The organism is Shewanella sp. SW1, from assembly GCF_025653545.1.
GTDB classification, from domain to species: domain Bacteria; phylum Pseudomonadota; class Gammaproteobacteria; order Enterobacterales; family Shewanellaceae; genus Shewanella; species Shewanella oncorhynchi.
In genome coordinates, this window is record NZ_JAKKSG010000003.1 from 115,344 (window position 1) to 230,686 (window position 115,343).

At 45.7% G+C, this 115,343-nt stretch carries 98 protein-coding genes and 1 tRNA gene (2 of these 99 cut by a window edge); 63 read left to right on the plus strand and 36 right to left on the minus strand.

Features of this window, described 5'->3' with window-relative positions; translation table 11 throughout:
* From L5M71_RS03755 to L5M71_RS03765, 3 genes are all read left to right on the plus strand, one after another.
* Nucleotides 1–493: the 3' portion of a hypothetical protein gene (locus L5M71_RS03755; protein WP_263205445.1), read on the plus strand. The gene continues 38 nt to the left of window position 1, outside the view; 493 of the gene's 531 nt are visible here — the last part of the coding sequence; its start codon lies beyond the left edge, outside the window; it ends in the stop codon at nt 491–493.
* Complete coding sequence (locus L5M71_RS03760) at nt 490–2,469, plus strand: GMC family oxidoreductase (RefSeq protein ID WP_263205442.1); 1,980 nt, start codon at nt 490–492, stop codon at nt 2,467–2,469. The genes L5M71_RS03755 and L5M71_RS03760 overlap by 4 nt, the downstream gene beginning before the upstream one ends.
* Nucleotides 2,470–2,810: 341 nt before the next feature.
* Nucleotides 2,811–3,188 carry an SH3 domain-containing protein gene (locus tag L5M71_RS03765; protein WP_263205440.1) on the plus strand — a complete coding sequence of 126 codons (378 nt, stop codon included), beginning with the start codon at nt 2,811–2,813 and terminating at the stop codon, nt 3,186–3,188.
* Between the two features lie 303 nt (nt 3,189–3,491).
* Here L5M71_RS03765 and ylqF read toward each other — a convergent pair whose 3' ends face one another.
* Nucleotides 3,492–4,433 carry a ribosome biogenesis GTPase YlqF gene (gene ylqF, locus L5M71_RS03770; protein WP_011919190.1) on the minus strand — a complete coding sequence of 314 codons (942 nt, stop codon included), beginning with the start codon at nt 4,431–4,433 and terminating at the stop codon, nt 3,492–3,494.
* A gap of 150 nt (nt 4,434–4,583) precedes the next feature.
* A complete protein-coding gene (locus L5M71_RS03775) occupies nt 4,584–5,423 on the minus strand; it encodes an isopenicillin N synthase family dioxygenase (RefSeq protein WP_113939512.1) in 840 nt (279 codons plus the stop codon).
* A gap of 372 nt (nt 5,424–5,795) precedes the next feature.
* Here L5M71_RS03775 and L5M71_RS03780 point away from each other — a divergent pair, with 372 nt between their 5' ends.
* A complete protein-coding gene (locus L5M71_RS03780; RefSeq protein WP_263181840.1) occupies nt 5,796–6,701 on the plus strand; it encodes a bifunctional methionine sulfoxide reductase B/A protein in 906 nt (301 codons plus the stop codon).
* A 156-nt stretch (nt 6,702–6,857) separates the two neighbouring features.
* Here L5M71_RS03780 and hemB read toward each other — a convergent pair whose 3' ends face one another.
* Complete coding sequence (hemB, locus tag L5M71_RS03785; RefSeq protein WP_028760201.1) at nt 6,858–7,841, minus strand: porphobilinogen synthase; 984 nt, start codon at nt 7,839–7,841, stop codon at nt 6,858–6,860.
* Nucleotides 7,842–8,192: 351 nt separating this feature from the next.
* On the opposite strand from hemB, the gene tsaB reads away from it, so the two are divergent.
* The 7 genes from tsaB (at nt 8,193) to rnd (ending at nt 15,015) form a co-directional block, all read left to right on the plus strand.
* The gene (tsaB, locus tag L5M71_RS03790; RefSeq protein WP_131525918.1) at nt 8,193–8,906 is read left to right on the plus strand and encodes a tRNA (adenosine(37)-N6)-threonylcarbamoyltransferase complex dimerization subunit type 1 TsaB; all 714 of its coding nucleotides are present in this window, start codon (nt 8,193–8,195) and stop codon (nt 8,904–8,906) included.
* Nucleotides 8,907–9,012: 106 nt separating this feature from the next.
* Nucleotides 9,013–9,327 (plus strand): hypothetical protein, encoded by a 315-nt coding sequence (locus L5M71_RS03795; RefSeq protein ID WP_006081355.1) that lies wholly within the window; start codon nt 9,013–9,015, stop codon nt 9,325–9,327.
* Nucleotides 9,320–10,048, plus strand: coding sequence for a M50 family metallopeptidase (locus L5M71_RS03800; protein WP_219233714.1), 729 nt, complete (start codon nt 9,320–9,322; stop codon nt 10,046–10,048). The genes L5M71_RS03795 and L5M71_RS03800 overlap by 8 nt, the downstream gene beginning before the upstream one ends.
* A 211-nt stretch (nt 10,049–10,259) precedes the next feature.
* The gene (locus tag L5M71_RS03805; protein WP_263205437.1) at nt 10,260–11,072 is read left to right on the plus strand and encodes a class I SAM-dependent methyltransferase; all 813 of its coding nucleotides are present in this window, start codon (nt 10,260–10,262) and stop codon (nt 11,070–11,072) included.
* A gap of 21 nt (nt 11,073–11,093) precedes the next feature.
* Nucleotides 11,094–11,957, plus strand: coding sequence for an alpha/beta fold hydrolase (locus L5M71_RS03810; protein WP_263205435.1), 864 nt, complete (start codon nt 11,094–11,096; stop codon nt 11,955–11,957).
* Between the two features lie 204 nt (nt 11,958–12,161).
* Entirely contained in the window at nt 12,162–13,835 is a 1,674-nt protein-coding gene (gene fadD / locus L5M71_RS03815; RefSeq protein WP_105252274.1) for a long-chain-fatty-acid--CoA ligase FadD, read from the plus strand.
* Nucleotides 13,836–13,905: 70 nt separating this feature from the next.
* A complete protein-coding gene (gene rnd, locus L5M71_RS03820) occupies nt 13,906–15,015 on the plus strand; it encodes a ribonuclease D (RefSeq protein ID WP_113939519.1) in 1,110 nt (369 codons plus the stop codon).
* Nucleotides 15,016–15,107: 92 nt separating this feature from the next.
* Here rnd and minE read toward each other — a convergent pair whose 3' ends face one another.
* The 3 genes from minE to minC are packed head-to-tail and all read right to left on the minus strand — an operon-like array spanning nt 15,108 to nt 16,870.
* A complete protein-coding gene (minE, locus tag L5M71_RS03825) occupies nt 15,108–15,365 on the minus strand; it encodes a cell division topological specificity factor MinE (protein WP_028760193.1) in 258 nt (85 codons plus the stop codon).
* Nucleotides 15,366–15,367: 2 nt separating this feature from the next.
* Complete coding sequence (gene minD, locus L5M71_RS03830) at nt 15,368–16,177, minus strand: septum site-determining protein MinD (RefSeq protein ID WP_006086391.1); 810 nt, start codon at nt 16,175–16,177, stop codon at nt 15,368–15,370.
* Between the two features lie 27 nt (nt 16,178–16,204).
* Nucleotides 16,205–16,870, minus strand: a complete 666-nt coding sequence (minC, locus tag L5M71_RS03835) for a septum site-determining protein MinC (RefSeq protein WP_006086392.1) — start codon at nt 16,868–16,870, stop codon at nt 16,205–16,207.
* 122 nt (nt 16,871–16,992) lie between these two features.
* Here minC and L5M71_RS03840 point away from each other — a divergent pair, with 122 nt between their 5' ends.
* Nucleotides 16,993–17,271, plus strand: coding sequence for a YcgL domain-containing protein (locus L5M71_RS03840; RefSeq protein WP_028760191.1), 279 nt, complete (start codon nt 16,993–16,995; stop codon nt 17,269–17,271).
* 143 nt (nt 17,272–17,414) lie between these two features.
* Nucleotides 17,415–17,855 (plus strand): YcgN family cysteine cluster protein, encoded by a 441-nt coding sequence (locus L5M71_RS03845; protein WP_263205432.1) that lies wholly within the window; start codon nt 17,415–17,417, stop codon nt 17,853–17,855.
* Nucleotides 17,856–18,029: 174 nt separating this feature from the next.
* On the opposite strand, the gene L5M71_RS03850 is transcribed toward L5M71_RS03845, so the two are convergent.
* Nucleotides 18,030–19,550 (minus strand): methyl-accepting chemotaxis protein, encoded by a 1,521-nt coding sequence (locus tag L5M71_RS03850; RefSeq protein WP_105253108.1) that lies wholly within the window; start codon nt 19,548–19,550, stop codon nt 18,030–18,032.
* A gap of 469 nt (nt 19,551–20,019) precedes the next feature.
* Here L5M71_RS03850 and pheS point away from each other — a divergent pair, with 469 nt between their 5' ends.
* The 4 genes from pheS to lpxM all read left to right on the plus strand — a co-directional run bounded on the left by pheS (nt 20,020) and on the right by lpxM (nt 24,749).
* The gene (gene pheS, locus L5M71_RS03855; RefSeq protein ID WP_263205429.1) at nt 20,020–21,003 is read left to right on the plus strand and encodes a phenylalanine--tRNA ligase subunit alpha; all 984 of its coding nucleotides are present in this window, start codon (nt 20,020–20,022) and stop codon (nt 21,001–21,003) included.
* Between the two features lie 15 nt (nt 21,004–21,018).
* Nucleotides 21,019–23,406: a phenylalanine--tRNA ligase subunit beta gene (gene pheT, locus L5M71_RS03860; RefSeq protein ID WP_263205427.1), complete on the plus strand. Its 2,388-nt coding sequence runs from the start codon at nt 21,019–21,021 to the stop codon at nt 23,404–23,406.
* Between the two features lie 3 nt (nt 23,407–23,409).
* A complete protein-coding gene (gene ihfA / locus L5M71_RS03865; protein ID WP_006081370.1) occupies nt 23,410–23,706 on the plus strand; it encodes an integration host factor subunit alpha in 297 nt (98 codons plus the stop codon).
* A gap of 104 nt (nt 23,707–23,810) precedes the next feature.
* The gene (gene lpxM / locus L5M71_RS03870) at nt 23,811–24,749 is read left to right on the plus strand and encodes a lauroyl-Kdo(2)-lipid IV(A) myristoyltransferase (RefSeq protein WP_263205425.1); all 939 of its coding nucleotides are present in this window, start codon (nt 23,811–23,813) and stop codon (nt 24,747–24,749) included.
* 142 nt (nt 24,750–24,891) lie between these two features.
* Here lpxM and hypA read toward each other — a convergent pair whose 3' ends face one another.
* The 11 genes from hypA to hyaA form a co-directional block, all read right to left on the minus strand.
* The gene (gene hypA, locus L5M71_RS03875) at nt 24,892–25,245 is read right to left on the minus strand and encodes a hydrogenase maturation nickel metallochaperone HypA (RefSeq protein WP_263205423.1); all 354 of its coding nucleotides are present in this window, start codon (nt 25,243–25,245) and stop codon (nt 24,892–24,894) included.
* Entirely contained in the window at nt 25,245–26,261 is a 1,017-nt protein-coding gene (gene hypE, locus L5M71_RS03880) for a hydrogenase expression/formation protein HypE (RefSeq protein WP_263166443.1), read from the minus strand. The genes hypA and hypE overlap by 1 nt, the downstream gene beginning before the upstream one ends.
* Nucleotides 26,254–27,393: a hydrogenase formation protein HypD gene (gene hypD / locus L5M71_RS03885; RefSeq protein WP_263205421.1), complete on the minus strand. Its 1,140-nt coding sequence runs from the start codon at nt 27,391–27,393 to the stop codon at nt 26,254–26,256. The genes hypE and hypD overlap by 8 nt, the downstream gene beginning before the upstream one ends.
* Before the next feature lie 62 nt (nt 27,394–27,455).
* Entirely contained in the window at nt 27,456–27,701 is a 246-nt protein-coding gene (locus L5M71_RS03890; protein ID WP_263205419.1) for a HypC/HybG/HupF family hydrogenase formation chaperone, read from the minus strand.
* Nucleotides 27,701–28,498 carry a hydrogenase nickel incorporation protein HypB gene (gene hypB / locus L5M71_RS03895; RefSeq protein ID WP_105252278.1) on the minus strand — a complete coding sequence of 266 codons (798 nt, stop codon included), beginning with the start codon at nt 28,496–28,498 and terminating at the stop codon, nt 27,701–27,703. Before hypB ends, L5M71_RS03890 begins: the two co-directional genes overlap by 1 nt.
* A gap of 187 nt (nt 28,499–28,685) precedes the next feature.
* The gene (gene hypF / locus L5M71_RS03900; protein WP_411568977.1) at nt 28,686–31,205 is read right to left on the minus strand and encodes a carbamoyltransferase HypF; all 2,520 of its coding nucleotides are present in this window, start codon (nt 31,203–31,205) and stop codon (nt 28,686–28,688) included.
* A complete protein-coding gene (locus L5M71_RS03905) occupies nt 31,198–33,114 on the minus strand; it encodes a NiFe hydrogenase (RefSeq protein ID WP_263205415.1) in 1,917 nt (638 codons plus the stop codon). Before L5M71_RS03905 ends, hypF begins: the two co-directional genes overlap by 8 nt.
* Before the next feature lie 3 nt (nt 33,115–33,117).
* Nucleotides 33,118–33,675 (minus strand): HyaD/HybD family hydrogenase maturation endopeptidase, encoded by a 558-nt coding sequence (locus L5M71_RS03910; protein WP_028760179.1) that lies wholly within the window; start codon nt 33,673–33,675, stop codon nt 33,118–33,120.
* Between the two features lie 7 nt (nt 33,676–33,682).
* Complete coding sequence (gene cybH / locus L5M71_RS03915) at nt 33,683–34,357, minus strand: Ni/Fe-hydrogenase, b-type cytochrome subunit (protein WP_028760178.1); 675 nt, start codon at nt 34,355–34,357, stop codon at nt 33,683–33,685.
* Nucleotides 34,358–34,376: 19 nt separating this feature from the next.
* The gene (hyaB, locus tag L5M71_RS03920) at nt 34,377–36,080 is read right to left on the minus strand and encodes a nickel-dependent hydrogenase large subunit (protein ID WP_263205413.1); all 1,704 of its coding nucleotides are present in this window, start codon (nt 36,078–36,080) and stop codon (nt 34,377–34,379) included.
* Between the two features lie 3 nt (nt 36,081–36,083).
* Entirely contained in the window at nt 36,084–37,220 is a 1,137-nt protein-coding gene (hyaA, locus tag L5M71_RS03925) for a nickel-dependent hydrogenase small subunit (RefSeq protein ID WP_028760176.1), read from the minus strand.
* A 374-nt stretch (nt 37,221–37,594) separates the two neighbouring features.
* Here hyaA and L5M71_RS03930 point away from each other — a divergent pair, with 374 nt between their 5' ends.
* The 10 genes from L5M71_RS03930 to L5M71_RS03975 all read left to right on the plus strand — a co-directional run bounded on the left by L5M71_RS03930 (nt 37,595) and on the right by L5M71_RS03975 (nt 49,801).
* A complete protein-coding gene (locus tag L5M71_RS03930; protein WP_263205411.1) occupies nt 37,595–38,062 on the plus strand; it encodes a TlpA disulfide reductase family protein in 468 nt (155 codons plus the stop codon).
* Nucleotides 38,063–38,065: 3 nt separating this feature from the next.
* Nucleotides 38,066–38,284 carry a DUF4266 domain-containing protein gene (locus L5M71_RS03935; protein ID WP_028760174.1) on the plus strand — a complete coding sequence of 73 codons (219 nt, stop codon included), beginning with the start codon at nt 38,066–38,068 and terminating at the stop codon, nt 38,282–38,284.
* A gap of 164 nt (nt 38,285–38,448) precedes the next feature.
* Complete coding sequence (locus L5M71_RS03940) at nt 38,449–39,768, plus strand: DUF3570 domain-containing protein (RefSeq protein WP_263205409.1); 1,320 nt, start codon at nt 38,449–38,451, stop codon at nt 39,766–39,768.
* A gap of 130 nt (nt 39,769–39,898) precedes the next feature.
* Complete coding sequence (locus L5M71_RS03945) at nt 39,899–40,807, plus strand: FAD:protein FMN transferase (protein WP_263205406.1); 909 nt, start codon at nt 39,899–39,901, stop codon at nt 40,805–40,807.
* A 20-nt stretch (nt 40,808–40,827) separates the two neighbouring features.
* A complete protein-coding gene (locus L5M71_RS03950; protein ID WP_263205404.1) occupies nt 40,828–41,487 on the plus strand; it encodes a response regulator transcription factor in 660 nt (219 codons plus the stop codon).
* Between the two features lie 84 nt (nt 41,488–41,571).
* Nucleotides 41,572–42,969 carry an ATP-binding protein gene (locus L5M71_RS03955; RefSeq protein ID WP_263205402.1) on the plus strand — a complete coding sequence of 466 codons (1,398 nt, stop codon included), beginning with the start codon at nt 41,572–41,574 and terminating at the stop codon, nt 42,967–42,969.
* 490 nt (nt 42,970–43,459) lie between these two features.
* Entirely contained in the window at nt 43,460–45,088 is a 1,629-nt protein-coding gene (locus tag L5M71_RS03960; RefSeq protein WP_263199030.1) for a glucan biosynthesis protein G, read from the plus strand.
* A 23-nt stretch (nt 45,089–45,111) separates the two neighbouring features.
* Nucleotides 45,112–47,295 (plus strand): glucans biosynthesis glucosyltransferase MdoH, encoded by a 2,184-nt coding sequence (gene mdoH, locus L5M71_RS03965; RefSeq protein ID WP_263205400.1) that lies wholly within the window; start codon nt 45,112–45,114, stop codon nt 47,293–47,295.
* Nucleotides 47,296–47,619: 324 nt separating this feature from the next.
* The gene (locus L5M71_RS03970; RefSeq protein ID WP_411568976.1) at nt 47,620–49,098 is read left to right on the plus strand and encodes a L,D-transpeptidase family protein; all 1,479 of its coding nucleotides are present in this window, start codon (nt 47,620–47,622) and stop codon (nt 49,096–49,098) included.
* A gap of 154 nt (nt 49,099–49,252) precedes the next feature.
* Nucleotides 49,253–49,801 carry a DUF882 domain-containing protein gene (locus L5M71_RS03975; RefSeq protein ID WP_028760165.1) on the plus strand — a complete coding sequence of 183 codons (549 nt, stop codon included), beginning with the start codon at nt 49,253–49,255 and terminating at the stop codon, nt 49,799–49,801.
* On the opposite strand, the gene L5M71_RS03980 is transcribed toward L5M71_RS03975, so the two are convergent.
* Nucleotides 49,752–50,183 carry a hypothetical protein gene (locus L5M71_RS03980; protein ID WP_106650352.1) on the minus strand — a complete coding sequence of 144 codons (432 nt, stop codon included), beginning with the start codon at nt 50,181–50,183 and terminating at the stop codon, nt 49,752–49,754. The two genes, L5M71_RS03975 and L5M71_RS03980, sit on opposite strands and share 50 nt — an antisense overlap.
* 303 nt (nt 50,184–50,486) lie before the next feature.
* Between L5M71_RS03980 and rplY the strand changes: the two genes are divergently transcribed.
* Nucleotides 50,487–50,774: a 50S ribosomal protein L25 gene (gene rplY, locus L5M71_RS03985; RefSeq protein WP_028760163.1), complete on the plus strand. Its 288-nt coding sequence runs from the start codon at nt 50,487–50,489 to the stop codon at nt 50,772–50,774.
* A gap of 191 nt (nt 50,775–50,965) precedes the next feature.
* On the opposite strand, the gene L5M71_RS03990 is transcribed toward rplY, so the two are convergent.
* Both L5M71_RS03990 and L5M71_RS03995 read right to left on the minus strand, forming a co-directional pair.
* On the minus strand, nt 50,966–54,955 hold the full coding sequence (locus tag L5M71_RS03990) for a translocation/assembly module TamB domain-containing protein (protein ID WP_263205395.1): 3,990 nt from the start codon (nt 54,953–54,955) through the stop codon (nt 50,966–50,968).
* A complete protein-coding gene (locus L5M71_RS03995; protein ID WP_173245224.1) occupies nt 54,952–56,802 on the minus strand; it encodes an autotransporter assembly complex protein TamA in 1,851 nt (616 codons plus the stop codon). Before L5M71_RS03995 ends, L5M71_RS03990 begins: the two co-directional genes overlap by 4 nt.
* 120 nt (nt 56,803–56,922) lie before the next feature.
* Here L5M71_RS03995 and L5M71_RS04000 point away from each other — a divergent pair, with 120 nt between their 5' ends.
* From L5M71_RS04000 to L5M71_RS04090, 21 genes are all read left to right on the plus strand, one after another.
* Nucleotides 56,923–57,954, plus strand: a complete 1,032-nt coding sequence (locus L5M71_RS04000; protein ID WP_263205393.1) for an isoaspartyl peptidase/L-asparaginase family protein — start codon at nt 56,923–56,925, stop codon at nt 57,952–57,954.
* A 385-nt stretch (nt 57,955–58,339) separates the two neighbouring features.
* Nucleotides 58,340–59,344, plus strand: a complete 1,005-nt coding sequence (locus L5M71_RS04005) for an isopenicillin N synthase family dioxygenase (RefSeq protein WP_113939536.1) — start codon at nt 58,340–58,342, stop codon at nt 59,342–59,344.
* Between the two features lie 18 nt (nt 59,345–59,362).
* Nucleotides 59,363–60,523, plus strand: coding sequence for a trans-sulfuration enzyme family protein (locus L5M71_RS04010; RefSeq protein WP_263181850.1), 1,161 nt, complete (start codon nt 59,363–59,365; stop codon nt 60,521–60,523).
* A gap of 287 nt (nt 60,524–60,810) precedes the next feature.
* On the plus strand, nt 60,811–61,170 hold the full coding sequence (locus L5M71_RS23100) for a DUF4118 domain-containing protein (protein ID WP_411569162.1): 360 nt from the start codon (nt 60,811–60,813) through the stop codon (nt 61,168–61,170).
* A 12-nt stretch (nt 61,171–61,182) separates the two neighbouring features.
* On the plus strand, nt 61,183–62,664 hold the full coding sequence (locus tag L5M71_RS04015; RefSeq protein WP_263205391.1) for a TrkH family potassium uptake protein: 1,482 nt from the start codon (nt 61,183–61,185) through the stop codon (nt 62,662–62,664).
* 52 nt (nt 62,665–62,716) lie between these two features.
* The gene (locus tag L5M71_RS04020; protein ID WP_263205389.1) at nt 62,717–63,715 is read left to right on the plus strand and encodes an FAD:protein FMN transferase; all 999 of its coding nucleotides are present in this window, start codon (nt 62,717–62,719) and stop codon (nt 63,713–63,715) included.
* A gap of 224 nt (nt 63,716–63,939) precedes the next feature.
* Nucleotides 63,940–64,020 (plus strand): potassium-transporting ATPase subunit F, encoded by an 81-nt coding sequence (locus L5M71_RS23105; protein WP_105252297.1) that lies wholly within the window; start codon nt 63,940–63,942, stop codon nt 64,018–64,020.
* An 8-nt stretch (nt 64,021–64,028) separates the two neighbouring features.
* Nucleotides 64,029–65,753 (plus strand): potassium-transporting ATPase subunit KdpA, encoded by a 1,725-nt coding sequence (gene kdpA / locus L5M71_RS04025; protein WP_131525162.1) that lies wholly within the window; start codon nt 64,029–64,031, stop codon nt 65,751–65,753.
* Nucleotides 65,754–65,755: 2 nt separating this feature from the next.
* A complete protein-coding gene (kdpB, locus tag L5M71_RS04030; protein WP_131525163.1) occupies nt 65,756–67,774 on the plus strand; it encodes a potassium-transporting ATPase subunit KdpB in 2,019 nt (672 codons plus the stop codon).
* Nucleotides 67,775–67,783: 9 nt separating this feature from the next.
* The gene (gene kdpC, locus L5M71_RS04035) at nt 67,784–68,383 is read left to right on the plus strand and encodes a potassium-transporting ATPase subunit KdpC (RefSeq protein WP_263205387.1); all 600 of its coding nucleotides are present in this window, start codon (nt 67,784–67,786) and stop codon (nt 68,381–68,383) included.
* 34 nt (nt 68,384–68,417) lie between these two features.
* Complete coding sequence (locus L5M71_RS04040; RefSeq protein WP_263181853.1) at nt 68,418–69,170, plus strand: TorF family putative porin; 753 nt, start codon at nt 68,418–68,420, stop codon at nt 69,168–69,170.
* Nucleotides 69,171–69,172: 2 nt separating this feature from the next.
* Complete coding sequence (locus L5M71_RS04045) at nt 69,173–71,833, plus strand: sensor histidine kinase (RefSeq protein WP_263205385.1); 2,661 nt, start codon at nt 69,173–69,175, stop codon at nt 71,831–71,833.
* A 49-nt stretch (nt 71,834–71,882) separates the two neighbouring features.
* Complete coding sequence (locus tag L5M71_RS04050) at nt 71,883–72,566, plus strand: response regulator (protein WP_028760150.1); 684 nt, start codon at nt 71,883–71,885, stop codon at nt 72,564–72,566.
* A 301-nt stretch (nt 72,567–72,867) separates the two neighbouring features.
* Nucleotides 72,868–73,284, plus strand: coding sequence for a CBS domain-containing protein (locus L5M71_RS04055; RefSeq protein WP_028760149.1), 417 nt, complete (start codon nt 72,868–72,870; stop codon nt 73,282–73,284).
* A 122-nt stretch (nt 73,285–73,406) separates the two neighbouring features.
* On the plus strand, nt 73,407–77,282 hold the full coding sequence (hrpA, locus tag L5M71_RS04060; RefSeq protein WP_411569127.1) for an ATP-dependent RNA helicase HrpA: 3,876 nt from the start codon (nt 73,407–73,409) through the stop codon (nt 77,280–77,282).
* Nucleotides 77,283–77,886: 604 nt separating this feature from the next.
* A complete protein-coding gene (locus L5M71_RS04065) occupies nt 77,887–78,045 on the plus strand; it encodes a nitrate reductase (protein ID WP_028760147.1) in 159 nt (52 codons plus the stop codon).
* Nucleotides 78,046–78,088: 43 nt separating this feature from the next.
* Complete coding sequence (locus tag L5M71_RS04070; protein WP_006086429.1) at nt 78,089–78,346, plus strand: chaperone NapD; 258 nt, start codon at nt 78,089–78,091, stop codon at nt 78,344–78,346.
* A 2-nt stretch (nt 78,347–78,348) separates the two neighbouring features.
* Nucleotides 78,349–80,838: a nitrate reductase catalytic subunit NapA gene (napA, locus tag L5M71_RS04075; RefSeq protein WP_063882885.1), complete on the plus strand. Its 2,490-nt coding sequence runs from the start codon at nt 78,349–78,351 to the stop codon at nt 80,836–80,838.
* 10 nt (nt 80,839–80,848) lie between these two features.
* A complete protein-coding gene (locus L5M71_RS04080) occupies nt 80,849–81,334 on the plus strand; it encodes a nitrate reductase cytochrome c-type subunit (protein WP_106650358.1) in 486 nt (161 codons plus the stop codon).
* Nucleotides 81,335–81,342: 8 nt separating this feature from the next.
* Complete coding sequence (locus tag L5M71_RS04085) at nt 81,343–81,930, plus strand: cytochrome c3 family protein (protein WP_263205377.1); 588 nt, start codon at nt 81,343–81,345, stop codon at nt 81,928–81,930.
* 204 nt (nt 81,931–82,134) lie between these two features.
* Nucleotides 82,135–82,506: a DUF1801 domain-containing protein gene (locus L5M71_RS04090; RefSeq protein WP_263205375.1), complete on the plus strand. Its 372-nt coding sequence runs from the start codon at nt 82,135–82,137 to the stop codon at nt 82,504–82,506.
* A 126-nt stretch (nt 82,507–82,632) separates the two neighbouring features.
* On the opposite strand, the gene asnS is transcribed toward L5M71_RS04090, so the two are convergent.
* Nucleotides 82,633–84,033 carry an asparagine--tRNA ligase gene (asnS, locus tag L5M71_RS04095; RefSeq protein WP_105252305.1) on the minus strand — a complete coding sequence of 467 codons (1,401 nt, stop codon included), beginning with the start codon at nt 84,031–84,033 and terminating at the stop codon, nt 82,633–82,635.
* A gap of 150 nt (nt 84,034–84,183) precedes the next feature.
* On the opposite strand from asnS, the gene L5M71_RS04100 reads away from it, so the two are divergent.
* The gene (locus tag L5M71_RS04100; protein WP_113939548.1) at nt 84,184–84,519 is read left to right on the plus strand and encodes a hypothetical protein; all 336 of its coding nucleotides are present in this window, start codon (nt 84,184–84,186) and stop codon (nt 84,517–84,519) included.
* A gap of 67 nt (nt 84,520–84,586) precedes the next feature.
* On the opposite strand, the gene L5M71_RS04105 is transcribed toward L5M71_RS04100, so the two are convergent.
* Both L5M71_RS04105 and pabB read right to left on the minus strand, forming a co-directional pair.
* Nucleotides 84,587–85,174: a CoA pyrophosphatase gene (locus tag L5M71_RS04105; RefSeq protein WP_219250489.1), complete on the minus strand. Its 588-nt coding sequence runs from the start codon at nt 85,172–85,174 to the stop codon at nt 84,587–84,589.
* 31 nt (nt 85,175–85,205) lie between these two features.
* Nucleotides 85,206–86,618: an aminodeoxychorismate synthase component I gene (gene pabB / locus L5M71_RS04110; protein ID WP_263205371.1), complete on the minus strand. Its 1,413-nt coding sequence runs from the start codon at nt 86,616–86,618 to the stop codon at nt 85,206–85,208.
* Nucleotides 86,619–86,737: 119 nt separating this feature from the next.
* Between pabB and L5M71_RS04115 the strand changes: the two genes are divergently transcribed.
* From L5M71_RS04115 to L5M71_RS04130, 4 genes are all read left to right on the plus strand, one after another.
* Entirely contained in the window at nt 86,738–88,282 is a 1,545-nt protein-coding gene (locus L5M71_RS04115) for a fumarate hydratase (protein WP_131525178.1), read from the plus strand.
* A 316-nt stretch (nt 88,283–88,598) separates the two neighbouring features.
* Nucleotides 88,599–90,650, plus strand: coding sequence for an alpha/beta hydrolase family protein (locus L5M71_RS04120; RefSeq protein WP_263205368.1), 2,052 nt, complete (start codon nt 88,599–88,601; stop codon nt 90,648–90,650).
* 224 nt (nt 90,651–90,874) lie between these two features.
* Nucleotides 90,875–91,333: a GNAT family N-acetyltransferase gene (locus tag L5M71_RS04125; RefSeq protein WP_131525170.1), complete on the plus strand. Its 459-nt coding sequence runs from the start codon at nt 90,875–90,877 to the stop codon at nt 91,331–91,333.
* A gap of 161 nt (nt 91,334–91,494) precedes the next feature.
* The gene (locus tag L5M71_RS04130) at nt 91,495–92,430 is read left to right on the plus strand and encodes a M14 family metallocarboxypeptidase (protein WP_263205365.1); all 936 of its coding nucleotides are present in this window, start codon (nt 91,495–91,497) and stop codon (nt 92,428–92,430) included.
* Nucleotides 92,431–92,663: 233 nt separating this feature from the next.
* Here the strand turns inward: L5M71_RS04130 and adhE are convergent, their stop codons facing one another.
* Nucleotides 92,664–95,267 carry a bifunctional acetaldehyde-CoA/alcohol dehydrogenase gene (gene adhE, locus L5M71_RS04135; protein ID WP_263205363.1) on the minus strand — a complete coding sequence of 868 codons (2,604 nt, stop codon included), beginning with the start codon at nt 95,265–95,267 and terminating at the stop codon, nt 92,664–92,666.
* Nucleotides 95,268–95,585: 318 nt separating this feature from the next.
* Between adhE and L5M71_RS04140 the strand changes: the two genes are divergently transcribed.
* The 9 genes from L5M71_RS04140 to L5M71_RS04180 all read left to right on the plus strand — a co-directional run bounded on the left by L5M71_RS04140 (nt 95,586) and on the right by L5M71_RS04180 (nt 105,582).
* Complete coding sequence (locus L5M71_RS04140) at nt 95,586–96,218, plus strand: YchE family NAAT transporter (RefSeq protein WP_006081420.1); 633 nt, start codon at nt 95,586–95,588, stop codon at nt 96,216–96,218.
* 295 nt (nt 96,219–96,513) lie between these two features.
* Nucleotides 96,514–98,508: a methyl-accepting chemotaxis protein gene (locus L5M71_RS04145; protein ID WP_263205361.1), complete on the plus strand. Its 1,995-nt coding sequence runs from the start codon at nt 96,514–96,516 to the stop codon at nt 98,506–98,508.
* 213 nt (nt 98,509–98,721) lie between these two features.
* Nucleotides 98,722–98,809, plus strand: a tRNA-Ser gene (locus L5M71_RS04150).
* A 357-nt stretch (nt 98,810–99,166) separates the two neighbouring features.
* Nucleotides 99,167–100,402, plus strand: coding sequence for a tyrosine-type recombinase/integrase (locus L5M71_RS04155; RefSeq protein ID WP_263205358.1), 1,236 nt, complete (start codon nt 99,167–99,169; stop codon nt 100,400–100,402).
* Nucleotides 100,403–100,452: 50 nt separating this feature from the next.
* A complete protein-coding gene (gene hepT / locus L5M71_RS04160) occupies nt 100,453–101,358 on the plus strand; it encodes a type VII toxin-antitoxin system HepT family RNase toxin (protein ID WP_263205355.1) in 906 nt (301 codons plus the stop codon).
* A gap of 307 nt (nt 101,359–101,665) precedes the next feature.
* Nucleotides 101,666–102,751: a cytoplasmic protein gene (locus L5M71_RS04165; protein WP_263205353.1), complete on the plus strand. Its 1,086-nt coding sequence runs from the start codon at nt 101,666–101,668 to the stop codon at nt 102,749–102,751.
* A 117-nt stretch (nt 102,752–102,868) separates the two neighbouring features.
* Nucleotides 102,869–103,081 (plus strand): helix-turn-helix transcriptional regulator, encoded by a 213-nt coding sequence (locus L5M71_RS04170; protein ID WP_011071638.1) that lies wholly within the window; start codon nt 102,869–102,871, stop codon nt 103,079–103,081.
* Nucleotides 103,082–103,120: 39 nt separating this feature from the next.
* Nucleotides 103,121–104,563, plus strand: coding sequence for a YfjI family protein (locus tag L5M71_RS04175; RefSeq protein WP_263205345.1), 1,443 nt, complete (start codon nt 103,121–103,123; stop codon nt 104,561–104,563).
* 356 nt (nt 104,564–104,919) lie between these two features.
* Nucleotides 104,920–105,582: an inovirus Gp2 family protein gene (locus L5M71_RS04180; protein ID WP_263205343.1), complete on the plus strand. Its 663-nt coding sequence runs from the start codon at nt 104,920–104,922 to the stop codon at nt 105,580–105,582.
* Between the two features lie 170 nt (nt 105,583–105,752).
* On the opposite strand, the gene L5M71_RS04185 is transcribed toward L5M71_RS04180, so the two are convergent.
* From L5M71_RS04185 to L5M71_RS04235, 11 genes are all read right to left on the minus strand, one after another.
* On the minus strand, nt 105,753–106,046 hold the full coding sequence (locus L5M71_RS04185) for a type II toxin-antitoxin system RelE/ParE family toxin (RefSeq protein WP_263205339.1): 294 nt from the start codon (nt 106,044–106,046) through the stop codon (nt 105,753–105,755).
* The gene (locus L5M71_RS04190) at nt 106,034–106,318 is read right to left on the minus strand and encodes a CopG family ribbon-helix-helix protein (protein WP_263205337.1); all 285 of its coding nucleotides are present in this window, start codon (nt 106,316–106,318) and stop codon (nt 106,034–106,036) included. Before L5M71_RS04190 ends, L5M71_RS04185 begins: the two co-directional genes overlap by 13 nt.
* Before the next feature lie 288 nt (nt 106,319–106,606).
* Complete coding sequence (locus L5M71_RS04195) at nt 106,607–107,329, minus strand: lecithin retinol acyltransferase family protein (protein WP_263205335.1); 723 nt, start codon at nt 107,327–107,329, stop codon at nt 106,607–106,609.
* 79 nt (nt 107,330–107,408) lie between these two features.
* Complete coding sequence (locus L5M71_RS04200) at nt 107,409–107,975, minus strand: site-specific integrase (RefSeq protein WP_249559032.1); 567 nt, start codon at nt 107,973–107,975, stop codon at nt 107,409–107,411.
* A gap of 108 nt (nt 107,976–108,083) precedes the next feature.
* Nucleotides 108,084–108,491, minus strand: a complete 408-nt coding sequence (locus L5M71_RS04205; RefSeq protein ID WP_263205330.1) for a DUF2787 domain-containing protein — start codon at nt 108,489–108,491, stop codon at nt 108,084–108,086.
* Nucleotides 108,492–108,679: 188 nt separating this feature from the next.
* Entirely contained in the window at nt 108,680–109,093 is a 414-nt protein-coding gene (locus L5M71_RS04210) for a DUF2787 domain-containing protein (RefSeq protein ID WP_263205327.1), read from the minus strand.
* A 245-nt stretch (nt 109,094–109,338) separates the two neighbouring features.
* On the minus strand, nt 109,339–109,695 hold the full coding sequence (locus tag L5M71_RS04215; RefSeq protein WP_263205324.1) for a type IV toxin-antitoxin system YeeU family antitoxin: 357 nt from the start codon (nt 109,693–109,695) through the stop codon (nt 109,339–109,341).
* A gap of 139 nt (nt 109,696–109,834) precedes the next feature.
* Complete coding sequence (locus tag L5M71_RS04220; RefSeq protein ID WP_263205322.1) at nt 109,835–110,197, minus strand: hypothetical protein; 363 nt, start codon at nt 110,195–110,197, stop codon at nt 109,835–109,837.
* Between the two features lie 40 nt (nt 110,198–110,237).
* Nucleotides 110,238–110,744, minus strand: coding sequence for a RadC family protein (radC, locus tag L5M71_RS04225; RefSeq protein ID WP_263205319.1), 507 nt, complete (start codon nt 110,742–110,744; stop codon nt 110,238–110,240).
* A gap of 437 nt (nt 110,745–111,181) precedes the next feature.
* The gene (locus tag L5M71_RS04230; RefSeq protein WP_263205317.1) at nt 111,182–113,833 is read right to left on the minus strand and encodes a DEAD/DEAH box helicase family protein; all 2,652 of its coding nucleotides are present in this window, start codon (nt 113,831–113,833) and stop codon (nt 111,182–111,184) included.
* A protein-coding gene (locus L5M71_RS04235) for a hypothetical protein (RefSeq protein WP_263205315.1) crosses the window boundary here: on the minus strand, nt 113,826–115,343 show its 3' portion. 396 nt of this gene lie beyond the right edge of the window; 1,518 of the gene's 1,914 nt are visible here — the last part of the coding sequence; its start codon lies off the right edge, out of view; the stop codon is at nt 113,826–113,828. Before L5M71_RS04235 ends, L5M71_RS04230 begins: the two co-directional genes overlap by 8 nt.

Sequence of the window (115,343 nt, forward strand, 5' to 3'; positions counted from 1 at the left end):
TAATTTTATTGGTTTGAGCGCGGTATTAACCGGCTTTGCAACCAGTATTATTGCCCCGACATTGGATCCTGTGGATATTAAATCTGAATACTTAGCCGTGTTTACGCAAAAGATAACCGAAGAATCGCAGGACCCAACCTTAGTGACTACTATTCTGCAAAAATATGCGGCGTTAAAAGCGCTGCAATTATCAGATCAACAAATTGGCACGCAAATGCTGGCGCCAGACAACGGGACGAATTTTGTGTTGGCCTGTCGTAAATTGATTTTTATGTGGTACTCAGGTGCATGGCCAACCATTATTCCCGCGGCGGATACAGAGCCGGAAACCACGGTTAGCGATATGATTTCGGCAAAAAGTTATACCACAGGTTTAGTTTGGCAAGTTATGCAGGCTCATCCGATGGGGGATTCAAATTATCGCTATGGCTATTGGGCGAAACCACCCGCTGTACTGTCGGCATATACGGGTCATCAAGGAGGTGCAGTATGAGCACTCAAACCAATTACGATGTCATTATTGTGGGCTCTGGTATTGCGGGCTCTATCATGGCTTATCAACTGGGGATGGCAGGGAAAAAAGTATTAATCCTCGAAGCAGGGCAGGAGGTGCCGGTTGACCGCAGTGGTTACATGGAAACCTTTTTTAAAGCCAATGCCAAAACACCTGAATCACCTTATCCTCCAACCACACAAAATCCAGCGGCATCGACGGCGGATAATCCACTCGGGCTGCCTGATCCCGCGAAGGAAAATGTGCCACGTTATACCGTCTTGCAAATTGGTGCATGGCGTAATCCAAAGCAATGTTATTTCGATTACACGCCGCAGCCTGAACATTTGAAACCTGACAGTCCTGAAGCAAAGTTTGCTTTTGCCAGTTCCTATGAGCGCATTGGCGGCGGCACAACTTGGCATTGGCTGGGAACCAGTTTGCATTTATTGCCCAATGATTTTGAATTGCAAACCCAGTATAAGCAGGGCGTGGATTGGCCCGGTGGAAAACAATTTTATCAGGCGCTGGTTCCTTACTATGAACAGGCGACCAATGAGATTGGCGTCGCCGGTGACAAAGAGGCGATGGATCAGCTTTATCGCGGATTTAATGTTTCACCGGATGGTGTTTATGGGTCGAATTACGATTACCCAATGCCTGGCATTGTTTCATCTTTAGTTGATCAACAATATGAACAAGCGGTGAGCGATATGGTGTACGACAATATTCAATTGTCAGTTACGCCAACCCCTCAGGGGCGCAATTCATTACCGGGTGAACGCCGTCAATGTGCGGGGAATACGAATTGTATTCCTATTTGCCCTATCCAAGCCAAATACGATGCCACTGTGACGCTCGGGCGAGCATTGCAAACCGGCAATGTTGATGTGTTTTATCGTCATGTTGCGACAAATGTTCAAGTGGATGAAAATACAAAGGATGTTGTTGGTATTGATTATGTGACCTATCAAACTCACGGGGGGATAGCGACGGGCGGCGGTACCGTTACGGGTAAAAAATATGTGATTGCAGCTCACGCGATTGAGACGCCTAAATTATTGCTCATGTCTAAGCGTAATAAAGCCTGTCCGAACGGCGTCGCCAACCATAGCGATCAAGTGGGGCGTAATTTGATGGATCACATTATGTATTTGGCCTGGGGTCTGGCGAAAGATCCTGTCTATGGTTTTCGGGGGCCTTTATCTACTGCGGGTATCGAAAGTTTACGTGATGGCGCCTTTCGTAAAGACCGTGCCGCCTATCGTATTGAAATCGGTAATGAAGGTTGGCAGTGGGCTGCTAATGATCCATTCACGACCTTAGCCGACTTTGTATTTGGACAAAATAATTCGCAATTAAATGGGGATTCTGTCAATCAGCAGGGGATTCCATTACGGTTTGATCCCGCCATGTCTGCGAATAGCGCCTTATTTGGTACCTCACTGGTGAATACCTTGAATGGTATTTACACACGGCAAATTCGTATGGGCTATTTAATTGAACAATTACCTGATCCGGACAACCGTGTCGAGTTGTCGGAGACGCTGAAAGATAACTTAGGTTTGCCGCGCCCCAAATTAACCTATCGTGTACGCGAGGATTATGTGCGCAATGCGTTTGTGTCGGCTAAAGATATTTCGACCAAACTCTTTGACGCCCTTGATGCGCGGGAATATACCAAGGCTCCACCTGCGCCGGTATTTTATGGTGATAAGAGTCAAGTAACATCGAATAATTTTGAATATCAGGGCCATAATTTTACGTTTTACGGTGCTGGACACATTGTGGGGACGTATCGAATGGGGGACTGCAGAGATACGTCGGTGGTGAATCCTCGTCAGCAATCTTGGGATCATAGCAATCTGTTTTTAGTCGGTAGCGGAGTGTTTCCAACGGTTGCAACGGGTAATCCAACCCTCACTTTGGCAGCGTTGGCATTCCAGGCCGCAGATCATGTTTTGGAAGACCTTTAAATAAGTTAAAAAGTTTTAACTATTCATTGGCTTGCTGTTAATTCCCATTGAAAACCGCGTGCAAATTGGCGCGGTTTTTGGCTAACTGAATATACCTTCATATTACGCTAACTGGTATTTTCCTACTCATAATGCAGTTTATTGTCATCGTATTTAAAATCAAAATATTACAGTTTTTTATGCTGATAATTGGTTTGAAAACTGTGCATGCGTGTGTTGTCGGATAGTATGTTTGATAGAAAACTGATAAGTTTCGCTCAAACCGAGCGTTAATTGGGCGTGCTTTGATAAGCGAATAAATTTAATTTTTACTAATATTTATCAAAAGGTTAGCTTAACACATGACTACTAAGAAATATATCGTTGTCAATCCACATGAAAGTGAGTTTCCTAACCCCATTACGTTCAAAAAAGGTGATCCTCTTACCGTTGGAGACAAATATGCAGGTCCTGAAGGCTGGGATCTCTGGTTCCTTTGCACTACGCCAGGGCAAGATGCTGGTTGGGTTCCTGGTCAAGTGATTCAGCGCCTAAAAAATGCCAACGGGCTGGCGCTTGAGGACTATACGGCAAGAGAACTTAATGTGCATGAAGGGGAACAACTCATTGGCACACGAATGTTGAATGGCTGGGTATGGTGTATAAAAACTGTCAGCGAAGAATCAGGGTGGGTACCATTAGAAAACTTGAAAGAAGTGGTAGATCTATCCCGCGACTAAAGCACCTTTGCCGTGCAGTCAAACCCAAGATGGTTCCTTGGTGTATTGTGCTAAGAGGATGATGAATGGCGGATATTAAGAGCTTATATCAGGCACGCAGAAGTCATTGGCGTAAAGTGTTTTTTAACGCGAAAGTTTCGTTTCTGATAATAAAAAAACCAGTATATTCAATATACTGGCTTTAACTTTAAACATTGATGAATGAGCGCCATAAGCTGGAATATAAAAGTCATTAGCGTCTTGTCTTTAATGTCTTTAACAAACTCTGCGCCTTAATATTCCAAATGCAGAGTGTCGGGCTGACTAGTCGTTATGACGTTTGCCTGAACGTTTAAGTCTCTCTGCTGCCAGTTTGGCTTCTTTCTCGGCTTCTTTTTCGGCCATGATACGGGCGACTTCAATCTTTTCAAGCTCTGCCATCGCAGGCGTTTCTAGCGAGAGTAAGCCTATTTTCCCCGAGCGATATTCATGCAGTAATAACTCTGATGCCTTGTGCATATCGATGCGACCACCGGGACGCAGCGCACCACGTTTGCGGCCGATTTCCTCGAGAAGTGCAACATCATCCTTGGGTAATTCACTTAAGTTATAGCGCTCACAAATCTCTTTTGGATAAGCGGTTAAGAAATACTTGGCGGCGAACAGGGCCACATCTTCATATTCCATCGCCGTATCTTTAATGGCACCAGTGACGGCAAGGCGATAGCTGCTCGCTTCGTTATCCACTTTGGGCCATAAAATACCCGGGGTATCCGACAGCACGATACCGTTACGTAAATTGATCCGTTGCTGGGTTTTGGTTACCGCAGGTTCGTTACCGGTTTTGGCGATAACACGGCCAGCTAAGGTATTGATGATGGTAGATTTCCCAACGTTGGGTATTCCCATGATCATAGTGCGAATGTCTTTTTCGGTTTTATCGCGACTTGGCACTAGTTTACGGCAGAGATCAGGGATTTTTTTCACCATTGCCGCCTGCAGTGTCGTGATCGCCGTGGCTTTGACGCCTTGCTCACGCTCTAAGTATTCAATCCATTGTGCGGTGATCTCTGGATCGGCCAGATCAGATTTATTGAGCAGTTTGATACAAGGTTTGTCGCCTCGAAGCTGAGCCACCATGGGGTTTTCGCTACTGTAGGGAATACGCGCGTCCAGCACTTCGATAACAAGATCGACTTGAGGCATTGCCTCTTCAATCTCCTTGCGTGCCTTGTGCATATGCCCCGGATACCACTGAATTGCCATGATAACGCCTTGTCCTAAATAACTTAAAGAACGGCTATTCTACCTTGAAGGTGGCGAATGTCATAAAAAAAGCGCCCTAAGGCGCTTTAATCGCTTAATCCTTGACTGTCTCTTGCGATTGTTACTTGGATTAATAGGCTGAATTAAGGCTTAGATTACCCCTAGTTCGCGCAGTCTTTCCATCAGATAACTGTCAGCGGTATAGCGATCCGATAGCACGACTGCAGGGTTTGGATGTAAAAATAACGGCAAAGAGATCCGTGACTTGGTTTTATCCGTACCTTCAGGATTGATGACGCGGTGTGACGTCGATGGGAAATAGCCGCCAGAGGCTTCCTGTAACATGTCACCGATATTGATAATAATGTTGCCAAAATCGCTTGGGACATCTAACCAAGTGCCATCTTTGGCTTTCACTTGTAATCCAGGCTCATTGGCCGCAGGTAACACTGTGATAAGGTTGATATCTTCGTGGGCGGCGGCACGAATGGCGCCCATTTCTTCACTGCCTGTCATCGGTGGGTAATGCAGAATACGCAGTAAGGTTTTTTGGCTGTTGGCGATCATTTCTGGCAATGGCATCGAAAACTTGGCTTTTACGTCTTCTGGTGAGTAGGTTTCAATCCACTCTAATAGTTCTGCAGCCAGTGCGTTGGCTTTATCGTAATAGGCGAGAATATTGGCACGCAGTGAATCGGGAATACGGCCCCAAGGGTACACGTGGTAGTACTCTTTAATGTCTTTGACTGTGTTGCCTTTGGCGGTTTCAGAAATCGATGCAGGGAAGAAACCGTCGTGGGTTTCTTTTTTAAACATATAGTCGTTTTTGGCTTCTGAATTAAAAAAGGCTTGCCACTCGGTGTAGATGTCTTCAACTAAGCGCTTATCAATCGGATGATTAGATAAAACACCAAAGCCAGTTTCCCGAAGTGATTCAACGAATTGCTGGGCACTGTTTTCAGCGCGGTAATCAATGGTTTCTAATTTCATTTTGGTTTCTACTTGTTATATTTAGTTGTAAATTGACCCGCAGCAAGTGTAGCCGTGCGCTGATGTGGGTGCAAATACTCAGCGACTGTGATCTGGATCAACTGCCGTATTTTCCGTCATTTATGCAGTCGCTTATATGAGTACTTAATATGAGCACTTATATTAGTACTTACTTGAGTGGTAAGATTTTAGTCACCAAATCCGTTAGTATGGGCATTAGATTTGTTGTGATTGGATTGATGTCAGCCGCATTTTGAAGCCGAGTGCAAGAAATCTTGCTTGGAGTGGGTCTTATGTTGGCTTCCTTATAAATCAGCTTCTTAATCAAAGAATATCGAAATACACAACGACGTGAGTCGAAAGGGCATTAATATGAATAAACTGACCGATTTTGAACGCTATGTTATCGAAGAGAAAGGCACTGAACGCCCCTTTAGTGGTGAGTATTATGAGCACGATGCTAAGGGTTTGTATTTATGCAAAAAATGCCATGCCCCCTTGTATCGCTCTGAGCATAAATTTAATGCCCATTGTGGCTGGCCTGCCTTCGATGATGAAATTGCCGGCGCTGTAACCCGCCATATAGACGCTGACGGCCGCAGAACCGAGATTGTTTGTAGCCAGTGCGGCGGTCACTTGGGGCATGTCTTTGAAGGTGAAATGTTAACACCTAACAATATCCGTCACTGTGTTAACTCCGTATCTATGGTGTTCAAAGGGATGGATGATGCTGTTGAACCAGCACCGAATCACTTTGCGACTTTTGGTGCTGGGTGTTTTTGGTGCGTCGAAGCGATTTTTAAAAGCCTAAAGGGCGTGGTGAATGTCACTTCAGGTTATGTCGGCGGCGAAGCCCATGATGCCGATTATAAATCTGTTTGCTCGGGCCAAACCGGCCATGCTGAGGTTGTGCATATCGAGTTCAACCCTGAGGAAATTGATTTTACGACGCTATTACAGGTCTTTTTTGAGAGCCATGATCCGACCACGCTTAATCGTCAAGGTAATGATAAGGGGCCACAATATCGTTCCGTGGTGTTTACCCATAATGCTGAGCAGATAGAGCAAACTACCGCTATGCTTGCTCAGTTAGCAGTAGCCAAGGTTTTTGATGCGCCGATAGTGACCCAGGTTTCAGCGTTTGATACTTTTTATCCCGCTGAAAATTATCACAATGACTACTTCGCTTTACACGGTGAGCAGCCCTATTGTCAGATGGTCGTGCGTCCTAAAGTGGAAAAAGTGAAAGCCTTGTTTGCAAGATTGCAGAAGGCTTAAGCGATTTAGCACAAGGTGTTAAATACAAAAACGCCACCGATAAAGGTGGCGTTTTTTTATGGGGTTTCTAAAGTGCAAAACCTAGTTGTTCTCTTAACAAGCCGCTTAGCTATCGGTTTAACGATTAGCGTAACTTTTGATTAGCTACCGACGCAACTATCGGCTTTCAGTTAACCATTGGGCGTATTGTTTGGTGTAATAGCTGACAATCAAATCTGCACCCGCCCGCTTTAAGCCGATAAACGTTTCAGTCACCACAGCACGCTCATCCAACGCGCCCGCAAGGGCGGCAAATTTAATGCCCGCATATTCACCGCCGACTTGATAGGCGGCGAGTGGTAAGTGGGTTTCTTGTCTTAAACGGCTGAGCACATCTAAGTAGGGTGTGCCGGGTTTAACCATCAGGATATCGGCGCCTTCGGCTTCATCTAATGAGGCTTCTAACAGGGCTTGACGACCATTAGCATAATCCAGTTGATATCCCTTGCGATTTCCACTGAGTTCACAATCGACCGCGGCTCTAAAAGGACCGTAGAAGGAAGAGGCGAATTTTGCCGAGTGGGCCAGAATCGCCACATGTTCAAAACCTGCGGCATCGAGCCCTTGGCGAATGGCTTTCACTTGACCGTCCATCATGGCCGATGGTGCTAACATATCAGCGCCCGCTTTGGCGGCTGTTATCGATTGCTTAACTAAATTTTCGACTGTGAGATCGTTGCAGACTTCATTATTGTGGACCACGCCGCAATGGCCGTGATCTGTGTATTCACAAAAACAAATGTCGGGGATCACCATCATCTCAGGCACGGTAGCTTTAATGGTGCGCACCATACGGGCGAGTAAACCATTGTCGTCCCATGTATCGCTGCCCTTATCATCTTTAGTGTGGGAAATCCCAAAGGGCATTACATAGCGGATCCCAAGGGCGTAAAGCTCGCGAACTTCATCCGCCAGTGCGCTCTCAGGTAAACGGCTGATGCCAGGTAGCGTGGAGATGGGCACAGCATGGGTGATGTGCTCTTCAATGAACAGGGGATGGATAAGATCGCTCAGCGAAATATGGGTTTCGCGCAGCAGATCGCGCATTGCTTCTGAATTACGTAAGCGTCTTAAGCGACGCAATGGAGGCGTGTTTAACATGAAATGTCCTTATCGAAGGCGGGTTAAAGCAATCGTACAATACTAAGGGAATGGCAAGGGATAAATTCGCCCCTTGCTTTTTTGCTCTGACAATCAAAGTTGAAAAAGTTTCCCCAAGCGAGCTATATTCATTAATGAGTTTATTGATCATTGACTTAGATCACATAAATTCATCTCGTCCAGATTTGCGACTGAATATCATGCGAGCGCTATTTTAGCTGAGTTGCTTGCTTAGCCCTTTGTTTTCGGGCATTTGATGTTATTATTTGCGCCAGTTTTCTCATGGCATATTCGCGCAATACAGATTATGTAAATTTGATGCGAAATCTTGCCCGCTAATCCGGTTTTGAAATGACAATAACACATGAACACTCTGCTTGTATTCTTGCCTTAGACACTTGTACCGAATCCTGCTCAGCTGCGCTGCAATACCAAGGTCAGATTTATGCTGAACTTGCCGATGCGCCGCGTGAACACAGTCAACGTCTGCTGCCTATGGTCGATTCAGTGCTCAAGCAAGCGGGCATTCGCTTAGATAAAGTGACTGCGATTGCTTACGGACGAGGCCCTGGCAGTTTTACGGGGATCCGCATCTGCACTAGCATGACGCAAGGTCTGGCACTGGGGTTAGATTTGCCTGTGATTGGTATTTCAACCTTAGCGGCAATGGCACAAATGGCGATTAGCGAGCATCAAGCCGAGCAAGTTTTGTGCACCATTGATGCGCGCATGGGCGAAGTGTATTGGGGCCAGTTTGTGGCCGTTGACGGTATTGCAACGCTTGTCGGTAAAGAAGTGGTCAGTTCACCTGCGGACGTACAACTTCAGCTCGATACTCAAGCGCCAATTGTGGGCTGCGGCACAGGTTTTGATGCTTATCCCGATTTGCTGGCACTCGGCAAGGGGATTTTAGCTCTCGAGGCCGTGAAATATCCCGATGCAAAGGCTATGCTGATATTGGCTGAAGCAGGCATAAAAGCTGGACTGACAACCTCGGTCGATGAGCTTGAACCTGTGTACTTACGTGATACAGTCACATGGAAAAAGTTACCCGGTCGTGAATAAGCTGTTCTTTGCCTGAGTATCTGCGATAGAATCTCAGGCAATTAATGCTAAGCATTCTTTACGATGAATGGCTTAACGATGAATAGTGCAAACTTAAGGCTTCTTGATGCAAGTTAATGTGAATCAAATGAGTTTGACGAATGCTGTAGCGAGTAATAGACCCGCTATCGCTCAGGGGCTGACTGCGCCTGAATCGTCACGCCCAGTGATTGAGCAAGATGCCGTCGAAGCCCTTAGTTTAGAAACTCAGCCTAAAAGTAAAAGCGCAGCAGGAAATTTACAGTCAAGGCTTGGTGCGCACCTCGAGTATGAGCAAGATACTCGCGGCCATCAGGGAGCGATTGCCCAATATTTACAAACCCAACATGCCGCCAAACGCGATGAAATTCAGCAAATGGTGGGTGTGGACTTGTATGCTTGAGCATCAAAAAACGTCTTCTAGTTCAACCTCGCGATTTTCCTCTTCTAAACTGACAGGCTTAGCCACAAGCGGTGTGCCAAGCCGTGGTTTGTTTATTATCGAGCTAGTTTTAGCTTTATTGATAACTCGAATTCCCTATTTAAGCGTGCCGTTTAAATGGCTTGAAAGCTATTTTCATGAACTGTCCCATGGTATTGCAACGATTTTAAGCTCGGGCGTGGTCAGCCATATTCAGTTGTTTCCAAACGGCGCAGGATTTTGTTTTAGCCAAGGCGGCTCGCCGATGTTTATTGGCTTTGCTGGGTATTTTGGTGCAGCCTGTTGGGGATATTTAATCTATTTATTAGCGACTTGGCCAAAGGGGATCCGCGTGAGTTTTGCCTTGCTAGGTGCCTTAGTTGTGCTAAGCGGCTTGCTTTGGGGCAGGGATATACTCACGTTAGCGATTTTAGCTGTGCTGACTATTATTTTGTTGTTACCGCTTAAACTCAGTCAAAACAAAATGTTGACTCAGTTTTTGCGTATTATTGGCTTGATGATCATGCTTAATGCACTTGCGAGTCCGACAGTGTTGCTCGGGCTTGATGGTCAAGGTGATGCAGTGATGCTGGCCGAGCGTTCTTGGATCCCCGCGTGGATTTGGGTGGGATTATGGTTATTAACCAGTGCCTGCGCTTTGTATTTTGCGTGGCGCCGCGTAGATAATGCCGCAAGCCGTTAGTTCTCAATCTTGTTTAATGCCTCAGTCGTCTAGTGTTTTCCCCATCTTTTTTTCTGCTTTGAACTTTGTTGATTTAGGTAAAGGTGATTTTGCTCATCACTTTGAGCTATAACCACTTATGTCGCTTAAAGCTTAGTTTTCCGACTTCTATTCCTTGGATTTTTGGCCATTGGCTGCTAGGTTAAGCCTTCGGTATCCATGGAGAATTACAATGAAAAAAGTCACCTTAGTTGCCAGTCTGCTGCTTGCTGGTTTATGTTCGAGTGTTACCTATGCCGATGAAAGCTTAGATAAAGTCTTAAAAAGCGATTTTCGTCAGGCTAAAAATGCCAGTCGTGACGTTTATCGTCATCCCGCTGAAACCTTAACTTTTTTTGGCATTACCCCAAAACAGACTGTGATTGAACTCTGGCCGGGTAATGGCTGGTACAGTGAAATATTAGGGCCTTATCTTGCTAAAGAGGGCCAATATATCGCAGCCAGTTTCGAAACGGCTCCTGCGACAGATACTCCCGGAAATCGTTATCGCGCGAACGCTGGCACTAAGTATGCTGCGTGGATGACGGCCAATAAAGACGTCATGGGCAATGCTAAGATTGTAACCTTCGATCCTCCACATAAGATGGATTTAGGCGCTGACGGTAGTGCTGATCTGGTATTAACCTTCCGAAATCTACATAACTGGGCATCAACAGATCAGTTGGAAAACGTGTTTGTCGCGTCTTATAAAGTGTTGAAGGACGGCGGTATCTTTGGCGTGGTAGAGCATAGAGCTAACGTAGGAATGAACTTCAGCACTGGCTATATGGATCAAGCTGCTATGGTTGCTTTAGCCAAAAAAGCAGGTTTTACCTTAGTTGAAAGTGCAGAAATCAATGCGAACCCCAAAGATACTAAGGATTATGCCAAAGGTGTTTGGACGCTACCGCCCTCTTTTGCCTTGGGTGATACCGATAAAGAAAAATACCAAGCGATCGGTGAAAGTGACCGTATGACACTTAAATTTGTCAAAAAATCATCTTAATTACCTGACATCAGAGGCATTATGTGGCAATCTTTCGCCCCCAAAAATCAAATCGAATTTGTATTACCTCATATTACGGTCGCGGGCCGATTATGGGGGTCGAAGGATAAACCTTTATTGCTTGCCTTACATGGTTGGTTAGATAACGCCAACAGTTTTGAACCCTTAGCAGCGCATTTACTCGATTATCAAGTGCTCGCCATTGATTGGCCGGGACACGGCTTTTCTGCACATAGGCCGGGACACTATCCACTGCATTGGATTGATTATTTGTATGATTTAGACGCGTTGTTAACGGCATTACCGCAAAAGCCAGCCGCAATGATTGGGCATTCGCTCGGCGGTATTATTGCCTCAGCTTATACGGCGACGTTTCCCGAAAAGGTTAACAAGCTGGTATTGATTGAAGCGTTAAGCCCCTTGTCTGAGTTGCCAACGCAAGCTAAGGCGCGATTGAAAAAAAGCTTCTATCAGCATGAGAAGTATTTAACTCAGAAGCATGGGCAGGCAAAGATTTACGACAGTATAGATACTGCGGTGCGGGCGAGGGCACATTTAACAGGACTTGCCGAACCTTGGTGTAGTTTGTTGCTCGATCGTAATATGCAGCCCGAAGGTGATGGCATAGGTTGGCGTAGTGATCCTCGATTAAGATTAGATTCACCCCAACGATTAACCTTCGCCCAAGTTGATGCCTTGATGCAGGACATCAATGTTGAAACCTTATTAATTTGTGGCAAACAGGGATTTAGCCAGTTGCAGAGCGCGATACCTAAGGCCAGAACGTGGTTCAAGCATTTGTCTGAACACATAATTGAGGGCGATCATCATGTGCATATGGACAATGCCGAAGGCGTTGCACGTTTGATCCGCAAATTCGTTTAATAGGTTGCTTATATGGGTATAAAAAAGACGCTAGGTTTTTTGTTTTTTTTATGTGATGATGATCAAAATTAAAACGCTCGTATGATTTATGACGAGTAAATCAATAACTATAAAATGTAAGCCGGTATTTTAACTCGGTATTTATCGAGTCTTGACGCTTGTATGGATATTGTTTCCGCAGTTGTGGGGATTTAGGAGAGAGTAGTGGATCAGCCTTGGATTAATCATTTGCCAGAAGATGTGCCTGCTGAAATTAATGTGGAACAATACTCATCGCTTGTCGATATGTTCGAGACAGCGGTGGCTAAGTATGAAGATCAACCTGCATTTATCAACATGGGTGCCACGCTAACCTATCGTAAATTGGAAGAACGCAGCCGAGCATTCGCTGCGTATTTACAAAATGAATTAAAGCTTGAAAAGGGCGACCGTGTCGCCTTGATGATGCCAAACCTGTTGCAGTATCCCATTGCACTGTTTGGTGTTTTGCGTGCAGGTATGGTGGTTGTTAACGTTAACCCACTTTATACACCGCGCGAGCTTAAACATCAGTTGATTGACTCTGGCGCCAAAGCCATTGTGGTGGTGTCAAACTTCGCCCGCACTTTAGAAGAAGTGGTCGAGCAAACTCCTGTTGAAAGCGTGATTATCACCAGTTTAGGTGATCAATTAAGTGCACCAAAACGTACCTTAGTGAACTTTGTGGTGAAGTACATCAAGAAGTTAGTGCCAAAATACGATTTACCCCATGCCTTATCAATGCGCGATACCTTATCAACGGGTCGTCGCATGCAATACATCAAACCAGAAGTCACTAACGATGATTTAGCGTTTTTACAATACACAGGAGGCACCACTGGGGTCTCTAAAGGCGCTATGTTGACCCATGGCAATATTGTCGCAAACGTGTTGCAGGCCGATGGTGCATATTCTCCCGCTTTAAACGATGGCAGTGAGTTTGTCGTAACGGCCTTGCCGCTGTATCACATCTTCGCCTTGACCGTGAATTGCCTGCTGTTTTTGCACAAAGGTAGTCAGAATTTACTCATCACCAATCCTCGCGATATCCCAGGATTTGTGGCTGAGTTGAAAAAGTATCCTTTTACCGCATTAACTGGGGTGAATACCTTATTTAACGCTTTAGTGAACAGTGATGATTTTTCCCAGTTGGATTTCTCACGCTTAAAACTCTCTATCGGTGGCGGCATGGCGGTACAGAAAGCCGTGGCGGATAAATGGCAAACCATTACTAAAACCCGTTTACTTGAAGGTTATGGTCTGACGGAAGCCTCACCCTTATTAACCTGTTGTCCATATAACTTAGACGGTTATAACGGTTCAATTGGTTTTCCTGCACCTTCGACACTGATCCAAATCCGTAATGATGACGGCAAGGTATTAGCTCAAGGCGAAACCGGCGAGCTGTTTGGTAAAGGTCCTCAGGTGATGAAAGGCTATTGGCAACGTCCTGAAGAAACCGCCAAAGTAATCGACACTGACGGCTGGTTAGCCACGGGTGATATTGGTTACATGGATGAGAAAGGTTTCTTCTATATTGTCGACCGTAAGAAAGACATGATCTTAGTCTCAGGATTTAATGTATTCCCTAACGAAGTCGAAGAAGTGGTCGCACTTCATCCCAAAGTGATTGAAGTGGCTGCCGTTGGTGTGCCAAACGACGCCAGTGGCGAGTTAGTGAAGGTATTTGTGGTGGCAAAAGATAAATCTTTAACCGCTGAAGACATCATTAAGCACTGCCGTATTCATTTAACGGGATATAAAGTGCCGAAGCTGGTAGAATTTAGGGACGAGTTACCTAAAACCAACGTGGGTAAAATCTTGCGACGAGAGCTTAGAGACGAAGCTAAGCGCGCGTAAGATTGAAGCCGGCATTTGCCGGCTTTTGTTTTTATGGACTGTGATTGACCCACAGGATCTGGAGAAGAATTTGTCAGCGTTTCAATATGTGAGTGATGAAGTAAGCCTTAATGCCCTCGTTGCCCAATATAAACAGAGTAAGATACTCGTGTTAGATACCGAGTTTGTTCGTACTCGTACTTATTATGCCAAGTTAGGTTTGATCCAAGCCTATGATGGTAAAACCTTAGCTTTGATTGATCCGGTGGCTTTACCTGATTTAGCCCAGTTTTGGGCGCTGTTATCGGACCCGAATATCGTTAAGCTAGTGCATTCCTGCAGTGAAGACTTAGAAGTTTTTGCCCACTATGGTAAATGTCAGCCTACGCCTTTGTTTGATAGCCAAATTGCCGCCTCTTTGTGTGGTATGGGCCACGGTGTGGGTTATGCAAAGTTAGTTGAAACTTGCCTTGGTGAAGTGATCGATAAAGGTGAGTCGCGTACAGATTGGATCCGTCGTCCTTTAACAGAAGCCCAGTTAAGCTACGCCGCCAATGACGTCCTGTATTTGTATCAGCTCTATCCTCAACTGGAAGCGAAACTCAGCGCACAAGGGCGTTTAGCTTGGTTATACGAGGAAGGGGAAAGGATGACTCAGGGCAGGCTTGCCGATCCTGATCTCGATACAGCGTATTTGAAAGTGAAAAATGCTTTTCAACTCACTGAAATTCAATTGGCTTACCTTAAAGTGCTCGCCAAATGGCGCCTTGAAAAAGCTTTAGTCCGTGATTTAGCCTTAGGTTTTGTGATCAAAGATCATGGTCTTATTGCATTAGCGAAGAAGCAACCTAAAACTTCGGCTGATTTGTTTAAGCTCAATGACTTGACCGAACAGGAAAAACGCATCCACGGCAAAGATTTATTACGTGTGCTACAAACTGCGGATTTGGTTAATTTACCCGAGTTAGTGGATGTATTGGCGTTAAAATCAGGCTACAAATCGGCCTTTAAAGCGATTAAAAGTTGTTTGGTCGAATTATGCGAAAAGCATGATGTGCCGCAGGAAATGCTCGGTTCTAAACGTCATATCCATGAGTTTTTGCAATGGCGTTGGGATAAGCAACAAGGGGATTTACCGGCAGTGTTATGTGGTTGGCGAGGGGAATTGGCAACTGAGGCTTTAGCAAAGCTTGAGGTCTAGTGCTTAATATTTCGTACTTGAATCCATCGCGGAAAAACATCCACATCAAAATGTCATCTTCAATTGAAGATGACATTTTTTGTGTCATCGACTTATCTGTCAGGCAAAGTGACGTTAAGCTCGAGTACCGACAGGTTGGCGTCGTTTTGATCTAACTGCACAGAAACTTGATCATCAGAAATCGGCACATATTTGCGAATAACGGCAATGATCTCTTGTTTCATCTGTGGGAAATAATCGGGAGTGTCCCTTTGTCCACGTTGATGAGCCACGATGATCTGTAGGCGCTCTTTTGCCATTACCGCAGTGCTAGGCTTTTTCTTGCTTTTGAAATAGTCGAGTAAAGACATAATTAGCTACCAAATATCCGTTGTAAGAAACCTTTCTTTTCTTCCGTAATAAAGCGTACTGGTACATCTTCACCCAGTAAGCGTGCGACTGTATCACTGTAGGCTAAACCTGCATCACTCTCTTGGTCGATAATCACTGGTACGCCTGAGTTAGAGGCTTTCAGTACAGATTGTGACTCAGGAATAACGCCGAGTAACTCAATGGCCAGAATTTCTTGAACATCGTCGACACTTAACATTTCGCCCGATTTTACACGGCTCGGTGAATAACGAGTCAGCAGTAAGTATTCTTTGATTGGCTCAAGGTTTAGCTCGGCGCGGCGTGATTTGCTTTGCAACATGCCTAAAATACGGTCTGAATCGCGCACTGAACTGACTTCTGGGTTCGTGGTCACAATGGCGATATCGGCAAAATACAATGCCATCATAGCGCCTTGCTCAATCCCTGCGGGAGAGTCACACAGAATAAACTCAAAGTCTTTGGCCAAATCGTCTAGAACACGGCCGACGCCTTCTTTGGTCAGTGCATCTTTATCACGGGTCTGTGAAGCGGGTAAAACGAATAACTTATCGCAGCGTTTATCTTTGATCAGCGCTTGATTTAAATTGGCTTCACCATTGATCACATTAACGAAGTCATAAACAACACGACGCTCGCAACCCATGATCAAGTCTAAGTTTCGTAAACCTATATCGAAATCAATAACGACTGTCTTGTGTCCTTGCATGGCAAGACCGGTCGCAATTGCAGCACTCGATGTGGTTTTACCTACGCCGCCTTTACCTGAAGTGACAACAATAATTTGTGCCATGTTTCTCTCTATCCTTTGTTCTGCCATTTAGAGGGGCAATGATTCAACCATAAGCGACTCACCGTTTAGGCGAATGCAGCCGCTTTTATCTGAGCTATGTTGTTGTAGATTTTCAGCGAGCCAATATTGCCCTGCTATTGAAACGAGTTCGGCCTCCAGAGAGTGGGCAATGATAACGGCGCTAGTATCGCCCGCGGCGCCTGCCATGGCTTTCCCTCGTAATGCGCCATAGATATGAATGCTACCATCTGCGATGACTTCTGCGCCATTGCCTACCGCACCAAATATGATTAAATCACCATTTTTTGCGTAGACTTGTTGGCCTGAACGAATATTTTGCTTCACTATCTTAGTTTGGCGCGGGGCTGGTGGCGGGGTACTGCTCTGTTTTCCCGCTTTGACTATGGCAAGGCCTAAGTCTTTTGCCTGTTTACTGAGTACGGTTGTCGCGCCCGTTATGCCAACAATCACTAATTGACGTGAGATCAGCAGATCCTTTAACGCACTTAAATTCAAGCTGTCGTGCTGAATGGCACTCAGATTGACGACTAAAGGAGCACCCAAAAAAAACTGAGGAGCCTGTGCCAATTTATGGTCTAATTCAGTCATGACAGCTTGTAAATCGCTGCTATTAATATGAAGCACTGAAAGAGTAAAAGAAGCGCCTTTTAACTCTAAGCTAGGTTTTGACATCCCGGCACTATTCTCCAGAAATCATCAGTCGGTTCGCTGATTTTACAATTAAATTACTAGGCGACCATGTTATAGTGTGCCCCATTGACTGGCAAGTTTGAACTATTGGATATTTGATTCTTATGCTATGTGCCGTTTATAAAAGTAGCCGAAAGGCTGATACTTATTTATTTGTGAAGAAAAGAGATTGTTTTGACGATGTTCCAGTGCCTTTGATGGAAATGTTTGGCGTGCCAAAGTTGGTGATGGTGTTTCCAATCGCTAAGCGCGACGCGTTAGGAATGGCAGATATACATAAAGTCAGAGCAGCAATGGCAGAAAATGGCTTTTATTTACAAATTCCACCACCTCAGGTGAATTTATTGGCTGAGCATAAGCTGAGCCTTGGGATCAAAGATTAACCAGGTAGCATCAAGACGCTGCTAATGAGCTCTGGCGCGTCAAACCACACTCGTTAATCTCAGTGGCATTGCGTATCTGACGACAAATTAGTGTAAAATAGCCCGCATTGAGCGGGTTTTTTATTAAGAAGATACAGTTAATCATGGCATTTTGGCAGAGTAAAACATTAGCGCAGATGAGCACAACCGAGTGGGAATCCCTGTGTGACGGTTGTGGTAAATGTTGTTTAAACAAGTTGATAGATGATGAAACCGAAGACTTGTATTACACTAATGCAGCTTGCCTTTTGCTCGATCATCAAACGGCAGGCTGTCTGCATTACAGTGACCGTTTCACCTATGTCCCCCAATGTACAGTGATCACGATTGATAATATCCATGAGCTAACTTGGTTGCCCGACAGTTGTGCCTATCGCCGTCTAGCGGCAGGGCGTGAGCTACCGAGCTGGCATCCGCTGCTCACAGGCTCCAAAGAAGCGATGCATTTAGCGGGTATGTCGATCCAAGGCAAGGTGGTGGATGAAAGACGCGTGAAGGATATTGAAGATCATATCGTGCTATGGCCACTTAAAAACGTGGATTAACAGACGTGAATTCATTTTGCCGTAGCGTTATCGATTGAAAATTAACTTATTAATTGAAACGACACTTGTTGATTGGAAAGTGATCGTCAGAATGAAAACAACAAGGGAGCGATTATCGCTCCCTTGTGCATTTTGGGGGTTAAGTGAATTTAAATTCCATCAAATAATGCTCGACTAGATTTTTAATCCCACCATCAACTGATCAAGTTGACCAGCTGTTGCTTGCAGCTCATCACAACCTGAAACCGACTGGTTGGCCGATTGCTCCACATCGTGTGATTGGTTGCGAATTTCCATTAAGTTAGTTGCAATCTCGTTGGCCACTGCCGACTGCTCTTCGGCCGAGGTCGCAATTAGCACACTCATTTCAAACACTTTGTTGCTGTGGTGGGCGATAAACTCTAAGTCTTTACCCGTTTGCAGTACGTGTTGTTTACCTTCATTGGCTTGATTCACAGTACGCGACATCACTTGTGTCAGATTGCGAGTACCCGATTGAAGTGATTCGATCATGGTTTTGATTTCAACCGTTGCGGCCTGAGTTCTCCCCGCTAAAGTACGTACTTCATCGGCCACCACGGCAAAGCCACGACCTTGTTCACCGGCGCGTGCCGCTTCAATCGCCGCGTTGAGGGCCAGTAGGTTGGTTTGCTGGGAAATCGCATTAATGGTTGACACCACTTCATCAATTTTACTGGCGTTGTCATTGAGTACACCCACCGCATTTGAGGCCGCGGAGATCTCATCCGATAACACGTCAATAGCTTTGACTGTGGTTTCAATATCTTTCCCGCCCGCGCTAACCTGTTGATTGGCTTCTTGGGTTTCGGCTGAGGATTGTTCGGCATTGCGGGCAACTTCTTTCACTGCGGCAGTCATTTCTTCCATTGCCGTCGCTAAGGAGTCCAGATGTTGTCTCTGGTTTACCGCCAAGGATTGACCTTGCTGCGCTGTGCTACGAAACGATGATACAACTTCGCGTATTTTAGCGGTCGATTCTGCGATTTGCTTGACTAAGGTATGTTGACGTTCTACCAAGGTATCTATGCTGATGGCTAAGATACTGAACTCGTCTTTTACTTCGAAGAAGTTTAAACGCCCCGTTAAATCACCCGATGCGGCCCGTTTTAATGCCATCACTGTCGTATAAAGTGCGCCGCCTACGAAGGTTGAAATGTAATAGCTGAACAAAAATAGCACAAACAAGAGTGCCGCCATTAGGCCATAAACCAGCAGGTTATCGTTGGCGAGCAAGGCATCAATTTCTTTGCTGTCTAGGGGAATAATCGTGATCAGATTTTGATCGTTAACCCGACTCACAGCTCTAGGTTGCTTACCGCTATCATCAATACCACCGCCACTGCGAGCGATGGATTGCGCTTTGCTATCGGCTTCATTTACCGAAACAATGCTGACATTACCTTCAATTTCGCGACTAAGTTGATTAAGGATAGTTTGGCGTTCTTGCTCTGGTAGTTTGTTATATAAGCTGCCAGTGACTTGGTTAATTTGTTGTGAAGCATTTTGCAGACTGTTGAGCTGTCCTTGAATTAAGGTTTGCTGGGATTGGTTATCTAGGAAAAGCGCCAGTCCAACAATCATCAACATAGGAACGATAGAGAGAATAGCGAATTTAGTTTTTAAGGTCATATGGATAAGATATTGATCTATCCAGCGAAATTTTACTTCTTTCATGAGTGCCTCGATAAAATGGGCCATAAACCGAATTTATATCGGTCAGTTTGCCATAGACTTTATAGTTTTCTGTTTTGTAACGATTTATATGGTTAATGTAGTCTAATTGCAGTCATTATTGTGTTGTTTGCTGCAATTTTGGCAAGGTACAGGTGTGAGTTTACAGTTTAGTTACAAATGCTGCTAGTGGCTGAAAGCGGAAGTTGTTTACGTCAGAATCGAGGTTTGGGTTTCCCCTTGAGTAAAACTCAGGCTCCAAACTGGGGTAACACATGAATTTGCATGATAAAAACCCCCAATAAGCCCTAGTAATATGCCGCTCGCTCGCGTAAAATTTCTATCCTTTTATTTCGTTATAGCTAGCAAAGCGTCTGGCATTAACGCCCGATAACCTGAGCACCCAAATAGCCTGAAAGTTTGGCGCCCATAGCACTTGTTTATCAAGCGCGACTATGCAGTGGAAGAGAAAATGCAGCAGTTAACTGAGATCGTAGAACAAGCCTTAGTCATTATTGACCAGGCCAGTGATCTAAAAGCACTGGATGATATCCGTGTCGATTACCTTGGTAAGAAAGGTAAGATCACCGACATGATGAAAATGATGGGTAGCTTAAGCCCTGAAGAAAAGCCAGCCTTTGGCCAAGCGGTCAATGATGCTAAACAGGCGATTCAACAAAAATTAACTGAGCGTATCGATGGTCTGAAAAGTTCGGAATTGGAAGCCAAATTAATCGCCGAAAAGATTGATGTGACTTTGCCAGGCCGCACCCAAGAGATCGGTGGCTTACATCCTGTGACTCGAACCATTGAGCGCATCGAAACCTTTTTCGGGGAATTAGGGTTCTCGGTAAAGCAGGGGCCTGAAATTGAAGATGATTTCCACAATTTCGACGCACTGAATATCTCTGAGCACCATCCTGCGCGTGCTGATCATGATACCTTTTATTTCAATCCTAAACTGATGCTGCGTACCCAAACTTCGGGCGTGCAAATCCGTACTATGGAAACTGAAAAGCCACCATTACGCATTATTTCTCCTGGTCGTGTTTATCGTAACGATTACGACCAAACTCACACGCCTATGTTCCACCAAGTGGAAGGGTTGTTGGTTGATGAGCATGTTAACTTTGCTGAATTGAAAGGCATTTTGCATGACTTCCTGCGTAATTTCTTCGAAGAAGATCTGCAAGTGCGTTTCCGTCCATCTTACTTCCCATTCACTGAACCTTCAGCGGAAGTGGACGTGATGGGCAAAAATGGTAAATGGCTAGAAGTGCTTGGCTGCGGTATGGTACATCCGAATGTGCTGCACAGCGTTGGCATAGATCCAGAAAAATACTCTGGTTTTGCTTTTGGTATGGGTGTCGAGCGCTTAACTATGTTGCGTTACGGCGTAAACGATTTACGTGCGTTTTTCGAAAACGACCTACGTTTCCTGAAGCAATTTAAATAACGGAGCTGTAATAGCATGAAATTTAGCGAATCTTGGCTTCGTGAATGGGTAAACCCTTCAGTCAGCCGTGAAGCATTATCCCACCAGATCACTATGGCCGGTCTCGAAGTCGATGACGTTGAAGCCGTAGCTGCCGATTTTAGCGGTGTAGTGATTGGTGAAGTGGTTGAGTGTGGTCAGCATCCCGATGCCGATAAACTGCGCGTGACCAAAATCAACGTTGGTGGTAGTGAACTTATCGATATCGTCTGCGGTGCACCAAACTGCCGTCAGGGTCTTAAAGTGGCCGTGGCTATGGTTGGCGCCGTATTACCTGGCGATTTCAAAATCAAGAAAGCCAAGCTGCGTGGCATGCCATCAGAAGGCATGTTGTGCTCGTACAGCGAGCTTGGCATTAACGTCGAAAGCGATGGCATTATCGAATTGCCATTGGACGCGCCATTAGGCACTGACATCCGCGACTATCTGCAACTTAATGATGCCGTTATCGATGTGGATTTAACGGCTAACCGTGCCGATTGCTTAGGTATGGCAGGTCTTGCCCGTGAAGTGGGCGTGTTAAACCGCCAAACAGTGGTTGAGCCACAGTGGCAAGCCGTTACGCCAACGACAGATGCACAGGTCACGATTAACGTTAACGCGCCTGCAGCGTGTCCACGTTACTTAGGCCGTGTGGTTAAAAACGTTAATGTGAAAGCGCCTACGCCATTATGGATGCAGGAAAAACTGCGCCGTAGCGGTATTCGCTCTATCGATCCTATCGTAGACATCACTAACTTTGTGTTGATTGAATTCGGTCAACCTATGCACGCTTTCGATCTTGCCAAATTAACAGGCGATATCCAAGTGCGTTTAGGCACTGGCGAAGAGAAAATCACCCTGCTTGATGGCAGCGAAGTGACCATCCCAAGCGATACCTTAGTGATCGCCGATGATGTGCGTCCATTAGCCCTTGCTGGTGTGTTTGGCGGCGAATATTCAGGCGTGAGCGACACGACCCAAGACATACTGCTTGAATGTGCCTTCTTCGCGCCGCTCGCCATTATGGGTAAGTCACGTCGTTTAGGTTTGCACACAGATTCATCACACCGCTTTGAGCGTGGTGTTGACCCTGAGATGCAACACAAGGTTATCGACCGTGCGACCCGTTTAGTACTGGATATCTGTGGCGGTGAAGCTGGCCCTGTAGTTGAGGCTAAATCAGAGGCTGATTTACCCAAACCTGCACAAATCGTTTTACGTCGTAGCAAGTTAGATCGAATTTTAGGTCACCATGTACCTGATAGCGATGTCGTTGAAATCCTACAACGTTTAGGTTTTAGCGTCGTTGTTAGCCAAGATAGTTGGCAGGTCACTACCGCGACTTATCGTTTCGATATGGCGATTGAAGAAGATTTGATCGAAGAAGTGGCCCGTATTTACGGTTATAACAATATCCCGAATACGGCGCCTGTTGCCGCGCTGCGTATGTCAGATCATAAAGAATCTGACTTAAGCCTAAAACGCGTGCGTGCCTTATTGGTCGCTCGTGGTTTCCAAGAAGCGGTAACCTACAGCTTTGTCGATCCAAAACTGCAAAATCTGGTTCATCCTGGTTTAGACGCTATGGTGTTACCAAACCCAATTTCCAGTGAAATGTCGGCCATGCGCCTGTCAATGTTCACCGGTTTATTGGCCGCCGTTGGCTACAACCAAAGTCGTCAACAGAGTCGCGTGAGACTTTTTGAAACTGGCCTGCGCTTTGTTCCTGATATCAATGCAGAATCCGGTGTAAGACAGCAAGCAATGCTCGCTTGTGTCATTACTGGGCTCCAAAATGATGAACATTGGGCTATGGAATCGAAAACTGTTGATTTTTTCGACCTTAAAGGTGATTTAGAAGCAATTATCGGCTTGACAGTTTCCGCATCAGAATTTAGCTTTAGAGGAGCGACGCATTCTGCTCTCCATCCGGGGCAATGTGCTGAAATATTGAGAAATGATCGAGTGATCGGTCATATAGGTGCAATCCATCCTAGTTTGGAGAAGCCTTTTGGACTCAATGGTAAAACCATCGTTTTTGAGTTGGAATTGGATGCTTTATTGCATACCAGTTTGCCGCTAGCCCAAGCTGTATCTAAGTTTCCAGCTAATCGTCGTGACATCGCAGTCGTAGTAGATGAGAGTGTATCTGCAGGTGATGTAATGAAATTGATAAGAAAAGTTGGCGAAAATCAGTTGGTTGGCATAAACTTGTTCGATGTATACTTAGGTAAAGGTGTTGAACCTGGCAAGAAGAGCCTGGCGATAGCACTTACATTACAAGACACTACTCGTACGCTTGAGGAAAAAGAGATTGCTGAGACCGTTGGTTCAGTCGTTTCTGCCCTTAAGTCCGAGTTCAACGCATCGTTGAGGGATTAAAGTATGGCACTTACCAAAGCCGAAATGGCAGAACATCTTTTTGAAACACTCGGAATGAACAAACGTGTCGCCAAAGAGATGGTTGAGTCGTTCTTTGAAGAGATTCGGGGCGCACTTGAAAGTGGTGAGCAGGTCAAGTTATCTGGCTTTGGCAACTTTGACCTTAGGGACAAGAATCAAAGACCGGGAAGGAACCCAAAAACAGGCGAAGATATCCCAATTTCTGCTCGTCGTGTCGTGACTTTCCGTCCCGGCCAAAAGCTGAAAACTCGTGTAGAAGCAGCAAACACGGGTAAGTAATTTCGTTTGTTTGATGGGAAAGCCACTCCTTAGAGAGTGGCTTTCCTGTTTATTCTTTCGTGCAATATCTCCATTGTTTTTATCCACTGTCTGAGGTGAATTCTTTGTCAAGACAGCCTAAACATTTCGACCGTCGTTTTAAACTCGCCTTATTACACCCTAGATACTGGGCCACTTGGTTAGTGATTGGTCTATTAGTGATTTTCGGACTCATGCCCGCATGGCTGCGTGATCCTATTGCAAGATTATTGGCAAAAATAGTGATGCCAATTGCCAAAAAGCCCATTAGCGTTGCCAGAGCCAACTTAAGGGCGTGCTTTCCTGAGCAATCCACCGCCGAGATTGAAGTGTTAATCCGTGAGAACGTGCAAAACTTCGTTTTGGTGTTGTTAGCACAGGGCGAATTGCTGGTGCGCTCAAAAGCGCATTTACGTCGTCGAGTCAATTTAATCGGCTTTGAGCATGTGACTAAAGCGCAGGCTGCTGGGCAACCGATCATTTTTATCATGCCCCATGTGTGGCCAATCGATTATGCTGGTTTACGCCTTAACCTTGAGTTGCCTATGGTGACTATGGCCAAAGCCCATAAAAACGGCTTATTCAATTGGTTTAGTAATCGTGTACGCAGCAGTTGTGGTGGCCATGTGTATATGCGCGAGGCGGGCATTCGGGCGTTATTGGCTGAGCTTAAGCGCGGTAACAGTTTCTTTTATCTTCCCGATGAAGACTTAGGTCCTGAACAAAGCGTGTTTGCGCCTTTTTTAGGCACAGTGAAGGCAACGCTACCTGTTGTTGGGCGTTTAGCGCAGGCGGGTAATGCCCAAGTGCTGCCAGTAAAGATTGGCTACAACCAAGCGACACGCCAATTTGATCTCACCGTGATGGCGGCCGTTGCGCCTGAAGAAATGGTGGGCAAAGAAAATGAGGCGTTGGCACTGAACAAAGTGGTCGAGCAAGTTATCTTAGCTTACCCAGAGCAGTATATGTGGTTCCTGCGCGTTCTCAAGACGCGCCCAGAGGGTGAAGTTTCTATCTACAGCTGAGATGTAGCGTGACTGAAATAGTGTGGTTTAAAATGGCTTTGAGCGCTGATTGCTCAAAGCCATTTTTTTGAGGAATATTCTTGCTGATAGGACTCTTTATTGATTGAGATCTTTATCGACTGTGCTGTTACCAATGCAGGATTTAATCTTCATCTTGTTCCATCTCAAGTTGCATCAGTAACATATCTTCGCCATCGAGTACGCGAGTACGAAAGCTTTGACATGCAGGGCAGACGACCGTGCGCTCACTCAGTACGGATTCAGTCTGGCAGTCTTGGCAAAGTATCACTAGCGGCTGAATTTGCATATTGAGTAGGGCTTCTTTGCAAATCCCATCGAGCTTAAACGTATCGAAGGCCGTTTGTAGCAGGCTAGGTTCAACCCCGCTCATGACTCCCAGTTTGATATCCACTCGGGTGATTTTATCGGCATGATTGGCCAGCGCGTGCTGTTCGCATTGCTCAATCAGGGCACTCACAATCGAATATTCGTGCATCAGCAAATCCTTGGCAGCAGTTCACCTTGGGGAAGATCGAGATAACGCTTAGTATTCCAAGGCGTTCTTAGCACGACTTTCCCCACTAAATCATCACTTACAGTGCCGATTATCGCTGCATGCTCACAGCGCCCAAAGCGTTGCATGATCTCGAGCGCGCCCAAGGCGATGTCGTTGGGGACGGCGAGGATGAAAGTGCCTTCGTTGGCAAGATCCATGGCTTCGAAACCATAGAGTTCGCACAGACCTTTGACTTCATCGCTGACGGGAATACTGGCTTCATTCACTGTGATACCAACATTGGAGGCGACAGCCCATTCGTTCAGCACCGCCGATAAGCCGCCGCGAGTCGCATCGCGCATCGCATGAATGGGAATATTGGCGGCGATCAATTGCTCGACTATCGGCCAGAGCGTCGCGCAGTCACTTTGTAATGCTGATTCGAGCGTGAGTCCTTCACGCGCCATTAAAATCGCTGCACCGTGGCAGCCAATATCACGGGAGACAATAATGGCATCGCCCACGGTGACATTCGCCGCGGAAATATTGGGACGCAAGATACGACCAATGCCTGAGGTATTAATAAATAAACCATCGGCGCACCCCTTGGGTACGACTTTAGTGTCGCCGCAGACAATCCGTGCACCACTGTGTTTTAATTCTTTCGCCATACTGCGGACAATCGTCGTTAAATCATTGATAGAAAAGCCTTCTTCTATGATCACACTGCAACTCAAATACTGAGGTTCTGCGCCCATCATAGCGAGATCGTTGACTGTGCCTGCGATGGCGAGCTTGCCGATATCACCGCCGGCAAAAAATAAAGGGGATACGGTGAAAGAGTCTGTGGTAAAGGCATTAGCACCGTGCAAATCGAGTTTAGCAGCGTCTTCTTCGCTGCGAAGGATTGGGTTATCAAACTCGGCAAAAAACAGATCACGGATCAGTTTATTCATTTCTTTGCCGCCACCGCCGTGGCTGAGTTGAATGGATTTATCTTTAAGCGTATCAGCCATGATGTGGTTCCTTGATATCGATGCCTTGATAGCGGTAATAGGCATTGCAAGCACCTTCGGAGCTGACCATGCAACTGCCTAAGGGCGTTTCGGGATTGCAGCCGCGGCCAAAAACTTTACAGTCCTTTGGTTTAGCAAGCCCACGAAGAATATCACCACACTGACAGGCTTTATGATCGTCAATTTCCTTCACGGGTAGGCGGTCTTTAAAGCGCAGTTCGGCGTCTCTGTGGGCATATTCGGGTTTAAGCTGCAGCGCTGAATTGGGGATTGGGCCTAGTCCACGCCAGCGAAATTGCGGTCTGACATTGAAGAATTGATTTACTTTGGCCTGCGCCGTGAGGTTGCCGTCCTCCGATACTGCGCGGCTGTATTGGATATCGAGCTCCGCTTTACCCGCGGCTTTTTGGCGCACAATCCGTAAAATCGACTCCATCACATCGACGGGCTCAAATCCTGCGACAACCACTGGCGTGCCATAGTTTTCGACTGTGCTGCGATAGATTTTTGCGCCACTGATCACGCTCACATGGGCTGGGCCGATAAAGGCGTTGACCCTCGCTTTTGGATCGTGCATCACGGCATCAATTGCGGGTGGCACTAATACATGATTGATATGAAATAGTAGATTTTCGAGTTTTTCTTGTTCGGCCAGTTGTAACAAAATTGCTGTCATTGGGGTTGAGGTTTCAAAGCCAATGGCGAAGAACACTACGGTTTTATCGGGATTGTCGCGGGCAATTTTGAGCGTATCTAAGGGATCGTAAATTGGGCGAATATCGCAGCCCTTGGCCCTAAAACTGGCTAAAGAGCCTTGAGAACCGGGCACGCGGATCATATCGCCCAGGGTCACAAGAATAACATTTTCTTGGGAGGCAAGCGCCGCGGCTTGGTCGATGCGCTCTTTAGGCATAATGCACACTGGGCAGCCAGGACCATGGATAAATTCAATATTATCCGGCAGTAAATCTAGCAAGCCGTATTTCATAATCGTATGAGTATGGCCACCACAGACTTCCATGATATTGATTTGTTGCTTAACCAATTTAGCGGTTAACTGAATATCCCGTGCTAAATTGGCAATCGTTTGGGGATCGCGAAAGCCTTGATAGAGGTGTCTTAGTTCAAGCATGCTTTTTCCTCGGTGCACTCGATAGGGGTGCGCCTTGCGACTTAATCCTGCACTGCTGATGGTCAGTGTATGGCTTCATTTTCAAGCTTAGTGACGATTTCTTCGTATAGATCAATGCTTTGCTGCGCATCTTCCTTATCAATTTTGTTCATCACAAAACCAATATGGATAAGTACATAGTCGCCAATTTCCAGTGGCTCATTCATTAAATGACTGCTGACATCGCGGCGCACACCTAAGGTGTCGACGGTGACGCTCTGGCGCTCAATATCGACCGCCACCACTTGGGAAGGTATGGACAAGCACATTATTGTGCACCTCGAATGTTGTCTTTAAGCCAAGCGGCTACAGCCTGCATGGAATCGCCATCTTTAATTGAGACTTCAATAATTTGAGTTGCTGGATTGAGTTTTTTAAGCTGCGCTCTGGCTTCGTCCATCTTGAAATCAAAATAGGGCAGTAGATCGCACTTTGTGATAAAAACTACATCGGCGCGGCGGAACATCACAGGATATTTCTCAATCTTATCATCGCCTTCTGGCACTGATAGCAGCACGATATTTTTGTGAGTGCCCACATCATAACTGGCTGGGCAGACGAGATTACCGACGTTTTCGACAAAGCAAATATCGAGTCCTTCAAGCGGCAGATGATGTAGGGCACCGTGCACCATAAAGGCGTCGAGGTGACAGGCGCTGCCCGTTTGAATTTGATAGGCCTTAATACCTTTAGCTATGAGGCGGTCAGCATCACGTGAGGTTTCTAAGTCGCCCTCGATCACCGCATAGTTGAGCTGCGTGTATTCTTTGAGATTTTCTAATAGGGTGGTTTTGCCACTGCCCGGGCTACTCATGATGTTGAAGGCAGTAATATTATGTGCCTCAAAGTGGGCGCGGTTATGTCCAGCTTCGACATCATTTTTATCTAAAATTTTGTGGATGACTGACAAGGTTTTTTTATCGTTTAACTGAGGATTTGTGTGTAACTCTTGATGGCTATGCTCATGAGTATGTGAATGGTCATGATTATGCTCATGGCTATGGGCATGCGCGCCTAGATGATCATGGTCGTGGCGGGTAAGGGAGCAGCCGCAGTCTTTACACATTTTACCTCTCCTTGTATCGGCAGAGTACGAGGACTTTGCCTGACAAATAATGATTGATGTACGAATCGTTAATTTGGTTACGCTAATGTTGAGTGTGATACAAATTGCGCTACGGATCTTTGATGTTCGTCAGGTTTATGGGGATAAAAATGGCGAGCGAACATCAGGGATTATCAAATAAGTACGGTTATTGACTCTGATGAATGCCATACCAAAGTTGGCCTAGGGCGATGCCGCCATCATTGATGGGTATCTGTTTACTGGATAACACTTTATTTCCTTGGGCGCTGAGCTTACTCAGGCAGTATTCCAATAGATATTTATTTTGAAATACGCCACCGCAGAGCACGGTTGGGAGGTGTTGATACTGGGCAGTATAATCACAGATAGCATCACCTAAGGTGTGTAAAAAGGCGCGGGCGATGGCATAGCATCTATTGTCTGTTAGCGGTTGTGCTGTAATCAATTCAACAATTTGCTTGAACATTTCACTGCTTCGCCACTGGTCGATGTCAAGAGGTAAGTTAAGCGAAATGACTTCAAGGGCTAATGCATCGGCGCGATTGGCCGCGGCTTCTATTGCCATGCCCGCTTGGCCTTCAAACAGTGTGGTTTCGATTAAGCCTAAGGCGCAGGCGAGGGCATCGAACAGTCGCCCGACAGAGGAGGTTTTTATCGCGCTGCCGTTCTGCCAGATCTTATGTAAGTTAGTCAGAGTGTTTGGGCGCATGTTGTTTAATATAGGTAATTGTAATGCGAGCACAGCATCGAGGCTCATTTGTTCGAACAATAATGCCAGTAACAACCTTACGGGTTGCTTAATGGCTTGCTCGCCGCCTAGCAGGGCTATGGGCTCAAAATGGGCCAGTCGCTGCGCTTTATCGAGCGTAGTTAATAGCACTTCACCGCCCCATAAACTGCCATCTTCCCCAAGCCCAGTACCGTCAAAACTAAAGCCCAATACGGGATCTCGATATTGATTTATCGCCATCACGCTGAGCACATGGGCATGGTGGTGTTGCACCGATAAACATTGTGCTTGGCTGGAATCGCTGAGTTGTACACTTGAGTTGGAGTGCATTTCAGCCCAGCGTGAAGGGGCATAATCTGGGTGTTTATCGCAAATAATAAGATTTGGCGTAAAGTGATACAACCGAGCAAAAGTGGCTAAGGTGCGCTCAAAATATTGCTCGGCGCTGACGCTGAACAGGTCGCCAATATGGGGACTTAAAAACACATTATTGCCAAAGCCTAAGGCGATGGCATTTTTTTGTTGTGCGCCCACGGCCAAAATCGATTGGGTCAGCGGTATCTCTAAGGGGAAACTTAACGGTGCATAGCCGCGGGCGAGGCGCAATACTTGCACCTCTGCGGAGGAATCCAGTTGCGGCTGGATCACTTGCACCACACTGTCATCACAGCCATTAATAATCGGCCGATTATGATCGACTATCGCATCCACCACATGGCTTAAGTGGCTAATAAGCTCGTCACAATCTGTGATGATAGGCTCGCCTGAAACATTGGCGCTGGTCGCAACTAATGGCCCTTTGAAGAGACTCAATAGCAAATGATGCAGCGGTGTGTAGGGCAGAAATACCCCGAGTTTATTCAGATTGGGGGCGACAGCTAAGCTGAGATCATGTTCGGCTCGGCTGCTCATCAGCACTATGGGCCTTTCCTGCGAACTCAGCACTCGCCACTCGGCATCCGGCCCTGTGACATAGTGCTGCGCCATGGTGATATCCGCCATCATCACCGCTAGCGGCTTGGCCTGGCGCTGTTTTCGCAGCCTGAGTGCGTTGACGGCATTGTCACTTCGGGCATCACAGATTAAGTGAAATCCACCCAATCCTTTAATTGCCAGAATCTGCCCTTGGCGTAATCTATCAGCCGCAGCTGTCAGTACCGCAAGGTCCGTACTCAATTCAGGTGCGCTGACATTTGAGGCACTGGGAAGGATGTATTCCCCTTGCGGTGTTTTTAAACTGAGTCTGGGGCCACAGGCGGGGCAACTTATGGGCTGGGCATGGTAGCGGCGGTCGAGTGGGTTTTGATATTCTTTGGCGCACTCGGGACACATGTCAAAATCGGCCATAGCGGTGTTGTGCCTATCATAGGGTAAAGCATTGATAATCGTGTATCGAGGGCCACAGTTAGTGCAGTTGGTAAAGGCATAGCCAAAGTGGCGGTCATCAGGATTATGCATGTCGTTCATGCAGTCTTGGCAGGTACTTTTATCTGCCGATACCGCCACCTGCGCACCTATCGGTGAACTTGGGTCATCGTCCTCATGGCTGTCGCTTTTTATAATCTCAAACGTGGTTTCGCTTAATAAAATCGGCAGTGGTATTTGGCTGATATTGTCGATACGGGCGAGTGGCGGTGGAGTGGTATTGAGTACAGTGATAAAGCGAGTGAGGTTTTCATCATTACCTTGCAGCTCAATGGTCACGCCCTTGGCATTGTTGAGCACAGTACCCGTCAGTTGAAACTCAAGGGCATAACGATAGACAAAGGGGCGAAATCCCACCCCTTGTACTATGCCAGTGACGTGCAACTGACAACGCTTTAACGTGGCTCCCTTGTGGACAAGGTATTCCAATGCCAGCCTTCGTTTTATCTGCAGGTCACTGTGCTTTTTGTGGCGACTATTATGCCTATGTGGCTTCATGCGTTGTGACTTAACTTTTGGCCTCCTAATCATGGGCATTTAGTTGTCGCTGCTTAACGTAAAGTGCACCAACGGCTAAGTTATCGCCGTCTAAATCTAGGCTGCGATTGATCACCAATGGAAAGTTTTTGCCTAAGCGCAAGCTGATGCGTTTGCACAGGGTTTCATTGATTAATTCATTGCCCGCTAAGGCTATATTGTGCACGCCGATATTTAAATCGATATGCTCGATCCAGTTAGATAAATAGTCCGCCAGCGAGTCTTGCATCGCAAAGGCAAGCTGACTCGGATCGTCATTACCCGCAATACGAAAACTTAACACTGTGCCTAAGGTTTTACACCAATTTAGGCTGCGGTGGGCTTCACCTTTGGTCAGCGGATAATCGATACGCGGTGCATTAGCACCGTGGTAGCGCATGGCGGCGGCCATGAGTGCATCGCTTAGCCTTGCTTGGCTTTGAGTCTCTTCTTGGGTATTGAGGCCAATTAATATGGCTGCAATCGCCCACAGGCTTTGTAAGTTGTCCCGTCTGCCGTGAAGCTTTAGGCTTAAAAGTTTTAGGTAATCTTCGGGAAACAGGCTCTTAAATTTTTGCGCTACGGCTTTTTGTGGACTGCTGTCCAGTTGATGGAAGATTTCGTAACCGTTATCGGGTAGCTCGGGCAGGGCGAAGAAAAGTTCAGTGTCGCCCTTATTATCGCAGGTGACAATTTGACTGGCGTGGGTATGGCTTAAGTAAATGACCGCAGCATTTTTTGTCTGTTTATGACTGGTAAACTTACCGTTGAGCAGCGCACTGAATAGCGCTGCGTCTGCAAGGGTGTGATTTTCTGTGTTGACTGTATTTTGATTATTATCGCTTAGCATACTGGTGCAATGAATATCACTGTCTTCACTTGACGGTACTTGAGTCAATACTGCCACACTCAGTTCGCCTTGGTGCGATCGTGAACGTTTCGCCGCTTGCCATTGGGCTTGATAGCCGTGAAAACTGACTTTTTCCCTTAAGGGTTCTGGAGCGATAAAGTGCTTGGTTTGAACCTGTGTTGGGCTTAAATTGTGACTGGCGATTTGTGCCCAAGCACCATCGACCCACGCTAGCTTCGGCCTATTATGCGGCCCTTTAATGTAAACCCAATCGACCCCTTTTTGTCGTAATACTTCCCCGAGCACTAAGATCACTCGGCTGTAGGCAAAGCAAATGTCGTACAGCGGCGCACCGAGTTTGTCGTGTTCTTGCGTGGGTCTCGCGCAGATAAGCGGCTTTTCAATACTCGAAAGCGCGAGCACCTGCGCATCGTTCAGACAAAAATGGGCGTTTAGCGTATTGGGATTACAAATTAACAGTTGTGGCCGCTCGTCTAAGGGCTGAGCAAACGGTGTCAGACTAAGTTGCAGATTATCGGCGGCCGCTAATGTCAGTGGGCCTTGTGTCAGCAGTCCCTGTGCCATGGCTTTAATATCTGACAAGGTTAACGCTTTTTGTGCGGACGTTAATTGTGTTTCGCCTTTGCAGCAAGGGCAAATTAAATCGAGTGTGCCAAACTTTGCCGACTGATTATCGCCAATCAACGGATAACAATGCTGGCAAAAAGGCACTATGGCAGAGCTTGATCCAGACTGTGGAAAGGGCAGTAAGGTTTTACTGCCTTGGGGCTCGTCGATGACTTTAATGCTAGAGTCAATCAACCAAGCGGAAATCAAAAAGTCCGCGGCAATGGCATCGGCCAATTGTTCTAGTTGGTTTTGCTCGCCCTGAGCTTCAATAAAATAGCTTTGAGGGCCAAAGTCATGTTGGCCAGCACTATATTGACCTGAGCTATGTTGACCATCACAGCCTATGCTGATATTTAGTTCATCGTAATTTAGATATTGATTACATAAATGCGCGTACAAAGGCACCTGACGTGAGCAGGTAAAATCAAATCTGATGTTTTTCATCTTCTATATACTTTCACCAGTAGTAACGCCACGTTTATAAGAGTCAGGGATCAGCGAGTCGATACTATGCTCGGCAACACGCGTCGCAGTGAACCCAAGGGAGGCTAAGTGGGATAACAAGCTTGATTCCATTAAAGGTACCGCGGCGGCGACTTTAGGGGTCAAGCCTAGCACCATAGGTTCGAGCACGGTTGGGGTGACGCCCAGCACAAAGGTCTTAGGTCTGTCGCCAACCATTTCCATCATATTGAGGGTTTGCAGCATTTCGACTTCATGGGCGCTGCCTTGCCAGTCGATTTCCTTCGGCGCTTTATCAAAATCGAAGAAATAGACTTCGCCCGCTTCTACGCCATTGGCATTAACTGTATCGACCACGATTAAATAATCGTATTGGCAAATAATAGGGATAAGTCCCTGAGCCAAGGTGCCGCCATCGAGCAGCTTTAGCTGGTGGGACTCATGGGTAAACTGATAATTATCAGCTATATAATTGACAAAATGTACGCCGATGCCTTCATCGGCGTACAGGACATTGCCAATACCGAGTAGCAATATCTTCATTGGACTCCTAGTGGTGTGAGTCTGGCTTTGGGTAGTCATAGCCAGAGACAATCGAGTCAACTGAGTTATGTTTGAAGCGTATCCCTGACCAAACCGCCATATAGACGTGGATAACCACAAAGATAACAAATGCCCAAGTGAGGTAGTGATGCCAAATCCTAACTTGTGCCAGCCCACCCATTTGTGCCGTGATCCAAGCGGCGCTGCCCCAAAGCATGCCACCTAAACCTTGGTGATACACATTGGCATACAACACCAGACCCGTTATACATATCACAAGAGCGACCAGTGAGATTGCTACATAAGTCACAAATTGCAGCGGTCCATAGACACCGGCTTTATGTAAGTGCCCCATCCATAAGTAAGATTTCAGCTGGGTGATCCAGCTTTTTACGCTCATGACATCGCGAAATGAGCGCCGCTCAATGTCGCTTCGGCTGAAAAAATACAGGTAGAAGCGCACTAAAGTGATTGCGGTTAGTACAAAACCGCAGATCAGATGAGCGAAGCGGATCCAGCCTTGTACGAGTACGTCCGTACTTTCAGGCGCCACCAGAAACGGCCAAGCAATATAGAATCCGGTGATCACTAGCACCAGAATTGACAGTGCCCTGAGCCAGTGAAAAATCCGTATTGCCGGACTAAAAATCAGTGTCCGAATGCGGGTTGCAGAATGGTTCATTTTGCGTTCCCTCCCTCGATTATTGACCATTGGGACTGACACGGAACTCGCTCAATGCTTGGCCTTTGAAATCCATTACGTGTACAGAACACGCCATGCAAGGGTCAAATGAGTGAATAATACGTATCACCTCAAGGGGCTTAGTAGGATCTTCCAGTTTCAAGCCAATTAAAGAGGCTTCATAGGGACCCATTTTACCGTTGGCATCCACAGGACCTGCGTTCCAGGTCGTTGGTACGACGGCTTGATAGTTCTCAATCACTCCATTTTTAATGCGGATCCAGTGGCTTAACATGCCGCGTGGCGCCTCGATCATGGCGTGACCTACATACTCTTTATTTGGATCAATATTGGGTTTTACATAGGTAGATTCATCTGACTGGATATTCGTCAGCAGCGCATCAAAGGTTTTTAAGCCTTCTTGGGCGACGATGACTGTCTGCAACATACGGGCTGCAGTGCGACCTAAAGTGGTAAATAGAGCCGCTACGGGTAGACCTGTGCGAGCGAGCAGGCCATTAACCGAATCCACGACCACCTTGTTACCGCGGGCATAACTCACCAATAGGCAGGCGAGTGGACCCACTTCGACAGGTTCACCTTGATAACGGGGAGATTTCACCCATGAGTATTTGCCATCACCATCCAGTGTTGGCAATTTGCCGTAGACAGTGTCACGTTCAACAAAACCAGTGTAATTAGGAATCGTTGTACCGTCATAGGGATGCTGCGGCGCATCGGCGCTATACCAAGCGTGGCTGACGTCTTCGGCAATCAGATCTGGATTCACATCACTGACGCCGGCAAGGTCGCCATTCATGATCACGCCTTGATTAAACATGTATTCGCCATTGGCTAACACAAAGTCATTGGTCGCCATGAAGTTTTTCACGTTTACGCCGCCCAACACGCTAGGTTCAGTACCAAAGGCTTCGGCCGCCATCACGATATCTGCTTGATAGGCACGCAGAATAAAGTCAGTTACTGTCGCATGTTTTTGCTTCCATTCCTGCAGGCGAGCAGGGCTGAGCATGTCGCGCACCGAAGTCACACCACCGACAACAACGGATTGTGGATGTGGTGATTTGCCACCAAAAATGGCTAGCATTTCTGCCGCAACACGTTGTACTTCAAGCGCTTTAAGGTAGTGAGATAGCGCGATAAGGTTTTGCTCTGGGGTAAATTTATAGGTGCCGTTGCCCCAATAAGCGTTGGCAAATGGACCTAATTTTCCCGTTTCGACAAAGCCTTTAACTCTTTCTTGTACCGCTTTTAAATCACCTTCACCCGCCGCTATGGGGTGGTCTGTGTATTTCAGGGCAACTTGTGCCGCTTTAGCAGGATCGGCGCTCAGTGCAGAAACCACATCAACCCAATCTAAGCCGTGTAGATGGTAAAAATGGACAATATGGTCGTGCATGTATAAAGAGGTTTGCATTAATGAACGTAAGTATCTTGCGTTCAATGGAATTTGAATTCCTAACGCATTTTCAACCGCTTCAGTACCGCAGCGGTAGTGGGAATAGGTACATACGCCACAGATACGTTGCACAATAAGGCCAACATCCATAGGCGTGCGGCCTTTGAGAATGACTTCAATACCGCGCCAAAGTGTGGAGGATGACCAAGCCTTGTTGATGACGTTATTTTCATCAACTTCGACTTCGATACGTAAGTGACCCTCGATACGTGTGATAGGGTCGATAACAACGCGCTTGCTCATGGGTTATTCCTCCAGCGGTTTGGCAAAAATACTGGCAACGGCATGGGCTCCAATGCCCACCACAGTCGCGCCTAAAATCACCGCACCAATAGTATCTGCGGTCGCATCCAATCCATGGAGGAGTTGACGGCCAAGGGGTTTTTCAAAGTCAGCCATATCGTCCCAGAAGTTAGGTTCTGAGCAACCCATACAACCGTGTCCAGCGAGTACTGGCCAGCTAGTGTGATGGTTAAAGCGCTCGGTTGGGCAGTTGTTGTAGGTGTAAGGACCTTTACAACCGACTTTATAAAGGCAGTAGCCTTCTTTCGCACCGTGATCGCCAAATTCTTCAACGAATTCACCAGCATCGAAGCGGCCGCGGCGTTCACAGTTATCGTGTACCCGTGCGCCGTAAGCCCATTTAGGTCTATTAAACATATCCAGCGCAGGTAATTTTCCGAACATGATGAAGTACATCAAAGTGCCGACTATGTTCTTTTCACTCGGTGGGCAACCGCCTAAGTTAATCACGGGTTTACTGACCACTTCATGCACGCCTTTAGCCCCCGTTGGGTTTGGATAAGCGGCTTGCACCCCACCAAACGCCGCACAAGTGCCAACAGAGATAATCGCGGCGGCGCCTTCTGCAGCATGCTTGATGATTTCTAAACCCGTGTGGCCTTTACAACCCACAGTTAAGAAACTGCCGTTATTTGCAGTCGGAATCGCCCCTTCAACGGCCAGTAAATAGCGGCCCTTGTAAGTTTCGAGTGCATGTTCGAGGTTTTCTTCGGCTTGCCAACCCGCTGCAGCCATTAAGGTTTCGTGATATTCCAAGGAAATATGATCGAAAATCAGTGAGTCTAGATTGGGGGTATCGGTACGAATTAAAGATTCGGAGCAGCCAGTACATTCGGCCATATGTAACCAGATTAAGGGTACACGATCGGCTAATTCTGCAGCTTCGGCTACTAAGTTACTAAAGGGGAGGGGTAATGCGAGCATGCTCGTCACCATGGCACTCCACTTCATAAAATCACGGCGACTAATGCCGTGCTGTTGCATTTTTTCAATCAGCGATTGTTGTTGACGGGGAGCGAATTGGCGTAACGCATCTAAGCGCGCCTTTCCCTGTTCATATAGGGCTGCATGTGTGTCCATGGGTCAACCTTTTTTGTTATTTAAATGTAAATTGGTAAGGGTTTACATAATTGACAGTGTCAGTTTAGGCCGTTGGAGTGTAAAGATTATTGATGTATATCAAGAATTTTTAAGAGATGTGACCGAACTGATTTTGACATTTAATTAACATGACGCAGATCTAATTTCACTTTTTCTAATGGGACAAAATGTCTCACATTTGCCATTTTGGATGAAATCGGTCACTTAATCAGCACTCATGTGATTAAGGCGATGCTGATAACTATGGTTCATTCGCGTGGTGAGTAGGTTAATTAAACTTATATAAGCTTGTTTAAGAAAACCTTAAGATTCAGTTAATAGATTCGAACGTAATCGTTAATGCGGAATATGCTATGAAGAAAATATTATTGTTACTCAGTTTATTGGCCGCAGGCGTACAAGCCGCGCCATCGCTGGACTATCAAGTGTTTAACGCGCAAGGCCAAGCTGTTTCCCTGAGTGAGTTTAAAGGCAAAGTCGTCTATGTCGATTTTTGGGCATCCTGGTGTGGCCCTTGCCGTAAATCGTTTCCTTGGATGAATGAAATACAAAAAAAGTATCAAGATCAGGGATTAGCTGTCGTGGCAATCAACCTAGATACAGATAACGAGTTAGCCCAGGAATTCTTAAAACAAGTCCCTGCCAATTTTTCAGTGCGTTTTAACCCCGAAGGTGATGTCGCTCGCAGTTTCGATTTGCTGGGCATGCCGAGCAGTTTTATGTTCAATCGACAAGGTCAGTTAGTACAGCATCATGTTGGCTTTTATGTCGATAAAACCGCTGAATACGAGCAAGAACTCGTCAATTTACTGAAGGAGTAATTTATGCTTAAACCCGCATTAGTCGCAGTAACGCTCATCATAGGTTTGAGTGGATGTTCAAGTTTAGGAGTGCAGCCGTGGGAGAAAGGCCAGCTGGCCCGCAGCGATATGGCGCTCGACAGTGAAAAGCTCGATCTTGCACTCGATGATCATATTTATTTTAGTAAAGAAGGCAGTAGCGGCGGTCGTGCATTTGCCGGTGGTGGATGTGGCTGTAACTAAACTCTCCGTTGGTGTTATTTGCCCTTAGATGTAACGAATAAATGTAACGCACAGATGTAATGAACTGACGTACTAAAACAAATGTGACGAGCAGATGTTCTAAAATCTGGGGCGAAATCCCGCGGTATTGAATAGATTGAAGTGACCTACAGGTGTTGTCAGCTATGACCCAAAAAAAGAACCAAATAAATACAAGACAATCGAAGCAGATAGCGGGTGCTCTCGTATTAGCCAGTTGTGGACTGTTTGCAACAAGTGGCCATGCGACTGAATTATCTAAAAAAGCTGACGACTGGAAGATCGATGCTGCGTTAATGTATTACGGTGAGCAAGATAGAGTACAAGCCATCGAAGCTATAGGCACAGCGCAAAAAGCCTTTGGCGATGACAGTGTGCTGGATCTCAAACTCGTGGTTGACAGTCTAACGGGACCTTCAGCATCGGGCGCTGTGGCCCAAAGTACCAGCCAAACGTTTACTCGACCATCTGGTAATGGTCAATATCATGTTTCAGCGGGGGAAACGCCATTAGATGACACCTTTCACGATACTCGCGTACAAGCCAATGTCGGTTGGAGTGAAGTGCTAACACCAGATTGGAAACTCAATGTTGGCGCATATGGCTCGAAAGAGTTTGATTATATGTCAATGGGCATCAATGCCGGAATTGAGCGAGGGTTTAATAAAGACAACACCACTTTATTTTTAGGTACGGCTTATAGTTTCGATGTGGTTGACCCCGTTGGCGGTCGTCCGGTGGATTTATCTTCGATGGTCATTCGCGATAACTTCACCAGTGAGGAAGCTTATCGCAGCGCATTCGATGCGACTCGTCAAGGTGGCAGTGATAATAAGCAGACCGCGGATGTGATGTTAGGTATCACCCAAGTGCTTAGTCAGCGCTGGTTGTTGCAGGCCAATTACGGCTTGTCGAGTGTGAATGGCTATTTAACGGATCCCTACAAGGTGCTCAGTGTGGTGGATAATAACGGCATTACTCAGGATTTATTGTATGAAAGCCGCCCCGATTCGCGCTTGAAGCACAGTTTTTACGTGATGACCAAAGGCGCATTAGATGCGGGTGTGGTGGATTTTTCCTATCGTTATAATACCGATGACTGGGACCTCACATCGCATACCTTAGAAACCCATTATCGGTATTACTTTACCGGCAATTTCTATGGTCAATTACATCTGCGCTATTACCAACAAACTGCGGCTAACTTCTATCAACCTTTCTTGATGGCTGATACGCCACTGCCAGAGTTTGCCAGTGCCGATTATCGTATCGGTGATATGTCAGCTTATACGATTGGGGTTAAATTTGGCCATAGATTATCTGGCGGTCATGAAATGTCGTATCGCTTAGAGTATTACCAACAGGACCCGAAAAATAACGGCGCTACGATTCCTGGAGAGCTGCAAAACTTCGATCTATTTCCGACTCAGAAGGCAATTACAGCACAGTTTAGTTATTCTTTTTAATACGAAATAATGCTACTGGCTCAGATAGCAAGGCGTTAAACTGTATGGGTAGCTTAGCTACCCATACTCAATTTACCCCTGAACTTATTCAATCGCAATCCCAGTGGGATGCCATGTGAAGAGGTGATTTATGATGTCGACATCGTCCCTAAAGACCGCACCTTATTCGTTGCAGCGCCGTGATTGGGGTTATGTGGGTGAATTTAGGGCCATGGCGAGTCCCTGTGAAATACTCATTGGGTGCGATCAATTTGATATTGCAGACGATATGTTGGATATGGCTGTCACTGAGGCGCTGCGTATCGAACATAAGTACAGTCGCTTTATCGCGCAGAATTGTCTGTGGCAATTAAACCATGCCAATGGTCATAAGCAGCTTATCGATGAAGAAACCTGGCAGTTATTGGCTTTTGCTAAACAATGTTTTCAGCTCAGTGATGGACTCTTTGATATTTCTGCAGGGCCGTTAATGGAACTGTGGTGCTTTGATCCCAAAGCCCAATTGCCCGAACATGGCCGCATACTTGCCGCGAAAGACTTCGTGGGGTTTGAGCGTATCGAGTTTGATTCGCGCCATATTGAGATGCCAACAGGTATGAAATTGGATTTTGGTGGTATCGCAAAAGAATATGCGGTCGACAGAGTCGCCTATGAGTTAGCCGAATGTTATCCAGACATTCCAGTGTTAGTGAATTTTGGCGGTGATATCGCTTGTCCCGTGTCCAAAGTGACGCCATGGCAAGTGGGAATTGAAGATCCACGACACCTCGATCACGCTGCGAGTGTACTGGCGATTAGTCAGGGTGCATTAGCGACCAGTGGCGATACGCGGCGCTTTTTTGAAGTCGATGGAAAGCGTTACGGCCATATTGTCGACCCACGCACTGGCTATCCCGTTATCCATGCGCCGCGCTCTGTGACTGTGTTAGGGCCAAACTGCGTGACTGCAGGCATGCTCGCCACTATGGCTATGCTGCAGGGTCGAGACGCGGAAGATTTTTTACAGCAACAAGATGTTAAGTTCAGTATTTTCCGTTAGGGCTCAGTTAAGGACATTGAATGCGTATTATGTTGGTTGAAGACAATGAGTTATTAGCCCAAGGAATTTGCTTGAGTTTGGCGAAGCTGGGCATGCAAGTTGATCACCTTAATAGTTATCAGCAAGCCTTGCTGGGGGTTAAAAATGAAAGCTTCAGTGCCATAGTGCTCGATCTGGGATTACCTGACGGTAATGGTAAAGAGTTGCTTAAAGCTTGGCGTCAGCAGGGGGTGTCAATTCCCACAATAGTCCTGACCGCTAATACGGATTTTGACACTAAGCTCGAATGTTTAGACATGGGCGCCGATGATTATCTCGGTAAACCTTTTGATGTGCGTGAACTAGCCGCGCGCATTCGTGCTATCGTCAGGCGTCAGTATGGGCTCGATCACAACAGTTTGATTATTGGTGCGCTTTGCATTGATTTAAATACCCGTGAAGTGACCTTTCGCGATCAAAATGTGCTGCTTTCACGGCGTGAATTTCAATTACTGCTCGAACTCGCTCAGTCGGCAGGGCGTGTATTGACCCGCAGCCAGTTAGAACAGTTAACCTATGGCTGGGATGAAGTCGGCAGTAATTCAATAGAAGTGCATATCCACCATCTGCGCAAAAAACTTGTCAATGAATTAATCAAAACCGTGCGTGGAATAGGCTATACCTTGATTGAAATAAATTAATTTGAAGAGTTAAGTGACAAGCTCCACGTTTGTGGGTACTGATAACGCAGTGATGACTTGAAGCATAGTCGTTAGGAAAAAGAAGTGATTCGATTAAAGGGGCTAGATGTGTATTCACTGCGTTTGGTACTGACATTATTAATTTTGTCAGGTATTTCAGTATCCGTCGCTGTATCTAGCTGGTTGAGTACTCGGGATTCTAAGCATCAAATCGAAGAACTCTTCGATGCGCAAATGCTCCAAACCGCTAAAATGTTGGAGTTGTTCTATCATACTGAGCCCAATGCAACAGCTCAGGATCTCGTCATACCCCAAGTGCTCCACGTTCCCGATAGCCAGATCAGTTCCTTTGCCGAAAAGGCCGATGCGCTGAAACTGGCCTATGAGCATAAATTGGCGTTTCAAATCTGGAGTGAGGCGGGTGAAGCCTTAGTTTTATCGGATAATATTGGTCATCAACCTATCAGTCGATTCGTACAGGGTTATCATAAGAAAGTGTTCGAAGGAGAACTCTGGCATGTGTTCAGTTTTTTTTCGGTTAAAAATCATGTTTGGATTGTCACTGCTCAACAGGATGAAGTACGCCAAGAGCTTGTATCGCAAATCATGCATAATGCCGTTATCGTGCCCTTGATGGTAGTGCCTTTAACATTAATTATTGTTAGCTTCTTGTTTTATCTCTTGTTTCGGCCATTAAAAACCTTTGAAAGAGAATTAATTGGACGGGCACCCAACGATTTGACCCCGTTGACTATGTCATTGCCTAAAGAATTAGTCCCTGTTGGGCGCGCATTGAACTTATATATCAATAGTATCGCGCGATTTATCGCCCGTGAGCGTCGTTTTAGCGCCGATGCGGCCCATGAGCTTAAAACGCCATTATCTGTGATTAAATTACATCAACATGGCTTAGAAAGTCTGATTGATGATGATCCGCAGCAGAAATTCCATTTAGCTGCGATAGATGCTGGCGTAGTGCACATGAGTCATACCGTTGAACAATTACTCGTATTAGCAAGGGTGGACTCGATTAATGAGCTTAATGTGTCATCCCACGCCATTTTGCCTATGGTCGAAGATGCGCTTAATCAATTAATGCCACAAATCACAGATTATGAATGGAATATCGATATCGCATCCAATCTAACGGTGACCTGTGATCGTTTTTATTTGCTACTTGTACTGAAGAATATTATCGAAAATGCCTGTAAATACAGCCCACAGGAATCGGAAATTTCAGTGTCGGCCCATGCTTTGGATGATGAAATCGGTATTTGTGTCGCGGATCGAGGCCAAGGCATGACAGAGCCGCAGATTGCCAATGCGACAGAACGTTTTTATCGTGTGAATGAAAATGAAGGCATAGGCGCGGGATTAGGTTTGTCTATCTGCTATCACATCATAGAATTGCACCAAGGTCGTTTAGTGATTGCGCCTAGGGATCAAGGTGGATTATCTGTGACACTTTTTTTGCCAAAATAGTTCAGGCAATGAAATGTTAAAATAGATCCGCAGTTTCAGTGACATCAGCTCAGTTGTTTTGATACATTTAAGCGGGTAAAATTTTGAATTTTCCTGCTGTCTTAGTGTTAATCCTTAGGCTTACCAACAGATTGATTCGCTTATTGTGATATTTCATCTATGATCATCAACACTTAGTTGAGGTGTAAAAAGGCTCATTTTACTTTCAATAATGTAGCATTTGGATCACTTAATTTGTTTTTGTAACTTTAAAAACAGAAATAAGCATGATAATGTTATTTTAATATTCATTTTTGGTATAAGCTTATTCTCAAATAGTATTGTGTAGAAGGGGTTAACTGCATCTTTATTTATGAGTTTTTTTCTCCTTCTGATATCTTTCGCGATATGTAAGCAACTATTTTTTTTCATCCCTAAATCAGAGTGAAAAAAATTCACTGTATACATAAAAAACATTGATTTCTTAGTTTATTTTTTAGGTTACCTATCTATGGTTAGCTTGTTGCGTTGCCCATCGTCCAAACCTTATTCGTCACTCATATGTTCACTGACGCTAGGCGCTGTAGTCGCCCTGTCTGGTGTCGCGTACGCTGAAGAGACAAAACCCGCCGAGGCAGTTCCTGTGGTTACTCCACCGAAAGTGATTTCTCAGCCCAGTACAAAAAATCAAATCAGATTCACTAAGACAGGCGCTTTTGATAGCGAAACTGTCGTGAAGATTGCAAAACGTTTGGCAGCGAAACCTTATGTGACCCTCAAAGATCCTTTGCCAGCTGGCCTTGCTAAACTGTCATACGATGAATACAGAGATATTCGTTTTAACCCGACTGCGTCTATTTGGCGTGATCAGGGCGTGCCATTTCAAATGCAAATGTTCCACCGTGGTTTCTATTTTCAAGATCTGATCGAGATTGCGATTGTAGAAGGTCAGAATGCAACGCACTTAGCCTATGAGCCTAAATATTTCACCGCGGGTGAAGTGATTACTCAAGCGCTGCCGAATGACGACATTGGCTACTCAGGATTCCGTATTCATAACCAACTGAATACGAACGGTGTATTTGACGAGCTTATGGTATTCCAAGGTGCGAGTTATTTCCGCGCTTTAGGTAAAGGTAACGCCTATGGCTTATCTTCCCGTGGTTTGGCGTTAAAAACGGCTGACGCTGAAGGGGAAGAATTCCCGATATTTCGCGCCTTCTGGGTTGAGCGTCCACACAATGACAGCAACTTGATTGTTGTGCATGCCTTGTTAGATAGCCCAAGCGTAGCAGGTGCCTATACTTTCTCTGTCCGTCCCGGTGATAACACCTTGATTGATGTAGAAGCGACACTGTTTCCTCGTGTTGAGCTGAGCAAAGTCGGTTTAGCACCAAGCACTAGCATGTTCTTACATTCACTCAATGGTCGTCACGACACCGATGATTTTAGACCTGAAGTACATGATTCTGATGGTTTATTGATGTTAAATGGTCGTGGTGAGCATTTATGGCGCCCATTAGCTAATCCACGTCAGTTACAAGTCAGTGCGTTTTCTGACAACTCGCCTCAGGGATTTGGTCTGATCCAACGTGAGCGTGACTATGCGTCATATCAAGATTTAGAAGCCCATTACGAACGTCGCCCAAGCCTATGGATTGAGCCTGTGGGTAATTGGGGGCAAGGTTCAGTGGTGTTGACTGAAATTCCGACAGAGTCTGAAATTCATGACAACATTGTTAGTTATTGGAAACCACGTCAGCCTATTCCTGCTGGCGGTGAATTTCATTTTGCCTATCGCATGAGTTGGGGTGAAGAACCTGCTGCGAAAGTCGGTGCTGTACATATTTCTCGCTCTGCCAGTGGTCGTGCCGATATTGCTAAGGCGACTCCAAGACGTTTATTTGTGGTCGACTATCAAGTTGAAGGTCCGATGACAGATGAAATGCCAGTCGCTAAAGTTGAAGCTTCTAGTGGTGTGGTCACGAACGTGGTGATTGCCCGTAATGCCGCTAAAAATGGCTATCGCTTAGCTTTTGAATTAGAGCCAGAAGATAAAGATCTTATCGAACTGCGCGCTGAACTTAAGTTCCCAACTCCTCGTCAGGTTGAAACCTGGCTCTATCGCTGGACGCTGTAAGGTTCATGACGGAGCAACATGATATGACTGTATCCGATAACTCGGTACTCGAGACGGAAGTCCTCGTGGGTGGTAGTGCTATGCCAAATGAACGGCCTGGCGCTATGGAACCCCAAAATTTAAGTAAGATGCCAGAGGGATTCCCTCGCCGTAGCACTGTGGCTGATGGGGTACGCTCGCGTACCTACCGTCGTGTGTTTGTGGTGGGTGGGGCTTTATTATTATCTTTGTTTGCTATCTATGAAATGGGGGCGGTATTTAGCATTGGCGGAATTACTCCTCTGGAATATTTAGTGCTAGTGCTGTTTGCGGTTAATTTCTGCTGGATTGCTTTGGCGTTTTGTAGCGGTATTGCAGGTTTTTTAATTTTACTGCGAAAACCGCGGGCAAAAGATTTACAAGTGACTGAACTGCATACGCGAACCGCGATTTTGATGCCGACCTATAACGAATCTCCTGATAGGGTATTCTCGGCGGTTTCAGTGATGGCTGAAACCTTGTCGCAAACGGGTCATGGTCATGCTTTTGATTGGTTTATCTTAAGTGATACTACCGATCCCGATATTGCTTTGCTCGAAGAGCAGGCGTTTCTGGTGTTACGTCAAGAAACCCATAAGCATTCGCGGGTGTATTACCGTCGCCGTCGTAAAAACGTCGCCCGTAAAGCGGGTAACGTAGCCGATTTTTGCCGTCGTTGGGGATCGCGTTATGATCACTTGTTAGTGCTTGATGCCGACAGTTTGATGGAGTCTTCAACCATCACTGGCTTAGCTCAGCGCATGCAGGCCGATCCTGATGCGGGTTTGATCCAAACGATTCCGTCGTTGATCAATGGCACCACTTTAATGGCCCGTTTACAGCAATTTGCGGCGCGTATTTATGGTCCGGTAATTGGTACCGGGTTAGGCTGGTGGGTACAAAAAGAAGGTAACTTCTGGGGCCACAACGCCATAATCCGCACCGAAGCCTTTATGACCGCGGCCGGATTACCCAACCTTAAGGGTAAGCCACCTTTTGGTGGTCACATCATGAGCCATGACTTTGTTGAAGCTGCGCTGATCCGCCGTGCGGGTTGGAGTGTGGTCATTGCCTATGACTTACCGGGTTCATACGAAGAATGTCCACCGTCGATTATCGACTTAGCCGTGCGTGATCGCCGCTGGTGCCAAGGTAACTTGCAGCATTCGCGTATTTTGCCGACTAAAGGTTTGCACTGGGTAAGCCGTTTACATTTACTGACGGGTATCATGGCTTATTTGTCATCTCCTTTCTGGTTGATGTTGATTTTGACCGGTTTGATGTTGGCTTTGCAGGCACACTTTATTCGACCTGAATATTTCACCGATCAATTTTCACTGTTCCCGACTTGGCCCATCATGGACTCGGATAGGGCATTAAGATTGTTCTACATTACTATGGGGGTTTTGTTTGGCCCTAAAGTATTTGGTGTCTTGTTGCTGCTTAAAGACGGTGAGTTTGCTCGCAGTGTTGGTGGTCGAATTAAAGCGATATTCAGTGTGATCTTTGAGGTCATACTTTCAGCGCTGATTGCACCTATCATGATGTTTATCCATTGTGGTGCTGTGATCTCGATTCTGATGGGGCGTGACAGTGGTTGGTCGCCGCAACGTCGTGATGACGGCAGTATGCCTTGGATGACGTTAATCTATCGTCACCGCTGGCATATGCTGGCAGGTGTGATGTTAGGTTATGCGGCTATTTTGGATTCTTTGACTTTGTTAGCTTGGATGAGTCCGGCGTTGATCGGTCTGTGGATTGCTGTGCCTATTTCGGCATGGACAGGTTCAGTTAAAATTGGCGAAGTGTTCAAGCGTGCTGGTATTCTTGCAACACCAGAAGAACGTAACCCTGCGCAAATTTGTCTGCAAGCGCAAGAAGCGCGCGCCGCTTACCAAAGACACATTGCTGAGCCTTGGACGTTAGCACAGGTACTTAAAGACCCTGCGTTGATGGAATTGCATTTAGCAATGGTGGATAAACAGCCTTTGCGTGCTGCGGGTACACCAATTGAAGCGATGGAAGCCATAGTGCATGTGAAGGTGCATGAAGCTCGTTGTCAACAGAGCGCATTAGCTTTACTCAATCGTCAAGAAATGGCGATGGTGTTGGCAAATCCTTTGATGTTACGTAGCCTACAGAAATTACCAGAGCAATTTGTCGAAGAAGATCTCGTGTCTTTTTGCTAACGAGCACTTGCTCAGCATATTTATGCGAGTTTGTTTGATATCAATGCCACTGACGACCTCAGTGGCATTTTTCTTTTCATTATCTGGAGTTAACCCCTAGTAATTAATTGATCTCCATGGAATAGTCATATCATAGTGTTGTTGATTGATATACCCGCTGGCTCTCAGGTGACCTTAAAAATAGCTAAGGGAGTATTTATGATATTGAAAAAGATCATTCGCTATTTGCCCCCATCCATGCGTGTAACGCTAAACGTGAGAGAACTCAAATTGATAGAGCAGGAGTTCAACATCGTGAACTTGAAAGCATTGCAGATTAACCCGATGCCGACGAGGCGTAATCTAGCGCAACTATTACTCAGCCTTTTTTTCTGTATTCCAATAATTTTAGTGCCAAAGGTAGGTGCAGCTGATGGCGCTCAATCCTTAACATCAAATTCGAGTATTGCTGCGCAGCCAAATCTTGAGGGTAAAGCTGAAGATCTTACTGCTGTGCTGCCGCTTGCGGCCTTAGTGCCACAGGTGTTGCTATTGGATCTCGCAGGCGTTAATCCAGTATTTGGCCAGCATTATCGTGACTTAACACTTTCTCCTAATACCTTATCTACTGCTGATTTAGTACGAATCCAAGCTGATGTTACCGGTTACTGGCATTATGTGATGACATCCGCAGAATGTAACAACGCAGGAGCCCCAGAGACGGTTTCATCCGTTATTCCAGAGGATCCCCAATATCAAAGGGTGCTTAAGCAAATCGCCCATTTAGTGCAATTGGACACAATTGAACCATGGGAAACTTTAGTGCTAGATGAAAAGTTAACCTTAGGAATGAGTCATCAGATCGTTGATACCATAGCAAAGCGTATGTGGATATTGGGAGACTTAGCCACTGAGCCTAGAGTGAATCAAGTTTATACCGAAGAACTTATGATTGGCATTAAGCGCTTTCAGCAAAAGCATGGGCTAAAACAGGACGGGGTGATAGGTAAGCAGACCTTATTTTGGGTGAACCAATCGCCAAGGGCGAGGGCGGTACTATTAGCTAAAAACACTATTCGACAAAGAGTGTTTGAACGTAAATTAGAGCCGAGTTATTTGCTGATTAATGTGCCCGCTTTTGAGATGACGTTGGTCGATAATGGTACGCCAGTGTTAAGTTCCAAGGTCATTGTGGGTAAATCTTCTCGGCAAACACCAATTTTGGACAGTCAGATTTCTAGCGTGGTGCTTAACCCTAGTTGGCGAGTGCCTAGCAGCATTTTACGGCGGGACATTCTGCCGCAAATTCAGCGAAATGGTCATTATCTTAATGAACGTCAATTTGATGTGTACGATTATAATGGTCAACGGGTGCAACGCATGCCAGAGGAATGGCAGGCCTTAGCCAGCGCTTCGTTTCCCTATCAGCTTGTACAACGCTCTGGGGCGAAGAATGCATTAGGTAAATATAAGTTTCACTTTGATAACAGTTTCAGTGTCTATTTACATGGAACTTCTGAGCCAAGTCTCTTTAAAAAGGACGATAGGGCACTATCATCTGGCTGTATTCGTATTGAAAAAGCCACTGAATTAGCCCAGTGGTTTAAAGAACATTTAGTGAAAGACAAACGTTTATGGGACAAGTTAGCCCCTGGTATTACTGAACCTCAGTGGTTTTCACTTTCCGAAAAGCTGCCCGTGCATCTGGTTTACTGGACTGCATGGTTAGACGATAGTGGGCAGGATCAATACCGTCGCGACATTTATGATTTGGAACCTGAGCTGACGAATGCTGTGCCTGCCACGGTTTTGGAACAACATTAACGTTTTTGTGCTGTAAAGTTGAGCAAGATAAGCATCTGAACTCGCTTGGCATTTTGAATTCCTACTCAGAATGGGGTTGGCAAAACTTGATCTTAGGGCTTATTCAGTATAATTTGCCTTACTAGTGACCAAAAAGCATACAAAAGGTGATCATGTGACTTTAATATGTCCTGCCCGTAGGCAGTTATTGTTAGGCCTTAGTGGTGTGGCATTATGTTCCTTTATTCCCTCAAAAGCGGTTGCCAGCCGTTCAACCAAAGGGATCCGTGAGTTAAGTTTGTTTAATCGTCATACTGGCGAGCGCGATGACGGTAGTTATTGGGTAGATGGTCATTATCAGAGCAAGGTGTTAGACAATTTTAATCATTTGCTGCGGGATCATCGTCAGAATGTGGCAGCGCCTATGGATAAGCGCTTATTTGATTTACTCCACTCGCTCAAAACAACCTTGAATACCAACGATGAAATCCATGTGATTTCCGGTTACCGTTCACCAAAAACCAATGCCATGCTCGTGAGCCACAGTGGCGGAGTTGCTAAGAAGAGTTATCACATGCGCGGCATGGCGATGGACATAGCGATCCCTAGCGTTAAACTAAAAACCCTCAGAGAAGCGGCTTTATCCCTGAAACTCGGTGGTGTGGGTTATTATCCTAATTCTGGCTTTGTGCACGTCGATTGTGGTCCGGTAAGGCACTGGTAGCAATGATCTGTTGTTGGATCTGCTGATAAAAATCTTGTTCCAAGGCTTGCGATTCGATCAAGTAATGTCTGAGTAGCGGGATAAATTGTTGATTGAGTTTGTTCATTTCTCTATGTTGTTGCCAATCACAGATCAATAGGCTGAGACGTTGTGAAAATTGATATTGTCTTTGCCTCTGCGACTCAATATCGACGGACTCAATAATTTGCATAAGTAAGATCAAGCTGCGGTTTTTTTGTTGGGTGCAGGCAAGCAATTCTAAGAATTTTAATTCGAGGGTATTTTGCTGATAAGGAACGGTTTCGATAAGAGAGACGAGTTCACGGGCCAGTTGGCATGAAAGTCTATTTTCTTGTTGTAACTGGTATAGCGCATGACGCATTTTTTGACACAGCAGTTATCGAAATTTGCCCGAGCTTAACAGGCTTCTCAATTTCCCAGTGTGATCTAGATCTCGTGTTTTTTGTTTGAGATCAAAGCCTTTTCTCTGCCGTAACAGCCAAGATACAAGTTCCTCAATTTGATAAATAGCGGTCTGTTTTGCTAACGCTGACGCCGATAAATAGAGGGCTTGCGGTATTCTTGTGCGCCTTGGGTATCTATGTTAGTATTCGCGCGCTTTATATGAGCCGTCATTGGTCGAAAATGTCGGCAACTTTTTACTCTAAATTTAAGTGAGAAACACATGTCTTACACTATCCAAGCACAAACCCGCACTGAAATAGGGAAAGGTTCGAGCCGCCGCCTACGCCATGCTGGTAAAGTACCTGCTGTTATTTATGGCCAAGGCAAAGAGCCAGTTTCTATTGTTTTTGATCACAAAGATATCATTAACATTCAAGCTAATGCTGACTTCTACACTTCTACTCTGACTATCGTTGTTGATGGTAAAGAAGTGGGTGTTCGTGCACAAGCTATGCAACGCCACGTGTTCAAGCCAATCATTGAACATGTTGACTTCGTTTACGCTTAATTGTCGTAACTGAAGCAAAAAGCGCCTAAGGGCGCTTTTTTTGTGGCTGATTTTTAGTTGTTTGTATTTATAGGTAGACACTTAGGCTTTACCCAAACAACCTCAACATACTGTAACTCGTATTTTGAGGTTGTTTGGCTAGAGTAATTGGATGCTAATTTTGTAGTATCAATATTTTGGTATTCATATGGTTACTTGATATTGAAGTTGTAATAGATATCAAGTGATTGGCCTAAAGTGCCTGACACGGTTTCTAGATAGAGTTGTGAGAGCAAGTAATACCTGACTGTCATTTCGTAACCGGGGTTAAATACACCTACTCCGTATTTCACCATTAAGTTATCGCCGATAAAGCCACTGATCGCCACACGCCCTTCATCATTAGTGTCGAGTTGCACGTTAGAGAAACCAAATTCTTCAATGAGTCCTGTCGCAGTATTCCCTAGGTTGTTAATTGCGCCACCGCCCACCTGTGAGCCTAAACCGAGTGCCGCGCCCATCATCAGCGAGTTATTTTGCTCATTGTTGGCGCTGTTAAAGCCACTGCCTTTGATAATGTAAGACAAGATTTCGGCCTGCTCTTTGGCGGGATTGGAGAATAAGGTCACCACTGGGCGTGATGGCGTGCCTGTGACGCGTACACCTGCCACTAAGTCTTCAGTCTTAATTTCCCGTATCGCTTCAATATTCAGGTTTGGTAATGACGTTGGCCCCACAAATTGCACTTCACCAGTGCGGATTTTTAGGGTTTGGCCCATAAACTTGTAGCTACCTTGATTGACTTTGATATTACCGAAGAGCAAAGGAGGACGGAAAGCTTGCTGCTGTAGCTTTAAGGTCCCTTGGAGTTTACCTTTGAGGCCCATACCATCAATTCTGAGTTCGTTCCCCACACTGATATTCAGATCTGCAACGATGGCGTAGGGGCTAGTTTTAGGCTGAGTGGCGGCAATGGAGTCGTCAAATACCACGTCTTCGGAGGCTGCGACACCGCCTTCCGCTAATGGCACAATTTTAATGTTGCCAGAAGGCACTGCTATTTTTCCTTTTACTGCCAGTTGCTTACTGTTGAAGGTTAAGTTGATCTCGGGGGAGACATCGAGAATAGCCAGTGGCGGTTGGATCACGGCGAGCTTATCGCCTTCGAGGGCTAACTCGCCACTAAATTGACCCTGGGGCCATTGCAGTTGACCATTCACTCTACCTAAACCATTGCCCATCATCCAGCGTCCCTTAAGCTGCGCTTGTTGACCCGCAAATGACATCGACATGTCAATTTTGTCGATTAATGTTGGGTTTGCAGTTAGGGCTAAGGCGCCCTCAGTTAAGGCCATGCTCCCCGATACTTCGGGCGCATCTAGACTACCCGCAAAGTTAAGTTGACTCGTCAGCAAACCTTGCACTGTATTTAATTGAGGGAAAAACTCTCCAAGTGGCTGCAAGTTGATTTGCTTGATGTTGGCATAACCTGACAGGGTGCGATCAGGTGTGACATTGACGTTAATCTCACTCTGCCAACTGGCAACGCCTTCTGATTCAAAATCTAAAACCGTTGCCAGCCGTTTTGCATCTAAGGTCGCTTTTAATGACAGGTTTTGGTAATTAATGGTGACTTCACGATTTTTATCCCGTTTTAGCATAATGCTGCCGGGGGCAAAATCAAAGTTCACATCGGCAGTAGGCTTACGGCCAGCAGCCCATGCAACATTGGCTAATAGCGATGCAGGGCCATTCCAACGCATATTCGTTGGTAATATTGGGACAAGTAATTGCCCTGGATTACCTGAGTAGCTCATCTGTGCGCTGCCTTTTTTACCTATTGGTGTATTGCTGTTTAGGCAGATACGGCTATTGGGATTCATGAGGCAAAAGGGCGTAATGCTGCCTTGATTCTTGATTTGGTCCCAAGCCAGATTAATGGTGTTATCAAGCTGCCATAGGCCTACGGGCGTGTTGAGATTTAAACGATCAACATCGAGCTGTAGTCGTGACTTCTTCACATCGTATTGGCTGCTCATCGTTGCATCGAGCCCAAGATCGCCCGTGGCGTTGAGGGTGAGTTTTTGAGCGTTAATGGTACCTTTCGCCCCGAGTGTCACTGTATCTAAATTTTGTTCTGCAATCTGCAAGGTTTTTGATTTTAGCGAGATAGCAAACTCATGTTGATCTAGCGGCTTGTAATAGGCCTTTAAATTAGATTCCTGCAGTTTAATGTTTTGATAGTAAAGTTCTGCCAGCTGCGCTGTAAGCTCGACCTGGGGGTGTTTCTCGTCACCAGTGACATTGATCTGCGCCTGTAGTTGGCCGCTGGCCTTAGGTAACCACAGGCCAAAGTCGGGCACTTGTAATTCACCTTGGAGATCCCAGTTGGCATTGGCTTCGCCTTTGAGTGCCAGAGTTGAACCTAGTACTTTGGCGTTCAGCCCCTTAGCACTGACATACAGGGAATCATTCACACTGATATCCCCTGTAATATCGAAGGGATAACCTTGCAAAGTGCCAGTGAGCTCAGTATCGCTCAGGGATACTTGCCAACGGGGGGCTGCAAACGAGCCTTTAGTGCGTAATTTTCCTGAAATCAAACTGTCCGGTAAACCCGTTGTACTTTGCGCTGTATCCGTTTGTGGCAGCTGTATTTCTTGTAATTTGACGTCATTGATCCAGAGATTAGCGTTCCAGCTAATGGTTTTTTGATAATCGAGTTCGCCCGTGAGTTTGACCTTACCAATCGCGCCCATTACATCAAGATTATTGATGGTTAACTTAGCATCTTGATGTTGGATGTCAGTGTCTATGTCGAGCACTTTGTGAAAGGGTGTGATCAGTTGGCCAGTAAGACTCGCCTCTTGCCGATTAAGGTCGCCTTGGCTATCGAGTGTGGCATCGCTTACCGAGTATTCAGGGTTCTTCAGTGGCCACTGAAGCCGTGTCTGTTCAAGTTTCACCTTGTAGGGCAGGTTAGGGTCTTGCAGTGTTATTTGGCCATCTAGTGTAAAGTCTGCATCGCCCTTGGCGACGGCATTCACCTGAAGTTGCCCTAAACTTTGGCTCAGCTTTAACGTTAATACTTGATGAGTGAGATCTGGCAATTCGACTAGTTGGTTAAGGGTGAGATTTGCCTCTAAATCGAGTGGATAATCTTTATCAAGTGTTAGGCTGCCTGTGATATCGGCGCTGCCATCGGTGTGGCTAATGGCGAGATGGTCTAAGGTCAATTGGTATTCACGGAAACTGCCTTGTAGTTCTGCATGGCTAAAAACATCTTTACGATTGCCGATTTGCAGTGTGGTGTTGTCTAGCGTTAAGGCATTGACCGTCACAGGGAAAGGCATAAATACTTGTGGCAATTGTGCTAAAGCCCATTCAGCCTCTTTTGTTAGCGACGGACTGGCGGATGGTGTCGGTGTAGTATTCGTAGCAGTGCTGGGATTTGCTGCATTCGTTACCGCTGCCGTGCTAGTTTGTGTTGCTACATCGGTTGATGCAGGGATCAGTATGAATAATCCTTCGCTGGATAGCTGTTTAACCGACAAACCTTCGGTAAACCATTGTGCTTCTGCGTTAAGACGATTAGCGGTAAATTGCATATCATCCACTTGGATATTAACACCATTGAGTTCAGCAGAATCTAAAACAATATCAAAGGGTAATAGGAGCTCGCTGGGTTCTTCATCAAGTGGCGCGACTGGCGCTTCGTTTGAGTCTGCAGAAAGCGCTAGGGTATCAATAGTGACATCGACTTTAGCCGCAGATAAGCTATTCACGCATAAGCGTTTTTGCAGTAAACAGGCGGGCTGCCACAGTAAATGCAGATCCTCAAGTTGCACGTTCATTCCGGCCATAGACCAAGCCGCGTGTGATAGGGCCAAGTCTTTGTTAATGGAACCAGAGGTATAAGTCAGTTCAAGATCGGGTACAAATTGATCGGCTAAACCCACGGTAATGCGCGAGCCAAATTCAGTGCCGAGTAATAGGGCGATTAACACTAAAAGCCCTAATGGCACGTAGATAATAATCCGAGTCCAGAGTTTGAACTGCCGCCACAGTCTTTGAATGAATGACATCGATGGGGTGACAGAGGTCACTATGGTTTCAGTGGCTTCGGCTTCATTGGCTTCAATGATGGGATTATCAACGATATCTTGTTCGCTTGGCTTATTATGCTCTGGGGGCTGACTCATAGATCTGTCCCCATGGTTAGGTGAATTCGCCATGATCTTTCAATGGTCTCAGTTTCTTTCAATCCGACCCCTAAATCTAATTTGATTGGACCAATCGGGGAGATCCAATGGATACCGCCACCGACAGATACGACAGGTTCAAATTGATTATTATCGAAGGCGTTACCCGCATCGATAAATGTGCCGACCCGCCAAGTGGGGGTCACATAATATTGATATTCCAAACTACCAACCATTAAATAGCGGCCACCGATAACTTCGCGATTGGTTTTTCCATCGTCAGCAACATAGTCTAAATAGGGGCCGAGTTCTTGATAACCATAGCCTCGGACACTCTGATCGCCACCGGCAAAATAGCGTAGTGATGGTGGGATAGAGGCAAGATCATTTTCGTTAGCTAAGTTGGCGGCTAAATCAATACGAGCGACGATTCTGTGGTTATCGAAGAAGGTATCAATCCATTTAAATTTAGCTTGCAAGCGTGCTAGGCGGGTTTCTGATCCTAAATAGGGATCGGCATAGTCTAGGCTGTAAATTTGTCTAAACCCGGATTTAGGATCCAGTGAGTTATCCCCCCGGCTAGTCCGAGAAAAGTTAATTCCTGCCAGATAAAATGACGGCATATAATCGACGTCAGACTGAGTATATTCTTCGCGTATGGCCTCCAACGAATAACTCATTAGCCATTGATTTTCTAGTCTTTGCTGACGTAATAGCCCCAGAAGGTACTTAGTCGACTCGAGCTGGCCTGTGTTACTAAAATCACGATTCTCGGCATCATATACTTGAGTCACACCGTATTTGTCCCGCAGCAAACCGAGGCGGATCTTTAATTGATCGTCTAAGGGATGTGTGAGCGGAATCGTATAAGTGGTTAATAACTTTGGTCTATCGGGCGACCATTCGAGACTGGTTTCTTGGGAATGCCCGTATTTATTGATTTGTGGTGTACGCCAAGTCACGCGCACCCTCGGATCAAAGGCTTGATCTGTTTTGCCAATATCACCACCAAAACCGAGTTCAATTGCGTGACTTGCCTTAGGCGTTAATTCGACTCGCATTGGAATATGGTTATCTTCGACGTTATCGATTTGCGGGATCACTTTGATATTGGCGAAATAACCAGTATCTAATAACTGACGATTCAAGGCGCTTACACGGCGAGTTGAGTATGAAGCACCTTCTTTAAAGGGGATAAGATCCTCTAATATATCGGGTTCTAAGCTATGGCCATCGAAACTGACTTGGCCAAATCGGTAACGTTTGCCTGAATCAAAATGCAAACTTACCTGCGCGGTATTAATATCGCGGTTAACTTTAATTTGTGATTCAGTAAATTCGCCATCGAAGTAACCTCGTGCCAAGGCTAAGGTGACCAGTTGCGATTTTACGTCGCTGTAAACACCGTGATTTAACACATCGCCGGGTTTAATGTTGACCTTTGCGAGCCATTGATCGAAAGCTCGGTCATCAAGCATTTCACCACTAAAATTAATATCAACCCACTGAACAATGGTTGGCTCGCCGGGGCTGATTTCAAGTTTTAATTCCCACGGTCCCTTGTCATGCTCAATCAGCTTTTCTTCTACTTCACCGTGATAGTAACCCATGGATTCTAAGGCGGTGCTGATATTGTCATCGACATTAAACAAAAAGGCACGGCGCTGCACCTCAGATTCAGGTAAAGCGCCTAAGTGAGCAACTATGTTGCTTCGCAGCGCTTCATTCACGCCTGTAACAGATAATTTGATAAAATCATCTGCTGCCGCGACTGATGTGACTGAAATCAGACTCAGAAACAAGCAAAGACGAATGTAATGTGAGGTGATTTGCAAAAATGGCTGCACTTTATAGTCCCTGTGATTTGGCATCATTGTCGCCAGAATAAAACCAACAGGCAAGGAGATGATTGAAATTACACGATGAAATGGTTACAAAGGACGCTACTTTTTAAGGGGATGTAAAGAATGAAAACAAAATTAGCCACCTTTAGTTTAATTATTTCGGGCCTACTTTTTATGTCGCATAACACCTTTGCCAATGATAAACCGTTCGCCATTGCGATCCACGGCGGCGCGGGGACGATTTCTAAAGCTAATCTCACCCCTGAACAACGCCAAGCCTACAAAGATAAGTTAAAGGAAGCGGTCGATAAAGGCTCAAAAGTCTTAGAGGAGGGCGGTGACAGCTTAGTGGCAGTACAAACCGCAATTAATATCCTTGAAAATAGTGCTCTGTTTAATGCTGGTATAGGCGCGGTTTACACCTATGACGGCGGACATGAATTAGATGCCTCCATTATGGATGGCAAAACGATGAATGCCGGTGCTGTCGCTGGAGTGCGTCATATTGCCAATCCAATTGACTTAGCCTTGGCCGTGATGAATAAATCTGAGCACGTGATGCTCTCGGGCGCAGGAGCGGAAGAATTTGCACTGACTCAAGGCTTTATTTTAGTGCCAAACCATCATTTTGATACTGACGAGCGTTATCAGCAATTACTCGATGCACGGCAAAAACTGCAAGTTGCGGCTAAATCTGAACAAGTTGCTAATGTTGAGATGAAGGACCTCGATTACAAATTTGGTACCGTTGGTGCTGTCGCCTTAGATAAAAAGGGTAACTTAGCTGCAGGTACATCGACCGGTGGTATGACGGCAAAACGCTTTGGTCGTATTGGTGACTCTCCTGTCATCGGTGCTGGCACTTATGCTGAAAACGGTGTTTGTGCCGTATCGGCAACGGGTCATGGTGAATTCTTTATCCGTTACCTCGTCGCGGGGGATATTTGTGCCAAGGTGAAATATCAGCAAAAATCCATCATTCAGGCTGCAGATGAAGTTATTAATCAACGTCTTATCACTGCTGGCGGTTCAGGTGGTGTGATTGCAGTCGATCAGCGTGGCAATATTGCTACGCCATTTAATACCGAAGGTATGTACCGCGCCACCCGTAGTAATGGTGAGCCAGCCCAAATGCTGATTTGGCATGATCAATAATGTCATTTGTAGAAGCATCTAGGTTTATAACTGACATGACTTAGAAACGTTAAAACTTTGAAACCTTAAAAAGCGAGTGCCGCAAAAGTGGGCTCGCTTTTATTTTTATATCTTAATTTTCTAATATCTTGAAAAGTAACCAGATAAACATCATTAAGCAGTATGGCTTATGATGTTTATCTGAGTGGTGCGGTTTGAGTTGGCATAATAATTACCGCTGTTTAACCTTTAAAATTCAAATCTAGCAGTATAGAAGCCTAGATGCCCATATATCTAAATGATCTATTATTACTGTTTAATATATCAAATAGTTATTAATTCATTATCCATCGACCCATAAAGGCATAGAATCCGGCTCAGACAATGCATTAAATGGGAGTCATTGATGGAACAATTACCGATATTGAATTTAAGTGATTGGCATGCCGGTGGACAACGTCGTAACGCTTTTATTACTAAGCTTGCCGATGCTGCCAGAAGAATAGGGTTTTTCTATCTCACAGGCCACGGCATTGAGCTTGCTAGACAGCAGCAAGTACTTCAGTTAGCGGCAGATTTCTTTGCGCTGCCCGTCGTAGATAAACTTGCGGTGAAAATGGCTAATACACCGCATTTTCGCGGTTATACCCGTTTGCAAGGTGAATTGACCTTAGGGAAACCGGACTTGCGGGAACAGTTTGATATCATGCAAGAAGAAGTGGCTAACCCTCAGCAGTCTGATGTGCCTATATGGTGGCAGCTACAGGGGCCTAATCAATGGCCGTCACAATTACCACAGATGAAATCGACTTTATTGGCATGGCAACAGGATTTAGCCGATACCAGTGTCACACTATTGAGGGCTTTAGCTGTTGCGCTAGAGCAGCCAGAAAGCGCCTTTGATGCCACGATCGAAGCGGGTCCTTATCAGCATATGAAGCTTATTCGCTATCCCAGCGCGGATGGACAGACTTCAGGCCAAGGCGTAGGGGCACACAAAGATCCTGGCTATTTGACCTTAGTGCTGCAAGATAAGCAATCCGGTTTAGAGGTTCAGACTGACAACGGTTGGTTAAGCATACCGCCATTAGAAGACGCCTTTGTGGTGAATATAGGTGAATTACTTGAGTTGGCTTCTAATGGGTATTTAAAGGCAACCAACCATAGGGTTACTAGCCCGCCTGCTGGGGTCGAGCGCTACTCGTGTGCCTTTTTTATGGCGGCGCAGTTGAATGCGACAGTTCCTTTGTTACCTTTGCCAAAGCATCTGGCGAACCAAGCTCAAGGACCGGCAAGCGATCCATTAAATCCTCTTTTCCACCAAGTGGGCCAGAACGTATTAAAAGGGCGTTTGCGCTCTCATCCCGACGTTGCTCAAGCACATTACGCCTCATTCGCTCATGCCATTTAATGGTTATTAGGATCTATTATGCAATTTAAAACTAAATTACTTCACACCCATTATGCCGCTGATAACTCGACGGGCGCTCTTACAACTCCTATCTATCAAAGTAGCACCTTCGCCTACGGTAGTGCCGAGGATGGTCGAGCCCGTTTTGCAGGTGAGCAACCGGGCTTTATCTACAGTCGCATGGCGAATCCGACAGTGCAGGCGCTTGAATATCAATTAGCACAACTGGAAGGGGCTGATGAAGCACTCGTTGTTGCGAGTGGGATGGCGGCAATCAGCAGTATTTTCTATGCCTTAGCGAGTCAAGGTGATGAAATCGCATTTATCGACCCCGTATACGGTGGCACTGCGGCATTTTTAATCCAAACGTTAACCCGCGCGGGTATTACAGTGCGCCGTTATCAAGACGATGATCATTTATTGGCAGAGATTACCGCCGAAACAAAAATTATTTTATTTGAGCCCATCACCAATCCGACCTTAAAAGTCAGTGACTACCGTAAGGTTAAGCTTGCCGCCGAAAAAGTGGGCGCTATAACCATTTGTGATAATACGTTTTTAACCCCGTATTTATTCAAACCGCTGGAACATGGCATTGATATCGTGATGCACAGTGCCACTAAGTATTTAAGTGGCCATGGCGATTTGATCGCAGGTGTTGTCGCTGGACCTAAGGCATTAGTGCAACCTATTCGCACTATAGCGCTTAAACATATCGGCGCCGCGATTGGGCCACAGGAAGCCTATTTATTACAGCGAGGCTTACGTACCTTAGCACTTAGAATGGATGCTCATCTTGCGGGCGCGGCTAAGGTCGCCGCTTTTCTTGCAACCCATCCGAGCGTTGCAAAAGTTTATTACCCAGGGCTAGCAGATGATCAAGGTCATCAAGTTCTGAGTGAAACCATCAACGCCTTTGGCGGTATGGTGAGTATTGAGCTCAAAGGGGGTTTTAATCGAGCGGCGCAGTTTTTAGATCATTTGAACTTGTTTACTCAAGCGGTCAGTTTAGGCGACTTAGAGAGTCTTGCCTGCCACCCCGCTAGTACCACCCATGCTGCTATGGATGCCGCGAGTCGGCTAGCTTCAGGGGTGAATGACAACCTGATTAGATTGAGCATTGGCGTCGAAGATCCTCAAGATTTGATTGCCGATCTTGAGCAAGCCTTAGCCATTTAAGCATATTGATACTAGCCATCCCCAGTTAAATTGATTGGGGATTTCAAAAGTATAATGTTATTAATTTCGTCGATCTAAAGTTAATCTCCGTATTTTTTTACGTTTTTTTTACGCGTCAGAATTGTTTTCGTCTGTTAAAGTGAAAATCTGTATGACATAACGACTTACATTTTGATGGACAAACTAAGTGTTTTTAAACTCTCTGTTAGGTTGAGCTTTATTTCTGAGTGCTTACTCGCTATTTGCTTGTATTTACCCTCTTGGAAGGTGTCATCTAAAGCATTATTATTGTACTCCAACTCGTTGTCGTTATGATTACACTTCAATGTTGTTTTCAATATGCGTATATGGCTGCATTTTTTGAAGCTATTCGTGTTCATTTTTTATTTAACGCTCCTTATCATTCCCTCCCAATGATAGATGTGGCTGTTTTTATCAATCTAATCACTTTTATTGTCATAGCCATTGTCGCGACGATAAGTCAACTTGCAATCCACCTTAGACGACAACAAAGAGTATTAGGGGAAGATCTATTTCGTAATCTAACTCTGTTATCGATTGCACATGATTTTAGAACAGGACATGAGCGCTCGTATTTTATGATACCTAATAAATTATTCATTAAGTCTTTCACGATAAATGTCTAAAGGTGAGTTGGAATGATTGCAGTCAATGGAATACAGAAATCTAGCTCTCGATTTCATACCATAATTCATCTATGTAGCTTTTTGATTGTCATATATAGCTTCACCATGTTGATGCCTATCGCTGTTGCATTATTTTATAAAGATGGATATATCACTCCATTTTTAATCACATTCCTCCTTTCCCTTTTTATTGGTGTGGTCGGTTGGAAGATGACAAGTGAGGAAAATAAAAATCTGCAAAAACGTGATGGCTTCATGGTCGCTTGTTTATTTTGGCTGATATTTTCCTTAATGAGTGCATTACCTTTTCTTCTTGATAGACGATTGGACTTGAGTTTAACCGATGCCATGTTTGAAGGTGTGTCTGGCATTACGACGACTGGAGCCTCGATTTTTTCAGATATTGATGAACTACCCAAATCGATTTTATTTTATCGAGCACAGCTTAATTTCCTCGGTGGGTTAGGGATAATTGTTTTGGCTGTTGCAATTATGCCATTTCTTGGTATTGGTGGCGCAAAATTATATCAATCTGAGATGCCAGGTCCCATGAAAGAGGAAAAGATGACGCCTCGCCTTGCGGATACGGCTCGAAATTTATGGGGGCTTTATAGCGTACTTGCCTTAGGTTGTGCAGTTGCTTATAAACTTGCAGGAATGAATTGGTTTAATGCCATATGTCATAGCCTATCTACCGTTTCATTGGGTGGGTTTTCTACACATAGTGACAGCTTAGGATATTATAACAGTGCTGCAATTGAGCTTGTGGGTGGTGTATTTTCAATACTGGCAGCAATCAATTTCGCCTTATACTACATAGTGTTAGTTCGACGAAGCTTCAAGCCTATTTGGTATAATGCGGAGGTTCGATTTTTTATTCTCATATTATCTATTGTTGTTGGGATCGCTTGTTTAGAGCTGAATCGTACTCAAACTTTTGATATTAAAGATTCATTGGTACATGGATTTTTTCAAACGGTTTCAGTTATGACGGACAATGGATTAGGCTCTGCGGGTTATCCTAATTGGCCCAGTCATATTGTGCTTTTATTATTAGGTGCGAGCTTTTTTGGTGGATGCTTTGGTTCTACTTGTGGCGGTATTAAAGCTGTCAGATTTTTACTTTTGTACCGTCAAGGGATCCGAGAAATTCATCAATTGGTTCATCCGAATGCCATTTTAACGACAAAGATCAGTGGCCAAGTCGTTTCAGACAGAGTCATTCGTTCAGTATGGGGATTATTTTTCCTGTACATATTTTTTACTTGCGTTTTTGTATGGGGATTGGTCGCCATTGGACATGATTTTGCCACCGCCTTTGGAACCGTCGCTGCGTGCATTAATAATATGGGAATTGGTTATGGTGACACTGCATCTGGATTTGGCACGTTAAAAGATGCGGCTAAATGGCTGATGTGTGTCGCTATGCTTTTTGGGCGATTAGAAATATTTCCTGTACTCATCATTTTCTCACGGGCATTCTGGCGATTTTAATTTTAAGTGTATTTTATGGTTAATTTGTCGAATTGACTGGGAGGGGCAATAAATGAAATGGTTATTAACATCTATATTACTCATTATGCTAGTAGGGTGTCAGAAATCGCCAGTTTATACCAAGTTAGAAGGCCTTGCGCAGGGGACGAGTTGGCATGTGACATTTTGGAGTAAAGACAAGATAAATAGTACAGAGATAAATCGCGAGATTGAGCGGCAATTGGTAGAAATAGATCTTCATATGTCTACTTATCGTTCAGATTCAGTGATTTCTCGTTTTAACAGTATGAACTCCGCTATGGCGGTCGGGGATGATATTTTAGGGCTCATAGGGATAGCTAAGGAGGTCACTTCAAAAACGGAGGGTTGTTATGATTTGACCATTAAACCATTATTCGATTTGTGGGGATTTACCCATAATCAATTGACTATTCCTACAGAAAGTGCACTTCAACAGACATTAACCTATGTTGGCTTACATCATTTAAGTATTGATAATCAAATGTTAACTAAAGATTTGCCAGAGGTACATCTTGATTTATCTTCGATTGGACAGGGATATAGCGTAGGCAAAGTTGCAGATGTGCTAAAGCAATACAATATCGATAATTATTTGGTAGAGATTGGCGGCGAAATGGTCGTACACGGCAGTAAGCTCGACGGTTCTGCTTGGAAAATCGCGATTGAAAAACCGCTGCCCGAACAGCGAACAATGCAAAAGGTTCTGCTTATTGATTTCCCTCAAGCGATCATGACATCGGGTACATATCGTCATTATTTTGATCATCTAGGGCAGCGCTATTCACATATTATTGATGCGCGAACCGGTAAACCCGTAACCCATAACACAGTATCTGTAACTGTATTGGCAACGGATCCGGCTAGAGCAGATGCTTGGTCTACAGCGCTATTATGTTTAGGAAGTCAAGAAGGATTAGTCGTCGCTAATCAGAATGATATAAAAGCATTATTTATTGATGACAATAAAGGTGTACTTAAAGAGATTAAGACTGATAGCTATAATAAAATGAAAAACATAGAGCTTAATTAATCTACAATATCATCGCTTGGTCATGTGTTAATGCCAGTTAGTATTTCTAGCTGGCATTTTTATTTACTTTTATAGCTAATGCCATGGTTTATTGTGGCCTTATTTACCACTGATTATGATGACTTTTACGTATTCTTTACGGGATTAGTCATTTGAACTCTAGAGACTTTACGCGGTTAATTCATATATTTGTCCTGTTACTCACTTTCTTAAGGACAAATTATATGGACTGGATATTTCTAATACTTTCCATAGCACTTTTCATTTACTTAGCAGTGGCAATGTTTGCCCCTAATAAGTTTTAGGAGTCGTTATGTTTGAAATTACCCTTATTTTTACTACTGCGCTTGGGCTCGCATGGCTGTTGGGATCCTATATGACAGGGGTTTTCTCTGGTCAGTCCCATTTTTCAGATCGTTTATTTAATCCCATTGAAAAGTGGATTTATCGGGCTATAGGCGTAAATGCCCATTCGGGGATGACATGGAAATCCTATGGTGCGGCGTTTCTTATCAGCAACTTGGTACTTGGCATTTTGGCGTTTCTTATCCTTAAATTCCAACATGTGTTACCGCTTAACCCCGATGGCATAGGACCATTATCTTGGGATCTGGCTTTGCACACTGCGGTGTCATTCCTCACCAATACCAATCAACAGCACTATTCCGGGCAGGCTCAGCTCAGTTATCTATCCCAAGGATTTGTCATTGTCACGCTGCAATTTGTCACTCCAGCCATGGCGCTGGCGGTTTGTGTGGCGATTTTGCGGGGAATGTTAGGCGGGTTGAATAATGACAGCGCCAAAGAGGGCGAGGCTCGAAATCTGGGTAACTATTATGTTGACCTAGTGCGCGGTGTACTCAGACTTATGCTGCCATTAGCCGCTATTGTTGCGCTGTTACTGACTTGGCAAGGCGTACCGAGTAGTTTTGATGGTGCGCAAAAAGTGAACACCTTAGATTCTGCATCACCTATCACTGAGCAGGTCGTTCCGATTGGCCCCGTTGCATCTATGGTGGCAATTAAGCAGTTAGGTACTAATGGCGGAGGCTGGTATGGCCCCAACAGCAGTAACCCGCTAGAAAACCCAACGCCAGTCAGTAATGCAATCGAGACCATTGCCTTAGTGCTCATCCCTATGGCCGTCGTCTTTATGGCTGGCGGAATGCTAAGACGCAAAAAATTTACCTTGATGGCTCTGGTTGCTATGGGTTTATTAAGTGTCAGTTTTCTTGGGGCAACTGTGTATAGCGAGTTGCAACCCAACGCTGCCTTTGCGGGATTAAGCGCCCAAGGGCCGAATATGGAGGGTAAAGAAGTTCGCTTTGGACCTGAGCTTTCGGCGCTATGGGCTTCTTTTACCACACAAACCTCTAACGGTTCGGTCAATGCCATGCACGATTCATTCAATCCAATCGGAGGATTGATGACGCGATCAGGCATGTTACTCAATGCGATATGGGGCGGTATTGGCTGCGGTTTTGTTAACTTTATCGTTTATGTGTGGATTGCTGTTTTCTTATCGGGATTGATGATTGGCCGTACGCCAGAGATATTTGGTCGTAAGCTCGAAACCCGTGAAATCACCCTTTTGGGAAGTCTATTAGTTTTACCTACCTTGTGCGTCTTAGGTTTGACGGCAATCACTGTGGCTATCCCGAGTATTACGGGCAACAGTAACCCCGGCTTTCATGGGATTTCGCAAGTCTTTTATGAATATACCTCCGCTTTTGCTAATAACGGTTCGGGTTTTGAAGGCTTAGGTGATAACACGCCTTGGTGGAATATCAGCTGCGTTATCGCCTTACTGCTTGGTCGATACTTGCCACTGTTTTTACCGCTGGCGATTGCGGGGATGATGTCGAGTAAAAGAGTGAGCCCCGACAGTAACGCGAGCTTGAAGCTCGAGAGTCCCACCTTTTGTTTCACCCTTATTGCTGTGATTTTAATCATTAACTTCCTGTCTTTCTTACCTGCGGCGGTATTAGGGCCTATTGGCGAAGCTTTAGAACTTGCCACTATGAGTCTGGAGAAATAGTCATGCATAAACCTGCTCAAATATTAGATAGCGCCGGCGTGAAGCAAGCTGCCTTTGGTGCTGTAAAGAAAATGTCCTTAGTGAGTATGGCTGGTAACCCTGTGATGTTCGTAGTGATGGTCGGCGCTTTACTTGCCGCTTTGATCACAGGACAAAAGTTCTTCAATGGCGAGACTGTTGGTTTTGAGCTAGCCACGACCCTTATTCTTTTGCTTACCGTGTGGTTTTCTAACTTTGCGGAATCCGTGGCAGAGGCAAGGGGGCGCGGACAAGCTGCTAGCTTAAAGTCGGCGAAAGAGGCCTTGCAGGCGAGGCGCATACGCCACGGTGAGTTGGAATCAGTATCCGCAACTTTGCTTGTCAAAGGCGATAAGGTGAAGGTTTTACAGGGTGATTATATTCCTGCCGATGGTGAAATCATTGAAGGGATAGCCACTATCAACGAATCGGCGATTACCGGTGAATCTGCGGCTGTGCTGCGTGAAGCAGGCACAGATCATTCCGGTGTGATTGGCGGCACTAAGGTACTTACGGGTGAAATTACCGTGCTGGTTGCCAACGATCCTGGGAATAGCTTTTTAGATCGTATGATAGGGCTGGTCGAAGGGGCGAAGCGTCAGAAAACACCGAACGAAACGGCGTTGACTGTGCTACTTGCATCATTGACTGCGGTTTTCCTTATCGTGGTGGTGACTTTGCCACCCATGGCGGGTTTCGTCGGTGCAAGCCTTGATTACACTATGTTAATTGCGCTGTTAGTGTGTTTGATCCCAACGACGATTGGTGGTTTGTTACCCGCCATTGGTATTGCAGGCATGAACCGCGCCTTAGCCGCCAATGTGGTCGCTAAATCGGGTAAAGCCGTGGAAGTTGCGGGGGATATCGATACGTTACTGCTGGATAAAACTGGCACTATCACTTTCGGTGATCGTCAAGCGACCGCATTTTTACCCGTGAAAGGCATTGCAGCTGAGATGTTGCGTGATGCGGCGGTACTGTCTTCCCTCGATGACCCCACCCCTGAAGGGAAATCTGTACTCAAATTGGCCATAGATTTGGGCGCGGTATTGCCCGTCAAACCTACGGATGCAACTTTTATCCCATTTACGCCGGAGACTCGGGTTTCTGGGGTGATTTTAACCGATGGTATTCAAGGCATTAAAGGCGCTGGCGATGCGATGCAGTTTTGGGCGCAGCAGCATCAAATTCACTGGCCTGAATCTGTTAACGCGCTTATCCGCAAAGTGGCTTTGCAGGGGGGGACTCCCTTAGTCGTCGCCAGTGGCACGCACATTTTAGGGGTTATAGCCTTAAGTGACGTGATTAAGCCAGGCGTTGCGGAGCGGTTTGCCCGTTTAAGAGCGCTCGGTGTGCGGACCATCATGGTGACAGGGGATAATCCGCTAACGGCTGGCGTGATTGCCGCCGAAGCTGGGGTCGATGATTTTGTCGCTGAAGCTAAACCTGAGGATAAACTTGCCCTTATTCGCGCAGAGCAGGCCAAAGGTCGATTAGTGGCTATGGTGGGGGATGGCACTAACGATGCGCCGGCATTAGCGCAGGCCGATGTAGGTCTTGCGATGAACTCGGGTACGCAAGCTGCTAAAGAAGCTGGCAATATGGTGGACTTGGATTCTGATCCCACTAAATTACTGGCTATCGTTGAAGTCGGGAAACAATTGCTGATCACCCGCGGCGCCTTGACTACATTTTCTCTCTCTAATGATGTGGCTAAGTATTTTGCCATTATTCCAGCGGTATTTGCGGGGGCTTTGCCTGCGATTGGTGCACTGGATCTGATGCAGCTTCACAGCCCAACCTCAGCCGTACTCGCAGCGCTCGTATTTAACGCTCTTATCATTCCGGCCTTAATTCCATTGGCATTAAAAGGCATCAAGCTCAGACCTATAAGTGCCGAAAAATTACTGCGAAATAACATGCTGATTTATGGCTTAGGTGGGGTGATTTTACCCTTTGTCGGCATTAAAGCGCTCGACTCAATCATTGCACTTATGCTCTAGGAGACAGTAATGAATTCAATCGTATATACCACTAAAACCCAGCATGCCGTTATGGGATTGAGAGCCAGTCTCGCCCTGTTATTTGTGTGTGGTGTTGTCTATACCGGCACTGTGACTCAGCTCGGTGGCGCTTTATTTCCCGTACAAGCTAAGGGCAGTGTGATCCACAGGGATAATGTCGCTATGGGTTCTGAGTTCATCGCTCAGCCCTTTGTTAATCCAGCCTATTTTTATAGTCGGCCGAGCGCTGTCGGTTACGACCCTATGGCGACAGGTGGTAGTAATCTTGCACCGAGTAACCCGGCGTTACGTGAACGTGTGATGGCAACGAGCCAAGAAATCCAAGCCAGAGAATCCGTTCAGGCCGCTGATATCCCTGTGGATTTACTCGCCACATCGGGCGCGGGACTGGATCCCCATATTTCACCCGCAGCGGCCAAACTGCAAGTTGCGCGCGTGGCTCAGGCTCGACAGTTAGCCGAACCACAAGTGTTGACCTTAGTGGCGCAATTTATCGAACCAGCGCAGTGGGGCATTTTTGGGCAAGCGCGCGTCAATGTACTCAAGCTCAACCTCGCTCTCGACCAGATTGCTAAACACGCTCAATAAAACAATATTCTACTGAATTTAAGGATAAATTTTTATGTTACATATTAATTGTTCACGCCTCTGTGCGGGTGTGATGATGGCGTTATCTTCACTTTCTATGGGCGCGCTTGCCAGCACTGAGACTCATGGGGGCAATGCCTCTTGGCAGAGCCAAGGGAGTGTGATGCTCATCAGTGATTATGCGTTTCGCGGTATTTCTCAAACTGATGAAGGACCTGCAGTTCAAGCAGGGTATACCCTAAGCCATGATTCTGGCTGGTATGGCTCGCTTTGGGGCAGTAACATCGAATTTGGGGATGGAAGTTTAGAACTCGACTTGTCCGCTGGCTGGGCTAAAGATTGGGATAATGGCTTAACAACGGACCTAGGCGTGATACGTTACCAATACTCTCAGGACGATACCGACCTGAGTTATAACGAAATTTATGCTGTGGTAAGCTACGCCGATGCTAAGTTAGGGCTGGTTTATTCTCCTGATTATTTTGGCGAGAATGTGGACGATTTTCAGTATGTTTATGCCAGTTATGAGCCGCAACTGTTCTCTAATGTAAGTCTAGTACTGCATCTTGGGAGCAATTTTTTTGCTTCTCAGCAAGATATGGCACTGTTTTTAGGTTCTATGGCCGCAAGCAATAGCCACTATTTAGATTGGCGAGTTGGGCTGAACCTCAATATGACTGAGCAGGATGTGTTGAGTGTCGGTTATGTCGATACGGATTTATCGCAGAGTCAGTGCCAGTCCCTGTGTGATGCGCGCTGGATAGTGAGTCTTTCAAGGAGTTTCTAATCGTGGTACCAATCAGTCAAACACAGCAAGCCAATGCGCTCTTAAGTCAGATACAGCAAAATGATAAAGGTAAACTGACGGTTTTTCTTGGGGCGGCACCTGGCGTGGGCAAGACCTATGCAATGCTCAGTGCGGCAAGGGAAATGGCCCAGCAAGGTGTCGATTTGCTGGTTGGACTGGTGGAAACCCATGGGCGTGCCGATACCGAGGCCATGGTAGCGGGTTTTGAGGTATTGGCACGTAAACCCATTGATTATCATCATAATCGTTTAACGGAATTCGATTTGGATGCGGCGCTGCTTCGTCGGCCTAAGCTTATCTTAGTCGATGAGTTGGCCCACACGAATGTCCCCGGTAGTCGCCATAAACGGCGCTATCAAGACGTCGCAGAATTATTAGCTGCGGGCATTGATGTCTATACCACAGTCAATATCCAACATTTGGTCAGTTTGAATGATCTGGTTTTGCAAATTACTCAAGTACGGGTACGGGAAACCGTCCCCGATCTCTTCCTTGATGAAGCCCATGAAATTATATTTGTCGATTTACCGCCATCAACACTCATCGAACGCTTACAGCAAGGCAAAGTTTATCTGCCAGAGTATGCTCGTTCGGCTTTAGATGCTTTTTTTTCGGTCTCGAACTTGACGGCACTGCGCGAATTGGCAATGAAAAAAGTCATAGAGCGAGTCGATGCAAAACTGATTTGTGAACTCGATGCCAAAGCACAGGGAACAGATTTTGTTCTCAAAGACAGATTGTTGGTTTTAGTGAGTAACAGCAGTGATCATCAGTATTTGATCCGCATAGGTCGGCAGATTGCCGAGCGGCGGCAAATTCCTTGGTTAGTGCTTTGGGTCGATACCGGCAAAGCGCTGGGCCTTTATCAGCGGAAAAGGCTAAATGAGGCCTTTGCCTTAGCGAAGGAACTTGGCGCGCAGACCGAAGTATTACGCGATACGAGCAGTTATCAGGCCATTTTACCTTACATAGCCCTGCATCGAATTAACACAGTATTAGTCGGCGCGGGTGTGAAACGCACCTATCCTTGGTGGCGTAAAAGGCTGTACCAACGTTTGATTGAGTCTGGTTTACCTGTTGAAGTGAGTGTCTATCACGCACCCGAAAACCAAATGCAAGTACGAGATCCCATTACGCCTAAAGCCAGTTTTGGTGATCTTCGAGGCCATATTCTTGGGCTGATTGGTGTGGTGGTTATTTTTCCGCTGGTGGCATTTTTAGATACTTGGCTCAGTAATGGCAATCTGGTGTTGTTATATGTTTTCTTGATTGTCAGCATTGGCTTAACCTATGGCGCTAGGCCTGCCATGGCAACTGCGGTGTGGTCTTTTTTCAGCTTTAATTTCTTTCTTACTGATCCCAAATTTACTATGAATGTAAATAGTCAGGATGATATTGCCACTTTAATCTTTTTGATGTGTATAGGGCTTATCAGTGGACCGGCGGCATCTCGGATCCGAAATCAGTTTATTTTACTGCGCGAGTCAAATCGTTATGCTGAAACCTTAAAAGATGTTGCCCAAGAATTATCGGTCGCCGATGATGAAAAAGCCCTTTGGCAAACGATAGGGCGCAAGATTGCTGGTTCAGTGAATGCCGATTGTTATATTGTTTTGCAGCGTAAAGATGGTCAGCGATCCTATTTACCGCTGCTGAATACGCCATTTAACGACCTTGATTTAGCCGCAATCGATTGGACCTTGCGCCATGGACAAGCGGCGGGGCGTTTGAGCGATACCTTGAGCGCATCGGGTGTGAGTGTGTTCCCCATTGAACTAGAAGGTACGACGATTGGCGCGGCGATTTTAGATTGGCAACCCACGGTCAACGAACTCAGTCCGTTTGATAGAGAGCTTATTCTGGCCATGTTACAGCAAGGCGCTAATACATGGCGTCGTATTCAGTTAGTGTCCGATCTTGAATCAGCACGGGTGAAAACAGAAATTGAGCAGTTACGTTCCGCATTATTATCGTCAGTGTCTCATGATCTAAAATCACCACTCTCAGCCATGATGGGGGCAGCGGAGAGCTTAAAACTATTGAACAAACAATTGCTAGAGGCCGACCGTAACGAGCTACTTGATACTATTTTGCAAGAAAGCCGTCGCTTGGACAGCTATATCCAAAATCTACTCGATATGACACGCCTGGGTCATGGCACTTTGAGCATAGAGCGTGATTGGGTTTCGGCAGATGACATTATTGGCAGCGTACTTGGCAGGCTTAAACGTTATTTCCCTAACGCAATCGTTGAATATCACAGAGAAAAAGAGCCCCCACTCCTATTTGTGCATGCGGCGCTGATCGAACAAGGATTATTTAACATTCTAGAGAATGCCGTTCGATTTTCACCACCAGAAGAGCCTATTTGTATTGAATTGACCATTTCTAATCACCGTTGCTGTATTGCCATTGAAGACAGAGGGCCGGGGATTCCCGCCAGCCATAGGGATCAAATTTTCGATATGTTTTATGTGGTTGCCGATGGCGATCAGAAAAAACAGAATACAGGTATGGGGCTGGCTATTTGTAAAGGCATGATAGCTGCACACGGCGGTAGTGTTCGCGTTACCGATTGCCTACAGGGGCAAGGCACTCGTTTTGAAGTTGAATTGCCGTTAGACTATCCCGTTCCTGGCTAATCATTTTTAGCCAAAATATCCTTAATAAACCACAGAATGGACTAGAGACGTGGCAATAAAAATCGTGGTTATCGATGATGAGACCCAAATACGCCGCATGCTGCGGATTGCACTCACCAGTGAGGGCTATGACGTTACCGAAGCTGAAAATGGTCAGCAAGGGCTCGCAGCTGTCGCTCGACAGCAACCTGAATTAGTTATTTTGGATTTAGGCTTGCCGGATATGGAAGGCCATCAAGTGCTACAGGAGTTACGGGGATGGTCCGATGTTGCTGTGATTGTATTGTCGGTTCGCAATCAAGATAAAGAAAAAGTCGCAGCATTAGATGCAGGCGCGCAGGATTATGTGACCAAACCCTTTAGTGTGGAAGAGTTACTGGCAAGGGTGCGAGCGATTTTAAGGGACCATATCAAACCTGAAAAATTACCCATATTAGATGACGGCAAGTTGCAGATTGATTTAAGTCGCAGGCTGGTTAAAGTTGATCATCAAATTGTCGAACTCACACCCAAGGAATACGCAGTATTGTCTAAATTGGCGTCGTCACCTAACTGCGTTGTCACTCAGACTCAGTTGCTCAAAGAGATTTGGGGGCCCGCTCATACAGAAGACACACATTATCTACGAATTGTGGTCAGTCACTTAAGGCAAAAATTAGGCGATTCCCCGAGTGAACCTCAGTATGTGCGGACTGAGCCCGGTGTAGGCTATCGCTTTTATATCGACTTATAGCTTGTATCAATAGCGAATTAAAACGCGTTGGAATGACAAGTAAAATGATCACCGAAGACGGATGGCATTACCTGCCATCATTGAAGCTCAATCAGATACTTGCCTGATTTCAGTTTGTAGTGCTCGCTTCAGTTAACTCTAAGTCGCTATTTCTGGCTGCCTTTGTTGACGCTATTTTTGTCCTGTTAGCTCTTGTTGACATAGGGTTTATGCACTAGATAAGCCCAATCGATATAAATCGCACATTCTTGTCGATATTTTGACTAGACTACAAACGTAGGGTTAATTCGAGGGAAAGACTATGGACTTAATTAAAATCCGCGACCATATGGATCGTCAGCCCGTGTTGCTGCGCGCTAATATGTCGCTCGCAACTGCGGTCGAAAAGTTGTTAGATAATAATAAAATGGGCGCAGCAGTGGTTGATGATACGGGCGATTTGGTGGGCTTTTTATCCCAGCAGGATTGTTTGGCTGTGATGATTAAAAGTAGCTATCACTGTGATATGACCTCAGTGGTGAAGGATTGCATGCGCACTGAAGTGCTGTTCGTTGGGCCAGATGACAGTATTTTGCAGCTCGCCGAACAAATGCTAGGGCCTAAACCTAAAGTGTATCCAGTGGTTGAACATGGCAAAGTAATTGGCACGATTAATCGCACCAATGTGCTCAAAGCCATGAATATCTATATGCAACAATGTTATCTGTCACCGGTTTAATCTAAGTCGAGCCAGTGCGAAACTGACACGCCATATACTGAGTGCAGAGTAAATTAGCAATACCATTACGCCACTTTCCTTGCTAGGATCGCCGTTTTTGATGCTAGCAATGGAATTTGGATTTGAACTCAGACAAACATCCGCTATCGAACGCCTTTCTTAATCTTTGTTATCAGAGCGACGCGTCGCGGATCCGTCGTCGTTTATTTAAGCTCAATAAAGAAGCCGACTCAGATAAAAAGACCCAAGTCTTAGCTCAGCTGAGCGAGCAAGCGCAGGCGGCGTTTGAGAAGGTTGAGCAGCGTCGTAACGCTCGGCCTAAAATCCACTATCCTGAAAACCTGCCCGTTTCCTTGATGCGCGATGATATTGCACGCGCGATTGCGGGCAATCAAGTGGTGATCATCGCCGGTGAAACGGGCTCGGGTAAAACGACTCAGTTACCTAAAATCTGTTTGGAACTGGGCTTAGGTTGCCGTGGCATGATAGGCCACACCCAGCCAAGACGTTTGGCTGCCCGCAGCGTGGCGAGTCGAGTCGCAGAAGAATTACAAAGTCCGCTCGGTGAAGTGGTTGGCTTTAAAGTGCGTTTTGCCGATGCGCTTAAGAGTGACTCTTATATCAAGTTGATGACCGACGGTATTTTACTGGCGGAATTAACCTCCGATCGCAATCTCGATCAATACGATACCATCATCATAGATGAGGCCCACGAGCGCAGCCTCAACATCGATTTTATTCTGGGCTACCTCAAACAAATTCTCAAAAGACGCCCCGATCTCAAAGTTATTATCACGTCGGCGACCATAGATGTTGAGCGTTTTTCTAAGCATTTCAACAATGCACCTATTATCGAAGTGTCGGGCCGTACCTTTCCGGTCGAAACCCGTTACCGACCCTTAGTGCAAGATAGCGATGCCGATTTAGATCAAATCGAAGGCATTTTTGCCGCTGTCGATGAGTTGGTGGCCGAAGGGCTGGGCGACATTCTGATCTTTATGAACGGCGAGCGGGAAATTCGCGATACGGCCGAGCAATTGAGTCGGCGTAATTACCGCGATACCGAAATTTTGCCGTTGTATGCGCGTTTATCCTACGGTGAGCAGTCTAAAGTTTTCAGTAGTCACAGAGGTCGGCGGATTGTATTAGCGACCAACGTGGCGGAAACCTCGCTGACTGTGCCTGGCATTCGCTACGTTATTGACCCAGGTACGGCGCGCATTAGCCGCTATAGCTATCGCACTAAGGTGCAACGCTTACCGATTGAACCTATCTCGCAGGCGAGCGCTAATCAGCGCCAAGGCCGTTGTGGACGTGTAGGGCCGGGTATTTGTATTCGTTTGTACGATGAGGCGGATTTTAATAATCGTCCGGCGTTTACCGATCCCGAAATCTTGCGCACTAACTTGGCTTCGGTCATTTTGCAGATGCTGGCCATCGGCCTAGGTGATATCGCCGGTTTCCCCTTTATCGAGCCACCCGATCCACGCCATATCCGTGATGGTTTCTTGCTGCTCGAAGAATTACAAGCGGTTGAGAGCAAACACGGCAAGCTAGTGCTGACACCACTTGGGCGCAACTTGGCGCAAATTCCTGTGGATCCGCGTTTGGCGCGTATGGTGGTCGAGAGTCAGCAGTTAGGTTGTTTGAACGAAGTGCTAGTGATTGCCGCGGGCTTATCGATTCAAGATCCCCGCGAGCGTCCGATGGAGAAGAAGCAAGCCAGTGATGAAGCCCATCGCCGTTTTGCCGATCCCAGTTCCGATTTCGTCAGTTGGATAAACCTGTGGCAGCACTTAAAAGATCAACAAAAAGAGTTATCTGCTAGTCAGTTCCGTAAAAAGTGCCGCGATGAATATTTAGCCTATTTGCGCGTGCGCGAGTGGCAGGATTTATACGCCCAGCTTAAGCAAGCCGTGCACGATTTAAAGTGGCGCTTAAACGATACACCAGCCAATTACGACAGCTTGCACCGTGCGCTCTTATCGGGCTTATTGAGCCATGTGGGTTTTAAAGATAACAATAACGAGTACTTAGGTGCGCGTAATCGTAAATTCTTTGTATTCCCAGGTTCGCCACTGGCCAAAAAAGGCCCTAAGTGGATCATGGCGGCTGAGCTTACTGAAACCTCACGCTTATTCGCTCGCTGCTGCGCCAAAATCGAACCCGAATGGCTAGAGCCCTTAGCGGCGCATTTGATCAAGAAAAGCTATGTGGAGCCCCATTTTGAGGCAAAACCTGGCAGTGTTATCGCCTTTGAGAATCAAGTGCTCTACGGTTTGACGGTCGTGCACCGCCGCAAAGTGCAATACGGCCCCATCGATCCTGTTGAAGCGCGTGAGATTTTTATCCGCAGCGCTTTGGCAGAAGGGCAGTTACAGACCCAAGAAGCGTTTTTTGTCGCTAACCAAAAGCTGCTCGAAGACATTGAATCCCTCGAGCATAAATCCCGTCGCCGCGATATTTTGGTGGACGAGCAAGTGTTAGTGGACTTTTACGAGCCGCGGATCCCGGAAGGGATTTACAACGCCCAGCTGTTTTTTAGCTGGTGGAAAAAAGCCAAGCGCGAGCAACCGGATTTACTCGATTTCAGCAAAGCACTGTTAATGCAGCGCAATGCCGACCATATTTCGACCTTAGATTTTCCCGATACGTGGCACAAGGGCAATTTGCGCCTGCAGCTAAGTTATCACTTTGAACCCGCGGCGGCGGATGATGGTGTGTCGGTGCACATTCCGGTGGCGCTACTTAATCAAATCGACGATAGCGATTTTGATTGGCTAGTGGCTGGGCTAAGGGAAGAAAAGTGCATCGCATTGATCAAATCTCTGCCTAAGAGTTTACGACGTAACTTTGTGCCCGCGCCTGACTATGCCCGCGCTTGTGTGCAGGCCATGGTGCCTTTTAGTGCCAGTTTGCTTGAAGCTATGTGCAAGCAATTGCTGCGCATGAGTGGCACGCGTATCTCGCCGGAGGATTTTGATTTAACGCAACTGCCCGCGCATTTGCAGATAAACTTTAAAATCGAAGACGATAAACACAACTTAGTGGCCGAAGGTCGTGTGCTCGATACCTTAAAAGCCGAGTTGCAGGGCGTGGTGGCGAAGGCCATTCGTCAGGTCGCGGATAAAGGTATAGAGCAAGAAGCGTTAACTGAGTGGTCCTTTGGCGATTTGCCGCAGCAATATCAGCAGCAAAAAGGCAATTACCAAGTGCGGGCGTTTCCGGCGCTGATCGATAAAAAAGACAGTGTTGCGATCAAATTATTTGATGATGAATTTGAGGCCTTAGATGCCCATCGCCAAGGTCTGCGACGGTTATTGCTGCTAAACATTCCATCACCGGTGAAACACTTACAGCAAGCTTTGCCGAATAAGGCGAAATTGGCGATGTATTTCAATCCCTTCGGTCAAGTACAAATCTTAATTGATGACATTATTGCCGCCGCTGTGCAGCAATTGTTGGATGAAAAAGCCCTCGATGTGCGTAATCAAGCCCAATTTGAGCAGGCAAAGGATTGGGTTCGCCAAGAACTCAACCCGACCGCCGAGCAAATCGCCTTGAAGGTTGAGCAGATTTTGACCTTGTACCAGAGCATTAAAAAGCGTCTTAAGGGCAAAATTAGCTTAGATATTGCCTTTGCTATGAGTGATATTCAAAGCCAATTAGACAAGTTAGTGTTTAAAGGGTTTGTCGAATCCTGTGGTTGGAATCGGTTAGCCGATGTGGCGCGTTACTTAAAAGCGATTGAAATCCGTGTCGAGAAGTTGCCCGTTGATCCGACCCGTGACCGTTTGCATATGCAGAGCATTAACAAGGTACAGGAAGCATTGAACGCACAACTGGCGAAAGTGCCACGTGCTATGCCGACACCACCTGCATTAATCGAGACACGCTGGATGATTGAAGAGTACCGTGTTTCCTGTTTTGCGCAGGTGCTAGGCACGGCGTATCCGATATCTGAAAAGCGCATTTTGAATCATATTCAACAGGTTTAATGGACTGATGTAAAGGTTGAGCTGAGCGCCTTTGTCCGATTGATGTAACAATAACGCGATCAAAAAATGACTAAATAAACCGAGAAAACTAACTATTTTCTCGGTTTTTTATTTTCCCTATGCTTACTCTGCTCACGCGATATACCTCCAGTGATGCGCCATAAAATGAGCGCTTTTTTGGGTGGCAGCGATGCTTTTATGCCGAATATCTTTCTTTTGGGATCAAGTCGTTATCTCGCATGTTTTTACACCTTTCTACTGCCTACTCCTTTATGAATACTCAGGTTTTTTTGGCGGGTTTTCTGTTGTTTTCTCGTAGTGATTTATCCATTTCAGTCGTTTATTAATCATAAAATCAATTCAATCATCTAATTTGTAATTGTAAAAAACGTTTAAAAACTGAGATCTGACGAATACTCACATCAAATTGATGATCTGGATCAAGCATCATCCGCTTTACCAATTTGGAGGTATACATTTTGTTAACAACTAAAAGGTATGATCGCTTCGTGATCCAAAGATGCAATAGATATACATAAAACCTGCCGCTGGCGATTTTTTGCAGCGCATTCAAAGTGGCAGGAACACACCTCTTGGAGGATGCATGAGTGCTAGCACCGCAGAAGAAAAATCCTTAGAACTGAAAATCTTTATCTTTTTAACCGTGTTTCTCGCACCGTTATTGTCCGTACTACTGGTCAGTGGTCTGGGCTTTGCTATTTGGTTCAGCCAAATTTTGACGGGTCCACCGGGCGCTGGTTAAACGTAACATCATCAAATAGTTAAAAATAAGAGTGGAATGTCGGATGAGCAAAGAACTCCATATCACCAGTTTAGTGGTGCAGGTCTTACCGCAGAAAATGGCAGATGTTAGACAAGAGATCATGACCATTGAAAATGCCGAACTTTCCGTCAACAACGAAGTGAAATTGGTCGTGGTTATCGAAGGTGAGACTCAGCGCGCCTTGATGGACTGCATAGAAGCGATCAATGCCATTCCGGGTGTGTTATCCGCCACTATGGTTTACCACCAGAGTGAAACGCTCGAAGAGGGTGAAGAATGAATATGAACAGACGTGATTTTATTAAGGCCAATGCCGTGATTGCCGCTGCAGGGGCCGCAGGTTTAGCCTTGCCCGCTGGCGCAAGTAACCTGATAACCAGCTCAGAACAAACCAAATTAGAGTGGAACAAGGCTCCATGCCGTTTCTGTGGTACGGGCTGCTCTGTGATTGTCGCCACTCGCGACGGCAAAGTGGTGGCCACCCATGGCGATGCCAACAGTGAAGTGAACCGTGGACTTAACTGTATCAAGGGTTATTTCCTATCGAAAATCATGTATGGCAGCGATCGCTTAACCACGCCCATGCTGCGAATGACCGATGGCAAATACGACAAGCACGGCGAGTTTTCGCCGATAAGCTGGGACAGCGCCTTCGATATCATGGCGCAAAAATGGAAAGAGACCATTAAAGCCAAGGGCCCAACCGCTGTGGGCATGTTTGGTTCGGGCCAATGGACAGTGTGGGAAGGTTACGCCGCCGTTAAGTTGATGAAGGCGGGCTTTGGCTCTAACAATATCGACCCTAATGCGCGTCATTGTATGGCGTCGGCCGTGGTCGGTTTTATGCGCACTTTCGGTATCGATGAGCCAATGGGCTGCTATGACGATATGGAAGCCGCCGATGCGTTTGTGCTTTGGGGCTCGAACATGGCCGAAATGCACCCGATCCTGTGGAGCCGCGTGACCGACAGACGCTTGAGTGAACCTCATGTCAAAGTGGCCGTGTTATCGACTTTCCAACATCGCTCCTTCGATCTGGCAGATTTACCGATAGTGTTCACTCCGCAAACCGATTTGGCCATGTTGAACTTTATTGCTAACTATATTATTCAAAACGATAAAGTGAACTGGGATTTCGTGAAGAAACACGTAAATTTCCGCCAAGGCACGACTGATATCGGCTACGGTTTACGTCCGACTCATCCGCTTGAACAGAAAGCCAAAAACGTCAAAACGGCGGGGGACTCAACGCCAATCGATTTTGAAGCCTTCAAAGCCTTTGTTGCCGAATACACAGTCGAGAAAGTCAGTAAACTGTCTGGCGTGCCAGAAGATAAACTGATCGAACTGGCGAAGCTGTATGCTGATCCTAATACGAAAGTGACGTCATTCTGGACCATGGGCTTTAACCAACATACCCGTGGTGTGTGGTGTAACAACCTGATTTACAACATCCATTTATTAACAGGTAAGATTTCTACCCCTGGCAACAGTCCGTTCTCTTTGACGGGTCAGCCATCGGCCTGTGGCACGGCCCGTGAAGTCGGGACTTTCTCTCACCGTTTACCTGCGGACATGGTGGTGACCAATCCCGAGCACAGAAAACACGCTGAAGAAACGTGGAAAATTCCAAGCGGCATTATTCCACCTAAACCCGGTTATCATGCTGTCGAGCAAAATCGCCGCCTAAAAGACGGTGACTTGAACTGCTATTGGGTGCAAGTGAACAACAATATGCAGGCGGGGCCGAACATCAACGAAGAAGGGCTACCGGGTTACCGTAACCCTGCCAACTTTATCGTGGTATCAGATGCTTATCCCACAGTTACCACTCAAGCCGCCGATTTGATCTTGCCCACTGCTATGTGGGTTGAGAAAGAGGGGGCTTACGGTAATGCCGAGCGCCGTACTCAGTTCTGGCATCAAATGGTGCAAGCGCCGGGTGAGTCGCATTCGGATCTGTGGCAGCTGATGGAGTTTGCGAAACGTTTCACCACAGATGAAGTGTGGCCAAAAGATGTGTTAGCTGCTAATCCAGAGTTTAAGGGCAAAACCCTATTCGAAGTTCTGTACCAAAACGGCAATGTTGATAAGTTCCCATTGACGGATGCGGATCCTAAGTATCTGAACGATGAAGCTAAACACTTTGGTTTCTATGTGCAAAAAGGCCTGTTTGAAGAATACGCCTCCTTTGGACGCGGTCATGGCCACGACTTAGCACCATTTGATGCTTATCACGAGGCCCATGGTCTGCGTTGGCCTGTGGTCGATGGCAAGGAAACCAAGTGGCGTTTCCGTGAGGGGAGCGATCCTTATGTTAAAGCAGGTAAGGGCTTTGAGTTTTATGGTCATCCCGATGGCCGTGCGGTGATTTTTGCGCTGCCCTATGAGCCCGCCGCCGAGTCGCCAGACGAAGAATACGATATCTGGTTATCGACGGGCCGAGTGCTGGAACATTGGCATTCGGGTTCTATGACCCAACGTGTGCCTGAGCTTTATCGTGCTTTCCCTGATGCTGTGTGTTTTATGCATCCCGAAGATGCCAAGAAACGCGGTCTGCGCCGCGGTGACGAAATTCGTGTGGTGTCACGACGGGGTGAAATTAAGACCCGAGTTGAAACCCGTGGCCGTAATAAACCGCCTGTGGGCTTAGTGTTTGTGCCTTGGTTTGATGCTAGCCAGCTCATTAATAAAGTCACTTTAGATGCGACAGATCCCTTGTCAAAACAAACTGACTTTAAAAAATGTGCGGTGAAGATCGTCAAGGTTTAAGGAGAACACGATGAAAACCCTAAAATTAGTTTCAGCGATCGGTTTACTGGCCTTTGGCGCATTAATGATGACAAGTGTATCTGCCGCCAGTATTCCCGAAGATAAAATTGATACCCTGCGCCAAGCGCCTATCAATGTCGAGCCGACGCCGCCAGCGATGCAAAACGTGCGTAATACCGATGTGAAGGAAGTGCGTAACTATCCCATGCAGCCACCCGTGATCCCGCACAAAATTGACGGCTATCAGCTCGATCTTAAAGTGAATAAGTGTATGGCCTGTCATGCTCGCAGTCGCATCGGGGATTCCCAAGCGCCTATGGTCAGTGTCACGCACTATATGGACAGGGATAATAACTTCTTAGCCGAATTATCGCCGCGTCGATATTTCTGTACTCAGTGCCATGTGCCGCAGTTAGATGCCAAATTACTGGTCGAAAACGACTTTGTAGACATGGAACATCTGATCAAAACCAACACTGAGCAGAAAAAACACTAGGAGTTAGCATGTTAGATAAACTGAAAAAAATCTGGCAGGTACTCAATCGTCCGAGTGTGCATTACAGTTTAGGTTTTTTGACCTTAGGTGGCTTTGTGGCTGGGGTGATTTTCTGGGGCGGCTTTAACACTGCCCTTGAAGCTACCAACAAGGAAGCCTTCTGTATCGGTTGCCATGAGATGGAAAATAACGTCTATCAAGAGTTACAGACAACGATTCATTTCACTAACCGCAGTGGTGTGCGGGCAACCTGCCCAGATTGCCATGTACCACATAACTGGACAGATAAGATCGCCCGTAAGATGCAGGCATCTAAGGAAGTGTGGGGGAAGGTTTTCGGCACGATTAACACCCGAGAAAAGTTTGAAAGTAAACGGCGTGAGTTAGCTGAGCATGAATGGGAAAGATTAAAAGCCAATGACTCGCTCGAGTGCCGTAATTGCCATAACTTCACTTATATGGATTTTACCCGCCAGTCACCTAGAGCGTCACAGATGCACTCAACGTCACTGGCGAGCGGCGAAAAGACCTGTATCGACTGCCACAAGGGGATTGCTCACCATCTCCCTGATATGGCCGGTGTGAAGGGGTTTTAATCTAGGGCGCAGTGTTTATCCGTGTGACTTAGCCTTGCTAAGTTGGACAACTCCAGCAAAAGGTCAAGCGTACTCCACGCTTGGCCTTTTTATTTGCACGCCACTTATTTCTTGGATGGATGCTTCAACTGGGTGTTATTCAGTCCGATTAGCGCGCTACAATCGGGCTGGGATAGTCTTGCTTGTATGAGAGGTGAAGAGATCATGATGGAAGAGCAACCGCAACTTGAAAAACTGTTAGAAGATATTTTATGTACCAGCCCTAGTCTGTTTGAAATAGTGCAGGGGGTGCGACAGGAGGTCAAAACTGCCGCTACCACATCGTCGCTGGCCATTACTGAAGCCGTTAAATACGGCGGTATACTCTTTAGCACCAAAGCCAGTTTTGGTGGTGTGTTTGCCTATAAACAGCATGTTTCATTGGAGTTTAGCTTAGGCGCGAATCTGAGCGATCCTCATCAGGTACTCGAAGGCAGTGGCAAATTTCGTCGCCATATTAAGTTGGTGGCAATCGATGATATTGCTGCCAAGCGAGTCGCGGAATATATTGCGCAGGCGTTGAGTCTGGCGGATTAATGGTTGTTTAGCCGCATGATGTGACTAAAACGGACGAACAAAAAAAGGAGCTGAATATTCAGCTCCTTTCGTTTTGCTAAGGCTTAATAGAGATGTCTTAGCTATGTAGTCCCAAGTTAAGGGAGATTAGAAGTTCGCAGTGCGCGGTGCACGTGGGAAAGGGATCACATCACGAATGTTGTTCACGCCCGTCACGTAAGACACTAAACGCTCAAACCCTAGACCAAAACCTGCATGTGGCACTGTGCCATAACGGCGCATATCACGGTACCACCAGTAATCTTCTTGGTTCAGATCCATTTCGGCTAGACGCATATCTAGCACGTCTAAACGCTCTTCACGTTGAGAGCCACCGATGATCTCACCGATACCTGGGGCTAACACGTCCATTGCGGCAACGGTTTTACCGTCATCGTTTAAGCGCATGTAGAAGGCCTTGATATCTTTTGGATAGTTTTTCACTACCACAGGGGCTTTGAAGTGTTCTTCGGCTAAGTAACGCTCATGCTCAGAAGATAAATCGATACCCCAAGACACAGGGAACTCGAAGGTTCTGCCACAGTTTTGCAGAATTTCAACCGCATCCGTGTAATCCACTTGAGCAAAATCGCTTGAAACGAAAGATTGCAGACGGTCGATCACAGTCTTATCAACGTGTTGGGCGAAGAAGGTTAAATCGTCCATACGCTCAGTCAATACGGCATTGAACGCGTATTTCAACATAGCTTCGGCAAGGCCTGCGATGTCGTTTAAGTTAGCGAAGGCCACTTCAGGCTCAACCATCCAGAATTCCGCTAAGTGGCGGCTGGTGTTTGAGTTTTCAGCACGGAAAGTCGGGCCAAAGGTATACACTTTTGACAGTGCACAGGCGTAGGTTTCAGCATTCAATTGGCCTGATACGGTCAGGAAAGCTTCTTTACCGAAGAAATCTTTATCGTAATCGACTTTACCCGCTTCAGTACGCGGCAGGTTTTCCATATCTAAGGTCGATACGCGGAACATCTCACCGGCGCCTTCGCAATCAGATGCTGTGATAAGTGGGGTCGATACCCAAATAAAGCCTTCTTCGTGGTAGAAGCGGTGAATCGCTTGGGATAGACAGTTACGTACGCGAGCAACGGCACCAATAATGTTAGTACGTGGGCGTAAGTGGGCTAATTCGCGTAAATGTTCAATTGAGTGACGCTTAGCGGCCATTGGGTAAGTGTCTGGATCATCAACCCAGCCAGCGACTTCAAGTTCAGTCACTTGCAGTTCAAATGCTTGGCCTGCGCCTGGAGATTCCACCACGTCGCCTGTCATCACAACAGAACAACCCGCAGTCAGCTTTAACACTTCGTTGTCGTAATTATCTAAGCTATTGGGCACGACGCCTTGGATAGGATTAAAGCAAGAGCCGTCATAAACAGCTAAAAAAGAGATGCCGGCTTTAGAGTCACGACGGGTTCTGACCCAGCCACGCACTGTGACTTTAGAACCGACGGCGTGCTCACCTTTAAATACAGATGCGACAGATGCAATGCTCATTGTTGCTTAATTCTCCAACGAAACGTTTTATATGAAAATTTTGGAGGTTTATATTACCTTGCTGGTGGCTTTTCTCAAGCTGAAAAAGGTATCCTGAGGTTAATAATATCGATATTGAGCGATATAGTGAGTTAAACGGCGGGAGGCGGTATGAGCAAGACTAGAATATTTCAAATTATCCTTGCGACCTTATCCATTTTAGGCTGGGCAATAGCCGTCTATGCGCTATTAGTGTTTAGTGATGCAAGGCCAGACCGTGAAGTTGGGGCCTATTTGACCCGTGGTGCGACATTTAGAGTCCATTGGGATCCACATGAAACCCAATTATTGCAGTATTTGATTTGGGTTTGTGGCGGTATTAGTTTGGTCAGTTTAGCGTTTAACTATTATGTCGCCCATCACAGTCGTATGGGTTATTGGTTTAATATTCCCATGTTGCTGTTAACCTCTATTGTCGCTGGTTTGTATATCCACTTGGTGGTTTAAGCTAGTCATCATTGTTTGGCTAATTTAACAGTTTGGCTTTTTAACGGTTTAGCAATGGCAAGTGAAGTCAGAGGATATCGGCAGGAATACTTAATTGGCGGCACAGATGGTCGATAATCGCGGCAGTCGCACCCCAGATAAACCGTTGTTGATAGGGAATAAAATGCACGCTGTAATAGCGCCCTTGGCGTAAAAAGCGTTTTTGGTGGCGATTATTCGGTTCAATAAAAAAGCTTAATGGCACGGTAAAGCAATCGGCTACCTCACCGGGATCGAGTTTTAAATCAAATGCCTGCTTGATAATGCCAATCACAGGGGTGATTTCAAACCCTGTGAAGGTATTGTGGGCTGGAAACGTGCCCACCACGTCGACGTTATGCCTTGAGAGTCCAATTTCCTCTTCTGCTTCCCTTAACGCGGCCGCAATCGCATCAATATCATAGGGCTCAATTTTACCGCCGGGGAAACTGATCTGCCCCGGATGAGCGCGAAGGTGCATCGGTCTTTGGGTCAAAATTAGATTCAGTTCACCGTTGATATCCTGCAGCGGGATCAACACCGCAGCTTTGCGCAGTCCAAGGTGAGGGAAGGCCGCCGGATCTTGCAGCGCTAAAGGGTGCAGATTAAATCTGAGTCTAAATTCCGCTTGATCCATCGACGTTCTCGTGACTGTTTAGTATTAAAGCTTACGGCTTTTGTGACGCAGCGCCAAGCAAAGGTAAAATACGGCTGATCTTATCAAAGGTTTCTTGGTATTCAGCATTCACTTGTGAATCCGCCACTATGCCGCCGCCCGCCCAGCAATAGAGTTTCCCTTGCTCAGCCACAATAGTGCGAATGGTAATACTGGTATCCATTTGGCCGTCTTGGCTGATATAACCCATAGATCCACAATAAAGGCTGCGCCGTGAAGGTTCGAGCTCTTCGATAATTTCCATGGCACGAATTTTCGGTGCGCCGGTAATTGAGCCGCCGGGAAACGCCGCGCGCAGTAAATCACTCGCCGTGAATCGGCTATCAAGCTTGGCAGTCACCGTACTGACTAAGTGATGCACGGCAGGAAAACTTTCAATCTCAAATAGATGCGGTACACGTACCGAGCCTGCTGCCGCCACTTTGCCGATATCATTACGCAGTAAATCGACAATCATGACATTTTCGGCGCGATCCTTTGGTGAGTTTGCCAGTGTATTGGCGGCTTTCACATCCAATGCGGGATCGGTATGACGCGGCAACGTGCCTTTGATAGGTTTGGTTTGAATATCGTCACCGCGAAGCTGAATAAAGCGCTCAGGTGAAATCGATAAAATCGTGTTTTGCGGCAGACGCATAAAGGCCGAGAAGGGTGCTTTATTGGCATTGCGCAGTTGGCTATAGGCTGACCATTCATCGCCTTGATAATGGGCTTCGAATCTTTGGGTTAAATTTATTTGATAGCAATCACCGCTGTGTAAATAGGCTTGAACTGCTGCAAATTTTGCCGTGTATTGGGCTTTATCGATTTGTGCTGCCCATGGGCTAGTGAGCATGAATGCGGCGGAATTTGGCTTTTTGGTGATTTTATCTTGAATTTTATTCAATTCAATATCGAGTGCTGCTTCACCTAAATAATGCAGTAAATGCCAACACTGGGCTTGGTAATCAAAAACTAACGCCCAGTCGTAAAAGCCGATGTTCATCTCTGGCAGTTGAATATCTTGCTTGGCCGTTATCGGCAGGGATTCAATTCTGCGGCCTAAATCGTAGCTAAAACTGCCCATTGCGCCACCACTAAAGGGCAGAACGCAATCAAAAGATTTTGAATACCAATGGGTTAATAAAGTGTTGAGTAACTCGAAGGGATCACGGTTTGGGTCTATTGCCTCGGGTAAGCTCAAGCTCGTATCGATGAGCTTTATATCGCTACGTTCGCCCTGAGTCACTAACGTTGCGATAGGATTGGCGCAAATGATGTCGAATCTGGCGTCTTGATGCGGCGCGTTCGCCGAATCTAACAGAATAGCCCAAGTGTCATTTGCAAAGTGTTCGAACAGTGCTGCGGTACTTAATGTCCAGTCAAGTTGGCGTGATGCAAGCTGTTTTGACGCCCTAATTGCCATCGATTAACCCTATTCAAAATGTGATGTAGCCCAAAAAGATGTGAAAGAGTATCATATTGGCCCAGAAAGAATTAAACAAAAACAAGTTAGGCCGCAAAGGCTGCTGGAGCGCTCCTACTATGTCATCTCACCATAAAATGTCTGAAACTTCTGTGATTAAACAAGCCGACTTTATTGAAAGTGTGGCGGATGCTTTGCAATACATTTCTTATTACCACCCGAAGGATTTTGTTGATGCCATGAGCCAAGCTTATGAGCGTGAACAAAGTGCGGCGGCGAAGGATGCGATTGCCCAGATCTTAATTAACTCGCGTATGTCGGCCGAAGGTAAGCGTCCTCTGTGTCAAGACACTGGGATTGTGACCACTTTCGTGAAAGTGGGTATGGGTGTCCAATGGGACAAAACCGATATGACGATTCAGGAAATGGTCGACGAAGGTGTTCGTCGTGCCTATACCAATCCTGATAACCCACTGCGCGCATCAATAGTGTCAGATCCTGCTGGCAGCCGTAAAAATACCAAAGATAACACCCCATCTGTGGTGCATATCGACATGGTGCCAGGCAACCATATCGAAGTGGCGATTGCAGCCAAAGGCGGCGGCAGTGAAAACAAAGCTAAGATGGTGATGTTAAACCCATCAGATGATATCGCTGCATGGGTAGAAAAAACGCTACCGACTATGGGTGCTGGCTGGTGTCCACCGGGTATGCTGGGTATAGGCATCGGCGGCACGGCGGAAAAAGCGGCCGTATTAGCCAAAGAAGCGCTGATGGAAAGCGTAGATATCCATGAGTTGATGGCCCGTGGCGCGCAAACGACCGAAGAAAAGCTGCGTTTAGACATTTTTGAGCGCGCGAATAACTTAGGCATAGGTGCGCAAGGTCTTGGCGGTTTAACCACAGTGTTAGACGTTAAAATCAAATCGGCACCAACCCACGCGGCGTCAAAGCCAGTGGTGATGATCCCAAATTGCGCTGCTACTCGCCACGTACATTTCCATTTAGACGGTTCAGGTCCAGCTGAATTGACGCCACCATCATTGGCCGATTGGCCAGAAATCACCCGTGAAGTGGGTGATGATGTGCGCCGCGTGAACTTAGATACTGTGACTCAAGCGGATATCGAGCAGTGGCAGAGCGGTGAAACTATTCTGCTGAGCGGTAAAATGCTCACAGGTCGCGATGCTGCCCATAAGCGCATTCAAAGCCTAATCGAAAGTGGTGAAGGTCTGCCAGAAGGTGTGGATTTTACTGGTAAGTTTATTTACTACGTTGGCCCAGTGGATCCAGTCGGTGCTGAAGTTGTCGGTCCTGCGGGCCCAACCACAGCAACCCGTATGGATAAATTCACTGACTTAATGTTAGAGAAAACTGGTCTTATGGGCATGATAGGTAAAGCTGAGCGCGGCCCTGCGACAGTTGAATCAATCAAAAAACACAAAGCGGTATATCTGATGGCCGTTGGCGGCGCTGCGTATTTAGTGTCTAAAGCGATTAAACATTCTCGCGTCGTGGCCTTTGCTGATTTGGGCATGGAAGCGATTTACGAGTTTGATGTGCAAGATATGCCAGTGACTGTGGCTGTGGATTCGCATGGTGTGAACGCCCATGAAACTGGCCCAGCAATTTGGAAAGTGAATATTGCCAACGCGAAAGCGTAAAGGTGAGAATGCAGCGGATTGAACTTGATGGCTTTTTAAGCAAAATAGCTTAAGTTTGAGTTCTGATATCTGTTCTTGAGGTAAAACGTTGCGCCACTGACATTTTGTCACAAAAAAATACGCTCAGGTTCGCCATTTGGCTTGCCTGAGCGTTTTTGTTTCGATAGTGTGGCAAGCTTATCTTCGAAAGATACGATCTCAGATCGTTTTTAACATTCGTGCGGTTGCAACTCAGTAGAACTATTGCAATTTCAATAGAACCCTTGCAATGATTGGCGCAACTATCGAACCAGTTTAACCAAAGACGGACATAACAATGAAAATAGCTCCTCTCCTATTGGCGCTCGGCGCTGCGGGACTGGCGTTATCAGCCCAAGCGGCCGATCCAACGCCTTTTACTGTGCAACAACTCATTAAACTCAATAAGATGCACTCTGCGACTGTGTCCCACGATGGCACTAAATTAGTTTATGGTCTTAAAACGGTAAACGATAAGGGAGAGGCCAGCTCGGATCTGTATCTATTAGATTTGATAGACACGAAGGCGAAACCACTGCAATTGACCTCTGCCACGGGCACTGAGCACGATGTGAGCTTCGCCAATGACGACAAGTCGATTTATTTCCTTGCCAGTCGCAGTGGTTCAAGCCAGTTATTTCAACTGCCATTAACGGGCGGTGAAGCGGTACAAGTTTCTGATTTACCTTTGGATATTGATGCCTACAAATTATCAAACGACGGTAAACAAGTTGTACTTAGCATGCGGGTATTCCCAGAGTGTAAGGACTTAGCCTGCTCAAAGGATAAATTTACCGCTGAAGCTGAGCGTAAATCGACTGGCCGTGAATACAAGCAGTTAATGGTTCGCCATTGGGATACGTGGGAAGACCACGCCCGTAACCACTTATTTGTTGGTGCGGTAAACGGTGAGAAACTCACTAAAGTAGTGGATGTGACTCAAGGTTTAGATACTGAAACGCCGCCAAAACCTTTCTCGGGTATGGAAGAAGTAACTTTCACCCCAGACGGTAAGTTTGTGGTTTATAGCGCGAAAGCCCCTAGCAAAGATCAAGCTTGGACCACTAACTATGATTTGTGGCAAGTGCCAGTGACAGGCGGCACCGCAACCAACTTAACCAAAGACAATCTTGCATGGGATGCGCAGCCAACATTTTCGAGCGATGGTCGTTACATGGCCTATTTAGCGATGAAAAAACCGGGCTTTGAAGCAGACCGCTACGGCATTATGTTGCGCGATACTAGCACAGGCCAAACCAAAGAAGTGGCGCCATTATGGGATCGCAGCCCAAGCTCACTGATGTTTGCTCCTGACAATCGTACCTTGTATGTGACGGCACAAGACCTAGGTCAAGTCTCAATTTTCCAAGTGAATACCCAATTTGGCGATGTGCGTTCTGTCTACAGTGATGGCACGAACAGTTTAATTGCGGTCACTAACGAACAACTGATTTTCGATAGCAAAACCTTAGTTGAACCGGGCGATCTCTATAGCATTACGACTGAAGGTGAAGGGCTTAAACGTTTGACCGAAGTGAATAAAGACAAATTGGCCGAGATCAAGTTTGGTAAGTTTGAACAGTTCAGCTTTAAAGGTTGGAATAACGAAGACGTTTACGGTTACTGGATCAAACCGGCGAACTACCAAGAAGGGAAAAAATACCCAATTGCCTATCTCGTTCACGGTGGGCCGCAAGGTTCATTTGGTAATGCCTTCAGTGGTCGTTGGAATGCCCAATTATGGGCGGGTGCGGGTTATGGCGTCGTCATGGTGGATTTCCACGGCTCTACCGGTTACGGCCAAGCCTTTACGGATTCAATCAGCCAAGATTGGGGTGGTAAGCCATTAGAAGATCTGCAAAAAGGCCTAGCAGCGGTGAGCCAGCAACAAAAATGGCTCGACCCGCAAAACACCTGTGCGCTCGGCGGTTCTTATGGTGGCTACATGATGAACTGGATCCAAGGTAACTGGAACGACGGTTTCAAGTGCTTAGTTAACCACGCGGGTCTGTTCGATATGCGTTCTATGTATTACGTGACTGAAGAAGTGTGGTTCGCAGAGCATGAGTTTGGCGGCACTTATTCAGATAACAAAGCGTTATATGAGAAGTTTAACCCAGTGAATTATGTTGAAAACTGGAAAACACCCATGCTGGTTATCCACGGTGAGAAGGACTTCCGCGTCCCTTATGGTCAAGGTTTAGCGGCATTCAGTTTTATGCAGCGTAAAGGGATCCCATCAGAGTTATTGATTTTCCCTGATGAAAACCATTGGATCTTAAAACCTGAAAACTTAGAGCAATGGTATGCTAATGTCTTCGTTTGGATGGACCGCTGGACTAAGCAATAACGATCAGTGCGTTTATGGGCTTTGCACCGACGAAAGCCCATAGAAGCAAGGCTCGTCCGATAGGGTTATCATCGGCGAGTTGGCTATTAGAGTGTTTTAAGCGGAGCGCTTTAAATAAGCTAAGCGTTTTCAATTAAGTGCACTTTGTTCAGCGTTTTAACAAAGCCAGAACTCTGTTCTGGCTTTTTATTATGTCATGAAATGTTTTTAATCAAGGAGTTAAGATGAACATTCGAGCCGCAACCTTAACTGACATCCCTGAAATAAGCGTATTACTCACTCAATTAACCCAAGAATTTATCGCCCCAACTTGCACTGCAGAGGGCGCTGCAATCTTAGTTAATGCCATGTCGATAGAAGCGATTGGTAGCTACTTTGCTATGGGTTATCAGTACCATGTTGCCATAACGGACTCGGGCCAACTCGCAGGTGTAGTGGGGATGAAGGCGAATAGTCACTTATACCATCTCTTTGTCGCCTCCCATGCGCAGGGGCAAGGCGTGGCGCGAATGTTGTGGGAACATGCCAAAGCTCAATGTTTAGCCCAAGGCAATTCGGGCATATTTACCGTGAACTCGGCGCTGAATGCGCAGGCTGTGTACTTAGGCTTTGGCTTTGTGCCCCTTGGACCCGAGCGAGAACGCGGCGGGATCCGTGATATTCCCATGCAGCTAGTGCTTTAGGTTGACTGTACTCATTTATCATCCAAACACGAGCACTATTATTCGACTGAATAGTAATTCAACGAAAAAGCTTGAGCGAAAAGAGTTTGAACGAAAGCACTAGAGTGCAAATAACTTGAATAAAAAGAACTTTACCGAATAGAACTAAAAATAGAGGAATTATGGCAAATTTAACCTTTTATCCCATCGGCACCGCTGGTGAAAAATGGGGCGAGTCTGAAAAAGCCGCATGGCTGGCGAGCACCCAAATCAAGCGTTCGTATCAGGACGATGTCGTGATGCCACTCAAGGCGATGGAAGCTGCACTCTTGGCACTTGGGCTTACCGTTGTGCAATATGGCGCCTTATCGATTAATGCCGATCGTTACCCATTATTTGCGGTAAAAAGCCAGCAGTTTGATCCACAAAAGCCAACCGTGCTCGTGACTGGTGGCGTGCACGGTTACGAAACCAGCGGTGTTCATGGTGCCCTGGCATTTTTAGCGGATAAGGCGGCTCATTATGTTGATCGCGTCAATCTTGTGATCGCCGTGTGCGTGAGTCCTTGGGGTTACGAAACCATCAATCGTTGGAACCCTAAGGCTATCGATCCTAATCGTTCATTTTATGCCAACAGTCCAGCGGAAGAATCGGCGGCCTTGATGGCCTTAGTCGCATCCGTAGAGCAAGATTTTGATGTGCATGTGGACTTACATGAAACCACGGATTCCGATGAATTAGAATTTCGTCCAGCACTTTGCGCCCGTGATGGAAAAGAGTACGTCAAAGGAACTATCCCAGATGGTTTTTATGCTGTGGGTGATACCGAAAACTCAATGGATGCCTTTCAGAAAGCCATTATTGATGGTGTGAGTAAAGTGACGCACATTGCTCCTGCCGATGAGAAAGGCGAGATCATTGGCTCGACTGTGGTGCAGCACGGGGTGATTAACTATCCGCTTAAGTCATTAGGGCTTTGCAGCAGTGTCACGGGCTGTATCTATAACACAACGACAGAAGTGTACCCAGATAGCCCAACGGCCACGCCAGCCGAATGTAATCTGGCGCAGGTTGCAGCCATCACCAGCGCCATTGATTATGTACTGGCACAGCGTTAGTCACAGTTTGTTGTGATATTCAGCTAAGTGGTGATTAGCTTAGTGATCGTAAGTTGAGTGATGCCCCGTTGAGCTAGGCTAGTGAAGTCATTTTGTGTGCGATCGATTAACGCATTGACTCTTAATTAGGTCATTCACGGAACATCACGCAATAAAAAGCCCTCATTCGAGGGCTTCTTCATTTATGTCGCGCGGCTTTTATTAAGCTCGTGCCTAGCATCGGTAGGCGATATCTAGTAGTTGTCGCTATAGGCTCGGCCATAATAGCTATCGAGGAACAGTTGTTTCAGCTCGTTAATCAAGGGGTAACGTGGGTTGGCACCGGTACATTGATCATCGAACGCATCTTCGGCTAATTCATCTAACTTGGCGAGGAAGTCGGCTTCGTTGACACCGGCTTCTTGGATAGAAGCAGGAATGCCAATCGTCTTCTTGAGGTGTGTGATTTTCTCAAGCAATTTTTCGACTTTTTCTTCATCCGTCTTTCCGCCTAGTTTCAAGTGATCTGCGATGGCAGCATAACGGCACAGGGCTTTTGGCCTGTCGTATTGGCTAAAGGCCGCTTGCTTAGTGGGCAGATCCGTTGCATTAAAGCGTATTACGTTGTTGATTAGCAGCGCATTGGCTAGGCCATGGGCGAGATGGAACTCGGCGCCCAGTTTGTGTGCCATTGAGTGGCAAATCCCAAGGAAAGCGTTAGCAAAGGCGATACCCGCAATAGTGGCGCCATTGTGGACCTTTTCACGGGCGACAGGTGATTGCGAACCCAAGTTGTAGGCATCGGGTAAATATTTGCACAGTAAGTCGAGGGCTTGTAGCGCTTGGCCATCACTGTACTCATTCGCCATCACGCTGACATAGGCTTCTAATGCATGGGTCACCGCATCTATGCCACCAAAGGCGGTGAGGGATTTTGGCATGTCCATCACAAGATTTGGATCAACAATCGCCATATTTGGCGTAAGTTGATAGTCGGCAATCGGGTATTTTTTACCGGTAATTTCGTCTGTCACTACCGCAAAAGGTGTGACTTCTGAGCCAGTGCCTGAAGTCGTCGGAATTGCCACCATCATGGCTTTGGTGCCCATTTTGGGGAATTTGTAGATACGTTTACGAATGTCCATAAAGCGCAATGCTAGATCGGCAAAATCCACATCTGGATGCTCGTACATTACCCAAATAATCTTAGCCGCATCCATTGGTGAGCCGCCGCCGAGCGCAATTATCACATCGGGTTTAAAGCTTTGAGCGACCTTAGCGCCTTGACGGACTATGGCTAAGGTGGGGTCGGCTTCAACATCGTAAAAAATTTCGGTTTCAAGGCCTTGGGCTTTTAAAATCCGCATGGTTTCATCGCAATAACCGTGGTTGAACAAAAATCTGTCTGTGATGATTAAGGCGCGTTTTTTATCGCTCAGTTCTTCGAGCGCGATGGGTAAACTGCCGCGGCGGAAATAGATAGATGCAGGAAGTTTATGCCACAACATGTTTTCGGCCCTCTTAGCGACGGTTTTTTTATTGATCAGATGACTCGGGCCAACGTTTTCTGAAATCGAGTTGCCGCCCCAAGAACCACAGCCTAAAGTGAGCGAAGGCGCCAGTTTGAAGTTGTACAGATCGCCAATGCCGCCCTGTGAAGCTGGGGTGTTGATCAAAATACGTGCTGTTTTCATTCTAAAACCAAAGGCATGAACACGTTCTGTTTGGGTATCTTGGTCGGTATAAAGCCCTGATGTGTGGCCAATGCCGCCGAGTGCGACTAAGGCTTCGGCTTTATCCATGGCATCGTTAAAGTCGATGGCGCGGTACATGCCAAGTAATGGCGATAATTTTTCATGGGCGAAGGCTTCGCTGTCGCAAATGTCGGTGACTTCACCAATCAACACTTTTGTCCAGTGTGGCACTTCAAAGCCCGCCATTTTCGCGATACTGGCAGCGCTTTGGCCAACGATATCAGCATTTAAACCGCCATTTTTCAAAATGACCTGCTGCATCGCCGCGGTTTCATCCTTCGATAGCATGTAGCCACCGTGGGTTGCGAAACGCTCTTTAACCTGCTCATAAATACTGTCGACCACAATTACCGCTTGCTCTGACGCACAAACCACACCGTTATCGAAGGTTTTCGACATGAGAATCGAACTGACTGCGCGTTTGATGTCGGCGGTTTCATCGATAACAATAGGTGTGTTACCCGCACCTACGCCGATAGCCGGTTTACCGGAAGAGTAGGCGGCTTTCACCATGCCTGGGCCTCCCGTAGCGAGGATTAAATTCACCTTAGGGTGAGTCATTAATTGATTCGATAGTGCAACGCTGGGTTCATCAATCCAACCAATAATGTCTTTGGGCGCGCCCGCGGCTATGGCAGCATCAAGCACTAATTTTGCTGCAGTTGTGGTAGATATTTTGGCCCTAGGATGGGGCGAGAAGATAATTGCGTTACGGGTTTTAAGGCTGATTAAGGCTTTAAAAATGGCAGTCGATGTGGGGTTCGTGGTGGGGACTATGCCACAGATAATGCCTACGGGTTCAGCAATGGTAATAGTACCGAAGGTGACATCTTCAGATAAAATCCCGCAGGTTTTTTCATCTTTGTATTTGTTATAAATGTACTCAGAGGCAAAGTGGTTTTTAATTACTTTGTCTTCAACCACGCCCATGCGGGTTTCTGCGGCGGCCATTTTCGCCAGCGAGATACGCGCATCGGCAGCGGCAAGGGCCGCTGCACGGAAAATTTTATCGACTTGCGCTTGGCTGAATGTCGCATACTCGGCTTGTGCTTTGGCCACTCGCTCGACCATGAGATCCAGTTCTTGTGCATTGGTCACTGTCATGATTAATACTCCTAAAAAGATTTAGTGAATCAAGGCATTCACTAAATCCTCTTTATGGTAGAAAATTACACCTAAAGCCGCGTTGAAAGTGTGATATCAACGACAATATCGTGCTTTTATGTAATAAAACTACACTTAGGGTAACTTGTTTGTTTAAAATTGCGCTGAAAATGCATCGGCTTCGATAACTAAATATTATTCGAAGTTGTGATTTAACCTCAAAAATCTCATTTTTCAGTCAATAGCGCTTGAGATACTATACTTGCCCTCAAGCTTATTTTGATGAAGACGGCGTGACACGCACATAAGGATAGTCCCTTGGAGTTAACTCTTTACGTTAAATTTTTTCTTGGCCTCGTTGCCATCATTAATCCGGTTGGCTTGTTGCCTGTGTTTGTGAGCTTAACGAGCCATCAAACGGAGGCTGAGCGGAATCACACGGGTAAAGTAGCGAACTTTGCGGTTGTGGTGATTCTCTTAGTCACGATTGTGGCGGGGCAGCACATTCTGAATATGTTCAGCATTTCGTTATCTGCCTTTAGAATTGCTGGTGGCAGCCTGATTGCCATTATTGCGATGTCAATGTTGCAAGGTAAGTTAGGCGAAGTGAAGCGTAACCAAGAGGAAGACCGCGAATCCTCGGCGATGGAATCTGTGGCGGTTGTGCCTTTGGCTTTGCCACTGATGGCGGGACCTGGCGCTATCAGTTCGGTCATCGTCTTTGCCGCTGAGCATAATTCTTTGTCGAACATCATTGCGATGTTCATTACTGTGATTGTGTTTGGTTTAGTGAGTTTTGGCCTGTTTAGAATGGCATCCATCATCTATAAGATTTTGGGTAAGACGGGGATTAACGTCATTACTCGTCTTATGGGGCTGTTGATGCTATCCATAGGTATTGAAGTGATTGCGGCTGGTGTAAAGGGATTATTCCCGCAGCTCTTTAGCTAGAGTCGTATTACCCCGCAGGATTAAGTTTTTCTTCTTTTGATGAAACGCATTGGATTTTATCCCGTGCGTTTTTTGTTTTTATCAGTGACTCGTTTGATGTTTATCATGTTTATCCCGCGGTTCACCTTACCTGAAAAGCTAAATCTAACGCTATTGATGAGACATGAGGTAAATCCTCGTTTATCAGAGGATTAACCTGAGTTTTCCCATAAGCCTTAGTCGTTATATGGCTAATCTTATGCTATACCTAGTGTTTGGTTATTCGGTCTAACACTAAGTTTAAAAGGATATTTCTATGAAATGGCAATGGATTGGTAATCTCAGTCTAAAACAAAAATTATTAATGGTTGTCTTACCTCCCTTATTAGCTTGTTTCCTCTGCGGTACCCTTTACCTCATTGAAAAATATGAATATAGAAAAGATTTAACCTTAGTGGTGCAATTAAGTGAGCTAGCCGTCACCAACAGTAATTTAGTGCATGAGTTACAAAAAGAGCGCGGCATGAGTGCTGGATTTATTGGCTCAGCAGGAAAAGCGTTTGCGGGTAAAATTCCTGGTCAAAGACAATTAACGGATACGCAGCTCGGCCTCTATCAGCGTTTTATCTCTGAGAATCATCTGCCGGAGATATTTGCCCCAAAACTTAGAGAGCTAAACGCTCAACTTGGGCGTTTGAATGCCATCCGCTCACAGGTGGATAATTTAAGTATCAGTGTCGCCGATGAAGTTGCCTATTACACTGAGTTAAATAAGTTATTACTGACGATAGTCGATGAAACCGCAAAAACGGGTGCTAATCAAGAAATCGCCATTAAAGCGACTGCTTTTAGTGCTTTTTTGCAATTAAAGGAAAGGGCGGGGATTGAAAGGGCGGTACTCAGCTCAACCTTTGGCCAAGCTGGATTTAAGCCTAAGGTTTATGCCAAATTTATCACTTTGGTTTCGGAGCAAAATACCTATCAAGAGCGTTTTTTAGCGCTAGCAAATTCTGATTTATTATCCTCGTTTAACCGTTTACAGAGTTCAGCTGCAATGCATGACGTTGAGCTGTTACGTCAAATCGCATTCGAGCAAGATAATCAAAAAATCCTGCAACAAAGCCCTGAAGAGTGGTTCAGTAAATCGACCGTGCGGATTGAGCTATTACGTGAGTTTGAACAGCAAGTCTCGGCAGATTTACTTAATACCACCCATGAAAGATTAACCTTAGCGAATGAGAAAATGTTCTTAGTGCTCGCGACCTTAATCTCAGTATTGGCGATAGTCTTGATATTGAGTCTATCTGTTATCCGTTATTTGCATGACAGTGTGCATCACTTATATTCGACCATCACGCAAGCCCGTAAACATTACGACTTAAGTGTGCGTCTGACTCACTCTAGCTCCGATGAATTCGGTGAACTCGCCATCGCCTTTAACGACATGATGAGTGATTTTGAAAAAGTGATCCTACATGTACGTTCCAGTGGCGCTAAATTGCAACAAGCTGTGGCGCAAATGGATCTCTGTACCCATGCCATGGAGCAAGATGTGATGGCGGGCCACAGTGAGGCAGAACAAGTGGCCTCCGCTATGACAGAAATGAGCGCAACAGTGGCCGAGATTGCCAGCAATGCAGTGCAGGCATCCGAAGCGTCTTCCGCTGCCAATATAGAGGCTAAAGAAGGCAACCTCGAAGTCGGCCGAACCAGCAAAGCGATCAAAGCGTTAGCCGACGATATTAGTGGAGCTTCTAAAGCCATTAACGATTTAGACCGTGAAATTCACGGCATAGTGGTAGTGCTTGAAGTGATCAGCAGTATTGCTGAGCAAACTAATTTACTCGCGCTTAATGCCGCCATTGAAGCTGCCCGCGCAGGGGAAATGGGCCGCGGTTTTGCTGTAGTTGCAGACGAAGTCCGAAGTTTAGCGCAGCGCTCACAAACCTCGACCTCTGACATTAAAAATATGACAGATAGATTGAAGGCGGGAGCGAGCATTGCAGTAAAAGCCATGGACAGAGGATTAGCTCAGGCTAATAGCAGTGTCCATGAAGCTGAACAGGCAGGTATCGAATTGAAACGTATTGTGGAGCAAGTAGACATTATTGACCGCATGAACGAGCAAATTGCTACAGCAACCCATGAGCAATCGGCGGTATCCGAAGACGTAAATCGTAATGCACTGAAGATCAGTGAGATTTACCTTAATACTCAAAGGATCTCCGATGAGCTTAGGGAGCTGACCAAAGCTCTGACGTTTGACGCGAATTCAATGTCAAAAGAAGTGCACAAATTTACCGTCAATTAACGGTATAAAACGGTGAAAAGATTCAAGAAATCACGGCGGTTTGTTTAGCAATTGTGCAACCGCCTGAAACTGAGTCTTTTTTACTTGACCCCCTTTAGGCTTTTGCGTACAGTACCGCTCCGTTAACGATGAAAGCCTCTCGGCAAGGCTATACGAAATCGTTAGTGATTCTTAAACGTGAAAGATTAACCACGCTAACATAAATCGACATATGGTGAGGTGTCCGAGTGGCCGAAGGAGCACGCCTGGAAAGTGTGTATACGGTAACGTATCGAGGGTTCGACTCCCTCTCTCACCGCCAAATTCAAGTTTAAAGACGTCCTAGGGCGTCTTTTTTCTTATCTGTTTTTCATGAAATTCAATAACTTACCATCCTATATTGTTTAATGACATCCTACTGCATCCGAAATCTTTAGTAATGCCAAAAGTAATGCCAAGGAAATTGGGCAAATTTTGGCATTACTTTTGACTTTAAAAAATACCCATTTTTTATGCCGTTTTTTTACTTGATTTTCTCGATTTTATGGCCCAGATTTAACTTGGCAATATCCTGATTTATCTGAATTTATTCAGTGATAAGTAATGCTTGATTTTAGAGTGCGAAACAATGCCAAAATCAAGCATTACTTTGGGGCTTAATTTGAGGGGGTAGAACGGTATGGGAAGGAGTACAAATAAGCTGACTGCAAAAGCGGTGCTCAATGCTAAAGCGGAAGCAAAGCCCTATAGATTGTCAGATGGTGGCAATCTCTATCTCTATGTGCGCACTGCAGGGAAAACGTGGGAATTTAGATACATACGTCCCTCCACCAGCAAACCCACCTATTTTGGTTTAGGCTCATATCCTGACGTATCCTTAGCTGAGGCGCGAGATAAAGCGCTAGAAGCGCGAAAAAACTTGGCCGAAGGCATCGACCCTCAATTACTTAAAGTTGAAAACAAATTAAAAGCAGCAACAGAGAACGCTCAAACTCTCAAGCATATTGCGCAAATGTGGATGGACTCAAAGCAGGGCAGTATTAAAGCTAAAACCATCGAAGGTAATTGGCGCAAGCTTGAGCTGTATGCCTTCCCTAAGCTGGGGAGTATTGCGATTAGTAGACTCACGGCTCCTATAGCCATTGCCGCGCTCAAGCCCCTTGAACAGAAAGGGCATCTTGAAACGGTTAAACGTACCGCTCAGTTACTGAATGAAATCATGAACTATTCGGTTAACTCTGGTTACATTCATGCCAATCCGTTGTCAGGTATTCGAGAAGTTTTTAGAAAAAGCAAAGTGGAGCATCTGAAGGCATTAAAACCAGCAGAGCTAGCTGAATTACTGCAGACCGTCGCAAACGCCAATTTATTGTTAACGACCCGGTGTTTGATTGAATGGCAATTGCACACAATGACCAGGCCAAATGAAGCGGCCGGAGCCCGTTGGGAAGAAATCGATTTTGATGCCAAGCTTTGGACTATTCCTGAATCACGCATGAAAATGAATCGTGAGCATATTATCCCGCTTACAGAGCATACCCTCGCGATACTCGAAACTGTTAAGCCGATTAGTGAACAGAGCCAATTCGTTTTCCCGTCATCTAAAGATCCTAAAAAGCACACAGATCCTGAAACTATAAACAAAGCATTAGGGCGCATGGGATTAAAGGGAAGAACAACGGGTCATGGTTTACGCTCGCTGGCGAGTACTACCTTAAACGAACAAGGCTTTGATGGTGATGTCATTGAGGCCGCGTTAGCCCACGTAGATAAAAACCAAATCCGCAGCGCCTATAATCGCACTACCTATCTAGAGCGACGGACCAAGTTAATGGAGTGGTGGAGCAATCATATTGCCACTGCAGCTGTTGGCTCTTTGTCAGTAACAGCGGGTTCAAGAAAATTAGGGGCATGACCTGTTAAGGCCGAATAGATATTATCTCCTGAGTTAAAAGGTTAGGGGACGTGACACACGGACTCTTCCTGAAGTCCGACTCAGGATTGGTACACTTACATCATGACCAACTTAAAGCCAAGCCAATGACTATCGAGCAGAGCCAGTATTTGCACCAACTAAGCGCTTTAGCTGCAAGCCATCCGAAGGTGGCGGTATTATGGCTGTATGGTTCGCAGGCTAAAGGAAATGCTAGCGAGCATAGTGATTGGGATTTAGCCGTCGCATTCGATCCCGTAAAGGCGGAGAGTGTGCTTGATACTCGTATTAGAGCTGAATTGCTTGCTATGGATTGGCAAAGGGCATTGGGGCTAGCCGAAGGGAAGCTTTCCGTCGTCGATATCAATCTAGCACCAATCCCTCTGGCCTTTGGTATCATTAATGCTAACAAACTTATCTTTAGTCGAGATGAAGGCCGAAGAATGCAAGAAGAGTCTCGCATAATGTCGCAAATGGAGCTCGATTATTCAGCCCCAAGCCACTTTATTATTTTGGATAATGCCTATATCACGTCATTGAGTTTAAGCCTTAGCCAGTACCAAGACGAGTTTGGAGAATTACGTCAATTACTCAGTCAGCGTTCCTTATCTAATCTCGAATATCGAGCAGCAGAGCGAATATTACAGATCTCTATTGAAGCTTGCATTGGCATTGCGAAACATTGGGCTAAAGCACTGGCTGGATATAGTCCGCAGGATGCTTATCAAACATTTGAGATCCTGTGTCAACGAGGTGCACAACCAGCCGATGAATTAAATGACTGGCGTAAAGTGATAGGCCTGCGTAATGCACTGGTACATGATCATTTGAATATTGACTCTGAGATCATCCGCAGTGTGATCTCTCAAGGTTATAGCGATAGATTATTCGTCTTTGCAGAGCGGGGATTGGAATGGTTATCTTTGAAGAATAACTAAGGTCTGATTGGGTTGCACTGGCTCACCTAAAGATTGAATTGATGAATGGGGCTCACCAGACTCTTATATATAGAAATGAAAATTACTAAAGTGAACTTGTTTGCTTAAACTTCCAAGGTGTAGAGTGCTAACCCTTGGCACATTACGAAAACCCACTTTAAGCATATTTTTATACATAGTCACGAAGACAGGTTGAAAATATTCACAAGTTAAGCCATCTAGTGAGGGAAAAGTTTAAAAAACAAATTCATTTTATCTGCTATTTCTGCTATTAGTAGCAGAAATAGCAGATAAAATGGATGTGTCAATGCAAAAAATTGTAGAGTTATCGAAGGTGAACTTAAATGCTAGCCGAGAAGAAGTTATACAGTACCTTTTGAAAGAAAATAAACCTGTCTTAATTTTTTCTCCTGCTAATATTAATGTTTGGGCCGTATATGAAAGGAGTTCGTATAAAAATCGTAATGGGCCATATCTGGATAGAGAGGATTCTATGTCTAGAAAAGTTGCAAGGGAACGATTGAAGCATAGTGAATCATTCTCAGTGGCATCATTTGTTCCGAAAACAGAATATCTAAGATTAGGGAGTGATGACTTAACCGTATTAATGAAAAACGGAATCGTTAATTTGAAATTCATTACTGAATTCTACTTGTATACTGAAAACTTCGAACTTGAATTGATGAGTGGTGAACAGTATATAGAAAAATATGAAACACCTATTAATGCAAAAGATTTACGGATAAATTCTCAGTCTGATTTCTATGACTATAATTATAATATTAAATTTTTCTTTACAAGAAAAAGCTTTAAATTTTTATCCAATACACATTTTATTGTAAATGAGCTAGAAGACTTACCAACTAAAATAGATTCAGTTTATGTTTTTGAACGTGATATTCTTTCATTTGTTAATCAAGATTTCGAACGAGAGATAGATACCCCTGACATTCCCGAAACAAGTCCTTACTATGTTAAAGATTTCCTAAGTAATAAATCCGATCTGGACCAATTATCTATCTTAGGTTTCCGTTATTATTGGGGGAAAACGTCTAAGCAGCCTAAAGCTAAAGGATTGGTAGAGTTGATTATGAATCAATTAAATTATGCTCCAAAAAAGGCAGAAGCGGCGGCTTTTTTTCTCAACCCTAATCCCAATGGCCTATGCGGTAAAACTAAAACCATTGCAGATGGTTGCCAGTTTCCATACTTAACTTACTGCCTTGAACGTTTTTGGCATAATCAGGAAGAATACAATAAAAATATAACAGCTGAAATTCTAAAGTTTTTAGAGGGGACAGAGGGAGAAGGTTTTTCGAGTGATAATGCTAAATACGCAGAATTAATTTTAAGACCGAGTAAATTTCCTAGGGGACCCAAAAAACGCATATAATACAATGAAAATGCACTTTAGGTGAGCAAGGGGGACCGTTTTCACCCCGTTTATTCATGCTTGATAACCATCTAATCTCAGGGTTGTAGACGTTTATTTACAACTCTGAGGACGATTATGAACACAACTCTTACAAGCAATTCCATTATTAGACTGAAGACCTTGGTTCAGCTTACAGGGCTTTCGCGTTCAACTATCTACGATAAACTCAATCCCAAATCCCCAAGGTTTGATCCACTTTTTCCGCGAAAAGTTTGCCTTGGTGCTCGTGCCGTAGGCTGGTACATGCAAGAAGTCGAACAGTGGCTGCAAGGTAGAAGATTTTGCTGACCCTAAAAATTTGACTAACTTATAGAATGAAGGTGAATTATGAATAGTTATTATTACCAGAAATTATTTCCAATCTCCTACGGTTATGTTCCAAGTCTAACCGTCGCTCCTAAGATGGAGAAAGCGTTTGAAGAAGCAAGAGAATTGCTGCAAGCACCAGATGGTATGACCTTGGCTTGTCAGTTAACGTCGATGGCAACCGCTATGCAAGGGGTGTTCAATGTTGAAATTCCTACTCGGAAAATCGGTCCCATATCACTCATGGTAATGACTATAGCACAATCGGGGGAACGTAAATCGACCGTTGATAACTTGTTCATGGGAGAGATTAAAAGTATTGAAAAAGAACAAGAGGCTGTTTATCAGAAAAGTTTAAAAGAGTACAACATTCAGATGGATATACATAAGGAAAAAAAAGCAAAATTAAAAAAGGCTATTACCCTGGATAATGCTGAAAATGAACAGACGATCCAGCAATTGGTGGCATTATCAGAACAAGAACCTACAAAACCTCGAGCCCCTAGAGTGATATATGAGGATACCACCAGTGAAGCGTTACTTGATGGTTTAAAAAATGATTTGCCTAATGTGTTTTTTGGCACCAGTGAAGGAGATCTAATATTTAAAAGTAGGATTATGAGCAACGCTGCTAATTTTAACCCGATGTGGAGTGGTGATGATATGACGGTAAATCGAAAAACCTCACCATCTTTTAAATTAATCGATATTCGGTTATCTATGCATATCATGGTGCAACCAGATACGTTACAGAACTTTTTGAATAAGTCTAACGTAAATGTTCGTGATAATGGCTTTCTATCTCGGATGTTGGTTTGCGCTCCACCTTCTACTTGTGGTTTTCGCCAATCTTATGGTTATCAGTATTCCCGTGAGGGTATTGAAGAGTTTAATTGCAGGATTAGACAACTACTCGAGCAGTCTTTTAGATTAGTTGATTATCGGCATCGAACAAAGGTAGTTTTTTCTTCGGCAGCTGAAAAGATTTGGTGGAATATTTACAATGATATCGAAACTAAAATGGCCCCCGGTGGCATGTATGCATGTGCAAGAGACCATGCATCCAAGTTGCCAGAGAACATTGCTAGGGTTGCAGCCTTGATCCATTGCTTCGAACATCCGGACGATTTTGAAATATCTGTAGAATCCTTGTGGTTAGCCGTTGAGTTGTTAAGTTATTTCTCAAGAGATTTTATGCGAGTCTTTTGTCCTCCGCCTAAATATGTGCTAGATGCATATGCGCTGAACGATTGGCTGAAGCCATTTATTGATTCTGGAATAACACAAATAAGGAAAAATTATATTTTACAATTCGGTCCAAACTGTATTCGTAAAAAAGCCGACTTACAAGCTGCATTAGATTACTTAAAACAAAGCTACCCAATGGAGGAAATTATTATAGGTAAGACCAGAGTGATAGACTTTTTTTACCATCAACCTCCTAATGATGCTCACACATCTTAAATCTAGAGGGTTATTTGTAAAAGTTATTTTAAATTTAATAAATAATTTAATTTTTAGGTTTTTAGGTTTTTAGGTTTTTATAATGGTTTGCATATTAATTCAGAGTGGCGATAACTGTTAGTTACAGTTAGTTTTCTTGCATAAGTTTAAAATGTTGTTTTAATCAGGTTAGTTTTAGATAGTTTTCATTTAGGGTGTTAATAGTATTATATCTGTGTTTTATATGTTGTTTGCTTAATTTTTTAATTTAGTTGTCTGGTGTGCTACATGGGTGTTTTTATTCATCGGAATTAGTGTATTAATTTCGAGTGGTTAACTACACCCTTAAAATAGTGATTGGGAAAGGAGAGTTAGAAATGGGTAGTATTTTTAATAGAAATTTAACGGTGCTAACAACACCTCAATATGATGGATTGCAAACACTTTCACTAAAGAATGGTACAATTGAAGAGTATCTATATAAAATTCGCTCAGTTATGGATTGCGTTGTGCTGAATTATTCAAAGGTATTTGCGGTAAGAGTTGATCTACGATTTCCTGATATGTTTGAATCGGCTGATACAGCAGTGATCACCCGTTTCTTCGAATCGTTGAAGGCTCAGTTAAAAGCAGATCATCTGGCAAAATTACGAGATACTTCCTTAGGCCAGGTCCACGAAAGTGAACTATTTTACATCTGGGTTAAAGAGATCAGCGGAAGGGATAAGTGTCATTACCATGTCTGCTTGTTCTTCAATGGCCATGCGTATAAAAGTTTAGGAAAGTTTGAATTGGGCCGGGCTAATATGTATAACCGCATACATAAAGCTTGGGCGAGTGCACTAAGGTTAGATATTTTCAATGCTCAAGGGTTGATCCATTTCCCAGAAAATGCTCAATATTTACTGTGCCGTAACCAAGCTGATTTCACTTACATTTACCAAGACTTGTTTAAAAGATTAAGTTATTTTGCTAAAACTGACACGAAAATTTATGGGAATGGCAATCACAACTTTGGTTGTAGTCGCGTATCAGCATGATTACCGAGTGATTCGCTTACTAAATGAGGTTGCTGGTAGAGTGAGTAAAAATAAAGGAGTGATGAGCAAGGGATTAAGCCCCCTTGCTTTAGCGTTCATATAGAGCAATGGCATTTTCACACTGCAGACATGAGACATAGTCCACTAGAACACTCCGTTGCGCAGCCAGATCAATAGCCGGCTTCCTTTTGATGTCGAACACACAATACGGTCAATCGCTCGCCGCCATTATAATGGTACATTGCCAAATAACCCGTGTCACCAAAGTCAATCAGCAACTCCCTAAAATTGAAGTCATTGTCATCTATAGGTCGACCAATATCTGGATAGCTTTCCAGTTTTCTAATGGTATTGATTATGGCGCTGGCAGCCCGTTGTGCGGCAGGGGGATTTTTACTGCGAAGAAACTCACGTAAGCGTTCTAAATCACGTAATGCATTGGCAGTGAAGACTATTTGTGGCATGTAGGGGCTGCCTTTTCATTTTCACTTCCCCAGGACTCCAGCCAACTCACCACTTCGTCACCGGTGACATGCAAGCCTGATGTCTGGTGCTCTTCCCATGCGCGTAACGCTTCTTGCTGCAGTGCCTCGCGTTTCTCTTCTCTCTCAACGTACTCACGGATCGCTTCACGCATCATCCAGTGTGATGAACGTTTACGAGTTTCTGCTAAATGCTCGACTCTGGCTTTCATATCAGCATCTAATTTAACCGACACGGGTTTGATTGTGCTCATCTGTGACTCCAAAAGTAATGCTTAGTACTACTAGGTAATACCTTAACATAACGTGGTACAAAAAAATAATGATTACACGTTTACTTGCCTGCATGAGCAACGGCATAAGCTCAAGGATGATAGAAGATAGTTTGTATCACTTAACTGGGCAAACCTGTTACGCCTTTATCACGCTAATCTTCAACGTAATCGCAATAGGGGTGAAAACGATAGCGGCGAGTTGTGCCGCTTCGTTTATAGAGTTTGGTTAATGGGTGACTGAGTACTCTCAATATTGCAGGTGAAGCATCATGACCTTAACCAATGCCATGCATCGGCTATCAGCCCAGCACCAGCTTTTACGCCATTGATGCCCACTTCTGCCGTCGTCAACACGATGTTTAAGCCAGTTTCTACACTGCCGGTGACGAGTTTGATCCCCGCATCTGTAATCTCTCCTTGGCTTAAGCAAGTATAAGTTTCACCCAGGGTGTGGCTGGTGCCTTTTACTAGGCATTCGGCAGGTTTAGCGACAAAATCTCCAGGTGTGCCTAGCAGTGTGTTGACGTTGTCGGGTAGCCCTAGGTATTCGCCGGTCATCTTAGCGGCGGTTGAGGCTAACACGACGTTTGCGACAGTTCCCGTTGCCAGTCTTGAAGCAGTACTTCCCAGTAAGCCTGCTCTGGCAGAGCCTTGCAGCGCAATGTGGGTGAGATTACTGACTTGATTGGAGGTGCTACTTCCCGCTAAGCATTCATTGACGAAGTGCTCGCAATTATTGGTAGCAACGCCGTATGGGCTGTGACCCAGTTGACTGCGCGCAAGCTCAATGGCCTGATAGGGAAACAGCGTGGACTTTTTCACTCTGACACTATGGCCACCAGCAAATTGCTGCAGATCGATTTGTTCGATGATGCCCTGTTTCGATAAGTGAATCACATTGCCACGGCCAACATAAAGACCGTGGTGTTCGGTTAAGCCAAGCGGATCGATATTGGTGACCAGGTGATCACCCGGATGAAATGTATACATGGTATGTACTCCAAGAAAAACAACGCAGATACCCCTAGATCGAATCTGCTAATGGGTTGAATAGGGCGTGCTGATTGACTCAGATTTCCAGCTCGACAAAGTCTTTATCGATTTGCTGTTGAGTAATGCCGATATAACGCAGGGTGACCGCTTCCGATTGATGCCGCAGCATGCGCATCACCCGGCCAATGTCTTTGCAGGCTTGATACAGGTGATAGCCGCGGGTTTTACGCATCGAATGGGTGCCCAGGGCTAACTTGATATCGTCACCGACAAAGGCAAACGCTTTGGCGACGGCGCGCCGTGTCAGCGGTTTGGCGGGGGCCTGCCGGTCTTTGGCCTGGCTCGAGCGGTGGGATTGGAACAGGTAGATATGCTCGGGATGGCGTTGATGAATAGCCTCAATCAACGCCAGCGTCTTAGGATTGAGCTTGATGCTGGCCCGTTTACCGGTCTTCTGCTCAATGATATTTAAGCGATCGCCGTCGATATCGCTGAACTTGATGGCCAGTAAGTCAGAGATCCTAAGTGCCAGGTTAAGGCCGATATTCCAGACATCCGCCATCTGCTCACCAAAGTGACGTTCGAGCAGGTAACTGATAAGCTTGATGGTGTCGCGGTTCTTGACCGCTTCGACTTCGTTCATGCTTGGTTCCCTCAATTGGCTATGTGATGAATGTGGGCACCAGCACATCGCCAACCCGCATGGGGCCTGCGTTGCTTGGTACCCAAAATACCTTTGTGGGCACCAAGTTCAGTCGGCGCTGACTTGAACCTGATAGACTTCCATCTCGACGAAGTTGCAGAAGTTCTCCAGTAGCAACCTCACTAGGCTGTCGGCATGCTCGAGGTAGCAACGGCCAAAGAAGCTGTTGTAGACCTGCTTCTCCTGAAACAGCACTTCCATTTCTTTCTCAAGCTCAGGGAAGGGCCCGTCGCAGTAGGCAAAGTCTGTGAAGTAATTGAGATACCAAAACTCACCCTGGCGGTAGAGATTGATCTCCACTGGGTGGTAGCCACAGTTATCAGAGCTGTAATCGGGATCGCGGTAGTTTAGGGTGACGATGTTGAGGTTAGGGTTATTGAGTGCTGCTAGTTGTCGTTCTAACACTTCATAAAAGAGCATTGGCAGTGGCAGGATGGTTTCGCGATGTATTTTCATGGTGGACTCCAAAACAAAAAGCCCGCGAACGACAGGCGTTGCGGGTAGGGTAGGTTGTTAACGATATGGGCTTGACGCAATGAATTAGACTGATTAGCGCGGGTGTGATGCGCTTGGCCTGTTGATGGCGATAGGACTGAAAGCGCTAGAACGGTTAGGATGCTCGCTTGAAATGACGGCGAGGCGGGTTAATCCAAGCTCACTTCCACTTGATAGACTTCCATCTGGTGGTAACTGACAAAGTTATCGCTAAACAACTTAATCAGCCCCTGTGATTCCCGCTCAGTAATCCAGCCGCTAAACAGGCTATAGACCTGCTTGCTGTTAAAGCAGATATCGATGTCTTTAACCAGTTCAGGGAAGGGATGACCACGAAAAGCAAAGTCGGTGACGTAAACGAAACGCCAGTGATCTTGCTGTTTCTCAAGCCGCACTTCGACGGGATGAAAGCCGCCGGCTTCGGCGCTGTAATCAGGATCGCGAAAATTAAGCGTGATAGCGTTTGCGTCTTTTGGTGTGACTTCAGCCAGTTCCTTTTCAATGACTTGGTAAAAACGATCTGGCATCGCTGGCAGTTGATTACGCTTGATAGTTAATGTCATGGAATATTCCTTATTTAAAAACGGGCATACGCAAAAGCCAAGGCGCAGTCACGCCTTGGCTTTTGCTGTCTATGCGGTTTGGTTAATAAAACGGGTGTTGGCTAAGCGGTTTAATGTGAGTCGCTAAGGGCTGCTTGCTAAGGCTTTTGAGCTGGGAGATTAAAGTTTGGTGGTTATGTTTAACGAGATTAGTACTGGCTTACGATAATGAACGGGTTATCGAGTGAGGGCGAGGTTGCTGGTGGTCAGTGGCTTAGCTTTGGTTTAGTTTCGGTTTGATAAATCGCAATATACAAATAGCCGTGGCTGCCTAAGGTGTCTGCCTCACAGGTAAAGCCAACGTGCTCAATGGTGACGCAGTGCTGCTCAGTGGCATCAATATCGCCGGTGGCCACCAGCCGTTCAAGCTGTTTAACCATGGCCGGAAAGGCCTCGACAAATTGTTGTTTAATGGCTGGTGGAAATTCACCGACAAAGCTTGCACGGTCATTGAGATAATCCAAGTGCAGACCACGTAAAATCAGCCTTGCACCAAAGCGGGGAGACACTTTACGGGGTAAGCCCCAGGCGTGCTCAATATCGAAAAGTTTTAGCGTTGTCATAGTGACCTTAATGGTTGAAAAGAACTTTAGGGAGTAGGGTGCTCATTAGCTGACTAGCGAGAGCAGTGATAAATACCAGTGCTAGTAAGAGCGGTTAATACAGCCGACTAGTGGAGTGGGTGATGACATGCAACGGTCTTTAGGTGTGTACGCTCCAATTAGGCTGTTCATTACTTCCATGGTTAAAGTACACCCCGTTGATCACCCTTTGCCATTCACCTGTTGGCACACCATAACTATCACAGGGGCAAACATAGCGGCAAAAGCTGATCTCCTTGGGCAAGTGTTCAACCACATCACGGTGAAACACACTCAATACGGTTTTATGTAGCTTTGGATTTGGTGCCACAATCGGCTTGCCAATCACTTGGCCCATGGCATTAAGTGGCCGCACAAACATCGGCAAAATGAGTTCAACCGCTAAACGGTTACGTAGATCAGGAAAAGCAGCGCAGGCTTCGGCGACACAGGCTTGTGAAAAGCTATCAGTAAATTCAATCATGATGGACTCCTTAAAAAGGTGTGGCAGGTTTAAACGTTGGCTAGAGTAAACCGCGCTCAGCAAAGGACACTGGTGTGCGGCCAACCACGATATGGTCAAGCACGCGCACATCGATAAGCGCTAATGCATCGGTTAACCGTTGAGTGATGTGCTTATCTGCAGCCGAAGGTTCAGACTCGCCGGAAGGGTGGTTATGGGCAAAGATCACCGCTGCTGCATTGGCGGCCAACACAGCCTTAACCACCTCCCGTGGATAAACACTGGCGGCATCTAAAGTGCCAAAGAACAACTCTTTAAATTCAAGTAATTTATGCTGATTATCGAGTAGCATCACTGCAAACACCTCACGCTCATAACCACCCAGTTTGTAAGTTAAAAAATCCTTAGTGGCTTGAGGGTTGGTATAGGCGTCTTTCTTTACATAGCGCTCGGCAATGATATTGGCGGCAGAAGCGAGGACCTCTTCGGCAGTTTGCGGCCACTGGTTGATCGCCTGGTCTATCGAGTTGTTAGGTTCAGCTTTGGTGGGTATCGCTTTTGTTGACATATCAGGCTCCTTGAAAGCGTTAATGGGCTTATGCACAGAAGTGATATATATCTGAAAAAATTTGGAAATCGGGGAAAAGTTAAAAAATATTTGAAAAACATATGTGATGAGATAATAACCGAGGGGCTCATAATTAAACCTATCAAACGGAAAGAAGTACTAAACCTAACCGTTCTGCCCCGTACCAGTGTCTATTGTCTGATGGCCGACGGTAAAATCCCTATATCTGTCCTCTGGGCGAACGCTCCGTTGGCTGGGAAGAAGGAGAGATGCTCAACGGGATTGAAGAACGAATCGCTGCCAGGGATGGTCGTCAGAGTTGATCTAACTTCGGGTAAATGTCAGATCTTATACATATAGTCAACTCCCTCCTGATTCGTTTACTGCATGGCATTCAGTCGCAATAAACGCTGAGTTTAAATATTCAGTTCAGACACTTAGCTAAATTTCGCTTCATTTGGGTCGTAGGGAAAAGGGTCGTTGTATATTTGGGGTCGTGTTCCGTCTGAGGGCGTTCTCAAATATTTTTTCCAATGTTCTGTTGAGTTTCGAAGATCAATTTCAGAGTTAGCTTTAGTCTGTTTGCATGCATCCATACGTTCTTCAATCAGATATTTTTCTCGTAGAAATGAAGCAAGCTGCTCTTCATCGAAAGAGCGTGCGAGGTAAGGGTAATGTATGGCCAACTCTGCACATCCGCATTTTTTAAGTTGAGCGTTAACTTTCCCAAATAGCCTATCTACACGTCCTACCCGCTGCTCATTATCACCAGGCGTCCATGCAATACCATAATGGTGCACTTTACGGCATTGCACGTGAAGATTAACTCCTTCCTGTAGAACTGAAGTAGCAGCAAGCACGTTTGGGTAGAAGGGACTGTTGAACCCTAGGATCAAGCGTTGACGGTCATTGACTGCCCCACTTGCATAGAACGCCGGGCTGCTCAGCCCAGTTATTACGTGCCAGTTCCCTCTGCTATAATCCTCCCAGTTCTCACAAAGCACCTCAAATGTTTCCAAAGCGGCTTGGAAATATGCGAGCGCTAGTGACGTATGCAACTTGTTTTTTATAAATTCCAGAAAAGCTCGGTAGCGTTGTTGTACATCACCTGAACCAGCAATTGTGCGAAATTCAGCATACCAGCAGTACAACTCAACGATTACTGGACTGGCAAAAAGAAAACCATTCTTCAGGTAGTGTCCAAAGTTTTCAGCTTGGACTTTGTCGCGTATGAGTCTATCGATTTTTTCGCGACTTTCACTTCCTAGCAGCTTATACATAAGCCCACAAAGTGTTTGCATGGGTTTGTCGAAACTCAGCTTTGTGTCCGAGTCTTCTACGTTTTGGTGTTGAACAGGTCTTCTGGTTTCAAGTGCCGCAGAAGTATAATCATCTCTGGATCTCTCGCCGGAGTGTTTACGATAGTAGTACGTGTATGTTCCATCCCGATAGTCACTGGCAGGTTCGAGCAACAATGTGAATAAACTTTCAGGTTTGCGTAGTCTAAGACTGAAGTTTGAGCAATCAGTGCTTCGATACATCCCCGTTTTTTTCACAACAAAAAGATTGGCTACTCGTGAGTGGACGTCCGAATCGACATAAATATTCTCGTCGCTAAATTGCTCATCTCCGTCCAACAATGGAGCTTCCTCAATTTGTGATTGTTTCCCAAAAAAACTGTTTAATACCCTTCGTGACCAATTGCTAGACTCCCATTTTTTGAGAAGAGCTCCCGAATCATCAGGGGCTATCGCCTTTGCAATCATGTAGCCCATCTGCTTGTCATACTCAGTATTGATTCGTTTGGTAATCTCGCGGACTGAGGGAATCCTTCTCACAAATATCAAATGTTTGTGCTCATGGACATCAATTGCAGAGTTAAACACATCTCGAGGCATACAGCTGTTTACCAGAGCGTCATACTTTGGATGTGCAGGCAAACCACCTAGGTTTTCATGTAATCGTGACAAAAGGACAAGAATTTCTCGGTCCGGTGCACCATGAAAGTCGCGCTTGGCAAGATCTTCTTCTTTGCGTTGCTCATCATCTTCCTGTTGTACATTAAAGGACTCAAACCCTTCAAGGTAGCCATAGAGGAACCGCCGGCCATCCTTTACTTCCTGCTTTACCAAGAGTTTCTGATAGAGCGCGAAAAACATTTCAGCTGCCGGGTTATTGAATACAGCCTTAATTTCTTGCTCATTCCGGTAACTGTATTTATCGTAAGCGCCATTTAGGCCTTTCATGCGCCGAAGTCGACGCAATGCATACTTCTTCAAAAGGTCATCGGGCGTATCATCACCAATGTTGGTCACGTAGCTAAGAATCGACGAAATGTCCTTCATTGATTTATGGCTAGGGGTCGCTGTCATTAGCAGTGTTCGCAATCCTAGGCGGTTACCCGAATGTCCGAAGAACTCGCGCGCAGCTTTTGCTCGCTGGGATTGCCCTTCACTATTTCGGAAGTAGTGAGCTTCGTCGACGATGACTAAGTCGAAGCCTTGTTTGTCTAATGCCTGTTTGATTCGTTTGTGAATAGCTGCGGCTGTGTCCGCTGCCCCTTTGAGCTTGTCATAGTCTTGGTCATTCTCGCCACGAACTAGCCCACTCAGCGAATAAATCGTCGTAATGAAGAAGTGGTGATTATTTTCTTCAATTGCATCAGCCAACTCGTCCAGACGCCAAATCAATTTTGGGGGGTGTAGTGGTTCACCACTATTAATGCTACGAACGCGGTCATCAGACTCTCGATAATGGGTCTTTACGAACTTTCGATATTCCCGCTCCCAATGCCGACAAATATCCCGATTGGGAGCCATCACCAGAACACGGGCATCAGGCTGGATCCGCCACAATAAAGCCATGACTCCCAAGGCCTGAAGCGTCTTCCCCGTGCCCACCTCATCGGCAAGGAGTGCTGCCTTATATTGACTTAGCTTATTCCAGAGGCCTGCTACACCTTCAGCTTGGCGAGCTGACATAGAAGTGTCTCCTTCTTGATATATCCAGTTCGGGTCGTCACGGTCAAACGTCACTACATCAGACACCAGATGGGGAGTCAGTGCGCTCCAGCTTTTTCTATCATCCATAACTGCACATTTTCCTGATCTGCTGCATGTAATATTTTTGACTACGAAGTTCTTGAGGTAATGAAACAGGTCGGCCTTTTATTTTTAAACTATTCCATTTCTCGTTCGCTGGAGGTAGTTTGCTATAATATTTATTTCTACGATTTGAATAGGCTTCCAGAATTTCTTGCTGCAGACTATTGGCTTCCTGATATAAAAACCAATTGAATACTATATTAACGTCTGATGCTGATAACTGTTCTCTAACCTTCTGTACTAATTCTTGTACGCTACCAGGATACACAAACAGCAATTTTTCGAGTGCATCCATCGATGTCGACTCGCGCAGGCGCTTCCGTAATTGCTCAAAGGCATGAAATAATCGAAAGTAAGTCAGGCTGTCGCTAACGTCAGTAGTTGTTGTGTCAAACGCCTCATCTGTCAGTTCATCGTGTCGTAAAACTTGGCGTAAATGGGCTGTAGTACTGGTTTTTGAGTCCACACTGGTGATTAGATCGTTTAGTAAATCCTTCAAAGAGTCATAGCCCTGGGCTCTCCTGTGGGCTGTACTGCTCTCTTGCACCAGACCACGGAACAGCAGTTGACCATCTAGCCAGACTTCGTAACAGTGATCTGCCAGTAACGCTTCATTATCGGCAACCTCATACATCACAGGTTCCAACGGCCAAGTACCTTCACTCCGCCTTGTTTTCCAATGCAACGGAATCTGTTTTTTTACCCCGGGCAAGCGCAAAATGTAATGTGTGCCATCGCTTCTCATATGGAGTTTTCCTTGCACATTGTAAATTCTGTCTTCCCAGTCGAAGCAGACTTGCAATACGAAGGGTAAAGGATAGGGTTCGACCTCCAAAGCTTCGTCTTTCAGTAATTGTTCGGAGCCAAAATTTGTCTCGTCCAAGCAAAGCTCTTTACCCGCAATTTGGGTTTTGGCTGCCGCGCTGATTATTATTCCCGCCTCGATGTTGCTCCGCTCAAAGCTCGCGCAACCAGGTTCAGTACAGTTCCATGAGCCTATTGCCAGGCGTGCCTTAACACCAGACGCCAACCAAAGCTTGGCATGGGTCATTTCGATGTTGTCTGAATGCTGCATCGGATGGTCATGAAAGCTTAGCTTTCCAGCATGAATTAACTGACCAAGCTCATGCGACCACTCTGTGCGGACATACCGATGTGTGACACGATCAGGCACAATGGCATACTTCAAATTCTTGCCGACAAGATTCGAAATTTTGCCGAGTAAGGACGCCAGATCGCGTGAAAAGTATGGTGACCACACAGTCAATTGAACAGCCTCTGTTTCTGCCAGTAGCTGCTGCAAAAAGCTTGCTTTTTCAAAGCTGTGTACAAACCGCCAATCGGTATCGTTACCAACAAAGCGACGGCGAACGCCAAATGCTTCAGTGATATCGATTCCTGCTGTCTTTGCCAAAGGCGTGAAAAATCGCTTGATCTGTTGGTATTGCTCGTTGTGGCTCACTGGGCGAAATATGAACACTTCTTGGTTGCGCCC

Excerpts from the sequence above, each read along its gene's own strand:
- L5M71_RS03805 (WP_263205437.1), top strand. The coding sequence starts at position 10,260 with ATGAAAAAAGTCACCTTAGTTGCCAGTCTGCTGCTTGCTGGTTTATGT.
- L5M71_RS04180 (WP_263205343.1), top strand. The coding sequence starts at position 104,920 with ATGGGTAGTATTTTTAATAGAAATTTAACGGTGCTAACAACACCTCAA.
- L5M71_RS04170 (WP_011071638.1), top strand. The coding sequence starts at position 102,869 with ATGAACACAACTCTTACAAGCAATTCCATTATTAGACTGAAGACCTTG.
- kdpA (WP_131525162.1), top strand. The coding sequence starts at position 64,029 with ATGTTTGAAATTACCCTTATTTTTACTACTGCGCTTGGGCTCGCATGG.
- L5M71_RS04005 (WP_113939536.1), top strand. The coding sequence starts at position 58,340 with ATGGAACAATTACCGATATTGAATTTAAGTGATTGGCATGCCGGTGGA.
- L5M71_RS04100 (WP_113939548.1), top strand. The coding sequence starts at position 84,184 with ATGAGCAAGACTAGAATATTTCAAATTATCCTTGCGACCTTATCCATT.
- napA (WP_063882885.1), top strand. The coding sequence starts at position 78,349 with ATGAACAGACGTGATTTTATTAAGGCCAATGCCGTGATTGCCGCTGCA.
- L5M71_RS04125 (WP_131525170.1), top strand. The coding sequence starts at position 90,875 with ATGAACATTCGAGCCGCAACCTTAACTGACATCCCTGAAATAAGCGTA.
- L5M71_RS03980 (WP_106650352.1), bottom strand. The coding sequence starts at position 50,183 with ATGCGTCATGCGCTATACCAGTTACAACAAGAAAATAGACTTTCATGC.
- asnS (WP_105252305.1), bottom strand. The coding sequence starts at position 84,033 with ATGAGCATTGCATCTGTCGCATCTGTATTTAAAGGTGAGCACGCCGTC.
- L5M71_RS03795 (WP_006081355.1), top strand. The coding sequence starts at position 9,013 with ATGCAAGTTAATGTGAATCAAATGAGTTTGACGAATGCTGTAGCGAGT.
- rplY (WP_028760163.1), top strand. The coding sequence starts at position 50,487 with ATGTCTTACACTATCCAAGCACAAACCCGCACTGAAATAGGGAAAGGT.
- L5M71_RS04205 (WP_263205330.1), bottom strand. The coding sequence starts at position 108,491 with ATGAAAATACATCGCGAAACCATCCTGCCACTGCCAATGCTCTTTTAT.
- pheT (WP_263205427.1), top strand. The coding sequence starts at position 21,019 with ATGAAATTTAGCGAATCTTGGCTTCGTGAATGGGTAAACCCTTCAGTC.
- radC (WP_263205319.1), bottom strand. The coding sequence starts at position 110,744 with ATGTCAACAAAAGCGATACCCACCAAAGCTGAACCTAACAACTCGATA.
- L5M71_RS04000 (WP_263205393.1), top strand. The coding sequence starts at position 56,923 with ATGAAAACAAAATTAGCCACCTTTAGTTTAATTATTTCGGGCCTACTT.
- L5M71_RS04020 (WP_263205389.1), top strand. The coding sequence starts at position 62,717 with ATGAAATGGTTATTAACATCTATATTACTCATTATGCTAGTAGGGTGT.
- L5M71_RS03935 (WP_028760174.1), top strand. The coding sequence starts at position 38,066 with ATGCTTAAACCCGCATTAGTCGCAGTAACGCTCATCATAGGTTTGAGT.
- hypA (WP_263205423.1), bottom strand. The coding sequence starts at position 25,245 with ATGCACGAATATTCGATTGTGAGTGCCCTGATTGAGCAATGCGAACAG.
- hyaA (WP_028760176.1), bottom strand. The coding sequence starts at position 37,220 with ATGGACACACATGCAGCCCTATATGAACAGGGAAAGGCGCGCTTAGAT.
- adhE (WP_263205363.1), bottom strand. The coding sequence starts at position 95,267 with ATGACAGTGACCAATGCACAAGAACTGGATCTCATGGTCGAGCGAGTG.
- ihfA (WP_006081370.1), top strand. The coding sequence starts at position 23,410 with ATGGCACTTACCAAAGCCGAAATGGCAGAACATCTTTTTGAAACACTC.
- L5M71_RS04190 (WP_263205337.1), bottom strand. The coding sequence starts at position 106,318 with ATGAGCACAATCAAACCCGTGTCGGTTAAATTAGATGCTGATATGAAA.
- L5M71_RS03840 (WP_028760191.1), top strand. The coding sequence starts at position 16,993 with ATGCTATGTGCCGTTTATAAAAGTAGCCGAAAGGCTGATACTTATTTA.
- L5M71_RS04015 (WP_263205391.1), top strand. The coding sequence starts at position 61,183 with ATGATTGCAGTCAATGGAATACAGAAATCTAGCTCTCGATTTCATACC.
- pheS (WP_263205429.1), top strand. The coding sequence starts at position 20,020 with ATGCAGCAGTTAACTGAGATCGTAGAACAAGCCTTAGTCATTATTGAC.
- hypB (WP_105252278.1), bottom strand. The coding sequence starts at position 28,498 with ATGTGTAAAGACTGCGGCTGCTCCCTTACCCGCCACGACCATGATCAT.
- L5M71_RS03970 (WP_411568976.1), top strand. The coding sequence starts at position 47,620 with ATGCCGACGAGGCGTAATCTAGCGCAACTATTACTCAGCCTTTTTTTC.
- L5M71_RS04120 (WP_263205368.1), top strand. The coding sequence starts at position 88,599 with ATGAAAATAGCTCCTCTCCTATTGGCGCTCGGCGCTGCGGGACTGGCG.
- L5M71_RS03845 (WP_263205432.1), top strand. The coding sequence starts at position 17,415 with ATGGCATTTTGGCAGAGTAAAACATTAGCGCAGATGAGCACAACCGAG.
- pabB (WP_263205371.1), bottom strand. The coding sequence starts at position 86,618 with ATGGCAATTAGGGCGTCAAAACAGCTTGCATCACGCCAACTTGACTGG.
- L5M71_RS04085 (WP_263205377.1), top strand. The coding sequence starts at position 81,343 with ATGTTAGATAAACTGAAAAAAATCTGGCAGGTACTCAATCGTCCGAGT.
- cybH (WP_028760178.1), bottom strand. The coding sequence starts at position 34,357 with ATGAACCATTCTGCAACCCGCATTCGGACACTGATTTTTAGTCCGGCA.
- L5M71_RS04055 (WP_028760149.1), top strand. The coding sequence starts at position 72,868 with ATGGACTTAATTAAAATCCGCGACCATATGGATCGTCAGCCCGTGTTG.
- hypD (WP_263205421.1), bottom strand. The coding sequence starts at position 27,393 with ATGCTTGAACTAAGACACCTCTATCAAGGCTTTCGCGATCCCCAAACG.
- L5M71_RS04215 (WP_263205324.1), bottom strand. The coding sequence starts at position 109,695 with ATGACAACGCTAAAACTTTTCGATATTGAGCACGCCTGGGGCTTACCC.
- L5M71_RS03760 (WP_263205442.1), top strand. The coding sequence starts at position 490 with ATGAGCACTCAAACCAATTACGATGTCATTATTGTGGGCTCTGGTATT.
- L5M71_RS04145 (WP_263205361.1), top strand. The coding sequence starts at position 96,514 with ATGAAATGGCAATGGATTGGTAATCTCAGTCTAAAACAAAAATTATTA.
- L5M71_RS03850 (WP_105253108.1), bottom strand. The coding sequence starts at position 19,550 with ATGAAAGAAGTAAAATTTCGCTGGATAGATCAATATCTTATCCATATG.
- L5M71_RS04130 (WP_263205365.1), top strand. The coding sequence starts at position 91,495 with ATGGCAAATTTAACCTTTTATCCCATCGGCACCGCTGGTGAAAAATGG.
- L5M71_RS04200 (WP_249559032.1), bottom strand. The coding sequence starts at position 107,975 with ATGAACGAAGTCGAAGCGGTCAAGAACCGCGACACCATCAAGCTTATC.
- hypE (WP_263166443.1), bottom strand. The coding sequence starts at position 26,261 with ATGGCTGATACGCTTAAAGATAAATCCATTCAACTCAGCCACGGCGGT.
- L5M71_RS04210 (WP_263205327.1), bottom strand. The coding sequence starts at position 109,093 with ATGACATTAACTATCAAGCGTAATCAACTGCCAGCGATGCCAGATCGT.
- L5M71_RS04090 (WP_263205375.1), top strand. The coding sequence starts at position 82,135 with ATGATGGAAGAGCAACCGCAACTTGAAAAACTGTTAGAAGATATTTTA.
- mdoH (WP_263205400.1), top strand. The coding sequence starts at position 45,112 with ATGACTGTATCCGATAACTCGGTACTCGAGACGGAAGTCCTCGTGGGT.
- L5M71_RS03945 (WP_263205406.1), top strand. The coding sequence starts at position 39,899 with ATGATGTCGACATCGTCCCTAAAGACCGCACCTTATTCGTTGCAGCGC.
- L5M71_RS03990 (WP_263205395.1), bottom strand. The coding sequence starts at position 54,955 with ATGAGTCAGCCCCCAGAGCATAATAAGCCAAGCGAACAAGATATCGTT.
- L5M71_RS04080 (WP_106650358.1), top strand. The coding sequence starts at position 80,849 with ATGAAAACCCTAAAATTAGTTTCAGCGATCGGTTTACTGGCCTTTGGC.
- hyaB (WP_263205413.1), bottom strand. The coding sequence starts at position 36,080 with ATGAGCAAGCGCGTTGTTATCGACCCTATCACACGTATCGAGGGTCAC.
- L5M71_RS04115 (WP_131525178.1), top strand. The coding sequence starts at position 86,738 with ATGTCATCTCACCATAAAATGTCTGAAACTTCTGTGATTAAACAAGCC.
- L5M71_RS04070 (WP_006086429.1), top strand. The coding sequence starts at position 78,089 with ATGAGCAAAGAACTCCATATCACCAGTTTAGTGGTGCAGGTCTTACCG.
- kdpB (WP_131525163.1), top strand. The coding sequence starts at position 65,756 with ATGCATAAACCTGCTCAAATATTAGATAGCGCCGGCGTGAAGCAAGCT.
- hypF (WP_411568977.1), bottom strand. The coding sequence starts at position 31,205 with ATGATTAGGAGGCCAAAAGTTAAGTCACAACGCATGAAGCCACATAGG.
- L5M71_RS04040 (WP_263181853.1), top strand. The coding sequence starts at position 68,418 with ATGTTACATATTAATTGTTCACGCCTCTGTGCGGGTGTGATGATGGCG.
- minD (WP_006086391.1), bottom strand. The coding sequence starts at position 16,177 with ATGGCACAAATTATTGTTGTCACTTCAGGTAAAGGCGGCGTAGGTAAA.
- ylqF (WP_011919190.1), bottom strand. The coding sequence starts at position 4,433 with ATGGCAATTCAGTGGTATCCGGGGCATATGCACAAGGCACGCAAGGAG.
- L5M71_RS04105 (WP_219250489.1), bottom strand. The coding sequence starts at position 85,174 with ATGGATCAAGCGGAATTTAGACTCAGATTTAATCTGCACCCTTTAGCG.
- L5M71_RS04165 (WP_263205353.1), top strand. The coding sequence starts at position 101,666 with ATGCAAAAAATTGTAGAGTTATCGAAGGTGAACTTAAATGCTAGCCGA.
- L5M71_RS04195 (WP_263205335.1), bottom strand. The coding sequence starts at position 107,329 with ATGTATACATTTCATCCGGGTGATCACCTGGTCACCAATATCGATCCG.
- L5M71_RS04175 (WP_263205345.1), top strand. The coding sequence starts at position 103,121 with ATGAATAGTTATTATTACCAGAAATTATTTCCAATCTCCTACGGTTAT.
- L5M71_RS04065 (WP_028760147.1), top strand. The coding sequence starts at position 77,887 with ATGAGTGCTAGCACCGCAGAAGAAAAATCCTTAGAACTGAAAATCTTT.
- L5M71_RS04185 (WP_263205339.1), bottom strand. The coding sequence starts at position 106,046 with ATGCCACAAATAGTCTTCACTGCCAATGCATTACGTGATTTAGAACGC.
- L5M71_RS03810 (WP_263205435.1), top strand. The coding sequence starts at position 11,094 with ATGTGGCAATCTTTCGCCCCCAAAAATCAAATCGAATTTGTATTACCT.
- L5M71_RS03940 (WP_263205409.1), top strand. The coding sequence starts at position 38,449 with ATGACCCAAAAAAAGAACCAAATAAATACAAGACAATCGAAGCAGATA.
- tsaB (WP_131525918.1), top strand. The coding sequence starts at position 8,193 with ATGACAATAACACATGAACACTCTGCTTGTATTCTTGCCTTAGACACT.
- kdpC (WP_263205387.1), top strand. The coding sequence starts at position 67,784 with ATGAATTCAATCGTATATACCACTAAAACCCAGCATGCCGTTATGGGA.
- hemB (WP_028760201.1), bottom strand. The coding sequence starts at position 7,841 with ATGTTAAACACGCCTCCATTGCGTCGCTTAAGACGCTTACGTAATTCA.
- L5M71_RS03910 (WP_028760179.1), bottom strand. The coding sequence starts at position 33,675 with ATGAAGATATTGCTACTCGGTATTGGCAATGTCCTGTACGCCGATGAA.
- L5M71_RS04230 (WP_263205317.1), bottom strand. The coding sequence starts at position 113,833 with ATGGATGATAGAAAAAGCTGGAGCGCACTGACTCCCCATCTGGTGTCT.
- L5M71_RS23105 (WP_105252297.1), top strand. The coding sequence starts at position 63,940 with ATGGACTGGATATTTCTAATACTTTCCATAGCACTTTTCATTTACTTA.
- L5M71_RS03960 (WP_263199030.1), top strand. The coding sequence starts at position 43,460 with ATGGTTAGCTTGTTGCGTTGCCCATCGTCCAAACCTTATTCGTCACTC.
- L5M71_RS04155 (WP_263205358.1), top strand. The coding sequence starts at position 99,167 with ATGGGAAGGAGTACAAATAAGCTGACTGCAAAAGCGGTGCTCAATGCT.
- L5M71_RS03775 (WP_113939512.1), bottom strand. The coding sequence starts at position 5,423 with ATGAAATTAGAAACCATTGATTACCGCGCTGAAAACAGTGCCCAGCAA.
- L5M71_RS04010 (WP_263181850.1), top strand. The coding sequence starts at position 59,363 with ATGCAATTTAAAACTAAATTACTTCACACCCATTATGCCGCTGATAAC.
- L5M71_RS03905 (WP_263205415.1), bottom strand. The coding sequence starts at position 33,114 with ATGAAAAACATCAGATTTGATTTTACCTGCTCACGTCAGGTGCCTTTG.
- L5M71_RS03890 (WP_263205419.1), bottom strand. The coding sequence starts at position 27,701 with ATGTGCTTGTCCATACCTTCCCAAGTGGTGGCGGTCGATATTGAGCGC.
- L5M71_RS03765 (WP_263205440.1), top strand. The coding sequence starts at position 2,811 with ATGACTACTAAGAAATATATCGTTGTCAATCCACATGAAAGTGAGTTT.
- L5M71_RS03800 (WP_219233714.1), top strand. The coding sequence starts at position 9,320 with ATGCTTGAGCATCAAAAAACGTCTTCTAGTTCAACCTCGCGATTTTCC.
- minE (WP_028760193.1), bottom strand. The coding sequence starts at position 15,365 with ATGTCTTTACTCGACTATTTCAAAAGCAAGAAAAAGCCTAGCACTGCG.
- minC (WP_006086392.1), bottom strand. The coding sequence starts at position 16,870 with ATGTCAAAACCTAGCTTAGAGTTAAAAGGCGCTTCTTTTACTCTTTCA.
- L5M71_RS03950 (WP_263205404.1), top strand. The coding sequence starts at position 40,828 with ATGCGTATTATGTTGGTTGAAGACAATGAGTTATTAGCCCAAGGAATT.
- L5M71_RS04220 (WP_263205322.1), bottom strand. The coding sequence starts at position 110,197 with ATGATTGAATTTACTGATAGCTTTTCACAAGCCTGTGTCGCCGAAGCC.
- L5M71_RS03780 (WP_263181840.1), top strand. The coding sequence starts at position 5,796 with ATGAATAAACTGACCGATTTTGAACGCTATGTTATCGAAGAGAAAGGC.
- L5M71_RS03930 (WP_263205411.1), top strand. The coding sequence starts at position 37,595 with ATGAAGAAAATATTATTGTTACTCAGTTTATTGGCCGCAGGCGTACAA.